The organism is Candidatus Magnetaquiglobus chichijimensis (assembly GCF_045865675.1).
GTDB classification, from domain to species: Bacteria; Pseudomonadota; Magnetococcia; order Magnetococcales; family Magnetaquicoccaceae; genus Magnetaquiglobus; species Magnetaquiglobus chichijimensis.
Genome location: NZ_BAAFGK010000005.1, coordinates 230,687 through 346,029, shown reverse-complemented (window position 1 = coordinate 346,029; position 115,343 = coordinate 230,687). Strand labels below are relative to the sequence as shown.

General features: G+C 62.1%; 95 protein-coding genes and 2 tRNA genes. 52 read left to right on the top strand and 45 right to left on the bottom strand.

The window, feature by feature from the left end:
- Positions 1-1,141: 1,141 nt before the first annotated feature.
- Positions 1,142-1,218: transfer RNA gene (locus ACOY6C_RS15385), tRNA-Arg, on the bottom strand.
- Positions 1,219-1,459: 241 nt separating this feature from the next.
- Between ACOY6C_RS15385 and trxA the strand changes: the two genes are divergently transcribed.
- On the top strand, positions 1,460-1,786 hold the full coding sequence (trxA, locus tag ACOY6C_RS15380; RefSeq protein WP_420906405.1) for a thioredoxin TrxA: 327 nt from the start codon (positions 1,460-1,462) through the stop codon (positions 1,784-1,786).
- Between the two features lie 240 nt (positions 1,787-2,026).
- Here the strand turns inward: trxA and ACOY6C_RS15375 are convergent, their stop codons facing one another.
- Genes ACOY6C_RS15375 through ACOY6C_RS15355 form a run of 5 tightly spaced genes read right to left on the bottom strand, consistent with a single transcriptional unit; the run spans position 2,027 to position 6,740 of the window.
- Positions 2,027-2,356 (bottom strand): DUF167 domain-containing protein, encoded by a 330-nt coding sequence (locus ACOY6C_RS15375; protein ID WP_420906404.1) that lies wholly within the window; start codon positions 2,354-2,356, stop codon positions 2,027-2,029.
- On the bottom strand, positions 2,349-2,963 hold the full coding sequence (locus tag ACOY6C_RS15370; RefSeq protein WP_420906403.1) for a YggT family protein: 615 nt from the start codon (positions 2,961-2,963) through the stop codon (positions 2,349-2,351). Before ACOY6C_RS15370 ends, ACOY6C_RS15375 begins: the two co-directional genes overlap by 8 nt.
- A 33-nt stretch (positions 2,964-2,996) precedes the next feature.
- Positions 2,997-3,827, bottom strand: coding sequence for a pyrroline-5-carboxylate reductase (gene proC / locus ACOY6C_RS15365; protein ID WP_420906402.1), 831 nt, complete (start codon positions 3,825-3,827; stop codon positions 2,997-2,999).
- Between the two features lie 2 nt (positions 3,828-3,829).
- On the bottom strand, positions 3,830-6,016 hold the full coding sequence (locus tag ACOY6C_RS15360; protein WP_420906401.1) for a tetratricopeptide repeat protein: 2,187 nt from the start codon (positions 6,014-6,016) through the stop codon (positions 3,830-3,832).
- Between the two features lie 37 nt (positions 6,017-6,053).
- Complete coding sequence (locus tag ACOY6C_RS15355) at positions 6,054-6,740, bottom strand: YggS family pyridoxal phosphate-dependent enzyme (RefSeq protein WP_420906400.1); 687 nt, start codon at positions 6,738-6,740, stop codon at positions 6,054-6,056.
- Positions 6,741-6,934: 194 nt separating this feature from the next.
- Between ACOY6C_RS15355 and ACOY6C_RS15350 the strand changes: the two genes are divergently transcribed.
- Positions 6,935-8,962, top strand: coding sequence for a hypothetical protein (locus tag ACOY6C_RS15350; protein ID WP_420906399.1), 2,028 nt, complete (start codon positions 6,935-6,937; stop codon positions 8,960-8,962).
- Positions 8,963-9,165: 203 nt separating this feature from the next.
- Here the strand turns inward: ACOY6C_RS15350 and ACOY6C_RS15345 are convergent, their stop codons facing one another.
- A complete protein-coding gene (locus ACOY6C_RS15345) occupies positions 9,166-10,329 on the bottom strand; it encodes a hypothetical protein (protein WP_420906398.1) in 1,164 nt (387 codons plus the stop codon).
- 354 nt (positions 10,330-10,683) lie between these two features.
- On the opposite strand from ACOY6C_RS15345, the gene ACOY6C_RS15340 reads away from it, so the two are divergent.
- Complete coding sequence (locus tag ACOY6C_RS15340) at positions 10,684-11,508, top strand: serine/threonine-protein kinase (protein WP_420906397.1); 825 nt, start codon at positions 10,684-10,686, stop codon at positions 11,506-11,508.
- Positions 11,509-11,886: 378 nt separating this feature from the next.
- Here the strand turns inward: ACOY6C_RS15340 and purF are convergent, their stop codons facing one another.
- Positions 11,887-13,335 carry an amidophosphoribosyltransferase gene (purF, locus tag ACOY6C_RS15335; RefSeq protein ID WP_420906396.1) on the bottom strand — a complete coding sequence of 483 codons (1,449 nt, stop codon included), beginning with the start codon at positions 13,333-13,335 and terminating at the stop codon, positions 11,887-11,889.
- 394 nt (positions 13,336-13,729) lie between these two features.
- Entirely contained in the window at positions 13,730-15,697 is a 1,968-nt protein-coding gene (gene tkt, locus ACOY6C_RS15330; RefSeq protein WP_420906395.1) for a transketolase, read from the bottom strand.
- Between the two features lie 286 nt (positions 15,698-15,983).
- Here tkt and ACOY6C_RS15325 point away from each other — a divergent pair, with 286 nt between their 5' ends.
- Genes ACOY6C_RS15325 through ACOY6C_RS15310 form a run of 4 tightly spaced genes read left to right on the top strand, consistent with a single transcriptional unit; the run spans position 15,984 to position 22,490 of the window.
- Positions 15,984-17,882: a TonB-dependent receptor plug domain-containing protein gene (locus ACOY6C_RS15325; protein ID WP_420906394.1), complete on the top strand. Its 1,899-nt coding sequence runs from the start codon at positions 15,984-15,986 to the stop codon at positions 17,880-17,882.
- A gap of 3 nt (positions 17,883-17,885) precedes the next feature.
- Entirely contained in the window at positions 17,886-18,425 is a 540-nt protein-coding gene (locus ACOY6C_RS15320) for a YfiR family protein (protein ID WP_420906393.1), read from the top strand.
- Positions 18,412-20,997 (top strand): ATP-binding protein, encoded by a 2,586-nt coding sequence (locus ACOY6C_RS15315; protein WP_420906392.1) that lies wholly within the window; start codon positions 18,412-18,414, stop codon positions 20,995-20,997. The genes ACOY6C_RS15320 and ACOY6C_RS15315 overlap by 14 nt, the downstream gene beginning before the upstream one ends.
- Entirely contained in the window at positions 20,994-22,490 is a 1,497-nt protein-coding gene (locus ACOY6C_RS15310) for an adenylate/guanylate cyclase domain-containing protein (protein ID WP_420906391.1), read from the top strand. Before ACOY6C_RS15315 ends, ACOY6C_RS15310 begins: the two co-directional genes overlap by 4 nt.
- A 55-nt stretch (positions 22,491-22,545) precedes the next feature.
- Here the strand turns inward: ACOY6C_RS15310 and ACOY6C_RS15305 are convergent, their stop codons facing one another.
- Positions 22,546-24,618, bottom strand: coding sequence for a CHASE2 domain-containing protein (locus ACOY6C_RS15305; protein WP_420906390.1), 2,073 nt, complete (start codon positions 24,616-24,618; stop codon positions 22,546-22,548).
- 337 nt (positions 24,619-24,955) lie between these two features.
- Positions 24,956-25,912 carry a DUF7354 domain-containing protein gene (locus tag ACOY6C_RS15300; protein ID WP_420906389.1) on the bottom strand — a complete coding sequence of 319 codons (957 nt, stop codon included), beginning with the start codon at positions 25,910-25,912 and terminating at the stop codon, positions 24,956-24,958.
- 627 nt (positions 25,913-26,539) lie between these two features.
- Between ACOY6C_RS15300 and ACOY6C_RS15295 the strand changes: the two genes are divergently transcribed.
- Positions 26,540-26,845, top strand: a complete 306-nt coding sequence (locus ACOY6C_RS15295; RefSeq protein ID WP_420906388.1) for a hypothetical protein — start codon at positions 26,540-26,542, stop codon at positions 26,843-26,845.
- A 720-nt stretch (positions 26,846-27,565) separates the two neighbouring features.
- On the opposite strand, the gene ACOY6C_RS15290 is transcribed toward ACOY6C_RS15295, so the two are convergent.
- Both ACOY6C_RS15290 and murJ read right to left on the bottom strand, forming a co-directional pair.
- Entirely contained in the window at positions 27,566-28,432 is an 867-nt protein-coding gene (locus ACOY6C_RS15290) for a formylglycine-generating enzyme family protein (RefSeq protein ID WP_420906387.1), read from the bottom strand.
- Complete coding sequence (gene murJ, locus ACOY6C_RS15285; RefSeq protein WP_420906386.1) at positions 28,429-30,015, bottom strand: murein biosynthesis integral membrane protein MurJ; 1,587 nt, start codon at positions 30,013-30,015, stop codon at positions 28,429-28,431. Before murJ ends, ACOY6C_RS15290 begins: the two co-directional genes overlap by 4 nt.
- A gap of 176 nt (positions 30,016-30,191) precedes the next feature.
- Here murJ and rpsT point away from each other — a divergent pair, with 176 nt between their 5' ends.
- Both rpsT and ACOY6C_RS15275 read left to right on the top strand, forming a co-directional pair.
- Complete coding sequence (rpsT, locus tag ACOY6C_RS15280) at positions 30,192-30,479, top strand: 30S ribosomal protein S20 (protein WP_420906385.1); 288 nt, start codon at positions 30,192-30,194, stop codon at positions 30,477-30,479.
- Positions 30,480-30,550: 71 nt separating this feature from the next.
- The gene (locus ACOY6C_RS15275) at positions 30,551-32,230 is read left to right on the top strand and encodes a DEAD/DEAH box helicase (RefSeq protein WP_420906384.1); all 1,680 of its coding nucleotides are present in this window, start codon (positions 30,551-30,553) and stop codon (positions 32,228-32,230) included.
- Between the two features lie 181 nt (positions 32,231-32,411).
- On the opposite strand, the gene ACOY6C_RS15270 is transcribed toward ACOY6C_RS15275, so the two are convergent.
- The 4 genes from ACOY6C_RS15270 to ACOY6C_RS15255 all read right to left on the bottom strand — a co-directional run bounded on the left by ACOY6C_RS15270 (position 32,412) and on the right by ACOY6C_RS15255 (position 36,381).
- Entirely contained in the window at positions 32,412-33,203 is a 792-nt protein-coding gene (locus ACOY6C_RS15270; protein WP_420906383.1) for a formylglycine-generating enzyme family protein, read from the bottom strand.
- 57 nt (positions 33,204-33,260) lie between these two features.
- Positions 33,261-34,646 carry a magnesium transporter gene (gene mgtE / locus ACOY6C_RS15265; protein ID WP_420906382.1) on the bottom strand — a complete coding sequence of 462 codons (1,386 nt, stop codon included), beginning with the start codon at positions 34,644-34,646 and terminating at the stop codon, positions 33,261-33,263.
- Between the two features lie 48 nt (positions 34,647-34,694).
- A complete protein-coding gene (gene mgtE / locus ACOY6C_RS15260) occupies positions 34,695-36,083 on the bottom strand; it encodes a magnesium transporter (RefSeq protein WP_420906381.1) in 1,389 nt (462 codons plus the stop codon).
- Positions 36,084-36,186: 103 nt separating this feature from the next.
- Entirely contained in the window at positions 36,187-36,381 is a 195-nt protein-coding gene (locus tag ACOY6C_RS15255; protein WP_420906380.1) for a hypothetical protein, read from the bottom strand.
- 588 nt (positions 36,382-36,969) lie between these two features.
- Here ACOY6C_RS15255 and ACOY6C_RS15250 point away from each other — a divergent pair.
- A complete protein-coding gene (locus ACOY6C_RS15250; protein ID WP_420906379.1) occupies positions 36,970-38,529 on the top strand; it encodes a sensor histidine kinase in 1,560 nt (519 codons plus the stop codon).
- A gap of 13 nt (positions 38,530-38,542) precedes the next feature.
- Complete coding sequence (locus ACOY6C_RS15245) at positions 38,543-39,214, top strand: response regulator (RefSeq protein ID WP_420906378.1); 672 nt, start codon at positions 38,543-38,545, stop codon at positions 39,212-39,214.
- A 156-nt stretch (positions 39,215-39,370) separates the two neighbouring features.
- Here the strand turns inward: ACOY6C_RS15245 and ACOY6C_RS15240 are convergent, their stop codons facing one another.
- Positions 39,371-39,811 carry a bacteriohemerythrin gene (locus ACOY6C_RS15240; protein WP_420906377.1) on the bottom strand — a complete coding sequence of 147 codons (441 nt, stop codon included), beginning with the start codon at positions 39,809-39,811 and terminating at the stop codon, positions 39,371-39,373.
- Between the two features lie 230 nt (positions 39,812-40,041).
- Here ACOY6C_RS15240 and ACOY6C_RS15235 point away from each other — a divergent pair, with 230 nt between their 5' ends.
- From ACOY6C_RS15235 to ACOY6C_RS15205, 7 genes are all read left to right on the top strand, one after another.
- Positions 40,042-40,740 (top strand): response regulator transcription factor, encoded by a 699-nt coding sequence (locus ACOY6C_RS15235; RefSeq protein WP_420906376.1) that lies wholly within the window; start codon positions 40,042-40,044, stop codon positions 40,738-40,740.
- Positions 40,727-41,983: a sensor histidine kinase gene (locus ACOY6C_RS15230; RefSeq protein ID WP_420906375.1), complete on the top strand. Its 1,257-nt coding sequence runs from the start codon at positions 40,727-40,729 to the stop codon at positions 41,981-41,983. The genes ACOY6C_RS15235 and ACOY6C_RS15230 overlap by 14 nt, the downstream gene beginning before the upstream one ends.
- Positions 41,984-42,154: 171 nt before the next feature.
- On the top strand, positions 42,155-43,966 hold the full coding sequence (locus ACOY6C_RS15225) for a SulP family inorganic anion transporter (RefSeq protein ID WP_420906374.1): 1,812 nt from the start codon (positions 42,155-42,157) through the stop codon (positions 43,964-43,966).
- A 32-nt stretch (positions 43,967-43,998) separates the two neighbouring features.
- Positions 43,999-44,499: an aldolase/citrate lyase/malate synthase family protein gene (locus ACOY6C_RS15220; protein WP_420906373.1), complete on the top strand. Its 501-nt coding sequence runs from the start codon at positions 43,999-44,001 to the stop codon at positions 44,497-44,499.
- A gap of 198 nt (positions 44,500-44,697) precedes the next feature.
- Entirely contained in the window at positions 44,698-44,931 is a 234-nt protein-coding gene (locus ACOY6C_RS15215; RefSeq protein WP_420906372.1) for a hypothetical protein, read from the top strand.
- Positions 44,932-44,974: 43 nt separating this feature from the next.
- The gene (locus ACOY6C_RS15210; protein ID WP_420906371.1) at positions 44,975-46,057 is read left to right on the top strand and encodes a sulfite exporter TauE/SafE family protein; all 1,083 of its coding nucleotides are present in this window, start codon (positions 44,975-44,977) and stop codon (positions 46,055-46,057) included.
- A gap of 23 nt (positions 46,058-46,080) precedes the next feature.
- Positions 46,081-46,602 carry a hypothetical protein gene (locus ACOY6C_RS15205; RefSeq protein WP_420906370.1) on the top strand — a complete coding sequence of 174 codons (522 nt, stop codon included), beginning with the start codon at positions 46,081-46,083 and terminating at the stop codon, positions 46,600-46,602.
- A 97-nt stretch (positions 46,603-46,699) separates the two neighbouring features.
- Here the strand turns inward: ACOY6C_RS15205 and ACOY6C_RS15200 are convergent, their stop codons facing one another.
- Positions 46,700-47,272, bottom strand: a complete 573-nt coding sequence (locus tag ACOY6C_RS15200) for a hypothetical protein (protein ID WP_420906369.1) — start codon at positions 47,270-47,272, stop codon at positions 46,700-46,702.
- Positions 47,273-47,447: 175 nt separating this feature from the next.
- On the opposite strand from ACOY6C_RS15200, the gene ACOY6C_RS15195 reads away from it, so the two are divergent.
- A complete protein-coding gene (locus ACOY6C_RS15195) occupies positions 47,448-47,804 on the top strand; it encodes a phasin family protein (RefSeq protein ID WP_420906368.1) in 357 nt (118 codons plus the stop codon).
- 410 nt (positions 47,805-48,214) lie between these two features.
- Positions 48,215-48,652, top strand: coding sequence for an Hsp20/alpha crystallin family protein (locus tag ACOY6C_RS15190; RefSeq protein WP_420906367.1), 438 nt, complete (start codon positions 48,215-48,217; stop codon positions 48,650-48,652).
- Between the two features lie 185 nt (positions 48,653-48,837).
- On the opposite strand, the gene ACOY6C_RS15185 is transcribed toward ACOY6C_RS15190, so the two are convergent.
- From ACOY6C_RS15185 to ACOY6C_RS15175, 3 genes are all read right to left on the bottom strand, one after another.
- The gene (locus ACOY6C_RS15185; protein WP_420906366.1) at positions 48,838-50,793 is read right to left on the bottom strand and encodes a hypothetical protein; all 1,956 of its coding nucleotides are present in this window, start codon (positions 50,791-50,793) and stop codon (positions 48,838-48,840) included.
- 473 nt (positions 50,794-51,266) lie between these two features.
- The gene (locus tag ACOY6C_RS15180; RefSeq protein ID WP_420906365.1) at positions 51,267-51,695 is read right to left on the bottom strand and encodes an NUDIX domain-containing protein; all 429 of its coding nucleotides are present in this window, start codon (positions 51,693-51,695) and stop codon (positions 51,267-51,269) included.
- Positions 51,696-51,697: 2 nt separating this feature from the next.
- The gene (locus ACOY6C_RS15175) at positions 51,698-52,609 is read right to left on the bottom strand and encodes a YkgJ family cysteine cluster protein (protein ID WP_420906364.1); all 912 of its coding nucleotides are present in this window, start codon (positions 52,607-52,609) and stop codon (positions 51,698-51,700) included.
- 309 nt (positions 52,610-52,918) lie between these two features.
- On the opposite strand from ACOY6C_RS15175, the gene ACOY6C_RS15170 reads away from it, so the two are divergent.
- The 4 genes from ACOY6C_RS15170 (at position 52,919) to pckA (ending at position 57,669) form a co-directional block, all read left to right on the top strand.
- Positions 52,919-53,593, top strand: a complete 675-nt coding sequence (locus ACOY6C_RS15170) for a protein-L-isoaspartate(D-aspartate) O-methyltransferase (protein WP_420906363.1) — start codon at positions 52,919-52,921, stop codon at positions 53,591-53,593.
- Complete coding sequence (locus tag ACOY6C_RS15165) at positions 53,590-54,651, top strand: peptidoglycan DD-metalloendopeptidase family protein (RefSeq protein ID WP_420906362.1); 1,062 nt, start codon at positions 53,590-53,592, stop codon at positions 54,649-54,651. Before ACOY6C_RS15170 ends, ACOY6C_RS15165 begins: the two co-directional genes overlap by 4 nt.
- Before the next feature lie 103 nt (positions 54,652-54,754).
- Complete coding sequence (locus ACOY6C_RS15160; RefSeq protein WP_420906361.1) at positions 54,755-56,044, top strand: glucose-6-phosphate isomerase; 1,290 nt, start codon at positions 54,755-54,757, stop codon at positions 56,042-56,044.
- 5 nt (positions 56,045-56,049) lie between these two features.
- The gene (pckA, locus tag ACOY6C_RS15155) at positions 56,050-57,669 is read left to right on the top strand and encodes a phosphoenolpyruvate carboxykinase (ATP) (RefSeq protein WP_420906360.1); all 1,620 of its coding nucleotides are present in this window, start codon (positions 56,050-56,052) and stop codon (positions 57,667-57,669) included.
- A 641-nt stretch (positions 57,670-58,310) separates the two neighbouring features.
- On the opposite strand, the gene ACOY6C_RS15150 is transcribed toward pckA, so the two are convergent.
- The 3 genes from ACOY6C_RS15150 to ACOY6C_RS15140 form a co-directional block, all read right to left on the bottom strand.
- Positions 58,311-58,784, bottom strand: a complete 474-nt coding sequence (locus tag ACOY6C_RS15150) for a CreA family protein (protein ID WP_420906359.1) — start codon at positions 58,782-58,784, stop codon at positions 58,311-58,313.
- 95 nt (positions 58,785-58,879) lie between these two features.
- The gene (locus ACOY6C_RS15145; protein WP_420906358.1) at positions 58,880-59,647 is read right to left on the bottom strand and encodes an N-acetylmuramoyl-L-alanine amidase family protein; all 768 of its coding nucleotides are present in this window, start codon (positions 59,645-59,647) and stop codon (positions 58,880-58,882) included.
- Positions 59,647-60,138, bottom strand: a complete 492-nt coding sequence (locus ACOY6C_RS15140) for a hypothetical protein (protein WP_420906357.1) — start codon at positions 60,136-60,138, stop codon at positions 59,647-59,649. The genes ACOY6C_RS15145 and ACOY6C_RS15140 overlap by 1 nt, the downstream gene beginning before the upstream one ends.
- A gap of 407 nt (positions 60,139-60,545) precedes the next feature.
- On the opposite strand from ACOY6C_RS15140, the gene ACOY6C_RS15135 reads away from it, so the two are divergent.
- Positions 60,546-60,800 (top strand): hypothetical protein, encoded by a 255-nt coding sequence (locus ACOY6C_RS15135; RefSeq protein ID WP_420906356.1) that lies wholly within the window; start codon positions 60,546-60,548, stop codon positions 60,798-60,800.
- 279 nt (positions 60,801-61,079) lie between these two features.
- Here ACOY6C_RS15135 and ACOY6C_RS15130 read toward each other — a convergent pair whose 3' ends face one another.
- The 3 genes from ACOY6C_RS15130 to dnaB all read right to left on the bottom strand — a co-directional run bounded on the left by ACOY6C_RS15130 (position 61,080) and on the right by dnaB (position 65,699).
- Positions 61,080-62,960, bottom strand: coding sequence for an SPOR domain-containing protein (locus ACOY6C_RS15130; RefSeq protein ID WP_420906355.1), 1,881 nt, complete (start codon positions 62,958-62,960; stop codon positions 61,080-61,082).
- A gap of 165 nt (positions 62,961-63,125) precedes the next feature.
- Entirely contained in the window at positions 63,126-64,271 is a 1,146-nt protein-coding gene (alr, locus tag ACOY6C_RS15125; RefSeq protein ID WP_420906354.1) for an alanine racemase, read from the bottom strand.
- Positions 64,272-64,274: 3 nt separating this feature from the next.
- On the bottom strand, positions 64,275-65,699 hold the full coding sequence (gene dnaB / locus ACOY6C_RS15120; RefSeq protein ID WP_420906353.1) for a replicative DNA helicase: 1,425 nt from the start codon (positions 65,697-65,699) through the stop codon (positions 64,275-64,277).
- A 116-nt stretch (positions 65,700-65,815) separates the two neighbouring features.
- Between dnaB and radC the strand changes: the two genes are divergently transcribed.
- From radC to soxZ, 10 genes are all read left to right on the top strand, one after another.
- Complete coding sequence (gene radC / locus ACOY6C_RS15115; protein WP_420906352.1) at positions 65,816-66,517, top strand: RadC family protein; 702 nt, start codon at positions 65,816-65,818, stop codon at positions 66,515-66,517.
- A gap of 69 nt (positions 66,518-66,586) precedes the next feature.
- Positions 66,587-67,408 carry an ankyrin repeat domain-containing protein gene (locus ACOY6C_RS15110; protein WP_420906351.1) on the top strand — a complete coding sequence of 274 codons (822 nt, stop codon included), beginning with the start codon at positions 66,587-66,589 and terminating at the stop codon, positions 67,406-67,408.
- A gap of 481 nt (positions 67,409-67,889) precedes the next feature.
- Entirely contained in the window at positions 67,890-68,471 is a 582-nt protein-coding gene (locus ACOY6C_RS15105) for a DUF302 domain-containing protein (protein WP_420906350.1), read from the top strand.
- Positions 68,472-68,588: 117 nt separating this feature from the next.
- On the top strand, positions 68,589-69,296 hold the full coding sequence (locus ACOY6C_RS15100; RefSeq protein WP_420906349.1) for a c-type cytochrome: 708 nt from the start codon (positions 68,589-68,591) through the stop codon (positions 69,294-69,296).
- 23 nt (positions 69,297-69,319) lie between these two features.
- The gene (locus ACOY6C_RS15095) at positions 69,320-70,603 is read left to right on the top strand and encodes an FCSD flavin-binding domain-containing protein (RefSeq protein WP_420906348.1); all 1,284 of its coding nucleotides are present in this window, start codon (positions 69,320-69,322) and stop codon (positions 70,601-70,603) included.
- Positions 70,604-71,128: 525 nt separating this feature from the next.
- Positions 71,129-72,973 carry a diguanylate cyclase domain-containing protein gene (locus tag ACOY6C_RS15090; RefSeq protein WP_420906347.1) on the top strand — a complete coding sequence of 615 codons (1,845 nt, stop codon included), beginning with the start codon at positions 71,129-71,131 and terminating at the stop codon, positions 72,971-72,973.
- The gene (locus ACOY6C_RS15085) at positions 72,970-73,395 is read left to right on the top strand and encodes a c-type cytochrome (protein WP_420906346.1); all 426 of its coding nucleotides are present in this window, start codon (positions 72,970-72,972) and stop codon (positions 73,393-73,395) included. The genes ACOY6C_RS15090 and ACOY6C_RS15085 overlap by 4 nt, the downstream gene beginning before the upstream one ends.
- Positions 73,396-73,532: 137 nt before the next feature.
- Positions 73,533-74,129 carry a NapC/NirT family cytochrome c gene (locus ACOY6C_RS15080; RefSeq protein ID WP_420906345.1) on the top strand — a complete coding sequence of 199 codons (597 nt, stop codon included), beginning with the start codon at positions 73,533-73,535 and terminating at the stop codon, positions 74,127-74,129.
- Between the two features lie 75 nt (positions 74,130-74,204).
- A complete protein-coding gene (locus tag ACOY6C_RS15075) occupies positions 74,205-74,696 on the top strand; it encodes a thiosulfate oxidation carrier protein SoxY (RefSeq protein ID WP_420906344.1) in 492 nt (163 codons plus the stop codon).
- A 35-nt stretch (positions 74,697-74,731) separates the two neighbouring features.
- Positions 74,732-75,067, top strand: a complete 336-nt coding sequence (soxZ, locus tag ACOY6C_RS15070) for a thiosulfate oxidation carrier complex protein SoxZ (protein ID WP_420906343.1) — start codon at positions 74,732-74,734, stop codon at positions 75,065-75,067.
- Between the two features lie 555 nt (positions 75,068-75,622).
- Here soxZ and ACOY6C_RS15065 read toward each other — a convergent pair.
- The 4 genes from ACOY6C_RS15065 to ACOY6C_RS15050 all read right to left on the bottom strand — a co-directional run bounded on the left by ACOY6C_RS15065 (position 75,623) and on the right by ACOY6C_RS15050 (position 78,665).
- Complete coding sequence (locus ACOY6C_RS15065) at positions 75,623-76,258, bottom strand: Tgt2/MlaC family protein (RefSeq protein WP_420906342.1); 636 nt, start codon at positions 76,256-76,258, stop codon at positions 75,623-75,625.
- 22 nt (positions 76,259-76,280) lie between these two features.
- Positions 76,281-76,730: an outer membrane lipid asymmetry maintenance protein MlaD gene (mlaD, locus tag ACOY6C_RS15060; protein WP_420906341.1), complete on the bottom strand. Its 450-nt coding sequence runs from the start codon at positions 76,728-76,730 to the stop codon at positions 76,281-76,283.
- Positions 76,731-76,841: 111 nt separating this feature from the next.
- Positions 76,842-77,879, bottom strand: coding sequence for an ABC transporter ATP-binding protein (locus tag ACOY6C_RS15055; protein ID WP_420906340.1), 1,038 nt, complete (start codon positions 77,877-77,879; stop codon positions 76,842-76,844).
- Between the two features lie 15 nt (positions 77,880-77,894).
- Entirely contained in the window at positions 77,895-78,665 is a 771-nt protein-coding gene (locus ACOY6C_RS15050) for an MlaE family ABC transporter permease (protein WP_420906339.1), read from the bottom strand.
- Here ACOY6C_RS15050 and ACOY6C_RS15045 point away from each other — a divergent pair.
- The 4 genes from ACOY6C_RS15045 (at position 78,645) to ACOY6C_RS15030 (ending at position 82,103) form a co-directional block, all read left to right on the top strand.
- The gene (locus ACOY6C_RS15045; RefSeq protein ID WP_420906338.1) at positions 78,645-78,812 is read left to right on the top strand and encodes a hypothetical protein; all 168 of its coding nucleotides are present in this window, start codon (positions 78,645-78,647) and stop codon (positions 78,810-78,812) included. The two genes, ACOY6C_RS15050 and ACOY6C_RS15045, sit on opposite strands and share 21 nt — an antisense overlap.
- Positions 78,813-78,842: 30 nt before the next feature.
- Complete coding sequence (locus tag ACOY6C_RS15040) at positions 78,843-79,628, top strand: MlaA family lipoprotein (RefSeq protein WP_420906337.1); 786 nt, start codon at positions 78,843-78,845, stop codon at positions 79,626-79,628.
- A gap of 338 nt (positions 79,629-79,966) precedes the next feature.
- The gene (locus ACOY6C_RS15035) at positions 79,967-81,202 is read left to right on the top strand and encodes a L,D-transpeptidase Cds6 family protein (protein ID WP_420906336.1); all 1,236 of its coding nucleotides are present in this window, start codon (positions 79,967-79,969) and stop codon (positions 81,200-81,202) included.
- Positions 81,195-82,103, top strand: a complete 909-nt coding sequence (locus ACOY6C_RS15030; protein WP_420906335.1) for an NUDIX domain-containing protein — start codon at positions 81,195-81,197, stop codon at positions 82,101-82,103. The genes ACOY6C_RS15035 and ACOY6C_RS15030 overlap by 8 nt, the downstream gene beginning before the upstream one ends.
- Positions 82,104-82,352: 249 nt before the next feature.
- Here ACOY6C_RS15030 and ACOY6C_RS15025 read toward each other — a convergent pair whose 3' ends face one another.
- The gene (locus ACOY6C_RS15025) at positions 82,353-83,444 is read right to left on the bottom strand and encodes an NnrS family protein (protein ID WP_420906334.1); all 1,092 of its coding nucleotides are present in this window, start codon (positions 83,442-83,444) and stop codon (positions 82,353-82,355) included.
- Here ACOY6C_RS15025 and ACOY6C_RS15020 point away from each other — a divergent pair.
- Positions 83,419-83,733, top strand: coding sequence for a hypothetical protein (locus tag ACOY6C_RS15020; RefSeq protein ID WP_420906333.1), 315 nt, complete (start codon positions 83,419-83,421; stop codon positions 83,731-83,733). The genes ACOY6C_RS15025 and ACOY6C_RS15020 overlap by 26 nt on opposite strands.
- A gap of 158 nt (positions 83,734-83,891) precedes the next feature.
- Here ACOY6C_RS15020 and ACOY6C_RS15015 read toward each other — a convergent pair whose 3' ends face one another.
- A complete protein-coding gene (locus ACOY6C_RS15015) occupies positions 83,892-84,122 on the bottom strand; it encodes a hypothetical protein (protein WP_420906332.1) in 231 nt (76 codons plus the stop codon).
- Positions 84,123-84,331: 209 nt separating this feature from the next.
- Here ACOY6C_RS15015 and ACOY6C_RS15010 point away from each other — a divergent pair.
- The 3 genes from ACOY6C_RS15010 (at position 84,332) to asnB (ending at position 87,033) form a co-directional block, all read left to right on the top strand.
- A tRNA-Asn gene (locus ACOY6C_RS15010) sits at positions 84,332-84,407 on the top strand.
- A 235-nt stretch (positions 84,408-84,642) separates the two neighbouring features.
- Positions 84,643-85,107: a tRNA (cytidine(34)-2'-O)-methyltransferase gene (locus ACOY6C_RS15005; protein ID WP_420906331.1), complete on the top strand. Its 465-nt coding sequence runs from the start codon at positions 84,643-84,645 to the stop codon at positions 85,105-85,107.
- Between the two features lie 39 nt (positions 85,108-85,146).
- Entirely contained in the window at positions 85,147-87,033 is a 1,887-nt protein-coding gene (asnB, locus tag ACOY6C_RS15000) for an asparagine synthase (glutamine-hydrolyzing) (RefSeq protein ID WP_420906330.1), read from the top strand.
- Between the two features lie 98 nt (positions 87,034-87,131).
- Here asnB and ACOY6C_RS14995 read toward each other — a convergent pair whose 3' ends face one another.
- The 4 genes from ACOY6C_RS14995 to ACOY6C_RS14980 all read right to left on the bottom strand — a co-directional run bounded on the left by ACOY6C_RS14995 (position 87,132) and on the right by ACOY6C_RS14980 (position 91,576).
- Entirely contained in the window at positions 87,132-88,457 is a 1,326-nt protein-coding gene (locus ACOY6C_RS14995; RefSeq protein WP_420906329.1) for a M16 family metallopeptidase, read from the bottom strand.
- Positions 88,458-89,109: 652 nt separating this feature from the next.
- On the bottom strand, positions 89,110-90,042 hold the full coding sequence (locus tag ACOY6C_RS14990; RefSeq protein ID WP_420906328.1) for an ABC transporter ATP-binding protein: 933 nt from the start codon (positions 90,040-90,042) through the stop codon (positions 89,110-89,112).
- Entirely contained in the window at positions 90,039-91,013 is a 975-nt protein-coding gene (locus ACOY6C_RS14985) for an HlyD family secretion protein (RefSeq protein WP_420906327.1), read from the bottom strand. The genes ACOY6C_RS14990 and ACOY6C_RS14985 overlap by 4 nt, the downstream gene beginning before the upstream one ends.
- Before the next feature lie 218 nt (positions 91,014-91,231).
- Entirely contained in the window at positions 91,232-91,576 is a 345-nt protein-coding gene (locus tag ACOY6C_RS14980) for a hypothetical protein (RefSeq protein WP_420906326.1), read from the bottom strand.
- A gap of 144 nt (positions 91,577-91,720) precedes the next feature.
- Here ACOY6C_RS14980 and ACOY6C_RS14975 point away from each other — a divergent pair, with 144 nt between their 5' ends.
- Positions 91,721-93,712 (top strand): ATP-dependent helicase, encoded by a 1,992-nt coding sequence (locus tag ACOY6C_RS14975; RefSeq protein WP_420906325.1) that lies wholly within the window; start codon positions 91,721-91,723, stop codon positions 93,710-93,712.
- 234 nt (positions 93,713-93,946) lie between these two features.
- Here ACOY6C_RS14975 and nadC read toward each other — a convergent pair whose 3' ends face one another.
- The 6 genes from nadC to ACOY6C_RS14945 form a co-directional block, all read right to left on the bottom strand.
- Complete coding sequence (gene nadC / locus ACOY6C_RS14970) at positions 93,947-94,777, bottom strand: carboxylating nicotinate-nucleotide diphosphorylase (protein ID WP_420906324.1); 831 nt, start codon at positions 94,775-94,777, stop codon at positions 93,947-93,949.
- Positions 94,774-97,569, bottom strand: coding sequence for a valine--tRNA ligase (locus tag ACOY6C_RS14965; RefSeq protein WP_420906323.1), 2,796 nt, complete (start codon positions 97,567-97,569; stop codon positions 94,774-94,776). Before ACOY6C_RS14965 ends, nadC begins: the two co-directional genes overlap by 4 nt.
- Before the next feature lie 145 nt (positions 97,570-97,714).
- Positions 97,715-100,168, bottom strand: coding sequence for a hypothetical protein (locus tag ACOY6C_RS14960; protein ID WP_420906322.1), 2,454 nt, complete (start codon positions 100,166-100,168; stop codon positions 97,715-97,717).
- A gap of 37 nt (positions 100,169-100,205) precedes the next feature.
- Positions 100,206-101,351: a D-alanyl-D-alanine carboxypeptidase family protein gene (locus ACOY6C_RS14955; protein WP_420906321.1), complete on the bottom strand. Its 1,146-nt coding sequence runs from the start codon at positions 101,349-101,351 to the stop codon at positions 100,206-100,208.
- Positions 101,352-101,478: 127 nt separating this feature from the next.
- Positions 101,479-102,294, bottom strand: a complete 816-nt coding sequence (locus ACOY6C_RS14950; RefSeq protein WP_420906320.1) for a septal ring lytic transglycosylase RlpA family protein — start codon at positions 102,292-102,294, stop codon at positions 101,479-101,481.
- The gene (locus ACOY6C_RS14945) at positions 102,285-103,445 is read right to left on the bottom strand and encodes a lytic murein transglycosylase (protein WP_420906319.1); all 1,161 of its coding nucleotides are present in this window, start codon (positions 103,443-103,445) and stop codon (positions 102,285-102,287) included. The genes ACOY6C_RS14950 and ACOY6C_RS14945 overlap by 10 nt, the downstream gene beginning before the upstream one ends.
- A 117-nt stretch (positions 103,446-103,562) precedes the next feature.
- Here ACOY6C_RS14945 and ACOY6C_RS14940 point away from each other — a divergent pair, with 117 nt between their 5' ends.
- The 6 genes from ACOY6C_RS14940 to aprA all read left to right on the top strand — a co-directional run bounded on the left by ACOY6C_RS14940 (position 103,563) and on the right by aprA (position 112,166).
- Complete coding sequence (locus ACOY6C_RS14940; protein WP_420906318.1) at positions 103,563-105,332, top strand: ABC transporter ATP-binding protein; 1,770 nt, start codon at positions 103,563-103,565, stop codon at positions 105,330-105,332.
- 316 nt (positions 105,333-105,648) lie between these two features.
- Entirely contained in the window at positions 105,649-107,457 is a 1,809-nt protein-coding gene (locus ACOY6C_RS14935; protein ID WP_420906317.1) for an ABC transporter ATP-binding protein, read from the top strand.
- A gap of 207 nt (positions 107,458-107,664) precedes the next feature.
- The gene (locus ACOY6C_RS14930) at positions 107,665-108,279 is read left to right on the top strand and encodes an XTP/dITP diphosphatase (protein WP_420906316.1); all 615 of its coding nucleotides are present in this window, start codon (positions 107,665-107,667) and stop codon (positions 108,277-108,279) included.
- 42 nt (positions 108,280-108,321) lie between these two features.
- Positions 108,322-109,539, top strand: a complete 1,218-nt coding sequence (gene sat / locus ACOY6C_RS14925; RefSeq protein WP_420906315.1) for a sulfate adenylyltransferase — start codon at positions 108,322-108,324, stop codon at positions 109,537-109,539.
- Positions 109,540-109,696: 157 nt separating this feature from the next.
- Entirely contained in the window at positions 109,697-110,131 is a 435-nt protein-coding gene (gene aprB / locus ACOY6C_RS14920; RefSeq protein ID WP_420906314.1) for an adenylyl-sulfate reductase subunit beta, read from the top strand.
- A 70-nt stretch (positions 110,132-110,201) separates the two neighbouring features.
- Positions 110,202-112,166 (top strand): adenylyl-sulfate reductase subunit alpha, encoded by a 1,965-nt coding sequence (gene aprA / locus ACOY6C_RS14915; protein ID WP_420906313.1) that lies wholly within the window; start codon positions 110,202-110,204, stop codon positions 112,164-112,166.
- Between the two features lie 934 nt (positions 112,167-113,100).
- Here the strand turns inward: aprA and ACOY6C_RS14910 are convergent.
- Positions 113,101-114,399 (bottom strand): hypothetical protein, encoded by a 1,299-nt coding sequence (locus tag ACOY6C_RS14910; RefSeq protein WP_420906312.1) that lies wholly within the window; start codon positions 114,397-114,399, stop codon positions 113,101-113,103.
- Positions 114,400-114,539: 140 nt separating this feature from the next.
- On the opposite strand from ACOY6C_RS14910, the gene ACOY6C_RS14905 reads away from it, so the two are divergent.
- Positions 114,540-115,178, top strand: a complete 639-nt coding sequence (locus ACOY6C_RS14905) for a ribonuclease D (RefSeq protein WP_420906311.1) — start codon at positions 114,540-114,542, stop codon at positions 115,176-115,178.
- The last annotated feature ends 165 nt before the right edge of the window (positions 115,179-115,343 follow it).

Genomic DNA, 115,343 nt, shown 5'->3' with positions numbered 1-115,343 from the left:
CGTGAAGTCTATGCGGAATGTTTGGTGTCCGCAACAAGATTCGACGAGTTCCAGGAGGGCAAGCGAAGTGTCTATGGGATTACCCAAATCGAGTTCACCCTCTTGAAGTCACCCCCCTTCGCACAGGGACATTGATATCTACAATACCCGAAGACTCCGCGCCGGGTCGTTTGCATTTTTGGTCTTGCCGAATGCCGATTTTCTTTTGGATTTGAAAAAGCTGTTCTCCGAATCCAAATCCCATGTGCACGATCAGGTAACCCCTCTCCCTGCTTTGTATAGAGCCTTCTTCTGGCGATTCGGCTTTTATGGCTACTAGCCTGAGTATGGCAAAACTCAACAGAAGGCCGCGCATGAGCTGTAAAGGCATATATGGCTCACGTGGAGCGTTCTGTGACCTGGGAAGTCTAGGTTGGAAGTACGGGGGCAATGTCTTGAGATGCGGCACAAGGCCGCGCAGAGGCCGTTATGGGCATATGGTGATCGATGCTTGGCTTGGAGAGCACCAGCAAGGGGATGATTCGTGGATTTGTAATGCTGGGGCATGTCTGTCGCCATGTCGTCACAGGTAGAACAAGAAAATTGAATATCTGGTTCACCCTTGGCGACACGGCGACACGGCGACACGGCGACATGGATGGGGAGCATCTGCTTTCATCGCCTCGGGGTTGGGATCCTATCCCGCGAATCGGCACGACTGAACAACGCCTGGCAAGCTGTTGGAGATCGACTGGAACTTGGAGATAGGGGGTCCATGGCGTGAACGTGCTTCCAAACATGCACCCGGTGACAGCATCGGGCTTCACTTCCCGGAGCATCGCGACAGGTAGGAAGCCAAGGGGAAGCATTGCCTGGCGGTTGATTGGCTACGGTCTGCGTACAGGGGTGCTGACTCTGCCGAATACGATCACAGATCGTGTCGTGAACGTGGCCAGGTTAGGGCGCATCCTGGTGCTGTCTGGAGAGGGATGACCTGTAACCCGAGCCGACAGGATTGGCCGCATGGTGTGGGATTGATTTCGGCCATGGGTTGGATAGATCAGGGATTAGACCAACGACCTGATTTTTTTCTGGTGGGTACTATGTGGGTACTGGAATAAAATTTTCCGACCCGAGATCAGATTCAACTTCTTGATTTTATTGGTACGCGGTATTGGATTCGAACCAACGACCTTTGGCTTCGGAGGCCAACGCTCTATCCAGCTGAGCTAACCGCGCATGAGGCAGGATCAATCATACACAATACGCGATTTCGTAATCGCTTGTCAAAGGGGATCGCGCGGAATGTGGCCCTCCAGGGGTTGGATTTTTCGTGCGCATGGTGCGCGCGGTTGACTTTTGACAGGATCGGTCTTAGCTTTATGGATGTTTTCCGAAGGCGCCGGATGGTGGGGAACCCATTCGCGAGCCTTCGGATCTTTTTTTTAGCCCGAAGACCCGTCAAGGAGCCATCCGCGTCATGAGCGACAACATTCTGCAAACCTCCGACGCCGCTTTCGAGCGCGACGTTTTGCAAGCCAGCATGCCGATCCTGGTCGATTTCTGGGCCGATTGGTGCGGTCCGTGCAAACAGATCGCCCCCTTCCTCGAAGACATGGCCGTCGATTACAAAGATCGTCTGATCGTCGCCAAGCTCAACATCGATCACAATCCCAGCACCCCAGGCAAGTACGGCGTGCGCGGCATCCCGACCCTGATGATCTTCAAGGGTGGACAGATCCAGGCCACCAAAATCGGGGCCCTGCCCAAGTCCAAACTCTACGCCTGGGTGGACGAAACCCTGTAACTTGACATGCAGGGGAGGAAGAACCCCCTCACCCCCCGACCGTGAACCTCCTTCGCGGGCGTTCCACGGTACCTTGACAGGATCGGGGGAGACTCCCGACCGTGAACCTCCTTCGCGGGCGTTCCACGGTACCTTGACAGGATCGGGGGAGACTCCCGACCGTGAACCTCCTTCGCGGGCGTTCCACGGTCATGCCCTGGTCGTGTCATCTCCGTTGTGCCAGGCCGGCGTCCGTCCCGTCTAACGCGGGACGGCGCCCGTCTCGGCCTCGATTCCCCGCAACCAAACCTCCACGCGCTCCCGGTCCGCGCCCGCGACCCGGATCACCTTGTCGCGCGACCGCTCTCCCCGCACGATCCGCACCCGTCCCGAGGCCACATGCAACGCCTTGGCGAACAGCCGCGTCACCGCCTCGTTGGCCGCCCCCTCCACCGGAGGCGCTGTCAAGGCCACCGCCAGAACCCCTTCCCGCGCGCCGAGAATTCTATCGCGCGAGGCGCGCGGTTGCACCCGCAGGGTGAGAATCAGCTCCTCCCCCTCGCGACGCAGCCAGGCGGGATCGTCAGCCATGCAAAGAGAGACGCGCGCCCGATACGCCCACCATCAACTCCTGGAGAATCGACAGCAGCATCAACAGCAGCACCGCAGCCGCGAACGGGGAGACATCCATGCCGGAAAAATTCGGAACATGGCGCCGCAACGGACGCAACGCCGGTTCCGTGGCCTGAAAGATAAAACGAATGAGGGGTTTGCGCAGGTCGATGCCTGGCGGCTGTCCCTTGCGGAAGGTGTGCCAGGAGTGGACATGAAATCCGCCCCGCGCCAGCAGCAGCAGCATGTAGAAGGTCACCAGCAGATGGAGAATGCCGAGCATCTCGGCGATCAGCGAGCCGATGGCCCCGCCGCCCATGCCGCCGTGGAACAGGGTCACCACGATCCGTTGCGTGAAGTGGACCGCCAGCAGGGCCACGACCGGCGAAAGGTCCAACCCGGCGAAACTCGGGATCCAGCGCCGGAACGGCTCCAGAACCGGCTCCGTGGCGCGCACCAGGAACTGCACGATCGGATTGTACGGATCGGGATTGACCCAGGAGAGCAGCACCCGGCCCAGAATCATCCAGGCATAGATCTCCAGCAGGAAATTCAAGAGGGTGCCGATGGAACCCGTGATACCCATGAGGTCTGTTCTCCTTGTTCGGATCGTGTACCGTTACTTCTTTCCCAACTCCCTGGAGCGCTGACAGGCGGCCTGCACCGCGCCCATCAACGCGCCGCGCACCCCGCTCCGCTCCAGCACCTCCAGACCGGCGATGGTGGTCCCGCCCGGCGAGGTGACCTGATTCTTCAACACGCCAGGATGCAGGCCGCTCTCCTCGAGCAGTCTGGCCGACCCGAGCAGGGTACGAATCGCCAGCCGATCGGCCAGAGGTCGCGGCAAACCGCTCGCCACGCCGCCATCCGAAAGCGCCTCGGCGATCAGATAGACATAGGCGGGTCCGGAGCCGGACAGGGCGGTGATCCCATCCATCAGGGACTCCTGCTCGATCTCCTCGACCAGTCCCATGGCCTCCATGATGCGCCGTGCCAGAATACGCTGCGCCACCGAACAGCCGGGGGCGGCGAGCAGGACCGAAATCCCGGCTCCCACCAGTCCGGGGGTGTTCGGCATGACCCGCGCCAGAGGTTGTTCCGCCGGCAGATGGGCGGCCAGGGTCGCCAGGGTGACCCCCGCAGCGATCGAGATCACCAGCGTGCCAGACGCCAGGGAGCCCGACACCTCGTCAAGCACCCCGGCCACCACCCCCGGCTTGACCGCCACCACCACCACATCGGCACCCCGAACCGCCTCGCCGTTGGCCGCGAAAACCAACACGCCGTACCGTTCGGTCAACGCACGGCGCTGACCTTCGACCGGCTCGGCGACCCGGATCCGCTCCGGGTTGACACCCGCGCGGATCAAACCCTGAATCAAGGCGCCGGCCATGGCCCCGCCTCCCAGAAAGGCGATCACGCTCCCAGCGGGCGTGATGGTGTCATGCATGCTCATCGTTTGGCGATCTCTCCCGGTTTCTGTTTCAACATCTCCCCAACCCGCGTCCTGGCCGCCTCGGCCTCGGCCTGCTCCGCGAACGGACCGATCACGATGCGATGGAAGGTCTTCTCCCGCACCTGACCCGTCTCCACATAGGCGGGCACCCCGAGCCGCAAGAACTGATCCAGGCCGTTGTTGGCATAGGTGGCGGTGGAGTAGGAGGCGGCGGTGAAAACATACCCTCCCTTGCTCTTGCCGGTCGTTCTCTTGGCTGTCGGCGGAGCGGTCTGAAGGTCCGGCTGGCCGGCGCGGGCCGTTTCGGCGGGCGATGCCGCTCCCGCCGGCGTGGCGCGACCACCGGTCCCGCCCGACGCCACCGGCTTGTCGGCCCGTGACGCGACCGCGCCGGCCTCCGCCGGGGCCGCCGCCGTCTCGCTGGCGATGCGGACGGGGGTCGTCGCGCTTTTCTTCGGCGCCCCTCCATCCGGGGCCGCGCCGGGCATGGCAATCCGCTCTCCGACCGACTCGGGCACCCGCACGCGGCTCTCCTCGAAGCTCGGCACGGGACGGACGATCGGCGCCTGAGGCACCGCCTCCCCCGCCTTGAGGGACGGGCGGGGACTCTTTTCCGGAGAGCTGGCCGGCGGCGCGACACCCCCACCCACGGGTTTGGCCACCGCGCGCGGGGTCTCCTTCATTGGCGCCGCCGGCGCGCGGGGACGCAACGGCTCCCTGGGCGCGGGGATCGGCTTATCCAAGGTTGGCTGGGGTATCTCCGCATGCGCGGCGGCGGATTCCCCCTCCGGCGCGCTGGCCGCACGGGAGGCAAGGCGCGGGGATGGCAGGTTCTCGGCTCCGGCGGGGGTCGGGGGGATGCGCGATGGCGCGGGCACGGGGCGATCCTCCCCCTTCACGCCGGCACCCCGATCCGATGCGGCTGGACCGGCCAGCGCCGTCACCGCGTTGACCGGCGGCTGACCGGCGCTGGCGACAGGCAGAAACTGGCCATGCCGCAACGCTTGACGGGCCAGACGGTAATAGGGGGCCTCGCGCTCCTGTCCGGCCTGGATCGTCTCCAGCCAGCGCGTGGCATCGGCATCCTTGCCATCGATGCGCGCCTTGTGACCATACAACAGCAGGGTGAGATTCTCCCGCAAACGGTTCTCCACCACATCTTCGCCGGCGCGGGCCGCCTCCAGTCCCCGTTCCGCGGGAATATCCCCCAGAAACACGAACACCAGCGCCTCGGGCCAACTCTGCTGACTGCGCTTGATGACCGGATCGGTCAAAAGCTCCCGGCCCGGCTTGCCCAGCTTCAGGCGGGTGAGATAGAGCCAGAGACGGGTCTCCACGCGGGCGGGATTGAGCGTCATGGCCTGGGCCAGATCCTGTTCCGCCTCGGCGTGGCGCTCCAGCAGAAAATAGGCCATGCCCCGCGCCAGCAGCGTCTCGGGATTGTGGTTCGGGCGCAGCCGCAACGCTTCGTGGAAATCTCCGACCGCCTGTTGCGGCAGACCGATCAGCAGACGGCTCATGCCGCGCAGTCGATAGACCTCCTCGTGATCACGCTTGAAGCGGATGAAGGCGATGAAATCATCGATCGAGGTTTCGTAATCCCCCTGGGCCATCCGCAAGCGGCCCCGGTTGTAGTAGCTCCACGGTTGATCGGGTTTGAGCCGGATGGCGGCGTCCAGTTCCGCCATCGCCTCGCGACCGCGACCCAGTTTGGCCAACGCCAGCGCCCGGTTCTGAAAGGCCAGCACATCCTCGGGATTCAGGGCCACGGCCACGCTCAGATCCTCGGCGGCGCGATCCGCGTGACCGGCGCTCAGCAGCGCCACGCCCCGGATCCGGTAGGCCTGTTGCAGATCGGATTTCATCTCCACCGCCCGATCGCAATCGCTGATGGCCTGGGGCAGAAGCGCCGGATTGCGCTGGTTGAGGCTCTGTTTGTAGCGGGTGGCGCAGCGTCCCGCGAAGGCCGAAGCCCGTTGGGCGCGGGTGGAGTCCGGCGCGTTGAGCACCTGGTCATCGAGCTGGATCGCCTCCTCGAGTCGATCCTTGGACAACGCCTCGGTGGCGGTCTTGAGGGTTTCGTCGTGGCGGTTTTCGGCCAGAAGGGGCGGGGCGAACGCCATGGTCCAGAGGCAGGCCAGCAGCGCGGCCAGGAGCCGGCAGGGGGAAAAGGCGTGCGTCATGACGCGCTCCTGGCGAGAGTCGGGAGGAAAAGGGTGCTCATGCCGCCGCGAAAAGCGCGCTGCCGATGCGCACCAGGGTCGCCCCCTCCTCCACGGCCACCTCGAAATCGAGGCTCATGCCCATGGAAAGTTCGCGCATCGAAACCCCGTCGATGCCAGCGGCCTCGATCGCATCGCGCAGCCCGGCCAACTGTCGGAACCATGGTCGCGCCTCCTCGGCCTCGTCACAAAACGGCGGGATGGTCATCAAGCCCTGAAGTTGAATTCCCGGCAGGGAGGCCCATGCACGGGCCATCTCCAGGGCCTCCTCAGGGGCCACGCCGGATTTTTGCGGTTCGCGACCCACGTTGACCTGCATGAGCACCGGCATGGGACGGATCGGTTCCATCCGCCGGGAGATCTCTCCAGCCAGCTCGAACGAGTCCACGCTGTGGATCATGGAGAAGATCTCCACGGCGGTCTTGACCTTGTTGCGCTGCAAGGGTCCGATCAGGTGCCAGTCGAGGGAGGGATCGGCGATGAGCGGGATCTTGTCGCGGGCCTCCTGGACGCGGTTTTCGGCGAACAGGGTCTGACCGCGGGCCGCGACGACACGAATCTCCTCGGGGGATCGGGTCTTGGAGACCGCCACCAGACGCACCGAGGCCGGATCGCGACCCACCCGCGCGCAGACGGCGGCGATGCGGGCACGGATCGATTCGAGGGGATGGGATCGGCTGCTCATGGCCTCATGCGGTGAAAGCGGGGTGGGAAGCGGAGCTTGATTGACGCGCGGCCCCGGAAAATGACAATATTTTGTCTGTCCGTATCGCCGGACGCAAGCAAATTTCTCCGTATACCGTTCGGCGATCGATATTCAGACCTCTTGCGGGATCTGCGCCCGCATCCACAATTTCATGTCAAGGACGGATCTCAAAGATGGTCGATCACCCGGATGGGGATGAAGAGCGGCACGAGGAGACCAGGGCGTGGTTGGAAGCCTTTGTCGCCAGTGGCCAGCATGGGGCCCTGACCGCCATCCAGCGTCGTCACTGCGGGCATGTGATCGGTTGTTTCGACACGATGATGCGACGGGAGTTGGGGCGGCCACCGGACAAGTGGAGCGCTGCCGCCGTGGAGCGCTGCTGTTTCGAGATCCTGCCGGAGAGTGGGCTTCTCAAGGAGTCGCAACGGTGGGCCATGCCGGTGATTCTGGCCGGATATCTGGATTTTCTGGGGCAGACCGGTCGCATCGCCAATGCCATCCCCTTGATCCGCGCCGTGCATCGCGCCCAGGAACGGCTGTTGCGCCACTTGAGCGCCGCGGTGACGCACGCCGGCCCGGATGGCAACGACCCGGGTCCGGAGAGCGACGACGCCCTGCCCGGCTTGCGCCGTTTTGCCGCCCGGATCGCCCGTGAGATCGTCAAGGAGCGTCCGGCGTTGATCTCCCGCGCGGAGATGGAGCGGTTCGAACGACAGCCGATCCTGATTTTCGATCTGTTGCAGCTTTTGATCGAGGAGTTCAACCACACCCGTGCCACGAACGACGCCATGGTCACGGCCTGTTTCATGCTGCTCTCCCACGCCTTGCGCAATATTCGTCTGGGGATCGAACGCCGTTTCGAATGGGCCGTGGAGCTGGACCGCGAGTTTCAGTCCCTGGTGGTACGTCGCGCCGCCGAGGAGCAACTCTCCCCGCAATTTCTGGCCGGTGTGCTCGAATCCCTGGCCGAGGCCCGGCTGGAGCCCTCCCGCGGGCTGCTGGAGATCTACGAACAGCAGATCATGCACCACGCCCCCCGCGAGGCGGTACCGTCACGGGGGCAGATCGATGCCATGTTCGAGAGCCTGGTCGATGAGCACGGGGGAGATCCCTTCGCCATCGGCGAAACCCTGGCGCAGATGACCCGCGCCCTGCCTCGCGAGGCGCAATCCGCCCTGATCGGCGAGTTTGCCGCCTCGATGCTCCCGGGCATGAAGGATGCCGTGGTGATCCTCGCCCTGCACCCCGAAGAGCCGGTGCGGAGCGAAGCGTTGCGGTGGCTGTTGGAAAATGCCCGCTTCGTCACCCCCACGGCGTTGCGACGGCTGATCGTGATCCGCAACTGGCTTCCCGAGGGCGAGAAAAAGATCCTCGATGCCCTGATCAAGACAGCGCGCATCAAGGGGGTGGAGTGCGCCCGCTGGGATCCGCCCCTGCCGTTGGAGGGGTTGCAGGCGTCGCGCATGGATGGCGTGGGCGCGTTGTCGCTGCTGTTGTCCATGCCGGTCAAGCCGAACCGGGCCCGCATCGCCGGTATCCTGTTGAAACAAAAGGTCGGCATCGCCGACTCCTGGATCACCCCGCCGATCCCGCGCAACGAAGCGCAAACCACCTTCCGACAGGTGGCGCGGCAGGAGCTGTTCCTGGATGTGACCCGCGGCTTCCTGGATGCCGCCATCCGCCATCACCTGGCCGTGGGGCTGGCCGAGGGGATGCCGGCTCCGGTGGGGTTGTTGCAGATGGCCGAAGCGCTGGTCGTGGACAGTTGGGTTCCGGAGCGTCTCGAGGGGAGCGACCTGCTCGAACGGTTGATCGGCGTGGAGGGGTCCGCCCCCCTCGACGACACGGAGCGGTTTTCGACCGATCCGATCTACCTGGAAGAGATGGAACGGATCACCGGTTCCTGGTTCGAGGAGAGCCAGGAGGTGATGGATTTCCTGGAAAGCACCCGGATGCGTGGTCGCGAACGGCTGACACGGCGAATTCTGGAGCTGTTCTGCGAGCCGAACCGGGAGATGTGGGCGGAACGGTGCGCCTGGACCGCCTATTGGCTGCGCGAACAGAGTCTCAAGGTCAAACGCATGGTGGGGATGGATCGCCATTTTGCCTGGATCGCCCGTGAGCTTTATCACGGCAGACCGTTGCACGAGTTGTCGCTGATGCGACGGGTGGCCGAACGCACCCTGGGGGGTGGAGAGTAGCGGCAAACGGCGCTTTCCGGACGGATCGTGACGCCCGAATGGGAGCTTGTGCGCGTGGGCCTTCCTGGCGGGAGGCCCACGTTTTTCAGAAAAAGGGGGTGCTCGCCCCCTGATTCAAATCGAACACGGCGCGCCGATCACTTTCCCGCCGCCGGAGCCGTGGTCACTGGCGTGGCCGTCGCCTTGCGTTTGCACACCCATTCTCACTTGGGCGTCGTCTTGGGACTTCCCTTGAGCGTGACATTCAACATGGCCGAGGTGTTGTTGCTGCCGGTGACCATCAACGAGTAGGTTTTGTTCTCCGTGGCCGTGATCTTTTTCGGGGCCTTGATCAGCAACGTGTCGGGGGTCGGCAGTTCCCAGCCGATCTCGTCGGTCGGCAGCACGCCAAGCCATTGCACGCCATTCACACCCTTGGTGTTGCTGATCTTGATCCTGCCACTGTTCCCCGCCTCCAGTGTGATCGCGTCGCGCTCGAGTTTGATCGGTTTGACCGTGACCACCTCCAACAGATCCGGGTGACACACCGCGCGCATCGAACCCAAGAAGTCGGTCAGGATTTGGGTGGTGTCCGTGGTGATTGCGGTCTGGGTGGCGGTTGGAGCCGGCGCTGGGGTCGGGGTCGAAGTCGGGGTTCCTTTCCCGGCCTCGCCATCCCCACTCTTGGGCGCGACCGCGCGAACGGCGGCGAAGGTGGTTCGCAACTCCTGGGCCACGGTGGCACTGGTTTTTACCGCGTCCTTTGTCTGCGCCGGAGTCGGAATCAGGCCGGAGATCTTCTGGTTAAGCTCCGCAGCCACGCAAAGACGCGCGTCGTCGAGGGCGGTCCCGGCCTGCAATACCTGATCCGGGAGCATGGACCCGAGGCGGTTGAGCACGGGAGTGCCCGCTTCGCGCAGGCCATTCATCGCCTTCTCGCCCTCGCTGTACAGATCGTTGAACTCGGCGGGCCTGAGCAGGTTGCTTCCGGAATAGGCCGCGCCGGCGCCCAGTCCCAACCCGACGATCAGATCCGTGGTGGCCCCATAGGCCACCGCGCCACCCGTGGCCAGGCCCAGGGCAAAGATGCCGTAATTGCCGAACTGTTCCACCCGGGTCCGACTCAGCCGTTTGTCCATGTACGCTTCCTGTTGACAGGTAATCCGGTCCATGGCGGTCAGAAAAGCCTCTTTCTTTTCGCGCGTGGCATCCTTGCCATCGAGTTCCCTGGCGATCCAGGAGGGTCGCTCCAGGCCGAGCCTGCCGCAGTCGGTACGGTTTTTCAACAACATGGGAATCTCTTCGGGCTCGCTGAAGGTTTTGGCGGACGCACATCCCCCCATCAGAGCCGCGATCGCGACAAGTCCGATCAATCGACGATCTTGCATGTGTTTTCTCCAAGGTTGAGTGAAGACGATGCCATGGTGATTGGGATGGTATTTTTTCGCGAGAATCCCCTTGAACTCATGACCATTTTATTTGAATTATGCATTCCGGATAAATCATGCACAAGGATTATTGTATTAACTATGTGAAGCAACATATATTCCTACGATTGTTTTTTCATCACCATGCGTCTCCATGCTGAATCTGGCTTGGGGATCCCATCCCGCGTGTCACCATCGCCAAACGGGTGATTCCTGGTTATGATGAGGGGTGGTGTTTTCGGCAGGATTGCCGGTCGGGGGGTTGGTCTGTCGGAGATGGGTTGGCCTGGAATCATTCTGAAGGGAGACGAACCGTTGCCTGTCCATCCGTCCACCCTGGGGGGCTGGCGCATTCTGGCGCCCAGCGACACCGAGTCGCGGCGTGGCATCGTGCGCGGTCTCGATGCGGCGCATGATCGGGTCGTGGCCATCAAGTGCGTGCCATTTTCGTTGACCGAACATGCAGAGCGTCAGGCATGGATCGAGCGGTTGCGGCATGAGGCCACCATCGTGGCGCGGTTGGCCCATCCCACCATCGTGCCGCTGCTCGATCAGGGGGAAGACCAGGGGGCGCCCTACCTGGTTTTCGCCTGGCAGCCGGAGGCCACGCTGCGCGAGCGGCTTGACCAGGGGTGGTTACCGGATGTGGCGGGTGCGGTATCGATCATCCAGGCGCTTTTGACCGGTGTGGCCCACATTCACGCCAGGGGATATCGGCATGGGGATCTCAAGCCGTCGAATCTGTTCGTGACTGCGGGTGGGGCGGTACACCTCGTGGATTTCGGCGCCGCCGGTCCCATTGACGCGCCGCCCGCCCGCGGAGGGCGTCTGACCGGCACCCATGGTTTCATGCCGCCCGAGCAGTTGATGGGGTTGCCGATCGATCAGCGGGCTGATCTGTTTGCCGTTGGGGTGATTCTTCATGAGTTGTTGACGGGGGCCAAACCTTTTTTGGGCGCCCGTCCGTGGGAGATCACCCTGCGGGTGCTTGGTGAAGAGCCGCCGGGGTTGGTCGGGGAGGCGGCGCGGTTGAATGGGGTGATGCGGCGGGCGTTGGCCAAGCGGCCCGAGGAGCGGTTCGGGTCTGCCGAGGGATTTGCGGCGGCGTTGAAGGAGACGGTTGGGATGGCGGGGAAGTGATGCAGGCAGAGCCAAGTCACCGGAAACCGTTGCGGGGGACCGGGGGCCGAAGATCCCCGGCGGAGGTTCGGAGGCAGCGCCTCCGAGGTTCTGTCTTTGATTTTCGCGCGCTTTTCACGAAAAGCACGCGCAAGGAAACAGTCGGTGGTGCTGTACGTTAACCTAACCTTATCCGATCCGTCTGTTATTGAAAGAATGATGCGTGACACGCTTCTGTCCCGATTCCGTGGTATCGTCCATGTGCCGTCTCCACGACCTGGCGCCCAACGAGGATTGGGTGATTGAATGTAAATGAGAACCGTTATTGTTATAAAACGGATTTCCACCCATTTTTGAAGGTATGCAAATTCACTTTTCCGATCAAGCCCTGTGTTGGATTCAGCTCTCTTGCAGCAGCGACAACTGGGCGTTCTCTTCCTGGCGGGGGAAGGGGATGGGATAGTGGCCGGAGAAACAGGCATCGCAGTAGCCGTGACCATTGCCGTTGACCGCGGCGTAGAGCCCATCCAGCGACAGAAAGGCCAGGGAATCGGCGGTGACGTAGGTGCGCATCTCCTCGACCGTGTGGCTGGAGGCCAGAAGTTCGCTTTGGGTCGGGGTGTCGATGCCGTAGAAGCAGGGGTGGGTGGTCGGTGGGGAGGAGATGCGCAGATGGACCGATTTGGCCCCGGCGGCGCGCACCATCTTGACGATTTTGCGACTGGTGGTGCCCCGGACGATGGAGTCGTCCACCAGCACCACATGTTTGTCCTTGATGATGTGCGGATTGGCGTTGAGCTTGATCTTGACGCCGAAGTGACGGATGGATTGTTGCGGTTCGATGAAGGTCCGGCCCACGTAGTGGTTGCGGATGATCCCCAGTTCGAAGGGGGTTCCCGAGGCGTGGGCGAAGCCCAACGCCGCCGGCACCCCGGAGTCGGGCACCGGAATGACCAGATCGGCCTCTGGCACCGGGTACTCCTGGGCCAGACGCATGCCGATGCGTTTGCGGGAGGCGTAGACGTTCACGCCGTCGATGTTGGAGTCCGGACGGGCGAAGTAGATGTATTCGAAGACGCACAGGCAGCGCTTCTGGCGCGGGAACGGGAAGAAGGATTCGATCCCGTGCGGACCGATCACCACCACCTCGCCGGGTTCCACGTCCCGGATGAACTCCGCTTCGATGAGATTGAGCGCGCAGGTTTCCGAGGAGAAGACATAGCCATTGCCGACCCGTCCGATCACCAGGGGACGCAGACCGTGGGGATCGCGCGCGCCGATGATGCCGTGTTCGTCCATGGCCAGCAACGCGTAGGAGCCGCTCACCTGACCAAGCGCCTCCACCAGCCGTTCGGCGAAGGTGCGATGACGGGAGAGGGCGGTCAGATGGACGATCACCTCGGTGTCCATGGTGGACTGGAAGATCGAGCCGCGCCGCTCCAGGGCGCGCCGCATCTCCACGGCGTTGACCAGATTGCCGTTGTGGGCCATGGCCATGCCACCGTGGGCGGTATCCACCACCAGGGGTTGGCGATTGCGCGAGTTGACGCTCCCGCCCGAGGTGGAGTAGCGCACATGACCGATGGCCTGACTGCCTCTCAAGCTCTCCATCTCGTTGCGACGAAAGACATCCGCCACCAGTCCATGGCCTCGGGTGGCCTGGAAGAGACGATCCTCAACCGAGACGATGCCCGCCGACTCCTGACCGCGGTGTTGCAGCGCGTACAGGCCCAGATAGACCAGATTGGCAGCCTCGGGATGGTTGTAAATCCCGAATACGCCGCACTCGTCGTGAAAATGGTCGTCGAGAAGAAGGTCCAAGGTGGATGTCCGGTCGTCTGGGATCATCGGTTGATGGAAAGATGCCCAGCATAAAGGCTCCATTCCGATTTGTCAAAAGAAGTCCGTTGCATGCCACTCATCAACGGAGAAAATAATCAACCGTTATCAAGATTTTACTTTGTCGGAAACTGCCAATTTTATGAGCACCCCCCTGTTCTTGCCTGACCGGCACCAGGGTCCGGGCCCGCACGCGCCGGATACACCATTGATTGCGCGCGCAAACCCCCACCAGCAGAAGTACGCGTCCCGCCGGAAACCAGGCCGGCAGCCACGCCTCCATCTCACCGGCGCGCCCCGCCGGCATTCCATGCATCGCTTGCGCCAGTTGATCGGTGCGCCTGTCCAATCCCACGGCGCCGGCGAAAAGGTTTGGAGTTTCCGGGATCCTGAAGGTTACGGCTTATCCGCCCTCCCCGGCCAGCAGCTCCAGCGCACGCGCCAACACCCCCTCCTCGCTCATCCCCACCGCACGCATCGCCTCGCCACCCGGGGCCGACAAGCCGAACCGATCCACGGCCACCACATCGCCCTCCTCGCCCACCCAGCGATGCCACCCCATCGAACAACCCGCCTCGATGGCCAGCCGCAACCCGGCAGAGAGCACGCCACGCCGATACTCCGCCGACTGGGCGGCGAACAGCTCCCAGGAGGGCATGGAGACCACCCGCACCCGCCCATGACCCGCGCCGGCCAGCCGATCCTTGACCCGCAACGCCAGCGACACCTCGCTCCCGCTGGCCAGCAAGGTGATCTCCGGGATCCCGTCACAGGCGGAGACCACATACCCACCCCGTGCCACCCCCTCGGGATTGGCCGGGAGGATCGGCAGATTCTGACGGGTCAGGATCAACGCCGAGGGACCACGCGCCGCCACCGCCAGACGCCAGGACAGCGCGGTTTCGTTGGCATCGGCGGGCCGGAACACGGTCAAACCCGGCAGGGCGCGCAATCCGGCCACCTGCTCGATCGGCTGATGGGTCGGGCCATCCTCGCCCACGGCCACGCTGTCGTGGGTGAGCACGTAGATGACCCGCGTCTCCATCAATGCCGAAAGCCGCATCGCCCCGCGCATGTAGTCGGAGAAGACCAGGAAAGTGGCGCAAAAGGGGATCCAGCCGCCATGCAGGGCCATGCCGTTAACGATGGCGGCCATGGCGTGCTCGCGCACCCCGAAATGGAGGTTGCGTGACCCGCCATCCTGGATGTGGGTGTTGTTGGAGGGAGCCAGATCCGCCGAGCCGCCGATCAGGGCGGGCAGTCCCAACGCCAGGGCATTGAGCGCCTTGCCGCTCGCCACCCGTGTTGCCACCGGCTTGTCACCGAACTCCAGGGCGTTGAGCTGCGCATCCCACCCTTCCGGCAACACCCCGGAGAGGGCCTCGCGGAACGCCGCCACCCGCGCCGGATCGCTCGCCTCCAGAGCCGCGATCCGCGCCGCCCAACCCTGGGAAAGCTCCATGCCCCGTTCGATCACCCCGGCCCGGTAGGCTTTCACCTCCTCGGGGATGTGAAACGACAGCTCCGGCCAGTTGTAATAGGCGCGCGTCTCGGCCATGCGCGCCGGACCCAGCGGCGCGCCATGCACGGTCGGGGTGCCGGCCAGAGGGGTGCCGTGGCCGATCACGGTCCGCACCCGGATCAGGGTGGGGCGACCCCGCTCCGCGCGTCCCAACTCGATGGCGGCGGCGATGGCATCCAGATCCTCCCCATCCCCGACCGTCAAGGTCTGCCAGCCGCAGGCGCGGAAACGGGCCTCGACATCCTCGGTGAAGGCCAGATCGGTGCTCCCCTCGATGGAGATCCGGTTGTCGTCGTACAACACCACCAGCTTGCCGAGACGCTGATGACCGGCCAGCGACACCGCTTCCGCCGCGACCCCCTCCATCAGATCGCCGTCCGAAGCCAGCACATAGACATGGTGATCGAGCAGCGGGGATTGTCCCTCGACGGCAAACCGCTCGCCCAGTTGCCGCTCGGCCCAGGCCATGCCCACGGCCATGGCCAGACCCTGGCCCAGAGGGCCGGTGGAACACTCCACCCCAGGGGTCAATCCATGTTCCGGATGACCCGGCGTGCGCGATCCCATCTGCCGGAACCGCTTCAAATCGTCCAACGGAAGGTCGTAGCCGGAGAGGTGCAGCAGCGCATACAACAACGCCGAACCATGTCCCGCCGACAACACGAACCGATCCCGATCCGGCCAGCCTGGATCCGAGGGATCGTGGCGCAGGAAACGGCTCCAGAGCACGAACGCCATGGGCGCGGCGCCCAATGGCATGCCCGGATGACCGGATTGAGCCTGTTCCACCATGTCTGCGGCGAGCATGCGCAGCGTGGTGACGCACAATGCATCCTGATCGAGATTCATGCAACGTTCCTGGGATTGAAGAGAGTTGAGTGATTATCGTAATTTGGAATGTTCAGAGCAGCCCTTTTTTCGGATGTTCAATGGGCGCGATCCGTTGTAACATGAAAAAGTTGGGGATGAAACCGCCCGCGTGCGCGCCCGACGACCGAAAACCACCGCCCATCCGGGCCGTATCGATCTTTCGACACCGCACCGAGCGCCCTCGTTCCCATAAAATGCCATGCCAACGCCCCCCGACCCGTGCTTGACCCCGACCTCCCGACAGGCATGGCGTCGGATACCCGCCTTGACCGCCTCCCTCGCGGTCTGCCTGGTCGCCACCACCCTCCAGGCCGCTGAGTCCCACCAGACGGACGAAACTATGGAACGGCTCCTCGAGATGAACGTCACCGAGCTGGCCGGCATCAAACTCTCCACCCTCTCCCGCAAGGAACAAAAACTGGTCGATACCGCCGCCGCGGTGACGGTGATCGATGCCGAAGAGATTCGCCGCTCCGGCATGACCTCGATTCCGGAGTTGTTGCGGATGGTGCCGGGCATGAACGTCACGCGCATCAACGCCAGCACCTGGGCGGTGAGCACGCGCGGTTTCCAGCACCAGTTCTCCAACAAGCTGTTGGTGCTCATGGATGGCCGCACCCTCTACACCCCGCTGTTTGCCGGCGTCAACTGGAACCTCCAGGACATTCCCCTGGCCGATGTGGAACGGATCGAGGTGGTGCGGGGTCCGGGCGCCTCCCTCTGGGGAACCAACGCGGTCAACGGGGTGATCAACATCGTCACCAGAAAGACCGCCGACACCCAGGGCAATCGCGCCAGCATCACGGGTGGCACGGTCGAGACCCTGCGCGGCGAGCTGCGTCACGGCGGAACATTCAGCGACACGCTCCACTATCGGGTGTACGCCTCGGGCATGGATCACGCCGATTTTCGCCGCGCCGACAACACCGGAGCCCACGACGACTGGAACGCGCGACAGCAGGGCTTCCGCCTCGACTGGCAACCCACTCCGCGCGACGAGGCGACGCTGCAAGGCGAACTGTTCGCGGTGAAGGAGAATCCATCCCGAGGGGACAAACAGGGCGGTCACCTGCTGGGCCGCTGGAGCCGTGACCTCTCCGACACGCGCAACCTGACGGCGCAGCTCTATTACGATCACAAAGTCGATACCTCCTTCGAGGTGACCCGCATCCTGGATCTGGACACCCAATACGGTCTCCGCACCGGCAGGCACGTCTGGATCATGGGCATGGGCTATCGCCTGACCAGCATGGAACTGGACGATACGGCGCTCATTCAATGGCGACCCAAGAGCCGCCGCGATCACATCCTGAATCTGTTCGCCCAGGACGAAATCGCCCTCGCCTCCGATTGGATCCTCACCCTGGGCGGCAAAATCGAATACCAGGACGAAAAGGGGATCTATCCGCAACCGAATGCACGTCTGTTGTGGCGCGCCAGCGATACCCAGTCCGTCTGGGGCGCGGTGTCGCACGCGGTACGCATCCCCTCAAGCGTGGATCAGGATTTCCGCCTCACCGTACCCTTGGGAGCCGTCAACCTCGCGTTGCGCGGCAACCCGGAGATCGAACCGGAAAAACTGCTCGCCCATGAACTGGGCTACCGCTTCCAGCCGCGCGGAGACCTCTCCCTGGAGATCGCCGCCTTCTACAACCGCTACGACCATCTGATCTCGCTGGAGAACCTCGCACCGCTCCCGACGCCACCCACCCTGCGTCAGTTCTACGCCAACAAGGGCGAGGGAACCACGTATGGCCTGGAGACCGCCGTCGATTGGCGCGTCAGCGACACCTGGCATCTCACCGCCAGCCACGCCTGGCTCAAGATGAACCTGGATGTGGTCGATGGCAGCACCGACACCACCACCACGGCCTCGGCAAACGACATCCCGCGCCATCAATGGCAGCTGCGTTCACGACTCGACCTGCCGCACGACCTGGAACTCGATTCCGCCCTGTTCCACGCGACGCGCATCCGCAACCTGGCGATTCCCGCCACCACCCGACTCGATCTGCGCATCGGCTGGCGCCCGACCGCCAGCCTGACCTTGAGCCTGGCCGGACAGAATCTTCTCGACGACCGCCACCCGGAGTTCACCGCGCAGATGGTCACGCCAAGCGAGATGCCGCGCGCTTTCCTGGCCTCGGCAGCGTGGCGCTTCTAGACGATGATCCGCCTCCCGCGCCGCCCTCTCTTCTGGTCGCTTCTCCCGATGCTCACCGGTTTCGCATCGGACGGCTGGAGCGTCGCGCCCTCCGAATCCCAGGTCAAGGTGGCCTATCTCTACCAGTTCACCAAATTCGTCACCTGGCCGGATGACGCCTTCCCCCATGCCAACGCCCCGTTCGGACTCTGCATCCTGGGTGACGCATCACAGCTGCCCCTGTTCGCGCCGCTGCGCAAGAAGTCGGTCCAGGGCCACCCGATCGACATCCGCTTCCCCGAGGGAACCGAAACGCTCCACGCATGCCATCTGCTCTACATCACCTGGAACGAAGGGCGCCGGATCCCGGAACTCCTCGAGGCCGTGCGCGACAAGCCGGTGCTCACCATCGCCGATGATCCGGATTTCAACGCCCTGGGCGGAATGATCCGCTTTTTGCGTTTCAAGGAGCATCTGCGCTTTTCCATCCGGACCGAACCGGCCCAGCGCGCCGGTTTGACCATCCATGCCACGCTCCTGGAGGTGAGCCATGGGACCAGGTGAGGGGTTGATCGGCTGGTTCACGGATCTGTCGATCCGCCGGAAGCTCATGCTCATCATGACCCTGCTCTCCTGGGGCACGCTCCTCCTGGCTGCGGTGGCCTTTTCCATCGCCGAGTATCTTCAGGAGAAGGAGTCTCTGACCGAACAGATCCGCACCCAGGCCACGATCATCGCCTTCAACAGCCGCGCCGCCCTCGCCTTCGACGACCCGGAGACCGCGCGCCGGATGTTGAGCGCCCTGGAGGCCAACGACAACATCCACGGCGCCGCGCTCTACACCGCCGAGGGCAGGCTGTTCGCCAAATTCACCCGACCCTACCAGGACGAGGATCCGATCCTGACCGTGCCGACCAATCCCCTGGAAGCGTCCATCTCCTTCGATCGTGGCGAACTGACCCTGCGACAGCCGATCCGGCTGGATGAGACCCTGGTCGGGGCCATTCTCATCAACGCCCATCTGGACGAGTTCGGCGCACGGACGGTGGAACGCACCGTGATCATCCTGGCCATTCTGCTGGTGACCCTCTCCCTGACCTTCTTTCTGGCGCTCCGGATGCAACGGCTCATCATTCGACCGATCGAGTCCCTGCGCGCCGCGGCCAGCGCCATCGGCCAGGGTGACTTCGATACCCCGATTCCGGTCCACTCCCAGGATGAGATCGGGCAGCTGGCCCTCTCCTTCCGGCGCATGCGCCAGGATCTGGCGCGGGAGCGGGCCGCCCTGGAACAGGCCACCCGCGCCAAGTCCGTGTTTCTGGCCAACATGAGCCATGAAATCCGCACGCCGATGAACGCCATCATCGGCCTGACCGAACTGGCCCTCCCGCATCCCATGGAGGAGCGTACCCGTTCGTTCTTGCACAAGATCGCCGGATCGTCACGGGCCCTGCTGCGCATTCTCAACGACATTCTGGATTTCTCCAAGATCGAGGCCGGCAAGCTCGATCTGGAACACGCCCCCTTCACCCTGCGGGAGGTGCTCACGCATCTGGAAAATCTCTTCGCCGACCAGGCCAAAGAAAAGCGCATCACGCTCCAACTCGACAGCCCGGATCTGTATCCGGAACCGCTCATCGGGGATGCCCTGCGACTCGAGCAGGTGCTGTCGAACCTGATCGGCAATGCCCTCAAGTTCACCGAACCCGGCGACGGTCGGGTGACGCTGACCATCACCCCGCTGACCACCACCCCGGAGTGGATCGAACTGGCGTTTTCCATCCAGGATACCGGCGTGGGGATCGATCCGGAGCGGCGCGACCATCTGTTCGATGCCTTCACCCAGGCCGACAACTCGATCACCCGTCGCTACGGCGGATCCGGCCTGGGGTTGGCGATCTGCAAACGGCTGGTGGAGATGATGGAGGGTCGGATCGAGGTGAAGAGCACCCTGGGTCAGGGCAGCACCTTTCGCTTCACCGCCCGGTTCACCCCCGCCACCCCTGGGAACGCCTCGCGACTCCGGGAGCGAGAGACGGGAGGCGCGATCGATGCGCGGGAGGTGATCGCCCGTATCGGCGGCGCGCGGGTGCTGCTGGCCGAGGACAACCCGATCAATCAACTGGTGGCCATCGAGATCTTGAACGGATTGTGCCTTGCGACCGAAGTGGTCGAAAACGGGCAACTGGCGATCGAAAAATTGCATGCAGAGTCGTTTGATCTGGTGCTCATGGATCTGCAGATGCCGGTCATGGACGGCTATGCCGCCACCCGCGCCCTGCGCGCCGAAGAGCGGTTCCGGGATCTGCCCATCGTGGCCATGACCGCCCATGCCATGAACGGCGATCGGGCGTTGTCGCTGGCCCACGGCTTGAACGATCACCTGACCAAACCGATCGACAAACAGGCGTTGCATGCCGCGCTGCTGCGTTGGATCCCGCCCCGCGAGGGAATCGGCGCCGGCAGCGCGGAAAAACACCCCGCGCAACCGGTTCCGGCCTCCGAAACCCCGACATCCATCCCTGGCATCGATCTGGAAGCCGCCCTCGAACGGCTCAACGGCAAGTGGCCGTTGTTGCGGCGCATGTTGATCGATTTCGCCGCCCAGCATGCCGAGGCCCCGCAACAGCTCGATCGCCTGCTCGCCGATCCCGGAGCTTCCGACGCGGCCTTTCGCTACATCCACACCTTCAAGGGGATGGCCGGCAATCTGGGCGCGGACAACCTGCATGCCGTGGCCCGACGGATCGAGGTGGCCATTCGTGATCACGACCACGACCGCCTGCCCGACGCGCTGCTGGATTTCAGGCGCGAGCTGGCAGAGCTGCTGGTGACCATCGGCTCCCTGCCGGGAACGGCGGCGGTGGTGGAGGATCCTGGGATCACCACCGACCCCGGACCGGACCGTGACGCGTTGATTTCTCTGGTGCGTCCGTTGGCGGAGTCGATTCGCGGCAACGATTTCCAGGCGTTGGCGCAGCTCGAACAGCTCGCCGGGCTGGCGCGGCGCGCGGATACCGCTGCCCATTTCGAACGCATCGGCGAGGCCCTGGATCGTTTCGCATTCGAGGAGGCGCGCGGGGAACTGCGCCTGCTGGCCAAACATTGGGGGATTGCGGACGGAGAGTGGACATGAACGACATACCGACGCGCTCGCGCATTCTGATCGTCGATGATCTGCCCGGCAACATCAAGGTGCTCGCCGAACTGTTGAAGGATGAATACGACATCTCCATGACCACCAACGGTCCGGATGCGTTGCGCCTGGCCCAGGGGGGCAACCTGGAGCTGATCCTGCTGGATATCGTGATGCCGGGTCTGGACGGGTTCGAGGTGTGTCGGCGCCTGCAGGCCGATCCGCGTACCCACGGGATTCCGGTGATCTTCGTGACCGGTCAGGGGGACATCGAGAACGAGGCGCGCGGTTTCGCCTGCGGCGCGGTGGACTACATCACCAAGCCCTTCTCCCCGCCGATCGTGCGGGCGCGGATCAAGACCCAGCTCGGTCTCAAACGCGCCAGGGTCCAGATCGAAAAAAGCAACCAGGAGATCCATCAGCTCAACGACAATCTGGTGGCCGTGCTCGCCGAACAGAAGCGCGCCAACGAGCTGCTGAACCGGGCCGATCACTTCATCCGCGCCACCTTCGGACGCCATCTCTCCGAGGATGGGGTGTCCACCCTGCTCGACTCTCCGGACAGCCTGCGACTGGGCGGCGAAAAGCTCGAAGTGACGGTGATGATGTCCGATCTGCGCGGCTTCACCCTGTTGAGCGAGCGGCTCCCGCCCGAAGAGGTGGTGTCGATGCTCAACCGCTACCTGGAGGTGATGACCGAAATCATCCTTCACCATCAGGGGACGATCATCGAGTTTCTGGGGGATGGCATTCTGGCCCTCTTCGGCGCGCCGGTGGGTCGCCCGGACGATCCCCGGCGCGCCGTGGCCTGCGCGTTGGCCATGCAGCTCGCCATGGAGCGGGTCAATGCCGAAAACCGGCGGCGTCATCTCCCGGAGTTCAAGATGGGGGTGGGTCTGAACACCGGCATGGTGGTGGCCGGCAACATCGGCTCGGACAAGCGCGCCAAATATGGGGTGGTGGGGAGTGCGATCAATCTCACCGGTCGCATCGAGTCGTTGACCCTGGGCGGACAGATCTTGATCTCCGATGCCACGGCGTTGGCGTGCAGCGGAATCCTGACCATCGATCGGAGTTGGGAGGTGATGCCCAAGGGGGCTGGCAGGCCGGTGCTGATCCACCAGGTGTGTGGCATGGGCGCGCCGTATTCGTTACGGCTTCCCCAGATGACGCAGACGCCGTTGGCGCGCCTGGCCGAGCCGCTGGCGATCCGGGTGCGGGTGATGGAGGGCAAGCATGCCGGGCAGTCCGAGCATGATGCCGGGTTGACCGCTCTGGCCTTCCCCGAGGCGGAGATGCATTCCGGTCTCAAGGTGGAGCGGTTGACCAATCTGCGTGTCGAGCTGGTCGGTCAGCCGGTGGGGATGAGCGTGCTTTATGCCAAGGTGCTCACCGAGGATGACGGGGACGGGCGGCAGAGGATCCATTTCACCTCCACGCCGGTAGAGGCGGAGTGGTTCCTGCGGCGGCTGGCGGAAGAGGTGGAGAACTGAACGGGTCGGAGGGTCCGGGGGCGGCAACCCGCCCCCAGCGACCACCCGACGCCCCCTACCCCTTCGAGGTCAGCTGGAACACCCCATCCCAATCCGCAGGAGGCGGACTCTCCAGATACTCCTTGCAACGCTCCACATAGGTGCGCGACGGCCCATCCTCCGGAAAAACCCCCAACGCCGCCTCGAACCGCTCGATCGCCTCCCGATAGGCCCGCCGGCGATACAGCTCCAACCCCTGCATGTAAAAATCCAACAGCTTCTGCTGCTCCGCGGTCAACCTGCCCTTGTGGGCGAGCAATTGATAGATCGGCACCGGCTCCTTCTTGCCCACCACCCGCACCACGTCCAGCGGCCTGGCCTCCACATGCTCCCTGGCCTGCTCGTAGGTGGTGCCGGAGACCATGATGTCGGAGGCATAGAACTTGTTGGCCCCCTCCAAACGGGCGGCCAGATTCACCGCGTCACCCATGATGGTGTAGTCCATGCGCTGCTTGGAGCCCATGTTCCCCACCACCATCGGTCCGGAGTTCAATCCCATGCGCACGTTCAGCTTGGGACGTCCCTCGGCCACCAGCCGCTCGCGCATCTCCACCATGTGGGCGCCCATGTCCACGGCGGCCATGCAGGCCAGGGCGGCATGGTTGGGCTGATCGAGGGGCGCGCCCCAAAAAGCGATGATCGCATCCCCCTCGAACTTGTCCACCGTGCCGTCGTAGCGGGCGATGATGTCGCACATGGCGGTCAGGTACTCGTTGAGAAGCTGCACCAGTTCGTTGGGGGTGAGTTTCTCGGAGATGGTCGAAAAACCGGCCACATCGGAAAAATAGGCGGTCATCTCGCGCTGTTCGCCGCCCAGGGAGAGCTTGCTCGGATCCTTGACCAGGATGTCCACCACCTTGGGGGAGAGATACTGTCCGAAGGCCCCCTTGATCATCCGTTTCTGGCTCATCTCCAGCATGTAATAGCGGATGGTGATGGCCAGGAAACCCAATGCCCCGGCCAGCAACGGATAACTCATCGCCAACACCGTGTCCAGATGGACATAGGCGTAAACCGCCACCGCCACATAGACGAGAATGATCGCGAAAGCCAACAGGGTGCGCTTGAGGGGGTGCTGCATGGTGCCGGTGAGGAGCACGCCGATCATGAAAAGCAGCATGACCACGATCTCGACGTTGCTCGAGGCCGGACGCAGGGGCGCACCCTTCATCAGGGTGCCGATGATGTCGGCGATGATCTCGACCCCGTAGACCATCCCCACCGGGGTGTCGAACCAGTCGTGGGAGACCTCCGAGGTGTCTCCGACCAGCACCAGCTTGCCCTTCACCCACTGGGAAAGCTCCGCGCGTTCGCTTTCGTCCAGATCCTCGATATCCAGAAACTCCAGGGCCGACAGTCCGGATTGACTGAGGAACTTGTTTCCGGCGGGCAGTTGCGGAAAATCGATGTACAGCTCGTTGTTCTGGTTGAGCGGAATGGCGAGCCTGTCGCCCAGCAGCAGCTTGCCGTTCTCCAGACGCGGCTCCACCCCCCAATGCATGGCCACAGCCTTGACCGAGTAGGGCCATCCCTTCTCCTTCTGGGCGATCTCCGGATAGATCTTCAACCGCGACAGACTGGTGACGATGGCGCTCTGGGAACCGATGTTGGTGTAGCCGTATTCGCTCACCTCGGCGAGCCTGGGGGTGGCGCGGTTGAGTTTGACGAATTTCCCGTCTCGAAACTCCGCCTGGGCGACCAGCAGCACGTTGCCGGCCTCCTTGAGGAGCCGGGCGGTGGGGTCATCCTCCTGGTAGGAGCTGGGAAAGTCCATCAGCACGTCGAGGGCCACGGTCTTGGCGCCCAGGGCCTTGAGGTTGGCGGCGATCTTGCCCAGATCGGTGCGCCGCAGGGGGAAGCTGCCGTAACGCTCGAAGAACTTCTCGTCGGTGTTGACCAGCATGATCTCCTGGGAGGGGCGCATCTTCTGTGGATCGCCGTGACTCAAGCGCAACAGATGGCGGAAGGAGATGGTCTGCTCTTCCAGCAGGGCGAAGGTTTCGTGATACTCCGCCGGGATCATCAGGAGAAACAGGATGATCGTGGCCAGAATGTCGTAGCGGAACAGAAATCTCCCAAGACTTCCCATCAAGCATCTCCTTCGATCGAAAACATCTTCGCATGACGTTGCCGCGAACAGGGCCCGCCACCTTGGGGAGGCTGAACCGTGACGCACGGTCAAGAGTTGGCGACCCACCCCCTCGACAAGGCACCGTCAACCCTGTTGGGATCCCATGCGGATCGATGAACAAAACCACCCAAAAAAAAACCGCCCGAGGATGATGCCTCAGGCGGTGGTGCGATTTCAATGGCCCGTGACGCGATTTCCCTTCGGACGTCATGGCAATCGCCCGGAGGGTGCCGTGAAACCCCGCGCGGGCGTTCCACGGCAGGGGGATCCCCCCGGCATGCCAGTCAGGAGCGGCTCACTGCTCGGAGAGCATCTTCTGATACTGGGAGGCCTCTTCCTTCTGGAGATCCTTGAGGTTGAGGTCGTGATAGGTCTTGATCAGCATGGGCCGCATGTCCACGTCGGAGGGGTTGTCCTTGAAATATTTGCGGTACAGGTCCATGGCCGCGACCGTGAAGCCGCGATCCTCCAGGTAGGCGCCCATCATGAAGTCATCGCCCGGAGCCAGGGCCTGCATCTCCTTCATGCCCTTTTCCACCGGCTTGAGGGCCTCGCCCTCCAGCCAGTTGATGGTGCTGGGTTTCTTCGGCGCATAGACCTCCTGGCCGTTCTGCATCACCCGCACCAGGTACTCATGCTTGCCCGCGGTCAGTCCCGCCACCTTGTGGCGCACGATCTTGTCGCTGGAGGCTGCCACCGGGGTGGACTTGCCGTCGATGATCAGCTCATAGGCGTACTCGTTGCCGGCATTGGCCCAGGCCAGCTCCGGATACTGGGCGGAAAGGGAGATCTCCTTGACGGTTTCGAGCTTGACCACCTTTTCGGTCTTGTCCTTGTCCACGCTGCGCCGCACCGTGGTATAGCGCTCGGCCTTGGCGAAACGTTTGTCGAGATTCTCCAGAAGATCGCCGCTGCTCTTCTCCGGCTCGGAGAGGGTGCCGGAGACCTTTTCGATGTTGTCGGCGGTGATCTTGATGGCCGAGTTCGGTCCCAGGGTCTGGACGGTGCCGGTGGCCTGATTGATCAATTTGGTCGAACCGTCAGCCGCAGTGCGGAGTTGTTGGCCCTCGGAGAGCAGCTTGTTGCGCGTGACCGGTTTCCACTTGTCGCACTCCTTGCTGCAATACTCGACGTTGCCTTGGGCCTGCGTGGCCATGGCCACAGGATTGGCCTCTGCCCACGCCTGACCCGCAAGGCCAGGACCGGCGAACAAAAACGCCAGGGCCAGAAGAGGGAAGCGACGGTTGATCATGGGAATCTCCTTGGATTGATGATTTTAAAGTTGCGCTCGTGTCGTGCATGATTCCGGCGATCGCCAGCCACGCCGCGCGTCAAGGCCGCTCACGAGCGACGAACGGATACGGTTCATCTGTTGAATGACCCTAATGACAAACCACGCGGAAAGGAAAGTCAAGAAAATAGAAGCGTTCAAGGGTCTGGATGACCATTTGTTACACGATTCTTCAACCCGAAGACACGGATGTAACAAACTCTATCGAGACTTCCAGATTTGCGTTACCCCTCCGGTTTCGTGAAGGAATTCGTAACTTGACAGGATGGGGGGAGATCCCCCTCACCCCCCGTACCATGGGACTCCCTGAGAGGAGTTCCATGGTAACTTGCAGGATGGGGGGAGATCCCCCTCACCCCCCGTACCATGGGACTCCCTGAGAGGAGTTCCATGGTAACTTGCAGGATGGGGGGAGATCCCCCTCACCCCCCGTACCATGGGACTCCCTGAGAGGAGTTCCATGGTAAAGATACCGCAATGGTCCGTATCCTTTTGCAAGGAAAAATCCCTCAAGAGGGCGCAAGACGCTGCCGATCTGTATAGCAATGGATGAATTCTTCAACCGGATTGTGAGGTAGAGATATGGACATGGCACAGGTGTCGCCGGAATCCGCATCAATCCAAAGAACGGTCAAGGATGGCCGGGTTTCAGGCGGGGTGATGACCCTCGCAGCATCGCAGGCGCTTTCGGCAAGAGGCCAAAGCGAAAACGGAACAACCTATCGGGGACGCGACGTGGTGGATGTGGCCGGGCTGGAAGCGATCGGCGAAGCCATCCGTCAGTTCCGCGGCCAGGAGGCCCTGCCCATCCCGGAGTCGATGGGCAAGGCGATTCGCAGCCTGGTGCGGGAGGTCCTGGATGGACTGCCCCATGGTGGTGTTCTGGTGGTGTGATGCCGTAACGTTGACCCGCAAGGGGTCTGAAACCGAATAACCCAAATCGCCTTGCGCGCGCCGTGCTTCCTGAATCTCAAGAAGGTCCGACACGCGCAAGGCAACAATCCAACTCCAACGGCGGTATCGGCAACGATTGTTGTGGTTTTGAACCGCGATCAGCTCGAAAAGCGTCATGCCCGGCAAGGCCGCATGCAAAATACGAGCGTCGTTTCCAAAAATCGGAAACGACGCTCGTGAAGGCTGCGCGCGGCGCATTTTTCGCAAACGCGAAAAATGCTTCTTGTAAAGAGCGCGCTAAAAGAAAAATCTAAAAACAAAACCCTGGGAGAAGAATCTCCCGGACGCTCTCTTTTTTTTCAACCGCGATCAGCTCGAAAAGCGTCATGCCCGGCAAGGCCGCGCGGCGCAACGTGCCAAACCGCGATCAGCTCGAAAAGCGTCATGCCCGGCAAGGCCGCATGCAAGATACGAGCGTCGTTTCCAAAAATCGGAAACGACGCTCGTGAAGGCTGCGCGCGGCGCCTTTTTCGCACAAGACGCGAAAAAGGCTTCTTTGTAAAGAGCGCGCTAAAAGCATAAATCTAAAAGCAAAACCCTGGGAGAAGAATCTCCCAGACGCTCTCTTTTTTTTCAACGGTAAAAGCCGCCTGCTCCAGGCGGATCCGATTCGAGATCACCGGGATTCGTGGACCATCACATCACCGCCCCGCCTCCCCATCACGGCGGCATGCCCGCCAGACGAAACCCCATCAACGACAAACCCCGATCCGGCCAAAGACTGGCACGGTGGGTCGCCTTGAGCAGATTCCCCCCGGAAAGCAGCCCCCCACCCCGAAACACCTTGGCCGTGCCATGATCCGGCCCCTCGGGATTGCTGCCCGGACTGCTCCGGTAGTAGCTCTCGTCGTACCAGTCCCCGACCCACTCCCAGACATTGCCGTTCATGTCATGCAACCCCAGCCGGTTGGGCAGGCGCTGTCCGACCGGATGAAGAACGCCGCCGATGCCGGCATGCCAGGAAAACGGGGTGGGATCGTCATCCGTGCCGCAATGGCGTTTGGTGGCTCCGCGCTCCCGACAGGCGAACTCCCACTCCGCCTCGGTGGGCAGGCGAAAACGACCGCCCCCCAGACCGTTGAGCCGCTCGATGAAACGCCGGACATCGTTCCAGGAGACATTCTCCACCGGCAGATCGGACTGTTCGATGGTCTGCACCGGCAGGGAACCCATCACCGCGCGCCACTGGGCCTGAGTGGTTTCGTGGGTGGCGAGCCAATAGTCGTCCACGCAGACCGTGTGCGCCGGTCGTTCGGGCGGAAGGCCCTGGTCGTCACCCATGGCGAAACAGCCGCCGGCAATGCGGATCAGGGTGATGCCGGAGCGAGGCTCCCGCCAGGCGACGTTCACCTCCGGGATGGTCTCCAGAGTGCCGAGCCGCTCCGTGACGGTCAGACGCAGGGAATCGGCGGGCGGCGCGTCGGAAAGGGAGTCGCCGCGAAAGGCCTCGGACCACTGGCAACCGCCGAACGACAGCGCCAACACCAACAGCAGGAGGGGCGCCCCGCGCCGGATGGGAGTGTTCATCCCCGCTCCTTGCGCACCACGCGCCACAGAAAACGGATCTCGCGCATCCCCAGGACCCAGGCCCCGACCAGGTAGACCAGCCCGCCGCCGGCCAGCATCAAGGTGACGGCGAGGGCCTGCTGGAACGTGGAGATGCCACGGACCCAGAGGATCTCGCGCACCTGGTGAAGGAACACCCCCATGATCAGAGAGGCGACGATCGCCTTGAGGAGGGTGACGAACACCTCGCGACTGACGGTGATGCCGATCTTGGCGCGCAAGGCGCGCCACAGCAGGGCGGCGTTCAGAAAGCCGGTGAGCGAGGTGGCCAGGGCCAGTCCGACGTGTTTGAGGGGGAACATCAGCACCACGTTCAACCCCATGTTGATCACCAGACAGAGGATGGCGATGCGCACCGGGGTGCGGGTATCCTTCATGGCGTAGAAGGCCGGCGCGGTCACCTTGACCATGGCCAGGCCGGAAAGACCGACCGCATAGGCCAGCAAGGCATCGGCGGTGAGCCGGGTGGCATCCGGGGAAAAGGCGCCCCGTTCGAACAACAGGGCCAGCATCGGTTCGCGCAGCACGATCAACGCCACGGTGGCCGGCAGGGTGAGAAAGGTGATCACCCGCATGGCCAGCTCCAGATCGCGTTTGAAACCGCTCTCGTCGCCCTGGGCAGCCTTGGCAGACAGAAGCGGCAGGATGGCCGTGCCCAGGGCGATGGCGATCAGTCCCAGGGGGAACTCCAGCAGACGATCGGCGTAATACAGATACGAGATCGACCCCTCGGGGAGCCAGGAGGCCAAAAACAGGTCGAAAAGCAGGTTGATCTGCGCCACCGACACCCCGAGCACCGACGGTCCCATGAGGGTGAGGATCCGTTTGATCGACGGGTGTTTGGGATCCCAGCGAAAACGGAAACCGAGTCCCAGCTTGCGCAGGGCCGGCAGTTGGAAGGCGAGTTGCAGAATGCCGCCCAGGGTCAGACCAACCGCCAGTCCCATCACCGGGGGATCGAAGTGACGGGTGAAAACGGTGGCGCCCAGGATCATGCTGACGTTCAAAAGGATCGGCGTGGCCGCCGGCACGGCGAAACGCTTGTGACTGTTGAGAATCCCGGCGGCGAGGGCCGCCAGGGAGATGAAAAAGATATAGGGAAAGGTGATGCGCGAGAGCAGCACCGCCAGATCGAACTTCTCGGCGTCCGCCAGAAAACCGGGCGCGGCGATCATCACCACCCCCGGCATGACGATCTGGGCCACGGCCACCACGATCAGAAGCCACATGGCCAGATGGGTGAAGACCGCATGCACCGTGTCGCGGGTCTCGTTGGCATCCCCCTTGGCCAGATGATCGGCGAAAACCGGCACGAAGGCGGTGGAAAAGGCCCCCTCGGCAAACAGGCGCCTCAAGAAGTTGGGCAGCTTCTGCGCCACGAAAAAGGCATCCGCCCCCATGCCGGCACCAAAAGCGCGGGCGATGATCATGTCGCGAATGAACCCGGTGATGCGCGAAAGCAGGGTGAAAAAGCCGATCACCGCCGTGGAGCGGAGCAGCTGGGTGTGTCCGGAACGTTCCTGAGGGGCCCGCGGGCTGTTCAACGTGAAAAAACCTTTGACGAAAGAGGGTGAAATGGGATTAAATATCCTATTGCGCCCGTGAATCGATTTCAACGGGTCTTTTGGATGCAATCCCCTCGATTTCATTAAAGCGCCAGGATGCATCCCACGATGGACGCTTATTCTCGACGTTTTCAAGCATAGGGAGTTTTTTCGCAGTGGCCAATATCAAATCTTCCATGAAGAGCATTCGGCAAACCGCCAAGCAGAACAGCCGCAACCGTTCCGCCAAGTCGCGCATGCGCACGTTCGTCAAAAACGTGGTGCAGGCCGCCGCCGCGGGCGATCTGCCCCGGGCCGAGGAAGCGCTCCGCATGGCCACTTCGGTCCTCGCCGTCACGGCACGCAAAAAGGTGATCCACCCCAACTCCGCCGCGCGTCACACCAGCCGTCTCAATGCCCGCGTCCGCGCCCTGGCGATCCAATCCGCCGCGCACGCCGGCTGATCGAATCTCTCGAGCAAGAGCGGGGGCGTTGCCGGATTCATCCCGATCCGGCAACGTCCCCGCGAGCCGTGATGCACTTTTCCGAACTACCCATCCCCGAAGCTGTCATGGCCGGAGTCCACGCCTGTGGATTCACCGAGTGTACCCCCATTCAGGCCCAAACCCTGCCACTCTCCTTGGCCGGACGCGACGTGGCCGGACAGGCCCAGACCGGAACCGGCAAGACCGCCGCCTTTCTCATCGCCGCCTTCTCACGCCTGATCCGCTCCCAGGAGGCAGGTCACACCGTCACCCATGACAGCGTAAGCCATCCCCGCGTCCTGATCATCGCCCCGACCCGCGAACTGGCGGTGCAGATCGAAAACGACGCCCGACGCCTGGCCGTGGGACTCGATCTGGTCATCGCTGCGGTCTACGGCGGGGTCGATTACGAAAAACAGCGCCTCACCCTCGTCGAGGGACGGGTGGATATTCTGATCGGCACGCCAGGCCGGCTGATCGACTATTTCAAGCAGAAAGCCTATCGGGTCTCCGCCGTCGAGGTGCTGGTGATCGACGAGGCGGATCGCATGTTCGACATGGGGTTCATCGAGGATCTGCGCTATCTGCTGCGCCGTCTCCCCCCCTACGACCGGCGTCAATCCCTGCTCTTCTCCGCCACCCTCTCCTACCGCGCCCAGGAACTCTCCTACGAGTACATGGACTCCCCGGAGGTGATCTCCACCACCGTGGACAGCCGCGCGGTGGAACAGGTGACGCAAACCCTCTATCACGTCGAGGGACGACGCAAAATCAGTCTGCTGGTCGGACTGCTGCGCCGCGACCTGGCGGACGATTCCGGCGCCCAGACCGGACGGGCCATGGTGTTCGTCAACACCAAGCGCATGGGCGAACGGCTCAAGGAGTGGCTGCGCGGCAACGGCATCCATGCGGGCTATCTCTCCGGCGACGTGCCGCAGGCCAAACGGTTGCACACCCTGCAACGCTTCCAGGAGGGTCTGGTCCCGGTCCTGATCGCCACGGACGTGGCCGGACGCGGGTTGCACATCGAAGGAGTCACCCATGTGGTGAACTTCGACCTGCCCGAAAATCCCGAGGATTACGTGCATCGCATCGGGCGCACCGCCCGTGCCGGAGCCACGGGTGACGCGATTTCGCTCGTGGATGAAGATGGGGCCTACCATCTCGAGGCGATCTTCGCATACCTGGGAGCCGAAATCCCGTCCACATGGCCGGAGAATGAACTGTTCGTCCATCTGACCCGTCCGGCACCCCCGGCACCGGGTCCGGAAGGCGAACCAACCGGTCCGGCGTCCACGTCGGGACGGCGACGCACCCGTTCGGGGCGCCCCGGACCGGGCGAGAAACGGACACCGGGAGCTGCCAGGGTAACCAGGGCGGGAACGGACGCATCCAAGGCGGGAACGGCTCCGGCTGAAGCGGGAACGAACGCATCCAAGGCGGGAACGGCTCCGGCTGAGGCGGGAACGGACGCATCCAGGGCGGGAACGGCTCCGGCTGAGGCGGGAACGAACGCATCCAAGGCGGGAACGGCTCCGGCTGAGGCGGGAACGGACGCATCGAAGGCGGATGACACCGGGTCGAACGTGGCCGCAGGTGGCGAAGCCGGCGACGTGGCGACCTCGGAGGCCGCGCGCAAACGGCGCAGACGACGCCGCAAACCGGCGGGGGGGAGCGCTCCGGCAGCGGATGGTTCCGACACCGCCGGGGGTTCCGATCCCTCCGCTTGAGGGAAACTCACCGCAATCCGAAGCTCATCGCCAGCCGGTTGAAGGAGCGTCCGCGCAAACCGGAAACGGTCGCGGTCCTTGCCGACCGTTCCCGAATGCGGCGAATCCTGTATCATGGAACTCCCGAAGGAAGGTCCATGATACAGGGGGTGAGAGGGGAGTCTCCCCTCCATCATGCACGTTACGGACAGTTCCTGGCCAGACGGAACCCCAGGCTGTTGTTGCGTCCGGACTGTCCGAAATAAAAACGAATCGCGGAGCGGATATGCTCCGGATCGTCGTGCCAGCCGCCGCCGCGATGGATGCGCAGCGCCGGCCCCTGCTCCGGCCCCTTGGGATCAACCTCCGGGGATCTGGCGTAGTAGCCGTCATCCTTGTAGCGGTCCTCGACCCACTCCCAGACATTCCCCAACATGTCGTGAAAGCCCCAGGCATTGGGCTGCAACTGCCCGACCGGATGCGGCTTGCCGCCGGTCTTGCCTTCCGCGTCGCCATGCCAGGCGTATTGCAGCATCTCCCGCTCGCCGTCTCCCCAATGCCGGATCGTGTTCGTGCCGGCGCGGGCCGCATACTCCCATTCGGCCTCGGTGGGCAGCCGATAATCGCTGCTCTTCTCCAGCTCGTTGATTTTCTTGATGAACTGCTGGGTCATGTTCCAGGAGACCTCCTGAACCGGCAGGGTACGTCCCTTGAACTCGCTGGGATTCTCCTTCATCACCGCGGTCCACTGCTCCTGGGTGACCTCGTACTTGCCCAGACAAAACGGCCTGCTGATGGTCACCTTGTGGCGGGGCTGCTCGGAGTCCCCGGCCTCGGTGTCGAAGTGCTTGTCCGACCCCATCAGGAAGGTGCCGGCTGGCACGCGGATCATCTCCATGCCGATGCTGTTGGTGATCACCTCCGGGGTCTCGGCCATGGCCACGCCCGGAACCAGGCCCAGGGCGGCCACGACGATCATGGCGGTTTGGTTCATTGTTCCGCGACTCCTTGCATGCTGATGGTTCTCTCGCCCGTTCATGCTGTTCCATCCTCATGGCTGGAAGGTCAAAAAGGCGACGATCAGGTAATTGGTGGAACCCACCAGATCAATGAAGGTCAGGGCCAGGGGGCCGGAGGCGATGGCCGGATCCGCGCCGATCCGCTTGAAGAAAAACGGCAACGACATGGCAATCGCCGAGGCCAGGGGGATGTTCATCGTCATGGCGATGCCGACGGTCAACGAAAGCAGGGGATTCTGGAAGAACAGATAGGCCGCGCCCGCCAGACAGATCCCGTAGAAGCCGCCCTGGATCACATTGGCGGCCATCTCCTTGCCGAGAAGCTTGAAAAAGTGGGTGTCGTTGAGCATTCCCAACGCCAGACCGCGCACCGCCACCGAGCCGGTCTGACTGCCGGCATTCCCGGACATGCCGATCACCACCGGGAAGAAAAAGGCCAGCTGCACGATCGAGGAGAGGGTCTCCTCGAAGCCGTCCAGGACCGCCGAGATCACCAGATAGCCGATGAAGGCGCTGATCAACCACGGCACCCGCACCTTGAAGATGTGGAACGGCGACTGGGCCAAAAGATCGTCCGAGACCACGCCGGCCCGTTTCATCTGAGCGCGGGTGTTTTCGTCCTGGATCACGTTCACCAGGTTGTCGATGGTGATCTGACCCACCAGGGAGCCGCGATCGTCCACCACCGGCAGGGCGAGCAGACGGTATTGGGAGATCTGCCGCGCCACCTCGTCGAGGGGGGTGTTGACATGCACCCGCACCAGACGGGAGTTCTCCAGATCCTCCAGGGTGGATTCGGGGTCGGCCAGCATCAGCCGACGCAGCGAGCAGACCCCGGCCAGACGTTTCTGGGCGTTCATGGTGTAGAGGTAGAAGACCGAATCATAGGCGCCGAGCCCCTGAATGATGCGGATCGCCTCGGCGGCCTGGGTCTTTTCCGACAGAATCAGCGCCTTGGGGGTCATCAGACTGCCGGCGGTGTTCTGGGAGTAGCCCTTGCTTTCATATTCGGTGAGTTGCAGATCCTCGTTCAAGGCATCCCGCAACCGTTTGGCCACACCCTCGTCCAGCTCCTTGAGGTTGCGTTCGCACGCCTCCTCGGGCAGACACTCGAGCATGGCGACGATGTGTTCCAGCTCGCAGTGGGTGAGGATATGGCACTTCAAGGTGTCGCGCATCTCCTCGAAGACCAGGGCCGCGTGTTGCGGCGGGGTGACGAACTCGAAGAATTCGTTGGCCTTTTCATTGGAAAAATCGTTCAGTACGCTGGCCAGGTCCGCGGGCTTGAGCTTGAACATCATCTGCGAAAGATGATAGCGGGCCCCCTTGCGGTGCAGCCGTTCGATGGCCTCCGGGATCTGTGGGTCATAGGATGGCGCGGAATGGCTGTCGCCATCGTCGAAATTCATCATGCTCATGGTCGTGTATCCTCGATTGGGCGGTTCGGTTGGGTACGGGTCGTGGCGTCACAGCCCATAGGTGAACGTGGCGATCAACAGGTAGTTGATCACGCCCAGGACATCGACCGTGGTCAGAACGTAGGGTCCGCCACCGACCGCCGGATCATGTCCCATCTTCTGGAGCAGGATGGGAAGGCTGGCGGCGATGATGCCGGCATAGAGGATGTTGCTTAAGATGCTGATTCCCACCACAAAGGCGAGCGTGGTGCTCTTGAAAACCACCATGGCGTAGGTGGAGAGACACACGCCGTAGAATCCGCCCACCAGCACGCCGACGCTGGTCTCCTTGAAGAGGAGCTTGAGATAGTTGTTGACCTTGATCTTCCCTGTGGCCAGACCACGAATCGCCACCGTGGTGGCCTGATTGCTGACGTTTCCGGCCATGCCGAAGATCATCGGCATGAAGAAGCTCAACTGAATCACCGTGGCCAGGGTGTGTTCGTAGTGACTTAAGATCCAGGCGGCGGCCAGACCACCCATGAAGGGGGCGATCAGCCAGGGGATGCGCGATTTGGCGATGTGGACGAAGGTTTGGGACATGACATCGAGTTTCGCGTAGACATCGGCCATCCTGAGCATGGATTGGGTGTCGGCGGCGCGGATGTCGTGAATCAGGTCGTTGACCGTGATGATTCCGCACATCACCCCCTGATCGTTGACCACCGGAATGGCCAGCAGGCGCGCCCTGGTCACCTTGCGGGCCACCTCCTTGACCGGCGTGCTCACATGCACGCTCATGACATCGTGATCGACGATCTCGGCGATGGGACGATCAGCCGGGGAGAGCAGCAGTTGGCGCAGCGAACAGACGCCGGTCAGGTGGTTCTCGGCGTTGACGGTGTAGGCGTAAAAGAGCGGCGCCTGCGCGGAAAGCTCCCGCACGATCTGCACCGCGGCACCCGCGAGGGTGGTATCGGGCAGCGAGAAAAAACGCGAGGTCATGAGCGATCCGGCGCTGTTCGACTGATAACGCGACAGGTTGCCGGCCTCGATCTGGGAGGTCTGTTGCAGCGACTCCATGAGCCGTCCGCCGACCCTGGAACTCAGATTGTGGATGACGCGCATCCGCGACTCGGCGGTGAGTCGCTCGAGTATCCCGACCGCGGCTTCGTCGGTGACGTGCGAGAAGATGTAGTTCTGGAACTCCTCGTTGACATCCTTGATGGCGCGACTGGCATTCATGGGGCAGTTGATCAACTCGAAGAGATCCATCGCCTCCTTGGGGTCCAGGGAGGAGTTGATCACCTGGGCGATGTCGGTGGGCGCGAGCTTTTCGATCACCCGGCTCAAGTGGACGGTTGCCCCCTTGCGGTAGAGTCTGTGGATGGTTTCGGCGTATTTGGGCGGTTTGGCTGGGGTGGATGGGTGTGGGTCGTCCACAATGATCGCGCTCATTAGGCTCCTCTGGAGACAAGGGAAACGACTCGGAGTCGCGCACGCGATCGATACGACAGGGGATGCGCGGCTCCGAACAAAAGCATGTGCCTGAATGAAGGGGTCAGGCTGCCACGGAAAACATGTTCATGCCCAGGACGCGCCGTCCGATCAGGAACGGCGACTTCATGATCATCTCCGAAACCTCTTCCCTGGTGGCGCGACGGGCCTGGGGCAGCGCGGGATGGAACGCCGCGTTCTGAATCGACGGACTCCGGGTCGCATGTTTCGGGGTCGAAGGAGTGCGGGTGGTGATCATGGGATTGGTGCTCCTCGTGGCCTGGCAAGGTGCGGTGGAATGGCGTGACGGTTCTTTTATTTGAAGAATGAGATCCTTAATGCAGAAACTTTATTGAGTTTATCTTGTCATTAGTTGATTTTGCAGATGGTACGAAGAATTTCCAACTGAAATATAGTGGAATTCTTTCCAACATTTTTCTTGATACCGTGAAGCGAAATTCAGGTGGATGGCCGTAGAATCCGCGGTGGCGGGACGGACACGGCAGAGCGAAACCCGGGAGACGTAGAACTTAATCGTTCAACTTATCAATGTGTTAGAATATTCTGTGTCGTGATGCATCGCACACCGCGCCAGGGACGTGCGCCCTCGGATCGGGATGGAAGGGTGGGGCGGGTTTCAGAATTCTGGGCTCCAATTTCTGAATGGGGGATAAAACACGAACACTATTTTTTATTGGCCTATGCATGTGAAATTAATTTATCGTTGCATCCCCAGGTGAAAACAGGGAATATCGATTCAGTCGCCTGGGGGAACCAAGAAGAACATGGGGCCATTCTCCACCCGCGCGACCGGTGGCAACGCCGTGTCCACATCCGGGAGGCACCCTTGGGCAATCTGTGGGATCTGAAAGGCCGCTTCGTCGGCATGGTGTTGATCCTCATCTGCGTCATCGCCATCGAGGGGGTGGTCGGCATCTACGGCTTCAACGTGGTGCGCGATCACATCGAACATCTGGATCGCTTCCTGATCCCCCTGATGCGCTCCCTGTCGCGCATCGAAAGCCTGCATGTTCAGCTCAACCATCAGTTCGAAAAGGCCCCGCGCGACGAACAGTCCTCGGACCACATCCTGGTCAACCGGCGCATCATCCACGATCAGACCACCCGCATCCGGGAGGAGACCCTCCAGGGGATCGAAACCGCCGAGGTGGCCTCCAGGTCGGAGACCCTGACCGGCAATCTCCCGGAGCTGCGCAAGATCACCCAGCGGCTGGTGGAACTGCGCGCGCTCCAGGTGAGTCTGGACGAAACCATCGCCAAGACGCCACTCGCCGGTTCGGATGGCATGATCCGTCTGCCGATCGGCATCAACCGCCAACTGGTGGACGAGTCCGAACACCAGTACTCCCGCGCCGACGTGCTTCTGGAGCTGGTCGAAGACGCGATGGGCAGTTCGGTGACCTCGTTGCTGCGTCTGAGCGACAAGACCATCTTTCAGTTGATCACGGTCTGGATCTTGAGCGTGGTGGTGTGTGTGCTCCTGGCCGGAGCGCTGGCGGTGAGCATTCTGCGTCCGATCCGGCTGGCGCAACGGGCGGTCCGACACATCGCCGAGGGCGATCTGGACTTCCACATCGATCCGGCCTCCGACGACGAACTCGGTCAACTCCTGCACGCCATGGCCCACATGGCCCAGGCGCTGCGCGAGCGGCAACGGGTCGAAAGCCTGCTGCGCGAGTCCGAGAAGATGTCCTCCCTGGGCCGGCTCTCCATCGGTCTGGCCCACGAGGTCAACAACCCCCTGGCCAATGCGGTGGTCAACCTCGAGGTGCTGGAAAACGAACTGGCCGAACAGGCCCCGGCCCATATCGAACGGTGCGCCGTGGTCCGGCGCAACGTGGAGAAGGCCATGACCATCACCCGCGAACTGCTGAACTTCTCCCGCCCGGATCTCCCTTCCATGGGACCGGTGCAGCTCCAGGACGCCATCGAGGGGGTGATCCTGCTGCTCGGACAGCGGTTGCGGTCGATCCGGATCCATCTCGATCACGACGAAGATCTGCCCGAGGTGATGGGCATGAGCGGCAAATTGCAGCAGGTGTTCATGAACCTGATCCAGAACGCTATCGAAGCCATGCCGCATGGCGGAGAGCTGGTGATCGCCTCGCAACTGGAGACCGAATGGGTACGGATCGACATTCGCGACAGCGGTCCGGGCATCGAACCGACCCTCTGCTCCAAGGTGATGGAACCGTTTTTCACCACCCGCATCGAACGGGGCGGCGTGGGTCTGGGGTTGACCGTGTGTCAGAACATCCTCGACCAGCACGGCGGTTCGCTGGTGTTCGACACCACCCCGGCTCCGGAAGGGGGGTTGCGGGCCATCGTCCGTCTGCCCCGGCCCGGCTCGCGCACGGGTTCATCACGGCAACATGAGGTCAAATGAAGAGATGAATGGCATGAATCCCATTTTGATCGTGGACGATGACCCGGATTTCTGCCAGGTGGTCATCGACGTGTTGACCAAAGCGGGCTTCCCCACCTTGCGCGCCGGCAGCGGTCACGAGGCGTTGAACGTGCTCCGGCACACCAAGTGCGACATCGTGCTGCTCGACCTGGTGTTGCCGGGCATGGATGGTCTGGAGGTGCTGCGGCGCATCCATGAGCTGGACGAACATGCGAAGGTGATCCTGATCACGGCCTTTGCCACAATCGAGAACGCGGTGAACAGCATCAAGATGGGGGCCACGGAGTTTCTGACCAAACCGTTCCGGATCAACGACTTCACCACCATGATCCATCGAACGATCGAGGAGATCCGTTTCGAGGGCAAAGCGCGGGAACTCAATCTGGATCCGTTGCTGGCCAGTCTCTCCCATCCGATCCGACGCGGCATCGCCGATGCCCTGAACGAACAGGAGGAGCTGCGCCTCACCGACCTGATGCAGCGGCTCTCCATCACCGACCACACCAAGTTGACCTTCCATCTGAAAAACCTGATGGAGCACGGCATCATCGACAAAAACCGCAACCGCGGCTATATCCTGACCCAACGGGGGCGGATGCTGCTTTCCGGCCTGCGGCGCATCTCCATGAGCCTGGGGGTGAACGGTCACGTCAAGGTGGGATGAGGGTACTCCGACGCGAGGCGAGCCTGGGGGTGAACGGTCACGTCAAGGTGGGGTGAGGGTACTCCGACGCGAGACGAGCCCGCGTCTGACCTGGCCCGAGATTCCGGGAAGCGTCCGCTCCCCGGAGTCGGCATGGGATGGCCCCGGCCTTGTGGTCTATTCGACGGTGGCGAAAAACTGCGCGAAGGCGTGATCTTCGCGATTCACATGGTTGAGCAGCCATTCAAGCATCCAGCGCCGCAACTCCTTCAAATCCTTGTCATTCCCCTCGGTCACCTTCCTCTGGAATTCGTTGAGCTGTTCGATCAACTGGTTGTGAATGGTGCGGTGCTGGGCGGCGTTCGGATAGTTCCGATGGATCAGGGTCTCCTCTTCGTCGGCGAAGTGGGCCTTGGCATAGACGATCAACTCATCGCACACCGTGGAGAGAGATTCCCACTCCTGGGGCGTCGGGGAGCGCTCGCCGGTGACCGCGGCACCGAGAATTTCATCGGCATCGACCACGATGTTGAAAAGCTTCTCATGGGCGAGATTGAAACGCGGTTCACCGACATCCGCCATGGAGGCGAGGAGCTTGGAATGAAATTCGCTTTTCATGGGTGCTTCGATCCTTCATGCTGTATGGGACTGGTCAACGATGCGCCATCCCGGGTCCAGGATGCGGCATGGGCCATCCCGATGCGTGGGTTCCCGGGATCGGGGCCGGTTGCAGCGGGTCCTTGCCTGGAAATGGGTGGACTCTTAATGCCACGTTTTGGCAGGGTTGTACAGACTCTTTGGCCCGAGGGTCCGGACCGGTTCGCAATTGTCGCTAATAATGGAAAAATATGCAAAATCCGCTCAGAATTCTCTTCATCGAGGACCACGCCGACCTGGCCGCCAATCTCGCCGACTACTTCGAATCCAAGGGCCATGTGGTGGACATCGCCATGGATGGGGTCACCGGACTCCACCTGGCGTTGGTGAACGGGTATGACATCATCGTGCTGGATCTGATGCTGCCCGGCATGGATGGCATCACGGTGTGCCGCAAACTGCGTCAGGAGGCGCGACGACCCACGCCGGTGATCATGCTCACCGCCCGCGCCACCCTGGATGACAAGGTGTCGGGCTTTTCCAGCGGCGCAGACGACTATCTGATCAAGCCTTTCGAACTCAAAGAACTGGAGATGCGCATCCTGGCCCTGAGCAAGCGGGCCACGGGTCGGGTGAGTCGTCGGGTGCTGCACGTCGCGGACCTGGAGTTCAACCTGGACACCCTGCGGGTGCAACGGGCCGGTCAAACCCTGGAGTTGCCGGCGATTCCGTTGAAGATTCTCGAACTGCTCATGCTGCGTTCTCCTGGCGTCGTCGAACGCGCGGACATCGAACATGCGATCTGGGGCGACGACCCCCCGGACAGCGACGCACTGCGCGTTCACATGCACACCCTGCGCGCCGCCATTCAGGCGCATGGCCCCACCCCGCTGCTGCACACCCTGCGCGGCATCGGCTACCGACTGGCTCCACCCGATGCGTCGGCTTGATCTGCGTCCGCGGGTGGCGTTGGCCTTTGCCGCATTCGGGGCGGCGATCGCCTGTCTGATGGCCCTCTCCCTGTACATGGCCACCCACGATCTGGGAATGCGTCTGATCGACGAGACCTTGAGCGCCGAACTCGACGACTTCTTCGCCCGTCGCGAACGCAATCCCCACTCCCTGCCGCCCCGGACCGTGACCCTGCACGGCTACATCACCAGCGCCAGCGATTCCACCCGTGAGTTGCCGGAGTATCTCGCCCCGCTCCCGCCGGGCCGTCACGATCTCATGGTGGGGGCCTCCACCTATCGGGTGGCGGTGGCGGATCGGGATGAGTCGCGTTATTATTTTCTCTACGACACCTCGTTGCAGCACCGGCGCGAGGAGCGGTTTCTGTTGTTGGTGGCGATCAGCATTCTGGCCATCGTGTTGATCTCGGCGGTGGGGGGATTCTGGCTGGTGGGCGGGGTGATCGCGCCGGTGACCGAATTGGCCCGCAAGGTCAAGGATCGTTCGCCGGATCTCTGGTCGCTGCGTCTGGCGGATGCCTTTGCCCAGGATGAGGTAGGGGAGCTGGCTCACGCCTTTGATCTCCATCTGTCCCGTCTGCGTGCCTTCATGGAGCGGGAGCGGGCTTTCACCGCGGATCTGAGTCATGAGCTGCGCACCTCGCTGGCGGTGATTCTCGGGGCCACCGAAATCCTGATGTCCGACGATGCCTTGTCCGACAAGCAGCGGGCGCGGGTGGAGCGGGTGGAGCGTGCCGCGCGGGACATGGCGGAGATGGGTTCCGCGTTGTTGCTCATGGCGCGCGAGGAGCGGGCGTTGGCTTTGGACGAGCAGGCGCCGGTGGCCGAGGTGGTGACCGAGGCGGTGGAGAAGCATCGTTTCCTGTTGAAAAACAAACCGATTCAGCTCGTGGTGCGCGTGGATCCGGCTTTGCGTCTTGCCGTGGATCGAGGTTTGCTGTTCATCGCGGTGGCCAATCTGATCCGCAACGCCTTTGCCTACACCGAACAGGGGGAGATTCACATCCTGTTGGAGGGGAACACTTTGACCATTCGCGATACCGGTCGTGGTTTGCGGGCCCGGCAGGCGGACGCTTTGTTGCCGCGTCATCTCACCCAGCATCAGGGAGCCGGCATTGGTCTGACGTTGGTCAAGCGCATTTGCGAGCGGTTTGGTTGGGGATTTTCCCTGGAGGGGCAGGAGGGGATTGGCACCACAGCCATGATGCGGTTTGCGGTTTGATGGGGGTGGAAAAGGTGGGCAGATCCCCCAACCTCCCATCAACCCGCCGTCACCCCCCTGCCATCACTTTTTTCCCGCCTTAACCTCCCGTTAACCCGCCATTAACCCCCCATTCACCCACCCTGGCACAAACTCGCCCGCATCTTCAATCGCACGGGAGAACGTTTTGCCATGGGTACCCCAGATCTCACCTCACACCCCCTGCTCACACGCCTGCCCCCCCTCCAATGGTGGCATCGGGTCACACGCGACACCCTCAAGGCCGACCTCATCGCCGGCGTGACCGGGGCCATCGTCGTCCTGCCCCAGGGGGTCGCCTTCGCCGCCATCGCCGGCATGCCCCCGGTCTACGGCCTCTACGCCGGCATGGTGCCGGCCATCGTGGCCGCCCTGTTCGGCTCCTCCTGGCACCTGGTCTCCGGACCCACCACCGCCGCCTCGATCGTGCTCTTCTCCATGCTCTCCCCTCTGGCCGAACCAGGGAGCGAACTGTATGTCCGACTGGCCCTGACCCTCACACTCATGGTCGGGATCACCCAACTCGCCCTCGGCTTCATGCGCCTCGGGGTGCTGGTCAATTTCATCTCCCACTCGGTGGTGATCGGCTTCACCTCGGGAGCGGCACTCCTGATCGCCTCCAACCAGCTCCAGAACTTCTTCGGCATCCCCATCCCGCCCGGAAGCAACCTCATCCAGGCCGCGTCCCATCTCGCCGGACACCTCGACACCCTGAATCCCTGGATCACCACGGTCGGGCTGACCACTCTGGCCGCCGGTCTGCTCTGCCGACGGCTGCTGCCGAAAATCCCCTACATGATCGTGGCCATGATCGGCGGCGCCTTGACGGCCTGGCTCCTCGAAACCCTGCTCCCGACCCCCACCGGCATCACCCACGTCGGCGCCCTCTCCGCCCAACCGCCCCCCCTCTCCATGCCCGACCTGTCGCTGTCCACCCTGCGCACCCTGGCTCCCGGAGTCGTCGCCGTCACCCTGCTCGCCCTCACCGAGGCCATCTCCATCGCCCGCGCCATGGCCCTGCGCTCCGGACAGAACCTGGATGCCGATCAGGAGTTCATCGGTCAGGGACTCTCCAACCTGATCGGCAGCTTCTTCTCCGCCTATGTGGCCACCGGCTCGTTCAACCGCAGCGGCCTGAATTACGACGCCGGAGCCCAAACCCCACTCTCGGCGACCTTCTCCGGCGTGATCCTCATCGGTCTGGTCTCCCTGATCGCACCCCTGGCCCAACACCTCCCGAATGCCGCCATGGCCGGCGTGCTCTTTCTGGTCGCCTGGGGCCTGATCGATTGGCATCACATCCAAAAGACCCTCCAGGCCAGTCGCTCCGAGGCTCTTATCCTCATCTCGACCTTTCTCGGCACCCTGTTCCTGAACCTGGAACTGGCCATCCTGCTCGGCGTCATGCTCTCCCTGGGCATCCACCTGGCACGCACCTCCCATCCGCGCGTCTCGTTCCGCATTCCCGATCCCGAACACCCCAGACGCCGCTTCATGTCCGCATCCCAAGGCACCGAGTGTCCGCGCATCCGGATCGCACGGGTGGACGGTTCACTCTTTTTCGCCGCCATCGGCGCCGTCCAGAAACAACTCGAACAACACGCACCGCCCCAGATCCACCTCGTTCTGGTGGCCTCGGGGATCAACTTCATCGACCTCTCCGGCGCGGAATTCCTGGCCCAGGAGGCCGGCAAACGTCGCCTGGCCGGCGGCAGCCTCTCGATCGTGCGCCTCAAGGAACTGCCCCGCGCCACCCTGGAACGGGGCGGATTCCTGAAAACGATCGGTGCGGAGAATCTCTACAACGCCAAACTGGATGCGATCCAGACCATCTTCACCCGCATGGATCCGGCAGGCTGTGCCGCCTGCCCCTGGCGCGTCTTCGCGGAGTGCGAGGCGATCACGAAAGAGACGCCCGAACCGACCGCGCGGATTCTCCCCCTCTCCCCGCCGCTGGCGGCATGACCCTCCACTTTCCACCATCCAGGGCCAAGCTCATGATCACCCGACCCGAACGGATCATCGCCATCGTCGAACCCCTGCCCGCCGGCGAAACCATGGCCCGACGCATCCTGGGCCTGTTGCGCGAAACCCCGGTCCGCGAACTGCTGTGGGTGACACTCACCGGCCCGCTCGGACTGGAGTTCGACTGCGGCCAACTGCCCCTGACCACCCCATCCGAATGGCTCCACCAGACCCAGGAGAGTCTCCAGTGCCGTTGGCATGACCTGTCGCGACGTATCGAAATGCCGCGCTGGCGTTTCATGCTGGTGCCGGGCGCGGTCAATCCCGCCCTTGCGGAACTCTCCGCCACCTGGAGCGCCGATCGGATCATGCTCTCCCAGGCGGACTGGCCGGTGGTTTCCGGGCAGGACGCACCCGCCTGGCTGTTCCCGCCCCGCGCGCTCACCGGAACCCCGCATCTGCTCCCCAACCCACCGGGCCTGCTGGCCCGCTCGCTTGCCGATCTGCGCGCGCTCGTGAGTCAATCCTGGTGACGCGAAGCGCCGACGCGATGCAAACACCCCCTCTGGAAGATTTTATGGCGTTAAGACATTTTTAACGTCTTCTTAACGTTCAGTTAACGCAGATCTTGCCAGACTCCCTCCCGAGCCGGATGCCACGCGGAACACCCCACAACAGCCCCTTGCATCCCGCCCTTCTGTCTTCATCGACGATCCATTCGGGAGTGAATCATGTCTGCTGACGACCAAAAATCCAGGGATTTTCGCAAGCTTCTGCTCTGGGGACTCCTCTCCGTCGGCCTGTATGGCCTGCTGTGGACCTTTGAAAGTGAGATTCTCGCCCTTTCGGCGAATGGCCGTTGGTACTTCTCCGTTCCGATCGCCATCGCCTTCCTCTTCTCCTTCGTCCATGGCCATTTCACCGCGGAATTCTGGGACAGCCTCGGCATCCAGGCCAAAAAGTGAAGTTTCCACGACACGACGCAATCGTTTAACAGGAACGGATATCATGGAATCGCTCAATTTCATCCAACTGGATATGGTCAACGCACTTTATCTTTTCATCGTCGGCTTCGTCGGTGGACTGGTGAGCGGTTTCATCGGCTCGGGTGGGGCCTTCGTGCTGACTCCGGCCATGATGAGCCTGGGCGTGCCGGGCATCGTCGCCGTGGCCAGCAACATGTGCCACAAATTTCCCAAGGCCCTGGTCGGCGCCCTCAAACGGGCCCGCTATGGTCAGGTGGATGTCAAGATGGGTTTGATCATGGGGATCTCCGCCGAAGCGGGCGTCCTCACCGGCGCCCACTTCCAGGAGCTGATCAAGCAACGCTTCGGCGACATCGGCTCGAATCTCTACGTCTCGGTGGCCTTCGTGCTGGTACTCGGCATTGTCGGAGGGTTCGTGATGCGCGATACCATCAAAACCCACCGCGCCGGGATCGCCGAGGAGGAGAAACCCGGACGCCTGGCCCTGTGGGTGCAAAGCATCCACATTCCGGGCACCATGGTCTATTTCAAGAGCATCAACACCTCCATCTCGATCCTCTTCACCCTCCCGCTCGGTTTCGCCACCGGACTGCTCGCCGCCACCATCGCGGTGGGAGGATTCATCGGTGTGCCGGCCCAGATCTACGTTCTGGGTCTCAACAGCCTCATGGCCTCGGCCACCGAGCTGGTGATCGCCTTTGTGATGGGCCTGGGCGGCACGATCAAATTCGCCTGGAGCGGCTACGTGGACATCCGTCTGGCCATGATCATCCTGGCGGGCTCGCTTTTCGGGATCCAGCTCGGCGCCATCGGCACCACCTACGTCAAGCCCTTCATGATCAAGCTGGTGATGGGGGTGATCATGCTCACCGTCATGGTGAGCCGTGCCCTGGTGATCCCGGTCTATCTCTCCCAGCTGGAGATCCTGCCACCCATGGATCCGACCACCATGAGCCTGTTGAAGAACGTCAGTTTCCTGGTGATGATCCTCGCCCTGGCTCTGGGTGCCGGCATCATCGTCACCGCGCTCATCCAGGGCCGCCGCGCCGCCAGACTCGAAACGCTCCGGAAACCCATGGCCATTGCCGTGAAACCCACCGTGTGATCCAGACCGATCGGAGGTCCGAGATGGAGGGTTTCCCGCGCATCCTGGTCGTTCTCGATCCGAATGCCGATCCGGACCGACTGATCCGAACCGCCGTGCAAATCGGCAACCGGCATGCGCGCGCGCAACTGTTTTTCGTCTCCCATCTGGATCCCGCGCGCGCGCCAAGGCGGTCGCAAACGGATGAGGGCGACGGCGCGGCTTCCGAGGAAGCTGCTTGCACAGCCTTGCGATCGAAACTGGATGCGTTGGGATGCGACTGCCCATCCACCCGGATCGCCACGGCCCACTCCCCCCATGAAGTGCTCCCCTTGGCCTGGGCATGGCGTGCCACGCTGATCCTGTCCGATCCGGCCAGCGCCCGTGAGGTACGGCAAGGGTGGTTCCCCTGGCTGCACGCTCCCATCCCCCTGCCCTGTCCGCTGCTGGTCGTGCAGAGCGAGACCACCCCCCCTCTCCTGCCCTGGCGTGGATGGTTGCATCGGCTGCGCCAGATGTGGCCATCGCGGGATGTGGCACCGCTCGGTCCTTCCACCGGCCATTGAGTGACAGCGCACCGTCGGGATGCGTGCGATCCAGTGCGTCCTGGCGGGTCGGGAGCGGGATTTTGCCGTGTTGGGATGGGAATGGTGGCGTGACCGCCTACCGCTTCTTGACCGGCAGCTCCTGCCGTGCCCGCAAATGGGTCCGAATCACCGCCAACGTCTCCTCCGGCCCGCGATCCAGCGTGCCACACTCGACGAACAGAATGTGCTTGCCACGCAACCGGCAGGTGACGTGAAACACCCTGGCCCAGATGGTTTCATTGCCAGCCGGCTCGTAATCGGGATGCAACCCCAACACCACGCCACGTAACAGATATTTCAGAATCCCCGGCGGCTGATACGCCTCGACGATGAACGACCATCGCAACGGCGCCACCATCAACCGGATGTCGTGAATCCCCCCGAAATTGATCCGTACCAGGGCCCGACAGCCCGGAACCAACAAACGCCGCACGGCCAGGAAGGTCACAATCGTCCCAGCCCCCCAGAAGAAGGGTCGCAATACCCCGGCCAGGAGCTGGGGCGGCTCCAGGAGAGTCCCCCACCCCATCAACTCCCCCAACCCATTGCCCAGCATGGCCAGTCCGCACACCAGCATCGCCCCAACATGGTTGTCGCTGGAGAGCAGTTCCAGATTCACCGGAATCACCTCATGTGCATCACCTGCCATGCATCCACTCCATATTTCTGCTTCCGGTCTGAAACAAAATTTCCAATTTTCGACAAAAAAGACTTGACGCCCACCCTGGGAGTCACTATCTTACGCTCATGTTGCACTGCAACATAAACATTCGCTTCCAGCGCGACTCCACCGTACCCACTCTCCATACCATGAGGACACGGACATGAATAGCGACAAAATCACCAAAAAGATGACCGACATGACCCGGATGATGCTCGATTCGATCACCGAGTTGCAAAAGATCAACGACAACACGGTGCGCGAGCTTGCCCGTCATCAGCTCGACTCCATCGAAGAGTTCAACACCGCCGGCGCCCGTCAGTTGGATCAACTGGCCGGAGCCAAATCCCCGAAGGAGCTGTTGGCCGCTCAGACCGAAATCGCCTCCGAAATCGCCAAGGATATGCGCGAGAACACCATGCGCGCCATGGAGATCCTGACCCAGGGTCAGAAGGAGCTGAAGGTCTTCCTGGAGAAGAACGTACAGCAATTCATCGAGAAAACCAAGATCAAAGACTGAATACTGCCACGCAAGGCTGTCCGGTCATGCCCGACAGCCAACGATGGGCCATGGACAGCCCAAACGCGCGGACATGACGAGAAACCCGGTGCGAATGGAGTTGAACCGGGTGCGCCTGGTGGTTCCAGGGATGGAGTCACCAGGCGCACATCCCAAATTACGGTGGCTGGATTGAAAGGCCGGGGAGACTCTCCCCGGCTTTTCTTTTGCCGGTCATCGCGCGCCTGGCCAACCACGAAAAAAATGCCTCCCGCCTCTTGCCGGTCATCGCGCGCCTGGCCAACCACGAAAAAAATGCCTCCCGCCTCTTGAAACCGCGTGCCACGCCTCTTACCTGATGAGCAAGATCACACGCATGATCCACATGATCATGAAACTTTCAACATCAGACCGTAAATGGAGAATCAACAATGGCCGCCATGATCACATACGATCCTTTTCGTAATTTCCGCTCGCTCCAACATGAGATCAATCGTCTCTTCGAACGCGATCTGGATGACTCGAGCGGCATGATGACCCAATGGCCCCTGCGGGTGGACATCCGCGAGGACGAGCAGCACATCCTGATCAAGGCCGACGTGCCGGGCATGGAGCAGAAGGACATCACCGTCAACGTGGACAACGGGCGTTTGACCATCGCCGGGGAGCGCAAGTTCGAGGACGAGAAAAACCAGGAGAACTATCATCGGGTCGAACGGTCCTATGGACGGTTCAGCCGCACGTTCCAACTCCCGAACACCACGGATGTCAATGCCATTCAGGCCAGCTACAAGAATGGCGTGCTGGAGGTGATGCTGCCCAAGCGCGAAGAGGCCAAGCCGCGCGCCATTCAGGTGAAGGTCGCCTGATACCCGTTCGCGGCCAACGCAGTTGCACGCATCCTGTGCGTGGGTGCGGGGGATGGATGGGCGTTACGCGCATCCTGTGCGTTGGGTGCGGGGGATGGATGGAATGCGAAGTTCCGGTTATCCGAGAGATCGGATGGATTCGGGGGGATCCCCACCCCGAATCCACCGGAAAACGAACCTGCAGTTCAATGGCCCGACGTTGGTTGCTCCTCCTTGGGGAGCTGCAAACATCCCTTCTCCTCGAAGAGATCCGTGGCCTTGTCCGCCGTTTGCGGGGTCGGGAACGGGCCGGAGTACAGGCAGGTCATGATGGTCTGTCCGACGGTATAATAACTGTTGCGCACCGGCCAGCCACGGGCGCGAATCGCCTCCTGGCGGCGCCGGATTTCCCCCCCGTTGGAGAAACAGCCGTAAGCGACCACGAACTCCACTTTGGCCCCACTCCGATTGGAAGCGGAATCGGCGCCGGATCCGGAGGGGTCGGACGGCATGCCGAACAGCGACGCGGCACGCGCTTGGCTGGCGGAACCGGAAGGGGTCGCCTCGGCCTGTCGTGCCGTCTTTGCGGGGGCGGAACCGGAAGGGGTCGCCTCGGCCTGTCGTGCCGTCTTTGCGGGGGCGGAACCGGAAGGGGTCGCCTCGGCCTGTCGTGCCGTCTTTGCGGGGGCGGGTCGCTCGATTCCAGCATCGGCTTCGCCACCGGACAGCGACTCCTCAGACCGGATCCCGAACGACAGGCTCATGTCACGCCGCGCGCCATCTTTGCGCGCCATGCGTTTGGCCTTGGGTTTCAGTTTCGGCTTGAGTTGCTTGGGCGCGCCTCTCAAAGCCAGCTGCTCGCGTGGCGTGGTCGGTTCGACCCGTGGCCCGTCCCCCACACCATCCGCCTTGACACCACCCTGGAGACTCGTGGCGCCGCCATCCGGCAACACCACGGATGCAGGCGCACCCGCCGTCGCCAGGGGAGCCTCTTTTACGTTCGTGGTCTCCGTCCGCCGCTCAACCGGTGGAGCGGTCTCTTTTTCGCCCGTGGTCTCCGTCCGCCGCTCAACCGGTGGAGCGGTCTCTTTTTCGCCCGTGGTCTCCGTCCGCCGCTCAACCGGTGGAGCGGTCTCTTTCTCGCCCGTGGTCTCCGTCCGCCGCTCAACCGGTGGAGTGGTCTCTTTCTTGCCCGTGGTCTCCATCCGCCGCTCCCCGGCGACCGGCGTCCCGACGACTGACGCGGACTCCTGGCCAGGGGATGAGGTCTCGGCCTTGTCAGGTTGCCTTGCAACGGCACTGGATGACGCCACAGGGGCGCTTTGCGGCGACTCCGAGGACTCTTGCTGACCAGCGTCGCGGTGACCCTTGGGCATCAGCCACATCTGCGCCAAAACGATCAGACCCAGGATCACCATCAGACCCCACATCCAGCCAGGCAATCCACCCGAAGGTTTGACAGGATCAGGACGCACCGGCATGGGGTTGGCTGGTTCGGGGCGCGGGGGCGCGGGTTGGATGGGCGCGGGACGTGGGGGCGCCGGTTGGATGGGCGCGGGACGTGGGGGCGCCGGTTGGATGGGCGCGATCGTCGGCTCGGGTTCCGGCGCTTCCGTCGGCTCGGGTTCAGGCCCTTCCGTCGGCTCGGGTTCAGGCGCTTCCGTCGGCTCGAGCTCCGGCGCTTCCGTCGGCTCGGGTTCCGGCCCTTCCGTCGGCTTGGGCTCCGGCGCTTCCGTCGGCTCGGGTTCAGGCGCTTCCGTCGGCTCGGGTTCAGGCGCTTCCGTCGGCTCGGGCTCCGGCGCTTCCGTCGGCTCGGGTTCAGGCGCTTCCGTCGGCTCGGGCTCCGGCGCTTCCGTCGGCTCGGGTTCAGGCGCTTCCGTCGGCTCGGGTTCAGGCGCTTCCGTCGGCTCGGGTTCGGGCGCTTTCGTCGGCTCGGGTTCAGGCGCTTTTGTCGGCTCGGGTTCAGGCGCTTCCGTCGGCTCGGGTTCCGGCTCGCGCCCATTCCACTGATCCCAGGGTGGGGCAAAACGGCGTATCTCCACCCATGCCCGCCCACCCCCCACGGATTCGACCACAACCGGCGCCGACGCAGGCAGCTCCGATTCCACGTCGGAACGTATCCAGGGGTTGAGCGGATACTTCGGCTTGGGGGTTGGGTTCACGGAGATCTTGAGCCGGCGTACAAAGTTGGTCGAAAAAATCGGGTCACCCCCTTACCATGGAACTCTCGAAGGGAGGTCCATGGTAAGGGGGTGAGGGAGTTCTCTCCCCATCATGCAAGTTATAGGAGATCAGCGTCAAGGTGTCCATTTCCGACGATGCGGCCAGATGGATCGCTTTGTCACGCCTTGCGCGCATGGGCTCCTTGCCCTTCGGGCAGAGGAGGAACACTAAAGATCACGCGCGCTTGCACGATTTTTCGCAAAAAACGCGAAAAATCGCTTATCGTGAAAAGCGCACGAAAAAAATAAAGAACAATTAAGAACAAAAGAAAAAAGACTCAAGAACAATCAAAACCTCAGGACTTCGCCCCGAACCCACCAGGGGCCATTGGCCCCTGGACCCCGCCCGTCAAACCATCCCGTCCTGTCAACTCCTCGCCGCCCCACCTACCCCCTGACCTGACATCCGCCACTCAATACCACGGCTGGGGGATCCGACCCAGATAGACCGGACCGGACCGCCGGGCGAACCAGTCGCTCAACGCCGCACCAATCGCCGGATAAAGCGGTGCCTCGGCCCAGTCACGAACCGGCAACCACACCAGCCCGCTGGCACGCACCTGCTCGGGATTCATGCTCGGCTCGCCCACATGTTCCACGCGAAACACCAGATGCACCGTGGATCGCTCGGTGCGGGTCTCGGCGACATGCAACAACTCCCCAGGCACGACGACAAGATTCAACTCCTCGCGAAACTCACGCACCAGACAGTCGTGCAGAGTCTCGTCCGCCTCGAGATTGCCTCCCGGCAGATTGAACCGATCGTGCTCCCCATAGCGATAACGCAGCACCAGCAACTCCTGGCCGCGCAACACCACCCCACAGGGACGCACGATCGGCATGGTCAGGTTGCCTCCGGATCCGATTCCGTCTCGGCAGCAGCCGCCCGACGCTCGGCCTTGCGCTTGAGAGCCTCGGGACGCACCGCCACCTTCTTGTCGCCAAACAGAACCGTCTTGAGCCAGTCAAAGGCGAAATCAAGCAGCGCCTCGTCATCGGTGCGCAACCGCTCGATGGTCTCCTCCGGAACGTCGAACCGCTCCAGAAAACTCGACTGGAAGAGAAACCGACGAAACTCCTCGGTATCGGTGCTGGCCATGTAGAAAAATTCGGAGAGCTGCATGGAGGTGCGCACCTCATCCCCTGCCGAACGGCGCTTGAGAATCAGTTCCATCCATCCCTTGTTGCGCGCGTCGTAGCCGTCCGAACCCTGATCCTTGCGCCAGGAGTCGATGGTCCAGGAGGTGGTCTCCTGATGCCCCAGACAGTAGGACTCCTTGACCAGATAGAAGAACTCCTCGTTGGCGTTGGCGGTATCCGGTCGCATCAGCGCCAGACCGATGGGATAGTAACGGCAGGCCACGGGCCGATCCGAGTAGACCGAACACCCCTCCGGCGTGTTGAAGGGACATTTGCCGGTCTCCTCGTCCATGCGGATCAACGGCACGGGGAGTTGTCCCTTGGCGAGGGTATAGGGAGAGGCATACTCATAAAGGAAGGTCTCGGCGGTGATGTTCAGGCGACGCCGCAGACGCAGGATGTCGTAAGGGGTGAGGACGATCTCGATGTTGGCGCAGCAGGCATTGAAACAGGCCACGCCCGGATGGCAGCGGAACTGAAAATGGCTCTCCCCTTCCAAACGGACCGGTTGCAGGATGTTGCGCACTTCGCGCGGGATGTCGCGCATCACCGGATCGAATTGCAAGGCGTGATCGCGCTCGGCGTGCGAAAAGGAGGAGTCGGTTGGGTCGCTCATGGGTGGTGGTCGGAATCCAATCTGGAAGTTTTGATAACGTTTCGGGATCTCCCGGTCCATTGATGCCAAGCAATTATCGCCTACCCAGGGGTCCAGGGCAACGTTCCAAGCGTGAATCCGCGCGCTTTGACCATTCAAGACACGTTTCGGATCATTCCCGGATCACGGCAATCCCGGCGCCCGGTTCCACACCCATGCGCACTTGTCACATTCATTAATTCTCGTCCGTGCGTTGACACACCCGCACCCGGCCCGTATCCTTGGGGGAATCATGACGACTCTCTTACCCCACGGATCCCCCGTCAGCCCATGAAAACCCCGGAACACGGCATGATCTCCGCCCGAGCGCGGGATCGCATGGTGCGCGAACTGCTGGAAAAACAGGGAATCGACGATCCGCGCGTTCTGGCGGTGATGCGCGACACGCTGCGTCACCTGTTCGTCGAGGAGGCGTTGGCCAGTCGTGCCTACGGCGACGAAAACCTGCCGATCGGCGACGGCCAAACCCTCTCCCAACCCTACACCGTGGCACGCATGAGCCAGGCCCTGATGCTCGACGGACGCGAAGAGATCCTCGAAATCGGCACCGGCTCGGGCTATCAGACCGCGATTCTCGCCAGGCTCTGTCACAAAGTCTATACCATCGAACGTCTCCCGGCGCTTGCCGATTCGGCGCGCAAGCGACTGCGACGTCTGGGCTATCACAACGTGGTTTGCCGTCAGGGGGATGGCACCCTCGGCTGGCCCGAGGAACGTCGCTTCGACCGGGTGATCATCACCGCCGGCACCCCGGTCACCCCGGAAAACGTGATCCGTCAACTGGCCCCCTTTGGTCTGCTGGTGGCCCCCGAGGGGACCCTGACCGTCCAGACCCTGGTCCGCATCCGACGCGAAGCCGATGGCAGCCTGCATCGCGAAACCCTGGAACCATGCCGTTTCGTCCCTCTGGTCGGCGCGCAGGGGTGGAAGGAAGCCCGGTCATGAGGCACGAATTCCGGCACCGTCTCGCGGACATCAACACCGCGCGCGCGGTCGGAATGCTGTTGTTTTCGTTGTGGATCGGCGGCTGTACCGGCACCGGCGCCCTGCCCCCGGCCACCGATTCCACGCCGGTGCGCATCGAACAGGGTCCGCCCCTGCCCCAGAAAGAGGAGATCGCACCCGCCAGGCCCGTTGGAAAATCCGACCCGGATCGATTCTACATCGTCAAACCCAAGGAGACCCTCTGGTCGATCGCCGCCGCCCACAAGGTGGATGTGGCGACCCTGGCCGCCTGGAACGGCCTTTCGAAATGGCAGAAGCTCCAGGTTGGACAACGGCTGCGGGTCGTCGCGCCCAACCCCAACGACGATGCGCGCAAAACCTCGGAATACGAAAAGCCCCCCCTCCCCACCAAACCCGACGCCATCGGCGCAGCGCCCAAGCCCGCCGACGCGCCGGACAGACCCGTGGACGCCGAAGCCAACGCGCCCACCAACGCCGTCCCGAAAAGCGCCGACACCCCCACCAACGCCATCCCCAAAGCCGCGGAATCCCCCTCCGCGCGCATTCCACCCCCTGCCCTGGCCATACGCGAGAAACCGGCCTTTCCGGATCTGCCCTCCGCGCGCGACGCCGCTCCGGAGAGCGATGGCGCCCAGAAAAACCTCTCGCCCAATCCACCGGCCCGGTGGGTCTGGCCCCATTCAGGCCGGATCATCAGCCGTTTCGGACAGTTCGGCGCGCGCCGCAACACCGGCATCGACATCGCCGCCAATCCGGGCGATCCGGTGATGGCCGCCGCCGACGGGGTGGTCGCCTACGCGGATCAGGGATTGGCCACCTATGGCAACATGGTGTTGTTGCGGCATGGCGGCGCCTTCATGACCACCTACGCCCATGTGCAGAAGATTCTGGTCAAGCAGGGACAGTCGGTGCGCGCCGGCGAAACCATCGCCCTGGCCGGTCAATCGGGCGTGACCGTCTCGCCTCGTCTCCATTTTGAAATCCGACGTAGCATTGAGCCGCAAAATCCCTTAGAGTATCTCCCCAAACGGGATTGATGGCGCCATCGGCGCGATTCATTCACCCGATCCAGGGCGATCATCCGTTTCTCCCATTCGGTTCCATGGATATAGCAACATCATCGTAGGATGCGATCTCACCGTGACCCATCATCCCTTCTCACTCGACATTCGCCCCCACACCTTCATCCGGCACCGTGACTGTCCGCCCGGTCTGCTCGATACGCTGACCCTCTGGCGCGCCCATCCGGAGCAACGTCCACCCTTCCTGCAACTGCTCATCACCGACGCCGAACCGCGGACCTCCCGGCTTTGGGCCGACCGTTTCCGGGCACAGGCCGAACGGCTGGTGGTTCTCGGCATCGGCGGCAGTTCGCTGGGCGGCAACATGCTGGTGAGCACCCTGGCAGGACCCGGAAACGGCGTCACCTTTTTCGAGAACATCTGTCCGGAGCAGTTGGCCGCGCTCTATGAACAGGACTGGCAGACCACCCGTCTTCTGGCGGTGAGCAAATCCGGGGAGACCCCGGAAACCCTGGCGCAACTGCTGACCGTGTTGCCGGTGCTCGAGGCTCATGTCGGACGTGCGGCCCTGGCGGACCATCTGGCCGTGATCACCGAGAATCCCGCCAGCGCCCTGGGCGCCATCGCCGCCACCCTCGGGGTGCCGATCATCCCGCATGCCGCCGTGGGGGGGCGTTTTTCGGTGTTGTCGGTGACCGGATTGCTGCCTGCGGCCTTTGCCGGCATCGACATCGACGCCCTGGTGGCCGGCGCGCGGAGCATGGCCGAGCGGTGTCTGCTCCCGGATCCAGTCGCCAATCCTGCCCTGCGCCACGCCCTTGCCCAGGCCGCCATGGCCGAGGCGGGACGCAACATGAGCGTGCTTCTCACCTATGGATCCCGTCTGGAGACCATCGCCACCTGGTTTCGGCAACTCTGGGCCGAGAGCCTCGGCAAAATCGATCCCCAAGGCCGCAAACAGGGCTTGACCCCGGTCGAGGCGCGCGGCGTGGTGGATCAGCATTCGCAGTTGCAACTCTATCTGGACGGCCCGGAGGACAAGCAGTTCACCCTGCTGTTCGATCCCATGCTGGCAGGCATGGGTCGGGCGATCGATGCGGGTCCGTTTGCGGCCCTTCCGGCCATCGCCCCCCTGGCGGGACGGTCGGTTGGCGAGCTGTTCACCGCCGAATATCTCGGCACCCGCGATGCGCTGCTCAATCGCGGCGCGCCGTTGCGGGAGTTCCGGCTCTCGTGTCGCGATCCGTTCGCCCTGGGCGAGCTGTTGCTTTTATTGGAGATGGAAACCGCGTTGGTTGCGGCCTGTCTGGGGGTCACCCCATTCGATCAACCCGCCGTTGAGGATGGCAAAAAGCGTACCCGCTCCCGCCTGGAAGCCTCGACACCCGGCACACTTCTCAAGGAGTAGAGATCATGTACCCATTGACCCAACAGCAGCGCATCGACGCGGTGCGCGCGCAACTGCGCGATCAAGGTTTCGAGCACACCGGCAGCATGCATGTTGATCTGCCCACGGCCATTCTGTACGAGTGCGCCATTCATCGCAACGAGGGCCACATCGCCCAAGGTGGCGCCCTGGTCGTGGAGACCGGCCAGTATACCGGTCGTTCGGCCAACGACAAATTCATCGTCGATGAGCCTTCCAGCCGCGATCGGGTCGCCTGGGGCGCGGTCAACCGTCCTTTCCCGGAGGAGCGATACAATGCACTCCGTGCCCGTGTCATGGCGCATCTCAAGGATCGGGAGCTTTTTGTCCAGGATTGTCGTGTCGGTGCCGATGCCCGCTATCAGCGCCGCGTGCGGGTGATCACCACCTCGGCCTGGCAATCGCTTTTCGCCCGCAACCTCTTCATCCATCCGGAACTGCCCAAGGAGTTGGTGGCCCTGCCTGATTTCACCCTGATCAACGCCGGTGGGTTCCAGGCCGATCCCCAGGTGGATGGCACCCATTCCGAGGCTTTCATCCTGCTTCATCTGGGGCGTCGGGAAGCGCTCATCGGTGGCACGGCCTATGCCGGCGAGAACAAGAAGGTGGTCTTCTCGCTGATGAACTATCTGTTGCCCTTGCAGGGGGTGTTGTCCATGCACTGTAGTGCCAACGTCGGCGAACAGGATGACGTGGCGATCTTTTTCGGGCTGTCGGGCACCGGCAAGACCACCCTTTCCACCGATCCGCGGCGGCGCATGATCGGGGACGACGAGCACGGCTGGTCCGAGCACGGGGTATTCAATCTCGAGGGGGGGTGTTATGCCAAGGTGATCCGGCTGCATCCCCAGGCCGAGCCGGACATCTGGGAGTGTACGCGCAAGTTTGGCACTGTGTTGGAAAATGTGGTGCTTGATCCCACCAGTCGGCGTGCGGATCTGGATGACGACTCCCTGACCGAGAACACCCGTGCCGCCTACCCGCTTGCCTCCTTGCCCAAAATCCAGATCAGCGGCAAGGCCAAGCAGCCGGCGCATGTGATTCTTCTGACCGCCGATGCCTTTGGCATCATGCCGCCGGTGGCCAGGCTGACCGTCGAGCAGGCCATGTATCATTTTCTTTCCGGCTACACTGCCAAGCTCGCCGGCACCGAGCGTGGCATCACCGAGCCCAAGGCCACCTTTTCGGCCTGTTTCGGCGAGCCGTTCATGGTACTCGATCCGGTTTTTTATGCCGATCTTTTGGGCAAGAAGCTGATCGAGACCCAGGCCAAGTGTTGGCTGATCAACACCGGGTGGACTGGTGGGCCGTATGGCGAGGGGTTCCGCATGCCGATTCAGGAGACCCGTGCCATCATCGATCGTATTTTCGATGGGGATCTGGATTTGGCCAAAACCCGTGTGGATCCGGTATTTGGGTTTGAAGTGCCGATGGAGGTTTTGCATGTTGATACCCGTCATTTGAATCCCCGTTCCACCTGGAAGGATCCGGAGCGTTACGACCGGCAGGCGCGGGAGTTGGCGGATCGTTTCGTGGCCAATTTCTCCGAGAAGTTCGCGGAGCGGGTATCGAGTCGGATTTTGTCGGGTGGGCCGGTTCTGGGTTGAAGGTGGAGGGTGGGAAGGTGGGAAGGGGCCGAAGGTTCCCGGTGAAATTGTTGCGGGGGACCGGGGGGCCGAAAAACTGTTGCGGGGGACCGGGGGCCGAAGGTCCCCGGCGGAGGTTCGGAGGCAGCGCCTCCGAGGTTTTGCCTTTGACTCTTCCTGGTCTTGTCTTTGTCTTTTAGCGCGCTCTACAAAAAAGGCGATTTTCACGTTTTTTGTGAAAATCGCCTGCGCGCTGCCTTGGCCTTGGGATCGTTTCGCGCCTTTGGCGAAACGATCCCAAGAACATGGCCAGAAACCAAGCCGCCGGTGGGCGGCGACTGAGCTGACCAACAAACCGCCCGAGGTGACTCATTTCCCGTGCGCGATTCGCCCTGCTTCGTTGCCCAAAAACGGCAACGAAGCAGGGCACATGAGACCGCGCGCTTGCGCCATTTTTCGCAAAAAACGCGAAAAATGGCTTATCGTGAAGAGCGCGCGAAAAGCAACGTCACAAACGTCAAAGTCGCGGGGCGCTGCCCCGCCCCCGCCGGGGGCGATAATCGCCCCCCGTCCCCCGTGGTGACAGGAGCCTGTTTCCACCGCCGGAGCCTGTTCCCACCGCCGGAGCCTGTTTCGCCCGTTCCCACCGCCCCGTCCCACCACTACTCCTTGCGCCACGGCATCATCGGCACCGAAGAGATCGAATTCTTCGGCGAGCCCTCGATCAACCTGTCCGAATAAACCAGATAGACCAACGTGTTGCGTTTCTTGTCAAAAAAACGGACCACCTGCATCTTTTTGAAAAGAATCGAGGTGCTCTTGGAAAAAACCGACTCCCCATCCTTCAACTCCCCCTTGATGTTGATCGGTCCCACCTGACGACAGGCGATCGACGCATCGGAAGTGTCCTCGGCCAAACCCAAACCACCCGAAATGCCACCCTTCTTGGCACGACTCAAATGACAGGCCACACCATCCACCTTGGGATCGTCGAAAGCCTCGATCACAATCTTGCTGTCCGGTCCGAGCAACTTGAAAACCGTGTCCACAGTGCCAATCTCCTCGGCCTGGGAACGACCGGGCAACAGACAAATACCCATCAACATGGCCAAACTCACCACTTTGCGCAACGTCATGGCGATCTCCTCAAATCAAAAAAGGTGGGAATATCCTGAGTAACCCGTAACGATTCAGGATCCCTACGGAGTCCTGGTGGGAACCAAGATATCAATCAATCGCGTGGCAGACAGAAACGGACGTTGAACTCCTCAATGCCATCCACCACACCGCGTACCAGTTTGGCGCGAGTCTCCGGTTCTTGCAACCGCAACTCCTCCTCCCGATGCACGATCACGCCGAATTCGATCAGAATGGCCGGCATCACCGAATATTTCAACACCACCAGGTTGTCGAACTGGTAGATGCCAAGCTCCTCGTCGATCATGTTGTGCCGCCCGCCAAGCACGTTCTTGGAGTGGTGATAGGCAGGCAGAAAACCGGCGGCACGAAAACGCCTGCCGATCATCTTGGCCAACTCCAGACTGTTGGAGTACTGAAATCCCTTGGTGGAAACCAGAATCGAATAACCCTGGAAGGCGTCGGAATATTTCAGGTGCTTGTTGTTGTAAACCCAGTCGCGCAGAAAAAAAGGCTGCACCGAGTCGTGATGGACCGACACCAGCAGATCGGCCTGCTTCTCCTCGGCGATGCGCACCCGATCCTTCAGAGTGGGCGGTTCGATGATCGCGAAACTGCGGGTCATGCCGGATTTGAGCAGCTCCTCATGAATCAGAGTGCCCATGGCCAGATTGAACTCGTACTCCGGCTTGCCGCGGGCACTGGTAGCCCCCGGCGCGAAGGTGGCATGCCCCACATCCACAGCCACCTTGCAGTCGCAAACACCCGCCATGAGATCAAAATCAAACCCCAGGGAGATCAGAAAAATCGCCCCGAAGATCCAGAAATACGGCCCGCGCCCATACGACAGAAACGAAACCATCAGCGGCCAGCCTGGGCGGGCTGCAACGGGACAAACCCGTCACCGTCGATGTGCGGCGCATCCTGCGTCGATTGTTTGGTCGGGGCGCCGACGAGAATGTTCAACAAGTTGAGCATGGGAACCGGTTTTCCCCCGGCCTTGATCGTGCCGGGATGGTGCTGATCGTGACAGAACTGCTCCATCCACTGGGCGCTCTGATCGTTCTGAACCGCAGCGAGCTGCTTGAACAGACAGTGATCATAGGCCAAAAGCGAATCCTCGGCATCGGGACGAATGGCCAGATCCTTGTCGGGTCGGGCCTCGGGAAAACGACGCGCGCAAGCCTGCTGGAGATATTGGGCGGCCAGAGCGCTCTGGGCCGGCTTGACCTGCTCAAGCAGACAGTTCCGATACCCCTCCGAAGAGGCGGCCCGGAGCGTGCCGGTCCAGACCAGCGACAGAACCACGACGATCGGCCAGACATGACGTGCGAGATGGGATGGAGGCGACATGATGGATGGATGTTTTGGGGTTCCGATGGCGCGAACTTCCTGGCTCGAGGATGCACGCCGCGTAAGAGATGGAAGTGTAACCGGTTTGCAGCCGTGCGTCACGGTGTGAAGGAGGCTGAAAGAAGAATGATTCTCGATTGGCAACGATTCAGGATCCCTATATTGGGCGGGATCAAGGGTCAGTGGCCCTGGTGGGATCCAAGGGCAAAAGTCCTTGGGACGCTTCATTGGCCTTTCGTGCGCTTTTAAAGGCAGCGCGCAGCGTTTGTTCGCAAAAAACGCTCTTTTGGAAGAGCGCGCCAAAAAACCAAAGTCAAAAGCCAAACCTCGGAACTCCGTCTCCGCACTTAAGCCAGAGACCTTGCGGTCCCCTGTCCCTGCCATCTCACCGCCCCTTGACCTGCGGGGTGACAAACGTCGGCGGCGTCGCAAAGGCCGGCGGCGTCGCGAAAACCGGCGGCGTCGCGAAGGTCGGCGGCGTCGCGAAGGTCGGCGGCGTGGCCTGGGACGACGAGGCCGCCGAACCGGTACTGGCAGGCGCGGTCGCAGGCGTGGTCGGAGTGCCGCTCGTCGAGACTCCCGACGGCGTGCTCCCCGATCCGCTCGGGGGGGTGACGCCCGAGGTCGATCCGGTCGTGCCGGACGACGCACCACTCTCCTGACCGCCGGGGGCGGTGATCTTGCTCTCCGGAGTGATGGTCTTCGCCTCGTCGCCCCATCCCGGAGCAGCCGCGCACAGCGTCAACAGGCTCACCAACCAGACCGAACGGATGATCAGGGGGGACATGGATGAAAAGGGGCGATCCGGGTTGAATGGGGCGTTGACACGCCTTCGGGTATCCGGGACACGATGGCCCCGGATACCCGGAAAAAGGGTGCGTCTGCAAACGATATCCCAGCCGTGGAACCCGATTGCGGTGTTCCACGGCTGGGAAGGGTCATCAGTGGATCGGCATGGCCTTGGCCACGATGCCGGTCTCTTTGTGCAGCGTGCTCATCTTCACATCCGCGTCATGCTGATTCGGGAAGGGCCCGAGAATGACGTGGGTGTACTCCTTGCCGTTGATGGTCGAAACCTTGGTGTAGGAGGAGATGCCCCGCTCGATCAGACGGCGACGGAGCTGATTGGCGTTCTCCGGATTGCTGAACGAACCGGCATGGGCCACGAACTCACCGGTGCGCGGAATGGTGATCTCCTTGGCGGCAGTGGCCTCCTTGACCGGCGCGACGCTGGTGGCCGGAGCCTTGGCGACGACGGGACTCTCCTTGGCCGGCGCGGTCGGCGCGATGGCCGGCGTGGCCACCTTGGCGATGGTGATCGCCGGAGCGGCAGCCGGAACGGTCGCCTTGGCCACGGTGGCCTCCTTGACCGGAGCGGGCGCGGTCGCCTTGGCGACGGCGCTCTCCTTGGCCTTGACCGGCGTCGCGACCGCAGCCTTGGCCACGGCGCTCTCCTTGGCCGGAGCCTTGGCCGGAGCCTTGGCCATGGTCACCGGAGTGGCCTTGGCCGGGGCCTGGACCGCCGCCTTGGCGACAGTGGTCTCCTTGGCCGGAGCCTTGGCCGGAGCCTTGGCCACGGTGGTCCGGGCGGCAGCACCCTTGGTGGCGCCATCCGTGGCCAGCTTGGCCGAGGTCACCGACTTCTTGATCCCCTTGGAAGCCTGGGATTCAGCCACCGTCACATAACGGGCCTCGATGCCAGTACGCTCCTTGATCGTCGCCACGGCCTGACCCGCCTGCTCCACGGTGGCGAACGGACCGGTCAACAGATGATGGACCGTGTGATTGTTCAACTGACTCTTGCGCAAACGCACCGGAATGCCCGCATCGCTCAGCTTCTTCTGGATCCGCTCCGCGCCCTGAACATTGGAATAGGATCCGGCGGTCACCAGGAACGAACCATCCGCCTGGGAACGCGGGAAATTGGCCTCCTGGGCCAGCGGCGCGGCCTTCGCCTCGCTCTTGGGCGCGAGGGTCGGCGCGGGGATCGCCTTGGCTTCAGTCTTGGCCTCGGCGGCGTGCGCCAGCGGCTTGGGCTCCGGCATGCGCGGCAGCGGCTGCGCCTTGGCGATGGCCGGCGCCTCGCCCTTGGCCTTGATCACCGGAACTTCGGTGATCTGCGCCTTGGCCGCTTCGCCCTTCAGGGCGCTCTTGGCCTTCTCCACGGAGAGGCCATCATCCAACGAATCGTCCGCCGAACCTTCCATCGCAGCACCGATGGCATCCTCGGCCAACTCCTCGGAACGGGCAGAGCCCTTGGCGGCCAGGGCGATCTCGGCATCGGACCTCTTGCCATCCAGGGCCACGCCCAGCGGCGCGATCGGAGCTTGAATCGGCTCGATCTTGGCGGCGGACAGGGCATCGGCACCCTTGGCGACCGGCGCCTGGGGCACGGCATGCGGCATGGCCTCGGCGAGATCCTTGCGCAGCGCGGCCTCGGCATCGTTCTTGGCCGTGGCGGGGGCGACGGGGGCAGCAGCGGCCATGCCGGCGGCACCCGCTGGAATGACAGTCTCGGTGCGGGTCACGGCGGCGCCGTCACTCTTGGCGTCGCTCTTCTTTTCGCTGGAGGCGGTCACCAGGGAGCGCAACGACTCCGCACTCTGCGTGCCCGGAGGAGCGGCATGATTCCAGACCATCAGGGTGACCACGCCACCCACCACGGCGGCGATCAGGGCCTCGGAAAGATGCTTGCCGATCCGCTTGCGACGTTGGATCGCCGCCGCGCGACGTTGACCCTCGGTGGGGTTGATGAGGATGTCCGCATTGGCTTGCGGGGCTTCTTGACGCGGGGTCTCCGACTCGATGGATGCGCCAGTCACAGGGATTCTCCTTTGCTCATGTATAAAAAGAAATCAATGCCGTTGCTGGGATCCATGACGATCGACAGATACGGCGGTTGGGATGTGCAAAGGGGGTGTGCAAATTGTGTGCCGTTTGGAATTGACGAGAGTCAGATAATCAAAAAACGTAAACCAAACCGAATCTTAATCGATGTTGAAAAGATGACGCCTGGGCATGCGGGGTCCCAGGCGACAAAGAACCTCATAAGGGATGGTCTCCATCCAACCCGCCATCTCCTCGATGCCGATGAACCCGGCGCCATCCGCGCCCAGCAGCGTCACGCGACTGCCGGTGCGACAGGCCGGGATGTCGGTGACATCCGCCAGCGTCAAATCCATGGAGATGCGTCCCACCACGGATGCCTGACGGCCATGCGTCAAAATTTTCGCACGTCCCTTCAGCACCCGGCCATAGCCATCGGCGTACCCCACCGGCAGCAGGGCGATGCGGGAGGGACGGGTGGTGACGAACTCATGACCATACCCCAAGGGCGTTCCCGCCGGCACGTCACGCACCGAGAGTACATGGGTCAGCCAGCGCACCACCGGACGCAATCCGTCGTCTTGCCAGGAGCGGCGCGGATAGAAAGGGGAGGCGCCATAGAGGACGATGCCGGGCCGGACCCAATCGAGGCGTGCCAGCGGCGTGCCGAGCAGGCCGGCGCTGTTGGCCAGGGAGAGGCGCAACCCCTGGCCGCGCGGTCCCAGGGCGTCGAGGGCGGCGCGCAGGGTACGGGCCTGCCCGAGGGTGGTTTCGATTCCCGCCTCCTCGTCGGCGCGCGCCAGATGGGAGAGCACGGAGTCGAGCTTGAGACCCGGCAGTTGATCCAGGGCCGCCACCATCGCCGGCAGTTCGTCGGGAGCGCAGCCGACCCGACCCATGCCGGTGTCGATTTTGACATGCACCGGAAACAGGGGGGCGTCGGCCTCACGCAGACGGCTCAAACGTCGGGCCGCCTCCAGGTCGAAGACCACCGGTTCCAGCTCCAGGGCGAGCACCTGATGTTCGAGTCCCGGTATGAAGCCGGACAACAGCACGATCGGCAGATCGATGCCGGCGGCGCGCAGGGGAATGGCCTCCTCGACCATGGCCACGCAGAAGCCCGCCGCGCCGGCCTCCACCAGGGCGCGCGCCACCGGCACGGCCCCCAGACCATAGGCATTGGCCTTGATCACCGGATAGAGGGCGCAGTCAGGACCGACGCTCCGTCGGGCCACGCCGAAGTTGTGGGCGATGGCGGACAGATCGATCTCCACCCAGGTGGGACGGCCAGGAGAATGGGCGCTCATCGCTCACCCTCCGAGCCCGGAGACGAACTCCGCAGAGGCGTGGTTGTCGAAGCGGGTGAACTGCTTGGAAAAGGTGAGTCGCGCGGTGCCGGTGGGACCGTTGCGCTGCTTGGCGATGATCACCTCGGCCAGACCGGCCAGGGAGGGATCGTTCTCCTTGTAGACCTCCTCGCGATAGACGAACAGCACGATGTCGGCATCCTGCTCGATGGAGCCCGATTCGCGCAGATCCGAGAGGATCGGTCGTTTGTTGGGACGCTCCTCGACCTTGCGCGACAGCTGGGAGAGGGCCAGCACCGGGATGTCCAGCTCCTTGGCCAACCCCTTGAGGCCGCGGCTGATCTGCGAGATCTCCTGCACGCGGTTTTCCATGTCGCCGTCGGCCTGCATGAGCTGGAGATAGTCCACGATCAGCAGCCGGATCCCCTGTTCGCGCTTCAGACGACGCGCCTTGGCGCGCAGGGACATGATGGTCAGGTCCGGGGAGTCGTCGATGAAGAGGGGCGCCCTGGAAAGATCCTGGGCGGCATGGACCAGTTTGTTGTAGTCTTCGTCGCGGATCCGTCCGGTGCGCAGCCCCTGGGCATCGACCCGCGCCGTCGAGGCGAGCATGCGGGTGGTCAGTTGCTCCTTGGACATCTCGAGCGAAAAGACCGCCACCGGCGTCTGATGATCGAGGGCGGCGTTGGCGGCCATGTTCATCACCAGCGAGGTCTTGCCCATGGCCGGACGACCGGCCAGAATCAACAGGTCGGAGCGTTGCAGGCCGGAAAGCAGCCGGTCCAGATCGGTGAAACCGGTCGGTACGCCGGTGACCAGATCCTGTCGGGACATCAACCGTTCGAGCCGTTCGAAGATGGGCGGCAGAATGGATTTGATCTCGGTATAATTGGAACGGCGCCGGGCGCGGTTCTCGCCGACCGAGAAGATCTGCTGCTCGGCGCGATCGAGCATCTCCTCGACGGTGTGGGTGGTGTCGCGGTATACCTCGTCGGCCACGGTCGAGGCGGCATGGGCCAGCGCCCGCATGGTGGCCTTGTCGCGCACCAGATGGGCATAGGCCTTGACATTGGCCGTGGTCGGAACCGTGTCCATGAGACGGGCAAAGTAACCAGCGCCGCCCACCACGTTCAACTCGTTGTTCTTCTCCAGATACTGCTTGAGCAGCACCGGATCCGCCGGATCGCCGCGATCCAGGAGCGACAGCATCGCCTGATAGGCGACCCGGTGGGCGCCGACGTAGAAATCCTCCGGAACCAGGATGTCGGTGATCTGATCCATCACCGTGTTGTCCAGAAGAACCGCGCCGAGCACCGACTGTTCCGCCTCGTGGGAGTAACTCGGACGCCGCGTGGGGGCCTCCTGGACCCCCGCCGGCTCCGGTCGGTCGGTATGATCCTGGTCTGAAACGTCGATGTCGTCGATCAAGGGGGGCTCCGCGGCATGGCTTGGTTGATTGCCGTTCCAAAACGGCTCGGAATGATCCGATCAAGGAGGAAATCATCGTATCACCTTGGATCGATTCGGCATAGGAAGCGTGACGCATGGATAAAAAAGTCGTGTACTCCGGATTGCATCACGGTCACCGGCAACGGTTGCGCCGTCGTTTTCTGGAAGAGGGGTTGGAAGGGTTCGAGGATCACCAGGTGCTCGAGCTGCTGCTGTTCAACGTCCTGCCCCGACAGGATACCAATGCCCTGGCCCATCTGCTGTTGCGCCGCTTCGGCGGACTCTCCGCCGCGCTGGAGGCCGATCCGGCGGATCTGGCCACCATCCCCGGCATGGGGGATGTGGCCGCGGCCTTCCTGACCCTGATCCCTCCCCTGACGCGCCGCTATCTGATCGATCGCGAGGCGCGCGACAAACCCTCCCTCAACGATCCGGCCAAGGCCGCGGCCTATGTGCGCGCCCTGACCGCCGGTCGCACCGAGGAGGTGTTCTACGTGCTCTGCCTGGATCAGCGCGCCCGCCTGCTCTTTCCGGCGCTGCTGGCGCGGGGCACGGTCAACGAGGCCCACGTCCACCCACGGCAGGTGGTCGAGGCGGCGCTGCGCCACAAGGCGGTCGAGGTGATCCTGGCCCACAACCACCCCTCGGGCAACGTCACCCCCTCGGCGGCGGATCGCCATCTGACCCGGATCCTCATCAGCGCCCTGATCCCGATCGGCATCCGCCTGGTGGATCACCTGATCACCGCCGGAGACCGCTGCCTGAGCATGGCCCAGGAGGGAATTCTGGGGGTGTGAGCCATCCCGTTCCCGCTCCCAGGGGTCAGGGGTTGCACGTCGGCTCAAATGCACGGATTATGTAGGCCGATGAACCACCTTATTGATCAGTCGCAGGCGATACACAAAAACAAGGAGGGGGGGATGGCCGAAACGCGGGATGAGGTTTGGACGGTGCCCGAGGATATCGAACGGTTGCTGGCCGAGGGGGGCGACCTGAACGGCCTCGACGTCGAGGGGTGGACCCCGCTGCACCGCGCCATCCAGGAGGGGGCGGTCGAACTGGCCGGACGGCTGCTCGATGCGGGTGCCGCAGTCAACGTCGCCGATCCGCAACAATGGACCCCGCTCCACTGGGTGGCGGTGCGCGGCTTCACCGAGCTGGCCTGGCGACTGCTGGCCCTCGGGGCCGATCCCAACGCCAGCGATCTGGATCGGGAAACGCCCTTGCACTGGGCCGCCTCCTGGGGACACCTGGAGGTGGCGGCCACCCTGCTCAGTGCCGGGGCCGACGTCGATGCCCGGGATCGTCACGGCGAAACCCCACTCTTCCAGGCCAGTCAGGAGGGGGACGAGGCGATGGTGACCCTGTTGCTGGAACGGGGCGCCCAGATCGACGCCCGCAACGCCGATGGCGGTCCGCCCTTGCACTGCGCGGTGTTCCACGGTCACGTCGGGGTGGTCAGGCGGTTGCTCGACCAGGGCGCGGAGGTGGACTCCCGGAATACACTCGGCAAAAGCGCCCTCCACTTCGCGGCCAGTCGCGGTCGGATCGACGAGGCGGCACTCCTTCTCGACCACGGCGCCGGCGTCAACCTCCTGGATCAGGTCGGTCGCTCCCCCCTGACCGTGGCCCGCGAGCATGACCGGGTGGAGATGGCGGACTATCTGCGCAACCGGGGCGGAACCTGACCACCCACCCCAGTCAATGGGGATTTTCTGGCCTGGATTCAACACCACGGCAAATCCAGGCCGATCATGCTTTCTCGCGGCGCGGAGACGAATCGCCATTTTTTTTGCCTTAATTGTACATTATAAATGAGTTATCAAGGCAAACAGATTCTACACGAATTCCATTTTATATTCCATTCCTACATATATCTTTGTGAACACAAGAAAAATAAATTATCAACCATTTGATTTATATGCCTTTATACTCGCAACTTCCACAATTTGCCCCGTGAACGCACCTGCAATAAAACACACAATCAATACATAATAATATTCTAATTTAATCAAAACGCTATGTAGGAATTTTAAATTAGAGGGTTGACAGAAGGCCGCCTGGCATTTCATCCTCTTTCCGGACATTATGTCGCGTTTATAACAGATTTAACGAAATCGTGGCGGCACGGGATATCTCCCAAACCGAATACGAAAGCGGAGGGCGCGCATGGGAATGATCAAAAATCTTCTGGCTGTTCTGGGTCTGATGGCACTGCTCGGCGGGGGCTACGGCTATGCCAAGCTGGCACCCAAACTCAGCCAAATGGATCCGGGCTACATGGGAATGTACACCGAATTCGCCAGCCGGCTGCTCGAAACCCTGGATCCGGGTCTGGCGATGGTGTGGTCCGTGCCGGTGGAAAATCCGGATCTGACCCCGAACGACATCAAGGAGTCGTTGAAAAGCCTCGCCTCGGCCAAGGATTTTCTTTTCGTCGGTGAAGCGCCTTTCTACAAGCAGGTGGAGGCGGTGACCGGCCAGCCCTATCGTCACGTCGAGTTTCTGTCGTTCTGCGACGCCAAGGTGGGCAAAATGATGGCCGACTATCAGGATGCCTACACTGCGTTCATGCCCTGTCGCATCGCCCTGGTGCGCGACAAGCAAGGGAAATTGTGGCTCTATTCCATGAATCTGGACATGATGATCCACGGCGGCAAAACGCTGCCACCCGAACTCAGAAAGGAGGCCTTGAGAGTTCGCAACGTCATCAAGGATCTGATGATCCAAGCCGCCAAGGGAGAGTTTTAGACCTCCCTTTCGGATCGGACAGCGGGACGCCGTTATGATGCGCGCATCGATGGCTGTCACGGGATTTGATTTCCAAAGAAACGACCCAATCAAAATCGGTACAGTGCGGAGGGAGACATGCAACGAAAAAGAATCCACATGTTGGTGCTCGCGGGTGGGTTGCTGGGCGGGATGCTGCTGGCCATGCCCGTGATGGCGGCGGATCCGGCTCCGGCGGCCCCCTCGGCGGCGGATGCCGAAAAGGCGGCCAAGGAGAAGGCTCTGGCCGATGCCGCAGCGGCGGCGCCGGCGGATTCGGCCATGCTGGCCAACACCTGCGCGGGCTGCCATGGCACCAACGGTGTGTCGGCTGGCCCCAGCATGCCGGCGATCGCAGGCATGCCGGCCAAGTATCTCGAGCACATGATGGCCGAGTTCAAGAGCGGCAAGCGTCCCTCCACCATCATGGGTCGCATCGCCAAGGGCTATACCGAGGAAGAGACCAAGCGCATCTCCGATTTCCTCTCCAAGGCCAAGTGGGAACCGGTGAAGAGCGGCCCCAACTCCCTGACCGCCACCAAGGTGGACGATGCCAAGGTCAAGAAGGGCAAAAAGGTGATCGATTCCGCCAAGTGCGGCAAGTGTCACGAGGATGATGGCGTCACCCAGGATGAGGATACCCCGCGCGTGGCCGGTCAATGGGTGGATTACCTGCTGATCAAGATGCAGGATTTCAAGAATACCCAACTGACCGTTCCCCAGCCCGAGAAAATGCAGAAGGCCATCGATAAGCTCTCCGCCGAGGAGCTGGAGAGTGCCGCCCATTTCTACGCTGGCAAAAAATGAGCGAATCCCAGGAGACCATGACCATGATGAATTTCACCCGTAGAGGATTTGTCAAGCTGACCGGCGGTCTCACCGCCCTGGGTCTGGTTTCGGTGCCGAGCCTGTCTGCCTTCGCCTCCGCCAAGAAGCGGGTGGTGGTGGTGGGCGGCGGCTATGGCGGTTCCGTGGCGGCCAAATACATCCGCATGGCGGATCCGAACATTCAGGTCACCCTGATCGAAAAGAACAAGGATTACTACTCCGGCCCGCTCTCCAACTGGGTGGTGGCCGGCTTCCGCAAGCTCGAGGTCCAGAAATGGGGCTACGAGGGGCTCAAGAAGCATGGCATCGAGGTGGTGATCGACGAAGTGACCGCCGTGGATCCGGCTGGCAAGAGCGTGACCACCGCGGGCGGCAAGAAGTTCGAGTATGACCGGCTGATCATGTCGCCGGGTATCGGCTTCAAGGCATTGGAAGGGTATGATGCCGAAGCCATGAAAAAGATGCCCCATGCCTGGATCGCCGGCGAGCAGACCACCCTTCTGACCAAGCAGCTCCAGGAGTTGAAGGATGGCGATCCCTTCGTCATGGTCGCCCCGCCGGATCCGTATCGCTGCCCGCCCGGTCCTTACGAGCGTGCCAGTCTGGTGGCCCACTACCTCAAGAAGAACAAGCCCAAGTCCAAGGTGATCATTCTCGATCCCAAAGACAAATTCTCCAAGATGGGTCTGTTCACCCAGGGTTGGAAGAATCTGTACGGCTACGAGACCGACAAGAGTCTGATCGAGTGGGTTCCCGGCGCCCAGGGTGGCAAAGTGACCCGCGTGGATGCCAAGACCATGACCGTTTACACCGACATGGCCGAGTTCAAGAGTTCGTGCATCAACGTCATCCCGCCGAACAAGGCTGGTGACATTGCCGAGAAGGCCGGTCTGGCCGATGAGAAGGGGTTCTGCCCGATCAATTTCGAGACCTTCGAATCGACCAAGCAGAAGAACATCCATGTGATCGGCGATGCGAGCGCCGCGACCGGTCTGCCCAAGTCCGGCTATGCGGCCAACTCCGAGGCCAAGGTGTGCGCCGCTGCCGTGGTGGCGTTGCTCAACGGCAAGCCGGTGGGGGTTCCTTCGTATGTCAACACCTGCTACAGCCTGATCAGCCCGGATTACGGCATCTCCGTGGCTGGTGTGTACAAGCTGCATGCGGGCAAGATCCTCGAGGTTTCCGGTGGGGTCTCTTCGGACAAGGCTCAGGATTTCATTCGCAAGCAGGAAGCGTTGTACAACGAAAGCTGGTATCAGAGCATCATGGCGGACACGTTCGGCTGAGTCGTTCGACCAGTTGGAAGCAATCGAAAAGCGGGGCGTCAAGCCCCGCTTTTCTTGCATTGGTGGCCAGGCAAGGGTTCTGACATGAGGCGGTTATCTGCCGCATGCAACTCGTCCTGAGTCGTTGCCCGAAAGCGGCAACGACTCAGGACACAATAAGACCGCGCGCTTGCACGATTTTTCGCAAAAAACGCGCAAAATCCCTTGTCATGAAAAGCGCGCGAAAAACAAAAATAAAGGATAAGTCAAAGGCCAAACCTCAGGGCTTCGCCCCGAACCCCACCAGGGGCCATTGGCCCCTGGACCCCGGCAATTTGACCGTGGACCTCCCTGCGTTCCACGGTCGGGAGGTGAAAGGGGTCTCGCACCATCCTGCCAGGTTTCCGGGGCTTTGCCCCGAACCCAGGAGTTGAGGATCCTTGGATACTTTTCCAGAAAAATTTCACTCAAGAACTCGTTACGGATCGACGATTGATTTTCATGATGAAATCTTGAATCACCCCTCTCGAACCAACGGGTCACGTCATGCACGACGGCCACACCAAGGAAAAAATTCTCATTGTCGATGATATTCCCATCAATCTATCGCTGTTGACCGAACTGCTCGCAGATGATTACGACATCATCCAGGCAACCCAGGGTCGCACGGCCCTGGAAAAGGCCATCTCGCACAAACCGGATTTGATCCTGCTGGATGTCATAATGCCGGATATGGACGGTTTCGAGGTGTGCCGGCAACTGAAACAGCACCCCGCGACCCGGACAATTCCAGTCATTTTCGTCACGACCAGAACCGAGGCCGATGACGTCGCGCGCGGCATGTCCCTGGGCGCGGAAGACTACTTCGCCAAACCCTACCGTCCCGCCATCATCAAGGCACGCATCCGCAGCCACATCGAGCGGATCCATGCCCAGGCGAAACTTGCCGAGGAGCAGGCGCGGGATCTCAAGGCGATCCAAGCGCGACTGGCGATCAGCGCGCTGCTGGAGACCTCCCTGGAACCTCTGCCGCTGGAAAAACAGCTGACCGTGGCCCTGGACATCATCCTGACCATCCCCTGGCTGGCCGTGGAGTACAAGGGATCGATCCATCTGTTCAATCCCAACAACCAGCGACTGGAACTGGTGGCCCATCGCAATCTGCCACCGCATCTGCTCACCGCCTGCGCCGCCCTGCGGCTGGGGGCGTGTCTGTGCGGACAGGCGGCCCTCAAGCGCGAGATCGTCTTCAAGAATCAGCTCGACGTGGAACATACCGTCACCTTCACGGGCATGAAACCCCATGGCCATTACTGCACGCCGATTCTCTACCAGGATCAACTCCTCGGTGTGTTGAACCTCTACGTGGCCGCCGGACACCGGCGCCTGCCCGAAGAGGACGCACTGCTGGCCACGCTCTCCAACACCCTGGCCGGCATCATCCGCCATCGTCGCACCGAAAAAGCCCTTCAGGAGGAGCGCTGCTTCATCGCCACCATCCTCGACACCACCTCGGCCCTGGTGATGCTGCTCGATCCGAAGGGGCATGTGATCCGTCACAACGCCGCCTGCGAGGAGCTGACCGGCCTCGGTTCGAGCGAGATCCTGGGCAAGCCGTTCTGGAGCCTGGCCTGGACCCCGGCGAATGAGCAGGAACGGGTCGAGGAGATCATCACCCTCACCGCCGAAGATCCCGCCACGTTGTCCTTCACCGGACGCTGGTTCGGCAAGAATGGACAGGAGCATCACATCTCCTGGACCCTCACCTTTCTCACCGACGCCAACGACGGCTTGAAGAGTTTCCTGGCCACGGGCATCGATGTCAGCGAACGGATCCGCGCCGAGCAGCGGCTGGAGCGCATTGCCCATCACGATGCCTTGACAGGACTGCCCAATCGGCGCCTATTCATGGTATTCTTGCAACAGACCCTGGCCCGGTGCCGACGTTACAACCAGACCACGGTGGTGATGTTCATGGATCTGGACCGGTTCAAGGCGGTCAACGACACCCATGGCCATGACATCGGCGATCTGCTGCTGATCGAATCGGCGCAACGGATCCGGAACAGTCTGCGTGAAAACGACGTCGTGGCCCGTCTCGGCGGGGATGAGTTCACCATCATTCTCGGCGATGAACCGTTGAAACCGGATATCGTCGATATCGTGGCCAAAAAGATCATCACCGCCCTCCAGGCGCCGTTTCATCTGCGCGGGATCGAGTGTCGGATCGGCGCGAGCATCGGTATCAGTCGCTTTCCCACGGATGCCGACAGCGCCGATGAGTTGTTGAAGAAAGCCGATATGGCCTTGTATGCGGTCAAGAAGGCCGGACGGAATCACCATCAGTCGTACCATCCGCGGATGGAGTCCGAGGGAGCTGAAAATTCATGAAAATCGCCCATGTACTCTCGCTTATCATGGCGCTTTTGCTGGTGCTGCTGGCCGGTATCGGCTACAAGCGCTTCACGGGTGACGTGGCGGTCGGCAAGCGGCTGGCCGAAAACAATTGCGGCGTCTGTCACGACATGACCGCAACGCGCAAGCATGGCAAAGGCCCCTATTTGTGGGAGATTCACGGACGTCCGGCGGGCGTGGTCGATTTCCCCTTCAGCGTGGCCTTCCGCAAGTTCGCCGAAGAGAAACCCTTTTTGTGGGATGAGGCCAATCTGGAGCGTTGGCTGATCAACCCGGTGGCATTCATTCCGCAAACCCAAATGGCCAAGCAGACCAAGGATCATCCCGTCTCCTTCGACGGTATTCAAAGCGCGGAAAACCGTCGCGACCTGATTGCCTATCTCAAGAGCCTGCGTTGATGCATCGCGATAAAGGGAATTTTTCCTTGCTCTGTTTGTAAAAATTCGGGTATTCTGATCGAATGGACGTGATCCACTTGCTGTAGTTCAAGGATGACCGATCTTCAATTTTCCTTATCATGGGGGACAGGAAAACAATGTTCGCAAATCTCATCAACTGGCTACGCAAGCCAAGTCCCACTGCCGTGGGTTGGATTCTGGCCATTGGCTTTCTGGGCGGAGCCATCTTCTTTATCGTCTTTCACTTCACCATGAACGCCACCAACTCCATGAGCATCTGCATCTCCTGTCACGAGATGGAAGGTGTCTATCAGGAATACAAAGAGAGCAAGCACTACAACAACCGCATGGGCGTGCGCGCCACCTGCTCGGACTGTCATGTTCCCCACGGCAAGACCTTCGGGGATTGGATCGATAAATTCCTCGCCAAATTGCAGATCGGCAGCAAGGATATCTTCCACCATTTCATGGGTACTTATCCGGACAAACCCGCCTTCGAAAAGTCCCGTTACCCACTGGCCCAGCATGTCCTCGAGAACATGAAGGCCCGGGATTCCAAGGAGTGTCGCGCCTGTCACAACTACGATGCGATGCAGTTTGACGAGCAGGACAAGTCGGCCCAGAAAAAACACAAAAAAGCAATGGAGAATTCGGACAAAACCTGCATCGATTGTCATACGGGCGTGGCGCACAAACTCCCGGAGGAACCGGAGGCCGACGCATCCAAGAAGTGAGCAGGGCTGTAACGCGGGTAGGATGGTTTTAACAACTCGATTCCAGATCGATTCTTGAAAAAAGGAGTGGAGCAGATGGGTATGAATTCCGAGAGCACGCTGACTCGGCGGACTTTCCTGGAGGCCGTGGGTACCACGGGTGCGGTTTGTGTGGCCGCGGGCCTGGTGGGCATGCCATCGCTGGTGCAAGCCGAGGATGCCCCGGCGGTAAACCTGGACGAGCAGGTCGCCAAGGATCTGGGGCCTGGCAAGGTGGCCATGGAGAAGGTGAAAATCGACACGCCGGCCAAGGCGGAGAATGGCGCCCTGGTGCGCATGCCGATCTCGGTCGATCATCCGATGGAGAAGGACAACTACATCAAGGCATTGGCCGTGTATGTGGATGACAATCCCAAGCCATTGGTGGGCAAGTTCGAGTTCACGCCGGAGTCTGGCAAGGCCGAGGTGGAGATGCGCATCAAGATGGCCAAGGCGTCGCAGGTGCGTGCCGTGGCGATGAGCAACAAGGGTGCGTTGTATGGCGCGTATCTGAAGATCGAAGTGGCCGAAGGCGGTTGCGCCGGTTGAGCACCGATCATTACTCTTAGCGATTGGAGACGAACATGGCGGATATCGGAGAGCCCAAGGTACGCGGCCCGGAGAAACCCTTGAAAAAGGGTGATGTGGTGTTGATCAAGACCCTGATCAAGCATCCCATGGAGAGTGGGTTGCGCAAGGACAAGGCGAGTGGCGAGACCATTCCCGCGCATTACATCGAGAGTGTGGTAGCCGAGTATGGTGGGGTTGCGGTGGTGAAGGCGACCTGGACGGGCGCGGTTTCCAAGAATCCCTTTTTCTCGTTCTACATCAAGGCGGACAAGAGCGGTCCGGTGAATGTGACCTGGAAGGACAACAAGGGTCAGGAGTGGAAGGAGAAGGCGGAGATCAAGGTGGAGTAGTTGATCTTGTTTGCCCAAAAAAAGCGCCCCCGAAAGGGGGCGTTTTTTTTGGTGGTGGTGATACAGGTTTCCAACTGTTGCAGGGGACGGGGGACCGAAGGTCCCCGGCGGGGGCGGGGCAGCGCCCCGCGACTTTGATTTTTATGACTTTGCCTTCGCGCGCTCTTCACGATAAGCACTTTTTCGCGATTTTTGCGAAAAAGTGCGCAAGCGCGCGGTCTCATGTGCCCTGAGTCGTTGCCGCTTTTGGGCAACGACTCAGGGCGAATTGCGCACGGCGAGAGCGTTGCATTCGGTGGCCTGTCTGTTTCTGGCCATGTTTGCGGTATTGTTTCGCCAAAAGCGCGAAACGATACCGCAGCCAAGGCGGCGCGCAGCGATTTTCACAAAAGACGTGAAAATCGCTTTTTTGTAGAGCGCGCCAAAGTCAAAGACAAAACCTCGGAGGCGCTGCCTCCGAACCTCCGCCGGGGACCTTCGGTCCCCCGTCCCCTGCAACGGTTATTGTTCGGGACCTTCGGTCCCCCGTCCCCTGCAACGGTTATTGTCCTCCCCTCACCCACCCTTGGGCACGATCTGCACCTTCTCCTGCAACCGCGACAACAACGGCTCAATGTCCTCCGGCGTGCGAATCGCCTGCTGAAACTGCGACCGATAGTTGGCCACCACACTCACCCCCTCGATGATCACATCATCCACCTTCCACTCACCCGAGGTGTTGTGCATGTAATAGGACAACTTGTACTGCTGCCCCTTGGAATGGATCAAACTGTCCACCAAGACCAGATCCTCCGCCTTGGGCACCTCCTTGAGAAACTCCACCCGCTCCCCATCGTACCGCTCGATCATGCTCATGTAGGTGTTCTCGAGCAGACGACGAAACAAATCCGTGAACCGCTGCTGCTGACCCGGCGTGAACTTGCCCCAGGCCCGCCCCACCGCACTCTGCGACATGCGGATGAAATCAAACTCCTGATAGATCACCCTCCGCAACATCTCACGCCGCTCCTCACGCCGCGCGGGCACCGCCAACTCGGGATCCTTGAGGATCAAAAGGGCCTGCTGAACCGAGGCGGCCAGCTTCGCCATGCGCGTCCCCTCCTGGGCCACGGTCACACTCCATACCGACAAAGGCGCCAAGACCACGATCCAAAACAACAGACGGTTGACCATGAAACGCCGCAACATCATTCAACTCCTTGTTCAATAAACATTATTTCACACTGCCGTGAATGAATTGACTGATCAACTCCTCGAAGTTGATCGCCGGTTCGGTCTGCCGGATCACACCGTTGGCAGCCAGATTCTTGGTGGAGGCGCCCGGCGAAATGACGATGTAACGATCACCGATCAACCCCTTGGTGCGCACCGAGGCAATGGCATCCTCCTGGATGGCCACCTCCGGCTGGATCAACATGCGAATGCGCGCCTCGAAATCACCCGTATTCAGCTCAATGCTGTCCACCCGCCCGATGTTGACCCCCGCGATCTCCACCGTGGCACCGGGTTTGAGTCCGGCCACGGAGGTGAACTGGGCGAAAATCGGTACATGCCCGCTACCCACCAACTCCATGCGCGCCAGACGCACGGAAAGCCAAGCCAGAGCGATCAGGCCGGCCAGAACGAAGATGCCCACCGAAAATTCCAATCGCGCGCTTCTCACCGCAGACTCCTTGCAACGTGCATGATGGGGAGAACCCCACCCATGACCCTCCCGAAGGGAAGCGCCATGAAAACCGGCTCGACGGAAAAACCCTCCATGCCGGCAAACCGGCTAAATCACCTGAATCGGACCATCCAACTCGCCGTGAATGAACTGCCTGAGCACCGGATCACGGGATTGCCCGACCTCGCGGGACGGCCCCGAATACAACACCTTTCCCTTGTGCAGGGCGATCACATGATGACACCACTTGAAGATTTCCGGCACCGCGTGACTGATCACCACCATGGTGTAACGGGTGCGCATGTAGGTGTCGCAGATCAGATAGTGGATGGCGTTCTCGATGATCGGATCAAGACCCGCCGTGGGCTCGTCCAGCAGCAGGATCTCGGGATCGGTCACCAGGGCACGCGCCAGGGCAGCCCGTTTCATCATGCCACCGCTCAACTCGTCCGGGAACTTGCGCTCCATGCCGACGAGATTGACCTCTTCCAGACAGCGCATGACCCGAGCATGGATCACGCTTTCCGACAAACGGGTCTTCTCACGCAAGGGAAAGGCCACATTGTCGTGGACATTCAGGGAGTCGAAGAGCGCACCACCCTGGAACAACAGACTGAAACGCCCACGCACACGACTCAATTCACGGTTGGAAAGCTTGCCCAACGGCACGCCACCCACCTTGACCACACCTTGATCGGGTTTCATCAAACCGACCATGTGCTTGAGGATCACGCTCTTGCCGCCACCGCTCATGCCGATGATGGCGGTGACGCGGTTGGCCGGGATGGCCAGATCCACGGCATCGAGCACGCGCCGGCCATCGAGGATCTTGACCACCCCTTCGAGATTGATGACCGGATCCAGGGAGGTATCGACCTGGTAGGACTCACGCTCGCGGGCGAACTGCCGGGAAAGACAGTCGAGGAGGTTGGCCTGGGTGATGTAGCCCATCTCGACCAGGGTGCGACCGACCAGGTGTTCATCGGAAGGGGACTTTTCACCGCCGGTGCGATGGCGTTGCAGGGCCAGGTCGAGTTGCCGCGCGGTGACGCAGCCATTGGCCACGAGCTGCCGACCAAGGGACAAGGGGATCCCATCGGATCCGGAAAGCGGAGCGGAGTCGGTCGGGGAAGCGGGATACGACACGACGGATTCCTTACGCTACAGCATGACCGAAGTGATGAAGTAATCACATACCAGAATCAGCACGGAACTCAGCACCACGGCGGAAGTGGTGGCATGACTGACCCCCTCGGCGCCACGCCGGGTGAAATAACCCTTATAGGTACAGATCCATGTGACGATAAGTCCAAAGCTGACCGATTTGATCAGGCCGGTCACGATGTCGTGCATTTCGACGGAGGATTCGATGCCGCCGAAGAAGGTGCCGGCGCTCATGCCCAGCAGGCGCACGGCGATCAGATACCCTCCCCAGATGCCGATCACGTCGAACAGGACGGTCAACAACGGCAGGACGAGGATTCCGGCCTCGACACGCGGGGTGACGAGGTATTTGAGGGGTTGGATGCCCATGACCTCGAGGGCGTCGATCTGTTCGCGGATGCGCATGATGCCGAGTTCGGCGGTGAGGGCGGAGCCGGCGCGTCCGGTGACCATCAGGCCGGAGAGCACGGGACCGAGTTCGCGGATGATGGAGAGCGCCACCGCCGGACCCAGCAGGGCCTCGGAGCCGAAACGGGCCAGGGTGTAGTAGCCTTGCAGGGCGAGCACCATGCCGGCGAAAACCGCCGTGAGGGCGATGACGAACAGCGAACGAATGCCGATGAAGTGGACCTGTTTCAAGAAGTTGGTCCAGCGGAACGGCGGCATGACGAACGACAGCAGCACCTCCCACAGGAACAGGAACATGCGTCCCAATTCGCGGACCAGTTCCAATGTCAAGGAACCGACATGTCTTACCTGGTCAACCATGACATTCCATATTCCATTAATGGCCAAGTGCGTGAGGGAGAAGGGATTCCAGATTTTTTTGCCGGCATGGCATGCATCAAATGCATTGCAAACTCAAAGATTATCGCCCATCATCTCGGATATTGGCAAGGGAAGAAGGACGATTAAAGAAAATAACCCGAGCAAGGATCAAGACCCATGCATAGACTGTTGCTGATCTGGATGGCCCTGGCATTTCTCTGTTTGCCGAGCCCTGGCGTGGCGGGCAATGAGGCTGTCTCGAACAAGCCCCAAAATGTCGTCGCGGCCATCGACAAGGACGCGAGCAAGTATGCCAACCAAACTCCAACCCTGGATGACGCGCGGTTGGAATCACCCGCGGTTTCCGATCCGCTGGAGCCGTGGAACCGTTTTGTCTATACCTTGAACGATCTGTTCTATCACGGACTGCTCAAGCCGATCGCCATGCTGTATGCCGCCATCCTGCCCGAGCCGGTACGGGTCGCGGTGGGGAATTTCTTCCACAATCTGGCCATGCCCAAACATTTCGTCAGCGCCCTGCTGCAAGGCAAGGTCGATGTCGCCGGTCAGGAACTCTCCCGTTTCATCATCAACACCACCCTGGGTGGACTCGGCTTTTTCGACGTGGCCGAAACCCACTTCAATCTCAAGAGCAGCGACGAGGATATCGGTCAGGCCTTGGGCAATCTCGGGATGGGAGATGCCATCTACATCGAATGGCCGATCATCGGTCCTTCCACCCTGCGCGACTCGATCGGCATGGCCGGGGACGTGCTCATCAATCCGCTCACCTACTATCCGGAAAACCAATGGACCCGTCTGGAGATCTACGGGGTCAAAATGGTCAACCACACCTCCCTGCACCTCGGCGAATACGAGGATCTGCAAAAGGCGGCCATCGATCCCTATATCGCCCTGCGTGATGCCTATCTGCAAATGCGACGCGATCAGATCAAACGCTGACCCGACTTTCTTGGCTCTCCATTCCACCAGGGACCGATCAAGCCCCCCTTTTTCGGTCCCTGGAATCATTTTTGTCAATCATCTTCGAAATCCCGCCCTAATTCCCGTGATACCACGTCCAACCTGATCCGGCTTATCGCGACTTACCTTTAACAAAGCTCGATTTTCTGGCACAATGATCGCTATTCGGATACCGTGAAACCCATTGGGAGCCCTTTTTCTCCCTGTGAGCGTCATTATACCGTGGAACGCCCGAAGAAAGGTCCACGGTCAGGGGGTGAGGGAACTTTCACCCATCATGCAAGATTATTCACGCCATTTCCACTGGAGTAGCCTTCATGAACCGTTCGCGTCCGTTCGTTCGCGCCCTCGGCCTTGTTTTTGGTTTGTTGCTGACCTTCCCCGCATTCGCCGCTGAGTCCCTGGATGAAATTTATGCCATCGCGGACCGCAAGGATTTCGACACAGCCTTGAAACGGTTGAATCTGTTCCTCAACGAGCACCCCCAGGATGCGCAGGGACGCTTTCTGAAAGGGTTGATCCTCACCGAAACCAAGCAACGGGATCAGGCGATCTCGGTGTTCCAGCAGTTGAGCAAGGACTTTCCGGAGTTGCCGGAGCCTTACAACAACCTGGCCGTGCTGTTTGCCGAGCAGGGTCAGTTCGAAAAGGCCCAGGAGGCGTTGAACCAGGCGGTCAAGGCCCATCCCAACTATGCCACCGCGCATGAGAATCTCGGTGATATCCACGCCAAGATGGCCTCCCAGGCCTATGCGCGGGCTTTGAAGCTCAATCCGGGCAACAACGCGCTCACCGGCAAGCTCAACAAGGTCAAAACCCTGTTCACCGAATCCGCCGAGCAACAGCCGGCCAAGCCGGGCCAGGCCAAGGCGCAAGCCGCGGGCAAGAGTTCGCCGCTCAAGGCCGATCCGCCGCCGCCCAAGCCCGCGACCCCGGTCGAGGCGACCCCGGTCAAGCCCGCGACCCCGGTCGAGGCGACCCCGGTCAAGCCTCTGGTCACCGCGCAGGCCGATACCCCGTCCAAGCAGGATCCCGCGCCCGGTGCTGAGAAGGAGAAGGATGGGGAGGCCGAGGGGGTCTCCTCCCCCAAGGGGAACACCGCCGGAACCGATGCAGTCACGAGCGAGCCCCCCGCCAAGGAGGGAGCCGGGGCCGGACCGCGCAAAACCGTCCCCGATTCAGCCAAAATGGCGGATCCGAAATCGATTGACGCGGTGAAACAGGTTGTGCTCGATTGGGCCGGCGCCTGGTCGGCCAAAAAGATCGATCAGTACATCGACGCCTATTCTCCCCGCTTTCAGCCGGTCACCAAGAACCTCAAGAGCCGCGAGGCCTGGGAGAAGAATCGTCGTGAAGTGATCGGCAAGGCCGGGGATATTCACATTCATGTGTCGGATCTACAGATCACCATGCTGACCGATCAGCGTGCCCAGGCCACCTTCCAGCAGAACTACACGGCCAAGAACTATCGGGATCGCGTCAAGAAAACCCTGTCGCTGGAGCGGGAGGGAGAGGCGTGGAAAATCGTGCGCGAGTATGCCGCCAATGAGTGAGGATCCGGAAACCGCCGGATTTCATCAATCCCGGCTCAGGGCCACGGTATCGGCGCATGTGTTGATCCTGGAGCATCCGGCGGGTTCTGCGGAGCGCTCCCGACTGCTGTTGGCCAGGTTGGCCTATCGCGATCATCGTGCCGGAAAGTTGTCGTTTCCGGGTGGCTTCGTGGATCAGGGCGAGGGATTGGAGACCGCCTTGAAACGGGAGGTGTTCGAGGAGATCGGTCTGGAGCTGGGGCAGTGTCGCTATCGGGAGACCGTGCCGTTGCTGCACGTCGAGCCACCCAACGTGGGTTTCATCTTCACCTGCGATCGTTGGAGCGGCTCCCCGGGACCGGTCAGTTGTGAGATCCTGGAGACCCTTTGGGTGGATGAGGAGCAGTTTTGGCAACTGGATCGGGAGGGGCGATTGGCCTATCCACAAATGCGTGATCAGATTCGTCATATTGGCTGGCAGCCTCCGCTCGTCGAGGAGTCCTCCGCGGACCCGGAGCGTGGGCGGTGCATCTGGAGTCGTTCGCTCGGGATGTTGGCGGCGTTGGCATTGGGTGGCATGGTGACCGCGACGCCGGTTTGGGCGGATGATGTCCCTGCCCCGCCGGGTGATCCTTCCGCTCAGGAGAATCTCGAGAAGGCGCGCGAGCATCTGATGGATGCCATGCGGGCTTTGGGCAAGGCTGGGCGTCAGACCTACGACGAGCAGATGCCGACGTTCAAGGAGAAGGCGGGCGAGGCGCTCGAGGAGACGCAACGGAAGTTGAAGGAGATGCGGGAGCAGTTGCCCGAGCAGTTGGAGAAGATCAAACCCAATTTGCCGGAGTCGGGTGGTGACGGCAAGTCGGACAAGAGGAAGGAGCCGGAGGGGGAGAAGTCCGCGCCGGGCACGACGCAGATTTGACCGGTGGGGCCAGAGGAATCAGGGAGAAGTCCGCGCCGGGCACGACGCAGATTGGACCGGTGGGGCCAGAGGAATCGGAGGGACCGGTCCGACGGATCCAGTCATCACGGGAGACGGGGGGGGGGCGATTATCGCCCCCGATAGAGTAGCGCCTTGGCGCGGTGTCCTGCGACCCGTTTCCAATACCCCCTCATCGAACCGTGCTTACGGTTTTCCCGTACACGGCTCTCCGATCCCCCACAAACGTTTCTACCCCGCCTGCCCATCAGGCCGCGCTGTCACCAACATGGGTACGATCAACAAAACGAAACTCAAATAAGCCCCGATCCACAACCCCCCAGCCACCAGCACCGCCCCTTCGGGCCACCAGAACGGCCCCACCACGCGCGCAATCGCGGCACCCGTCATGCTCAAAAACGCCGTGGTCAACAATCCAGAAGCCTCGGGAACCCGCCCGGTATGCGTCAAGGCCACCCGCCCCATGATCCCGAGCGTGAAAAGTCCCATGGCACCCACGGTCAAGGCATGCAACGCGGTGGACTCATCCAGCCCGACACCCAGCCGCGCCGCGCCACGCAGAACCAAACCAACCACCAGCCACAAATAGCCCAAATGCAAGACCCACAATAAAGGCGTGGAGACTGTTTTCCACCCATGCCAACGACTCAGACGCACCCCCTGCACCAACCCGGCAACCACAAAAATCCACCCCACCCCCGCCTGCACGGTCCAAAACAGATCCGCCACCACCACGCCGGTCAAGGTCACGACCCCGGCAATCTCCAACGGCACCGAAATGGCAAAGGTCGGCTCTTCGCCACGCTGTCGCAACGCGTCACGGGTGAACATCGGCATGATGTGACCACCGGTCATGGCCAAAAAGAAGACGATCCCGTTGATGCCGAGCATCAGCCCCACACGGGCACTCTCCCCATGCCAACCCAAGGCCTCGAGATGGGTCAGCAGGTCACCCAGGGCGAGCAAGGCCAGAATCGGCGGAAAGATGCGATGGACCCGATTGCCGGTGTTCCACATGGTCGGGGTGAGAAAAAGCAGCATGCCGAAATAGAAAAAGGCATCGGCCAAAGCCGGGATCCATGCCGGCAGGCAGCAACCCAACACCACCCCGAGCCGCGCCAGGAGCCAGGCGGAAGCCAGGGTGATCAGAGGCAGCCCGGTCATGGGCGGGGTTTTGGACCAGACCGGGGTGGCGGTCAACAGGAATCCCGCCGCCGCCGCGCCGACAAACCCGAACAACAGCTCATGACCGTGCAGATGCGCGGAGGACCACGGGGATGGGAGGGAGAGGAGCCCGGTGAGCATCGCCAGCCACATGACCATGGCACCCACGGACCAAAGGGCGGCCACGGTGAAGAAAATGCGAAACCCTTGGACAAAAAGCATCCGAAGCCAACCGAAAGCGGATGAACGGGGCAAAAGTTTCAAGGGGCACTCTCCATTCCAAGGAAAATTTTTCCAGGGTGGGGATCCCGAAGCAGACCCGATCCACGCCCTGATCAAAAATCGTGACCGTCACGGGAAAACAGAAGATCGCCGTTCCCACGGTCAGAATAGACGAGGGGTCAACGATCCCGCAACCGTGACGTGGACGATTTTTTCAACGGAATGACACGCTTGGACAAGCCTGGGGAGCCAAAGTTCGCCGGAGTGTGGACGTTCTTTGGATGTAGAGGGCCGTGGTTGGGCTTGGAGCCGGGGGCCAGGGGTGTGAGGCTTGGACGCGACGCTCCCCTCGCTGGGAAGCGAGGGGGGCGATCGGCGCGGCGATCAGGAGGCGACCGGATTCATCAGGCGCTGCTGGGCCGCCGCCGAGAGGGTGACGCGATAGGCGCCGGAACGCACCTGCGGAATGACCGGATCACCCAGGGTGGGAGCGGTCTTTTCGCGGGTCTGGGCAACAACGGTTTTCGCTTCTTTATCGCGGGTTTGTTGTTGCAGTTGCGTGGCGGTTTGCACGGCGCGTTGGATCAGGAAACCGGCGGCAGAGAGAATGTCCATGTAGCAGCTCCTTATCAAAGCATCAGGAGAAAGTTGATCGTCGAGTCCAATCATTCTGTGGACGGGGCGAAGGTTCACCGCCGTCGTTGAAAAATATCAAGCAACTTGCATGCCAATAGATCCTTCCAGCTTCCTCAGATTGCCCATCACCCGGAACCAAAAATAGTGCTTGACATCTCCCTCGGTTCCGATTAGGATCCCGCGCTTATTCCCCGATAGCTCAGTCGGTAGAGCAGCTGGCTGTTAACCAGCTTGTCCCTGGTTCGAGTCCGGGTCGGGGAGCCAAAATCAGCACTCGGTCCATTCGGGCCGGGTGCTTTTTTTTTGGGTTCGTTTGCCGGGTGCTTTTTTTGGGTTCGTTTGCCGGGTGCTTTTTTTTGGGTTCGTTTGCCGGGTGCTTTTTTTGGGTTCGTTTGCCGGGTGCTTTTTTTTGGGTTCGTTTGCCGGGTGCTTTTTTGGTTCCATCTGAAATCTTCGCTTTTGCCGTCCTCGGCAACGGCCCTTGTATCCGATCTTTGTCATGTTGCGCGTGATCCTCTATCAACCCGAAATCCCCCAGAACGCCGGCGCGGTGTTGCGCACCTGCGCGGCCACCGGTTCGGAGCTGCATCTGATCGGACCGCTCGGGTTTCGACTGGATTCCGCCGGGATTCGCCGCGCTGGCATGGATTACCGGGAGTGGGCCATGGTGCGGCGGTGGGACGACTGGTCCGCGTTCGAGGCCGGCCTGCCGGAGGGGGCGCGTCTGTGGGCGGCCACCACCAAGGCGCGCCGCTCCCATGTCGAAGCCCGGTTCGGGCCGGAGGATTGGCTGCTGTTCGGTCCCGAGGGGAGCGGCTTGCCCGAGGGGATTCTGACCCGATTTTCCGAACACGCGCTTCGGATTCCCATGCAGCCGAGAACACGCAGTCTCAATCTGGCGCAGAGCGTGGCGGTGGTTCTTTACGAGGCGTTGCGGCAGAACGGATTTCCGGATATGCGTTGATTTTTCGGATCAACCCCCTCACCTGACTGGACACCTGGCATGTGCGGCATCATCGGTCTGTTCTCCCCCCACGCCAAGACCGTCTGGCCTGCGGCCCAGCGTGCCGCCATGGTGGCCGCCCTGGCCCATCGCGGTCCGGACGGTCATGGCGAATACACCCTGCCCGGCCTGTTCCTGGGTCACACCCGGTTGGCGGTGCTGGATCTCTCTCCGGCGGGACGGCAGCCCATGGTCTCCCCGGACGGTCGATTCTCGATGGTCTTCAATGGGGAGATCTACAACTTCCAGGCCCTGCGCGCCGACCTCGAGCAGCGTGGCCACCTCTTCACCACCCGCACCGACACCGAAGTGCTGCTGGCCGCCTGGCGGGAGTGGGGTGCGACGTGTCTGGAAAAACTCGACGGGATCTTCGCCTTCGCCATCCACGATCGCCACGAGCAGACCCTGGAGCTGGTGCGCGATCATCTTGGGGTCAAGCCGCTTTTTTACTGGAACGACGGCGGCCAGACCTGGGCCTTTGCCTCCGAGCCCCTGGCGATGTTCGGTCCGATCATCCCCCTGCCCGACATCGACCCCGCGGATCTGGACCGTTATTTCACCTATCAGTATGTTCCGGCGCCGGGTTCCGGCCTGCGCGGGGTGGCGCAATTGCCGCCCGGCCACCGGTTGACCCTTTCAGCGGGTGGGGCGCATCTGAGCCGTTATTGGCAACTCCCCTGCCCACCCGTCACCCGACCCTGGGACATGGAACGGGTGGAGGAGTTCGCGGAACTGGCGCGCCATGCCGTGCGCCGGCAATTGGTTTCGGATGCGCCGCTGGGTCTGTTCCTCTCCGGCGGATTGGATTCGACCAGCGTGGCCTTGGCCGTTCAGCAGGCCGGGCAGCATCCCACCGCCTTTACCCTGGGTTTCGACCAACCCCGCTTCGACGAACGGCCCGCAGCCCGCGACTTTGCCCAGACCCTGGGCATGGAGATGCATTCCGAAGCCTTTGTCTGGTCCAACGAGGAGATCCTGACCACGTTGGGGGCGATGCGCGAGCTGGCCGCCGATGCTTCGTTGTTCCCGACCCATCAACTGGCGCGTCTGGCGCGTCGGGAGGTGACGGTGATTCTGGCCGGGGATGGCGGCGACGAATTGTTGGCCGGATACGACACCTACAAGGCGGGTCTGATCACCCCCTGGATCCACAAGATCCCCGCGCCAGCCCGAGCGATGGGGTTGTTTCTCACCCGGTTCCTGCCCGCGGACGATGCGCGCTACAGTTCGCGTCTGGTGGCCGAACGGTTGTTGTTGGCCGGGGCCGAGGGTCCGCGGCGTGATCATGCCGCGTTCCGGCGCATCTTTCCGGATGCTCTCAAGGCGCGTCTTTACGAACCGGAGTTCGCCCGCGCGGTGCAAGATGTCGATCCGGTCGGGGAGTATGTGGCCTTGATGGAGGGCGTGCCTGGTGAGCGTTCCGAGGTGACGGCGCGTCAGTATGCGGATCTTCATCACTTTCTGCCGAGTGTTCTGGCCAAGGTGGATCGCATGAGCATGGCCACCGGTTTGGAGGTGCGGGTTCCGTTGTTGGATCGGGCGTTGGTGGAGTTCTGTTTCCAGTTGCCGGACGAGGCCAAGCGGCACAACGGTCGCGGCAAGCGGATCATGCGGGAGATGTTGCGTGGTCAGGTGCCGGCGGGGCATCTCGACCGGCCCAAGGCGGGATTTTTACCGCCGGTGGATGGTTGGTTTCGCAAGCCTGGGCCGATGTTCGACATTTTTCAGCAGCATTTGCGGTGGGCGCGGCAGGCGGCGTTGGGGTGGTTGCGGTGGGACGAGGTGGAGAAGATGTGGCGTGAGCACCAGGTCGGGCGGTTGAATGTGGGGTTTGCGTTGTTGGTGATTCTGCAATTCATCAATTGGCGGGCGCGGATGCGGAGTTAACTGTCGCAGGAGACGGGGGACCGAAGGTCCCCGGCTTTTTTAAGTGCGGAGGCAGCGACTCCGAAGTTTCTCCTTTGCCTTTGGCGCGCTCTTCCGTCCTACTTCCGCCACTTCATCCGGGAAAAAATCCCCTTCAATTTCGGCAGGGTCCGTTTGGCCTCGGGACCGATCAACACCACCCCCAACCGCTCCGGATGCAACAACCCTCCGGCAAACCCCGGCAGACTCCCTGGATCCAGGGCACTGGCATGCCGCCAGGTCTCCTCCAACGGTTCGGCGGCATCGAACAGCAGATCCCCCACATAGCGCTCGATCAGGTCTGATGGCCGATCCAGGTTCACCAGCAACGCGGCCCGCCAGCGCACCAGCAACCGTCGCCACTCTTCCCGGGTCGGAGGGGCCTGCATCAAGGTTCCCAACTGTTCGAACAGCACCTGGAACCCCTCCTCCAGATGATCCGGGGAGAGCGTGGCCCCCACCTCCAGATAACCGGCATCCGAATGGGTGGTATAGGCCGACCAGACATCATAGGCCAAGCCGTGCCGTTCCCGGACCACGGCCTGCAAGCGCGACGAGAAGCCATCGTCGAGGAGGCGTCGCAACGCCGCCGTGGCGTGATAGCCGGGATCCCGGAAACCGGCGGTGCGGAAAAAGAGCGACAACGAAAACTGCGATCCCTGATCGTCCACCGCCACCCAGTGGGGACCGGAGGGGATCACCCGTGGCGGAACGGTCGTCGTGTCGCCACCAGGGGGGATGGTCCCCAGTGTGGCCTCGGCCAGTTCCAGGGCCTGACGCGGTTCGATGGGTCCGCAGAAGGCCAGGGCCATGTTGCCGGCCCGATAGTGACGCGCCAGATAATCGCGCAGTGCCGGCAGCTGGATGCGCCCCACGGTCTCGCGGGTGCCGAGCACCGAGCGGGCCAGAGGATGGCCGGGCCAGAAGGCCTGGCTGGCCAGGATCGACGAGACCACCAGCTCCCCTTGATCGTTTTCGTCCTCGCGCATCTCCTCCAGGATCACCCGTCGTTCGGTTTCGATCTCCGAGAGCGCCGGGCGGGTGAACATGTCGCAAAAGGCGTGAAACCCTTCTTGCAGCCACTCGGCGGGCAGGGTGATCCAGTAGGCGTTGGTTTCCTGGCCTGTGGCGGCGTTCATGTCTGCGGCCATGGACTCCAGGTGGGCGTGAAAGCGGGTCGGATCCGGGATCGATTCAGAACCCTTGAAGAGCATGTGTTCCAGAAAATGGGCGATACCGGCCTGATCCGGCTCTTCGAAGCGGCTTCCGGCGCGCACCATCAGGGTGGCGCCCACTTCGTGCAGCCACGGCATGGGAAACACCCCGACCGTCAAGCCGTTGTTCAGACGGAAAAGTTCATGATGCGGATCCGGGATGGGCGGTGTGACGGTTGGGTTGGCGGGCATGCGCCGTGTTCTCCATGCGTTGCAAGCGTTCGGTCAGGTTTGGGATGTGTATCGTATCGACGGGTCGTTCATGACGATTCAGTTCCCGGAAAACTGCTGGGGTCCAGGGGCCAGTGGCCCCTGGTAGGATCCAAGGGCAAAGCCCTTGGTGGGATCCAAGGGCAAAGCCCTTGGTGGGATCCAAGGGCAAAGCCCTTGGTGGGATCCAAGGGCAAAGCCCTTGGTGGGATCCAAGGGCAAAGCCCTGGGACTTGTTTTTTTGATTTTTTTCGCGCGCTTTTCACGATAAGCCCTTTTTCGCGTCGTTTGCGAAAAAGGGCGCAGCGCGCGGGTCTCATGTGCCGTGCGTCGTTGCCGCTTTCTGGCAACGACGCACGGCGAATTGCACGTCAGCTACGTCAGTCCATGAGCCGCCTCCGGCGGCCTGTTTAGGGCAAGGGTTGCCTGGTCGGTTTTGCCAAAACCGCAAAACCGACCAGGCAACCAAGGCAGCGCGCAGCGTTTTTTCGCAAAAGACGCGAAAAAACGCTTTTTTGTAGAGCGCGCCAAAGGCAAAAGCAAAGACAAAATCAAAGGCAAAATCAAAACCTCGGAGGCTCTGCCTCCGAACCTCCGCCGGGGACCTTCGGTCCCCGGTCCCCTGCGACAGGTATCACCCCTCCCCACGCCGCGCACGCTGCATCAACTGAATGAACACATCCTCCAAAGTCGGAGCATCCTCCCGCCAAACAAAAGCCGGATCCGCAAAAAACGGCTCCAGGGAAGCCAACAACCGCTCCCGATCCGCCCCGCCGACATGCAATACCGCACCAAAAGGAGCCACCAGATCCACACCCGGCAAACCATTCAACCGCCGCGCCAACACGCCACTCTCAACACCCGCCCGAACCGGCGTGATGGAAAACGTGGTCAAACCAACCCCGCGAATCACCTCCTCCACGCTCCCGGTCGCCAACAACCGCCCATGAGCGATGTAGGCGATGGCATGACACCGCTCCGCCTCGTCCATGTAATGGGTGGTGACCAGAACAGTCAACCCCTCGGCAGCCATGGCATGGATCTGCTCCCAAAACTCACGCCGCGCCTGGGGATCCACCCCGGCGGTCGGCTCGTCGAGAAGCAACAAACGCGGCTTGTGCAACAAACAGGCCGCCAACGCCAGACGCTGCTTCCAACCGCCGGAAAGAGCACCAGCCAACTGATCACGCCGGGCAACCAAACCAAGCCGCTCCAAAGCCTCCTCGACCCGCGCCTTGCGTCCCGGCAGACCATGCACGCGAGCGGCAAAATCAAGATTCTCACGGATGGAAAGATCTTCGTACCAGGAAAATCTCTGGGTCATGTAACCCACCTGGCGCTTGATTTCGTGCGCCTGGGAACGGATGTCCAACCCCAGACATCGCCCCTGCCCCTCGTCCGGAGTAAGCAAACCACACAACATGCGCATGGTGGTGGTCTTGCCGGAACCGTTCGGTCCGAGAAACCCCATGATGCGCCCCTGGAAAACGGAAAGACTCAAATGATCGACCACAGTCCGCTGGTCGAACCGCTTGGTCAGCCCCTCGACCTCGATGGCGGCGTTCATGAGGGCGGTCGGACCCCCGATGCCAGATCAGAGGAAGGCCGGACCCCCGCTGCCAGATCAATGGTCACCGGTTGACCGGGATGCAACCGCTCGGCGTGGGCATCGGGCAACGCCTCGACGGCAAAGACCAGCTTCTCCTTGCCCTCGCGGGAGTAAAGCACCGGCGGGGCATAAACCGCCTCGGCGGCAATGTGGGAGACATGGGCAGTCAGATCCGCCGGACACCCGGCACAGACCAGAGAGAGCTTCGCGCCCGGCGACAGACGACCGATCGCCTCGGCGCCCAGAAAAAAACGGATCGTGACCTGACCGGGCGGCAGAAGCGTGATGACCGGTTGCTGGGCCGCGACCGCCTCTCCCGGTCTGAACAGCACCTCCTCGATCAGCCCGGCAACACCAGCCTGGGCGGTCCGTTGACGCAACAGCCATTCGGCACGGCGCAGACCGGCCTCGGCAGCCCGGAACGCCGCCTCGGCGGCCTGAATCTCGGCCTCGCGTCCCCCCTCGCGCGCCACCTGGATGGTGGCCTCCAACTCCTCCACCCGCGCCGCGTCGCGCTGTCGGGCCGAAATGAACTCATCCAACCGGTCCCGACTGGTGGCGTCGCTCCGGATCAGGCTCTCCTGACGCGCCTTGCGCAGGGAACTTAAACGCAAATTGGCCTCGGCCTGGTTGCGCTGATATTCAATAACTTTGATTTCGCTCGATTTTTTGCCAGTCAGAAGATTGTCGCGTTGCGCGCGCGCGCGCTCCAGATTGGCCTCGGCCTCGGCGACCGCCAACCGTTCCAGATCATCCTCAAGCACAAACAACACCGCGCCAGCCTCGACCCGCGCCCCCTTGGCGACCCTCACCTCGGTGACACGCCCGCCTGTCGGCAGACCGATGCGCACATACTCCCCTTCCACATACCCTTGCACGGTATGGGCCGGCTGCTCCTTGCAGCCGAGCAGGAGAAGAAGGGGAAGCAAGACAAGAATTTTCATGCGAAACCGAATCAAAAATCCAACCATGACCAGGATGAACGGTCATGCTAGCATCCAGCCCAAGGCGCGGGCAAGCGGACGCGAGGATGCAGTGCGTGAAGCCTGAATCGCCCTGTGCGGACCCAGGCCGGTCAGGTTGACCAACCGTCCCGTGAGTCTGTATTCCCACGCTGCCGGGAATGCCCGCCTCCCATCGACAAAAATCACGCCACGCGATTCAACGTCACGATCCTGCCCATCACATCCTCGAGCATGGGATCCACCACCACCTCGCGCACCAGCTCCTGTTTGGCGGTTTCGTCGTCCGAACCGCTGACCGTGTTGGCATCCGCGCCGAAGAGGGTTTCGAGCAGAATGCGCGTCAGGACGTTGCGCATCTTGGTTTCGGTGACCTCGGAGGTGGTGGTGTTCAAAGAAAGCCCCTGATCCGAGATCTCCAGTTGATAATCCGGACCAAAACCGTCGAACGGATTGCCCTGGCTGGAGGCCCCCAGCCCGGAGGTGGCGGAAAGGGCAACCATGGCGATGGTGGAACTCGAGATCATCATGGCGAATATCCTTTGCGAGCGGTTCAAAAGGATTTATAAGAATTACGATATCGCGGGAGGTTTTGATTCCCGTTAAGCCTCTGTATCGGCACCCGCCGCCTCGGACTTTACCCTTCTCTTGGCTTTTTGATCGGCGACCCCTTCGTGACCAACATCGATTTTCTCGCAAACCTCAACGAACCCCAACAACAGGCGGTCATGGCCTCGGAACGCGCCCTGATGGTGCTGGCCGGCGCCGGATCCGGCAAGACGCGGGTTCTGACCCGTCGGCTGGCGCGTCTGTTGTATCAGGGCGAGGCCGGCGCCGGCGAGATCCTGGCCGTGACCTTCACCAACAAGGCGGCCATGGAGATGCGTGAGCGGGTCGTCCAGCTTCTGGGACTCGACGAAACGGTGGCGCGGCGTTTGTGGGTCGGCACCTTCCACGGCATGGGCGCGCGCATGCTGCGTGCCCATGGGGAGCGGATCGGCTTCGACGGTCTCTTCACCATCCTGGACTCGTCGGATCAGCAACGGCTCATCAAACGGCTCGCCGAGCAGCGCGAGATGGTCGATGCCTACTGGACCCCCAAGCGGCTCGCCTCTTCGATCAGCCGATGGAAGGATGACGGGCTCGGTCCCGAGGATCTGGCCGAAACCCGTTTGAAATTCTCTCGGGATCTGATGCGCGTCAGCGACTTCTACGCCGCCTATCAGGATGAGCTGCGCCGTCTGAACGCCATGGATTTCGGAGATCTGCTTTCCAACTGTCTCAAACTCTGGGACCGTTCCCCGGAGGTGCTGAATGCCTACCGGCAGCGTTTTCGCCACATTCTGGTAGACGAGTATCAGGATGCCAACAAGGTTCAATACGACTGGATGCGGCGTCTGGCCGCGGATTCCTCCTTGTGCGTGGTGGGCGACGACGATCAGCTGATCTACAGCTGGCGCGGGGCGCGGCTGGACAACATCCTGAAATTCGAAGAGGATTTCCCGAATGCCCGCATCATCCGCCTGGAGCAGAACTATCGTTCCACGGGGAACATTCTCCGCGCCTCGGGTGGGTTGATCGATCACAATCTGGGTCGCAAGGGCAAAACCCTCTGGACCGAGGGGGAGGAGGGTGCGCCGATCACCATCCATGTGGCCGAGGACGGGGAGGACGAGGCGCGTCACGTCACCCGCGAGATCCTGCGCCTGGTGCCGGAAAAGTCTTTCAACGACATGGCGGTCTTGGTACGCACCTCCAGTCAGACGCGACTCTTCGAGCAGACTTTCCACGAATACAACATCCCCTATCGGATCAGCGGTGGTTTACGGTTCATGGATCGCGCCGAAATCAAGGACGCGGTGGCCTATCTGCGGCTGGCCTACTCGTCCCGTGACGATCTGGCTTTCGAGCGCATCATCAACGTCCCAAGTCGCAAGCTCGGGCCCAAGGCGTTGGAGGAGATTCTGGCCGCGGCCCGCGAGGTGGAAGGGTCGTTGTTGGAGGGGGCGCGGCATCTGATCGGGCTCAAGGGTTCGGGCAGCGCGGCGATGGGCAAGTTGAGTGCCTTTGTCCGGTTGATCGACGCGGCCCATGCGATGTTGGACGTGGAGCATCCGGTGGCGGTGTTGGATCATCTGTTGGACGAATCCGGCTACAAGGATGCGGTGGAGTTGGAGGAACGGCGCAACGACATTCGGGAGAACCTGACGGAGTTGCGTATTTTCCTCTCCCAGGTCGATGATCTGGGCGGCTTTCTGGAGCGTGCCGCCCTCGAGGCCGATCCACCCGGAACCGAGCGTCGGGATGATGGCATCAATCGGGTGGTGATTTCCACCTTGCACGCGGCCAAGGGTTTGGAGTTCCCGGTGGTGTTTCTCGCCGGTTTGGAGGAGGGTTTGTTGCCGCACAAGATGGCGGTCGAGGAGGGTGGCGCGGCAGCGGTCGAGGAGGAGCGGCGTTTGACCTATGTGGGCATGACGCGGGCCAAGGAGCGGTTGTTTTTGAGTCACGCCCGTTCGCGGCGGTTGTTTCAGCGGTTGGAGCCGGCGATTGCGTCGCGGTTTCTCAAGGAAATTCCCCCCGAAACCATTCAGAAGCGTGAGGCGCCGGTGATGGCGCGACGTGGGGTGGGGATTCCGAGACCAAGGAGGCCATTCTATTCATAGGGACGGAGACCGGGGACCGAAAGTCCCCGAAAAACCGTTACGGGGGACCGGGGGCCGAAGGTCCCCGGCAGAGGTTTGGAGGCAGCGCCTCCAAGGTTTTAATTTGATTTTTCTTGTTTTTTAGCGCGCTCTTCAAACAAGCGATTTTCACGTCTTTTGTGAAAATCGCTGCGCGCCGCCTTGGCCGCAGGAACGTTTCGCGCCTTTGGCAAAGCGTTCCCGCGAACATCCCCCCTACTCCACCCGCAACGACACATCCACCGACCCGGCGCTGTGGGTCAACGCCCCCACGGAAATCAGATCCACCCCGGTCTCGGCCACGCCGCGAATCGTCTCCAACGTCACATTGCCACTCGCCTCCAGAATCGCCCGTCCCGCCACCAAGGCCACGGCACGCCGCAACCCGGCCAGATCCATGTTGTCCAACAAAATCACCTCCACCCCGACCGCCAACGCCTCCTCGACCTGCGCCAACGTCTCGCACTCCACCTCGATGCGGTGCAGATGACCCACCCGCGCCCGCAACCGGGCCACGGCAGCCGTAATCCCACCCGCCAACGCCAGATGATTTTCTTTCACCAGTATGCCATCGTCCAGACCCAGACGGTGATTATGGCCACCACCGGTGCGCACCGCATATTTCTGCATCGAACCCAACCCCGGCGTGGTCTTGCGCGTGTCCACCACCCGCGCCTTGGTGCCGGCCACCCGTTCGACATAACGACGGGTCACCGTGGCAATGGCGGAAAGGTTCTGAAAAAAATTCAACGCCACCCGCTCACCGGTCAAGATCCCGCGCGCCGGCCCCTCGACCCGACAGATCGCCTCCCCGGCACCCACCACCGCACCCTCGACACAGGCCGGCTCCAGACGAATGCGACCATCCACCTGGGAAAAGACCTCGGCCATCACCGGCAGACCGCAGGCCACCAGCTCCTGACGCGCCCACAACACCGCACGTCCGGTCTGTCGATCATCCACCAGCACCTCGCTGGTCAGATCACCACGCCCGATATCCATCTCCAGGGCACGGGTCACGATTTTTCGCCCGTTGCGATCGATCATGCCACCCCTCCCAAACGCCGCATGCGCGCCAGGGCATCCTCGAGCACCTGCCGCTTTTCGGTGAATTCACGCGCCTTGGCCTGCTCGCCGGCCACCACCTCGGGCTTGGCATTGGCCAGAAAACCGGCATTGCTCAACTTGCCGGTCACCCGCGTCAGATCGGTTTCCAGCTTTTGCAACGTTTTTTCCAGACGGGCGATCTCCACCGCCGGATCGATGATTCCGGCCAGGGGGATGAAAATGCGCATCCCCGGCAATACCGCCGTGGCCGCCCCCTCCGGAATCTCGCCGGTCAACTCCGACCACCCCTCCAGACGGGCCAGAACCGCGATCAACCCCTCGTGACGCCGCAAGATCGCCAAGGCCTCCGGCTCGCCGCTCGCCAACACCGGCAAACGCCGACCGGGCGGAATGTCCATCTCGCCACGCACGTTGCGCACCGCAGTCACCAGGGCCATCACGAACTCGGCCTCGGCCTCCAGGGTCTCGTCCTCGAATCCGGCCTCGACCACCGGCCAGGGGGCGCGCATGAGCGTGGCTCCGCCCCGACCGATCAAGGGGGCGACCTTCTGCCACAACTCCTCGGTGATGAACGGCATCAACGGATGCAACAGCCGCAAGGAGGAGTCCAACACCGTCACCATCACCCGGCGGGTATGGTTTTTGTCGGTCTCGGCCAGCCCGTCGTCGTAGAGCACCGGCTTGACCATCTCCAGATACCAGTCGCAAAACTCGCCCCACAGAAAACGATGCAGCGCGGCGGCGGCCTCGTCGAAACGATAACGCTCCATGGCCGCGTCCATGGCCGCGATCACCTTCTGCAACCGGGAGAGGATCCAGCGATCCGGCAAGGTGCGCGGCGCGACCGGACCGGCGAGCGCATGCCCCTCGACGTTCATCAGCACGAAACGGGCGGCGTTCCAAAGCTTGTTGCAGAAGTTCCGATACCCCTCGACCCGCGCCAGATCAAGCTTGATGTCACGTCCCTGCACGGCGAGCGCCGCCATGGCGAAACGCAACGCATCGGTGCCGAAGGCCGGAATCCCCTGGGGAAACTCGGCACGGGTGGCGGCGGCGACCTTGGCGGCCAGTTGCGGCTGCATCATGTCGCGGGTGCGCTTCTCCACCAGGCTCTCCAGGTCGATGCCGTCGATCAGATCCAGCGGATCGAGGATGTTCCCCTTGGATTTGCTCATTTTGTTGCCGTCCGCGTCACGCACCAGACCGGTGATGTACACCTCACGGAACGGCACCTCGCCGGTGAACTTCAACCCCATCATGATCATCCGGGCCACCCAGAAAAAAATGATGTCAAAGCCGGTCACCAGCACGTCGGTGGGATAGTAGCGGGCCAGCTCCGGGGTTTTCTTCGGCCAGCCCAGGGTGGCGAAAGGCCAGAGGGCCGAGGAGAACCAGGTGTCGAGCACATCCGGATCGCGGGTCAATTTCACGATCTGGCCATAGTGCTCGGCGGCCATCTCGTAGACCATCTCCTCGCAGTTGCAAACGAACGGATGGCCATCCGGACCATACCACACCGGAATGCGATGGCCCCACCAGATCTGCCGCGAGATGCACCAATCCTGAATGTTGCGCATCCATTCGAAATAGGTCTTGTCCCAGTTGCCGGGAATGAAACGGATGCGGCCATCCTCCACCGCGCGAATCGCCTCCTCGGCCAGGGGCGCGGCCTTGACGAACCACTGATCGGTCAGGTACGGCTCCAACACCGCCTTGGTGCGATCGCCACGCGGGATCATCAGCTTGTGGTCGTCGATCCGCTCCAGGAGGCCGGCATCCTTGAGATCCTCGACCACCTTCTGACGGGCCACGAAACGGTCCAGACCGCGATAGGGCTCCGGGGCCTGATCGTTGATGCGGGCGTTCGGAGTGAAGATGTTGATCACCGGCAGGCCATGCCGGGCCCCCACCTCGTGGTCGTTGAAATCGTGGGCCGGGGTGATCTTGACGCAACCGGTCCCGAAGGCCGGATCCACATGGGTGTCGGCGATCACCGGGATGCGCCGTCCGGTCAGGGGGAGGATCAACTCCCGCCCCACCAGATGGGCATGCCGTTCGTCGTCGGGATGGACCGCCACGGCCACATCCCCGAGCATGGTCTCCGGACGGGTGGTGGCCACCACGACGTAACCATCCCCCTCGGCCCACGGATAGCGCAGATGCCACAAGAAGCCGCGTTCCTCCTCGGAGATCACCTCCAGGTCGGAGACGGCGGTCAACAACACCGGATCCCAGTTGACCAGCCGCTTGCCGCGATAGATCAACCCCTCGTTGTACAGCCGCACGAAGGCCTCGCGCACCGCGTGGGAAAGCTCCGGATCCATGGTGAACCGTTCGCGGCTCCAGTCGCAGGAGGCCCCCAGACGCCGCAACTGCCGCACGATGGTCCCGCCCGACTCCCCCTTCCACTTCCAGACCCGCTCCAGAAAGAGCGCCCGCCCCAGATCGTGACGGCTGCTCCCCTCGGCCTCCAACTGACGCTCTACCACCATCTGGGTGGCGATGCCGGCGTGATCGGTGCCGGTCTGCCAGAGCACCGGACCCCCACGCATGCGCCGTTGCCGGATCAGGGCATCCATGATGGTGTCTTGAAAGGCGTGTCCCATGTGCAGACTGCCGGTCACGTTCGGCGGCGGAATCATGATGCAGTAGGGCGGCGCATCCGGATGGGTGTTGGATGGGGCGAAATAGCCCCGTTCCTCCCAGAGCGCGTACCAGCGACTCTCCACGCTGGCGGCATCGTAGGCTTTAGGCAAGGTCGATTCGGACATGATGTTTTTTGACTCTTTCGGATTTTCAAGCAGGTCTGCAAAAGGATCCGGGGGCGGTAATCGCCCCCGGTGCGGATCTGAAGGTCAAACCTTCTTTCGTGTTACCCATTTCGTTCAGCGCACGCCGTTCCGGCTGACCCGGCTCTCAGCGCCCGCCCTTGAGCCGCTCCAACTCCTCGCGGATCACCTCCTCGAGCAGTACCGGCAACCGCTCGGACAACACCTCGCGAATCCAGGAACGGGCCACCTCCTCCACCTGGTCGCGAATCGCCGCCCGCATCGGACTGGCATCCATGGCCTCCCGCACGTTGAACGGCGACGGGGCGGCAGGCTTCGGGGCCGGGGCGGGTTCGGGGGCCGGCTCGGGCTCGGCGGGGGCCGGCTCGGGCTCGGCGGGGGCCGGCTCGGGCTCGGCGGGGGCCGGCTCGGGCTCGGCGGGGGCCGGCTCTTCTTCCGGCTCGGGGGTCGGAGCGGGTTCGGACGCGGGCTGCGTGGGCACCGGACCCAATGCCAACACCAGCTCTTCCTCCTCCTCTTCGTTTGCCGGTTCGGATTCGGGCTCGACTTCCGGTTCAGGCTCCTCCTCGGCGACAGGCTCCTCCTCGGCGACAGGCTCCTCCTCGGCGACAGGCTCCTCCTCGACGACAGACTCCTCCTCGACGACGAACTCCTCCTCGGCGACGGGCTCCTCCTCGACGACAGGCTCCTCCTCGGCGACAGGCTCCTCCTCGGCGACAGGCTCCTCCTCGGCGACGAACTCCTCCTCGGCGACAGACTCCTCCTCAGCGACGGGCTCCTCCTCGGCGACAGGCTCCTCCTCGGCGACAGGCTCCTCCTCGGCGACGAACTCCTCCTCGGCGACAGACTCCTCCTCAGCGACGGGCTCCTCCTCGGCGACAGGCTCCTCCTCGGCGACGAACTCCTCCTCGGCGACAGGCTCCTCCTCGACGACAGACTCCTCCTCGACGACAGGCTCCTCCTCGGCGACAGGCTCCTCCTCGGCGACGAACTCCTCCTCGGCGACAGGCTCCTCCTCGACGACGGGCTCCTCCTCGGCGACAGACTCCTCCTCGGCGACAGGCTCCTCCTCGGCGACGGGCTCCTCCTCGGCAGCAACTTCCGCTTCCGGTTCGGATTCGGGCTGCGTGAGCGCCGGACCCAATGCCAACATCAACTCTTCCTCATCCTCTTCTTCGGCTGCCGGTTCGGATTCGGGCTCGACTTCCGGTTCAGGCTCCTCCTCGGCGACAGGCTCCTCCCCGGCGATCTCCTCGACCAGATCCTCCTCGGCAACAGGCTCCTCCTCGGCGACAGGCTCCCCGGCGACAGGCTCCTCCCCGGCGATCTCCTCGACCAGATCCTCCTCGGCGACAGGCTCCTCCCCGGCGATCTCCTCGACCAGATCCTCCTCGGCGACGGGCTCCTCCCCGGCGATCTCCTCGACCAGATCCTCCTCGGCAACGGGCTCCTCCTCAGCGATCTCCTCGACGATCTCCTCGGCGGCAGGCTCCTCCTCAGCGATCTCCTCGGCGATCTCCTCGGCGACAGGCTCCTCCCCGGCGATCTCCTCGGCGACAGGCTCCTCCCCGGCGATCTCCTCGGCGGCAGGCTCCTCCTCGACGATCTCCTCGACCAGATCCTCCTCGGCGACAGGCTCCTCCTCGGCGATCTCCTCGACCAGCTCCGGCTCGTCGGGCTCCTCATCCAGCTCCGGCCCGGCCTCCATCACCTCGTCCACCACCGCCTCGATCTCGGCCTCCAGCATCTCTTCCGCCAACTCGGGCGCGACGGCGATCGCTTCCCCGCTCTCCCCGGCGCTCTCCTCGACCCGTTCCGATTCGTCGGGCTCCTCATCCAGCTCCGGCCCGGCCTCCATCACCTCGTCCACCATCGCCTCGATCTCGGCCTCCAGCGCCTCATCCGGATTCAGCGCCTCGTCCGTGGCCGACTCCTCCTCCTCGAAATCGCCACCCGCCTCGAAGTCCGGATCCACCTCCGGATCCTCCGCCAGCGCTGCGGATCCCTCGGCCTCGGCACCGAACTCCTCGTCCGATTCAAACGCCTCGTCCAGATCCGACTCCCCTTCATGCGGATGCGGATGGTCATGATGGTCGTGACCGTGCTCCTCCTCGCCGTCGGACGCCTCGCCGGCATCCGGATCGGCGGCATGATCCATGAACGACAGCGCCACCTCCATGCCGGACAGATCCAGGGGCTCCTCGTCATCCAGATCCATCGGCACCCCATCCATCTCCGGCACCTTGGGTTCAGCCGTCTCTTCCAGCTTCATGTCGCCTCCCATCGCCAAACCCTCGCGCGCCAGGGCATTCTCGTCCAACACCGATTCCAGCTCCACTTTGGCGGGTTCGGTTCCGGGGACCGCGGATCCAGGCTCCGGACCTGCTTCGCCCGCCTCCATCAGCAACCCCTCGTCATCCCCATCCAGCAGATCTTCCAGCGAGGCAAGAATCTCCTCCATCGAGGGACCGGCATGATCCTCCGGAGCGTGCGACGTATCCGTTCCCAGGAAGGTGCCCCCAAAGGGGCCTTCGGTCTCATCCGACTGGGACTCTTTCTTTTTGTTCTTTTTTCCAGACATCGCCTTCACTCCGCCTTATCGCCTCTTTGCGGACGAATCACCATCCGAGCGTCACGCGCACCGAATCGAACATCACCCGGAAGACATTGCCGCGCTCCACCGCGTTGCCCGCCACCAGATCCCGGGTGAACAGCTCCTTGCCGCCCGCCTTGACCACCACGGCGCCGATCTTCTGACCCGTCTGGATCGGGGCCACCAACGGTTCGTCGTAGGAGACCCCCACCTCCACCGAACCCCGCTCCTTGCGCGGCACGGTCACCACCAACGGTTCGCTGACGACCCCTTCCACCTCCCGTTCGGTCCCCTTCCACACCCGCAACTTGCGCACCGTCGCCTTGGCGTCGAAGAACTTGACCGTTTCGAACATCCTGTTCCCGTAATGGATCAGGCGCAAGGCATCATCCTCGCGGATCTTGCGGGTTGTCGCGCCCATCACCACCGCCACCAGACGTTGCCCCTCCTTGTCGCTGGTGGCCACCAGGCAATAGCCGGCCTCGCGGGTGTGACCGGTTTTCAGACCGGTGACGATCGGATCGCGCCACAGGAGATTGTTGCGGTTGTGTTGGCGTATACCGTTGAAGGTGAACTGTTTTTCCTGGGAGTAATGGCTGTATTGCGGGAACTTGCGCATCAGGGACACCGCCAGCGTGAACAGATCCCGCGCCGAGGTGTAGTGTTCGGGATCCGGCAGACCGGTGGCATTGGTGAAATGGGTGTTGGTCAACCCCAGCTCCACCGCCTTGGCATTCATCTTGGCGACGAAGGCGCTCTCGGAACCGCTCAGGTGTTCGGCCATCACCACGCAGGCATCGTTGCCGCTCTGGATGGCGATGCCGCGGATCAGATCCTCCACCTTCACCTTGTCGCCCACCTTGACGAAGGTCTTGGAGCCACCGGTACGCCAGGCGTTTTCGCTCACCAGCAGTTCGGCGTCGAGCTTCACCGTGCCGGCGGCCAGGGCCTCGTAGATCAGATAGAGGGTCATCACCTTGGTCAGGGAGGCCGGTGGCAGGCGTGTATCCACATCCTGGGCATGGATGACCCGTCCGGAGTCGATATCTCCCAACAGGCCCGCCGTGCCGCGCACCTTGGGGGGGGCCTCGTCCGCGGCCAACGCCACGCCGACCAGCAACGGCATCAGCAACAGCATGACCACCCACGAAATGGCACGATGGGGACCCATCCCCCACCCGCGCAACCCCGATGCGGAGGTTTCACGGTCAAATTGAAGCTCAGTTCTCATGGCGACCACGGTTGGCGACTCACACGGTTGTTACGGTTGTTCATGGAATTCTCACCCCGGTTCATCCTCAATCCCGGATGATCACGGCCTCGCCGATCTCCAACTTGCGGATGGCGCGCTCCACCCGTTCGGCCTGCTCGACGGTGGCGAACGGTCCCAACCGCACCCGGTACATGATGCGCGCGCCGATGGAGCTTTTGATGATCTTGGGCTTGCCGACATTGCGCAAGCGCCGCTCCACCTCCTGGGCATTCTCGTAGCGTCCGAAGGAGCCGACCTGAATGTAGTGATCCTTGCCGCCGCCCCCCTCTTTCCACGGGGTGTCATGCACGGTTTCGCGGCGTGGCATGGGCGAAGGCGGGGCGTCCGGACGCTTGCGCGGGATCTCCGCCGGTTCGGCCCTGGTCAGCATGCCCAGGGCCTCGACGCGCACCCGCGCCAAACCTTTCTGGGCATAGCCGAGCTGTTCGGCGGCGGCGAAGGAGAGGTCGATCAGACGGTTGTCGATGAACGGACCGCGATCGTTGACCCTAAGCTCCATGGAGCGGCCATTGTCCAGGTTGGTCACCCGCACCATCATGGGCAGAGGCAGGACCGTATGGGCGGCGGAAGGTTTGAACATGTCGAACCGTTCGCCGTTGGCGGTGGGTCGGTCGTGGAACTCGCGACCGTACCACGACGCCATCCCCTCCTCGACATAGCCGGCGGCCTCCTGTTCGGTGAGGGGGTAGTAGGTCTTGCCGAACACCTCGTAGGGCTTGGAAGTCCCTTTTTTGATCGTGGTCGATTTTTTCGGCTGGGATTCGACCTCCGGGGTCTCCGGAAAGCGCCCGCAGGCCGCGGGCAGCAGCAACAGAATCAGCAGCCAAACCCTCAGCCCCAAGAAACCTCGTTTCCGCATGCTTTCTCCATCCGGCGCAACTCACGGGCGAACTCACACACCACCATGGCGAACCGGTTGGATCGATTCCAGCGTGTGATCACCCAAAAATTCATGAAGGTCATATAATAACGGGGTCCATCCCGTTCTTCCAGGACAATAAGCGCCAAACCCTCCTCCGGCGCGGGTTCCCGTTCGTGAACGGGCCAGGTGATGCCGGCTTCGCGCCACTCGCGCCAGGGGCGACGGGAGGCCGCGGAGGGCGACACCAGGGTGGCCAGTTCCGGACGGGCGGGGATCTCCTGGACCAGGGGGGCCTCCGGGCACCAGCCGTGGTTGAAGAGAAACGAGGCGATGGAGGCCAACGAATCGGTCAGGTCGCCCACCACGTCGCGGTGGCCATCCTGGTTGAAATCCACGGCATGGCGGCGCAGACTGCTCGGCATCATCTGCACCTGGCCCATGGCCCCCGCATAGGAGCCCTTGGGTTTGCGCGGATCCCACCCCTCTTCGCGACAGAGCAGCAGAAACGCGCGCAACTCCCCCTGAAAATACTCCGCGCGGCGCGGATAGCGGGTGGAGAGGGTATACAGGGTACGCAGCACGTTGAAGCGGCCCTGATTGTTGCCGAAATCGCTCTCCAGCCCCCACAGGGCGACCACGAACTCCGGCGGTACCTGGTAGAAGGCCTCCACCTCGGCCAGAAGCGAGCCATGGCGGTTCAGCAAACGCCGGCCAATGTCGATGCGCCGCCAGTTGAGCACCATGGCGCGGTATTTGAAATAGGGCTTGGCCTCGGCCTGGTGATCCATCAGACGGAGCACCTTGGTATCCGGCTCCAGGGGGGTCAGCAGCCTTTCCAGCCACTCCGGATCGAAACCATCCTGCTCGATCCAGGGCACAAGCCACGGATAACGGCTCAACCATGCCTCCGTCGCCTCCGCCTCGCGGCTCCACCACGCCCACGACCCCAGGGCCAGAACGCCCATTCCACCCAATCCGCGCAGCAGCGCGCGCCGTCCGGCATCCGGAGTCTGGGAGGCGCGCGCGATCCCTTGCTCTCGGCCCGGACCGGGTGCATGCTGGATTCGCTGGGCTCTTCTTGGCATGGTTTCGTTCATCACGCGGACAGTCAGGATCCCCTTTTTTTCCATGGAAGCAGCACCCGAAGGGCCACGGATGAGGGGCAAGGGGGACTCCCCCCATCATGGATGTTGATGCATGATACAAAATTCGCCACCAATAAAAACCGTTTTTCATGCGTTCGACCCATGAAAAGCTTCCTTTCCGATGCAACCCGCGTGCGTCTGCGGCATCTGTTGCCCCTTTTGGCCGGTCAGGAGCGGGCTTTGGCCATCGGATTCCTGCTCCTGGTGGCCACCAACGCCAGCGCGGCGGCCATCCCCTATCTGATGAAACTGGCCACCGAAGACCTGATGAACCGCGCCCCCATCGATCTCCACCTGATCGCCCTGGTGGGGGTGGCCCTGGCCAACGCCTTTTTCCGCGTCCATTCGCGCACGCGCATTTTCGGCATCGGTCGCGACGTGGAGTTCGCCCTGCGCGCCCGCTACCACGCCAAGCTGCTCTCGTTGGACCTCCCCTTTCTGGAGCGGGAGCGTACCGGAGACCTGGCGGCCCGCGCCGCCGCGGATGTCAGCGCGGTGCGCATGTTCGTGGGGCCTGGTTTCTTGCAGAGCTCCAACGTCATCATGGCCTATGCGGCCACCCTGCCGGTGATGCTCGGCCTGGATCCGGTGCTCACCGTCCTCACCCTGGCCCCGATCCCGATCGTCATGGGGGTATCGCGTCTGCTCACCCGGCGCATGTACCGCCTGAGCCGCGTGGTGGCGGATCGTTTCGGCGCCCTCTCCGGCTTCATCCAGGAGAGCATCTCCGGCATCGCCGCCATCCACGCCCACGCCCGCGAGGCCGACTGGAACCACCGCTTCGCCGCCGAAACCGACGAACTCTCTTCAGCCGCCCTGCGCCACGCCAAATTGCAGAGTTTGTTTGGTCCCATGGTGCTGCTGGCCGGGGCCACGGGCGGATTCATCATCCTGGCCCATGGGGGCGGACAGGTGGCCGCGGGCGTGTTGACCATGGGGGATTTCGTCGCCTTTTCCGGCTATCTGGCCATGCTGATCTGGCCCACGGTCGGTTTTGGCTGGATTCTGACCGTCATGCAACGGGGTCTGGCCGCCCTCGACCGCATCAGCGGCGTGCTGGACGCCCAACCCTTTCTCGATCCGAAAATCGCCGACGCCCCTCCCGGCTCCGCCCGCTGGCAGGGGGCCATCCGGATCCGGGATCTCGATTTCGCCTTCAAACCCGGCACGCCGGTCTTGCACGGCATCTCGATGGAGATCCCGGCGGGCGGGCTGACCGGCCTGGCCGGTCGGGTCGGCTGCGGCAAGTCGGCGTTGTTGCAGCTCCTCGCCCGGCTCTACCCGGCGCCGGCGGGACGGGTGTTCCTCGATGACCAGGATCTGGCGACCATCCCGGAGGCGGAACTGCGTCGCGAGTTGGCCATGGTGCCGCAGGAGAGTTTTCTGTTTTCGGCCCCGCTGCTGGAAAATCTGCTCCTGGATCGGGAGGATCCGGATCGGACGCGCGCCGGACGGGCGCTGGAACTGGCCGCCATGACGGATGAGACGACCCGCTTTCCCAAGGGGATCGACACCCTGATCGGCGAGCGGGGCATCACCCTCTCCGGCGGCCAGCGGCAACGCGCCTCTTTAGCCCGCGCCCTGGTCGGCGATCCGGCGATCCTGCTCTTGGATGATGTGTTCTCCCATGTGGACGCCCGCACCGAGGAGCGGATCCTGGACGCCATCCGCGCCGAAAGCCGGCAACGCACCGTGGTTCTGGTCTGCCATCGGGTCGCCGCCCTGAAACGGGCCGATCGGATCTTTCTGCTGGATGATGGCCGGATCGTGGCCAGCGGCGATCACGCCACGTTGCTCGCCACCTCGCCCCTTTATCGGGATCTGCACGATACCATGAGCCGCGCCGAGGCCCTGGAGGCCCTTTCCGAATGATGTCTGCGCATGCGCGGCTTTTGCCCTGGAACTCCCGAAGGGAGGTCCAGGGTACGGGGGGTGAGGGGGGGAGCCCCCCATCCTGTCAAATTTTGCCCTGGAACTCCCGAAGGGAGGTCCAGGGTACGGGGGGTGAGGGGGGGAGCCCCCCATCCTGCACGTTGCTTGATTGTTTTTGCCCTGTCATCATGAATAAAAGACATTCATTGCCAATGGAGCATTCCAGAATCGCGCAGCAGGCCAGACTGACCGACTGGCAGAACTCTCCCAGCTTCAGCGCTCTGGTCACGCAACTTCGATCCCGGTTTCCCCAGCCATGATGCCCGCCGTTCAGGCCGATACCGAAGAGACCCGTTACGGCGCCTTCTGGGATGCCCGGTTGATGGCCCGTTTCCTGAGCTACGCCACCCCGCACCGCGGCTGGCTTATGCTGGCCATGCTCATGCCGCCCATCGGCGCCCTCTCGCAACTGGCCCAGCCGCTGGTGATTCAAATGGCAGTCGATCGCCATCTGGTCACCGGCGACATGGAGGGGTTTGGCGGACTGCTCGCCCTGCTCGCCGGACTGGGGGTGCTTCAGTTCGTCAGCGGCTATCTGCAATCGACCATCAACGCCAGGCTCGGTCAGCGGGTGATCAGCGATCTGCGTCGCGAACTTTTCGCCCATCTGATCACCCTGGATGCCGCCTACTTCGCCAAAAACCCCAGCGGGGCGCTCACCAACCGCATCGCCAACGATGCCGAGGCGATCAGCCAGATGGTCAGCGCCGGGTTGATCAACCTGATCGGCGACATCCTGCTTTTGATCGCCATCGCGGTCGGCATGGTGGTCCTGTCGCCGCGACTGTCGCTGGTGGTGCTTTTGATGATGCCGGTGGTGATCGGCGTGGCGTTTCGCGTCACCCAGCGGATGCGCATGATCCAGCGTCACGGCACCCTCCTGATGGCCCGCATGACCGCGAAGCTCACCGAGGAGAACGAAGGGCGCGACGTGGTGCGGTTGTTTCATCAACAAAAGGCGGCCACGGAGCGGTTCGGCGCCTTGAACCGCGAACATCGCGCCAACGCCGACAAAAGCAATCTTCTGGAGGCTTTTCAGTTCAGCTTCGTCGAGACCGCCTCCACGGTGGTGGTGGCGGTTCTTTTCTGGCATGGCGCTGGCCTGATGACCACGGGTGAGATCACGATCGGGGTGTTGACCGCCTTCATCGACGCGGTGAGGCGTCTGTTTTTCCCGATCCGCGACCTGGCCGGCAAGTTCACCACCATGCAGTCGGCGATGAGCGCCCTGGAACGGGTGTTCGCGCTGCTCGACACGAAACCCGCCATCGTCGATCCCCCCGAGACGCGCGACCAGACCCTGCCCGCCCGCCCGATGGGGGCGATCCGGCTGGCCGGGGTATCGTTCGCCTATGGTGAGGAGACGATCCTTGCCAACATCGATCTGGAGATCGCCCCAGGCGAGCGGATCGCCATCGTCGGCCCCACCGGCGCCGGCAAGAGCACCCTGATCAAGCTGATCAACCGTACCATCGAGGCCCAATCCGGGCAGGTGACCCTCGACGGCATCCCGGTCGGACGGATCCCTCTGGCCATTCTGCGTCAGTGGGCCGGGGTGGCGCGCCAGGAAACCTTCCTGTTTTCCGGCACCATCGCCGAGAACATCGGCCTGTTTGACCCGCGCATCGATCGGGCCCGCATCGAACGGGCCGCCGAGGAGTCCGGGGCCATGGCCTTCATTCGGCAGTTGCCGGATGGCCTGGATGCCCGTCTCACCGAGCGCGGCAGCAACCTCTCCGCCGGACAGCGGCAACTGTTGGGCATGACCCGCATCCTGGCCCTGGATCCGCCGATCCTGATCCTGGACGAGGCCACCAGCTCCGTGGACGCGGTGAGCGAACGTCTGATCCAGGCGGCCCTCGAGCGGATCATGACCGGACGGACGGCGGTGATCATCGCCCATCGACTCTCCACCATCCGCCATGTGGACCGGATCATCGTGCTCGCCAAGGGGCGGATCATCGAGTCTGGCAGCCACGAAGCCCTTCTGGCCCACGGCGGCCTGTTCGCCCAGTTGCACGCCTTGCAGTTCCAGGACCCCTCCGACGCGCAGCCGATCCGGTAACATGAAATATCCCTTGACGAGCTTTGATCAATTTTTTATTATTTTCTAATATTTGTGCATGAGCGAAAGGGATAAGCATCTTCTTGCTCGAAAAAAATGTATTTATATTCCGGGAATCCGTTGACAAATTTGCAGGCTTCAAGGCAACATAAGCGGCAATTTGTCTTTGGGAATCGATTCTGCCACCCGACTGCACAGGCTGCGCCCTTGAAACTCGTCATCGCCACCCGCAACCGCAAGAAAATGGAAGAAATCCGCCGGATTCTGGCTCTTCCGGAGAACGACCCGTTCTCCCTTGACGATTTTCCCGGTTGCCCCGAAGTGGTCGAAGACGGTTTGACCTTCACCGAAAACGCCGACAAAAAAGCCCTCGCCGTGGCCCGCTTCACCAATCTGCCCGCCCTGGCCGACGACTCCGGCCTGGTGGTCGATGGCCTGGACGGCGCGCCGGGCGTTTTCTCCGCCCGCTACGCCGGCGACGAGGCTTCCGATGCCCAGAACGTCGCGAAACTCCTCGACGAATTGGCCGCACGTCCCCAGGCGCCCCGCTCCGCCCGCTTCGAGTGCGTGCTCTCCCTGGCCGATCCGAACGGCAGAACCGCCCACTTCACCGGCACCGTCGAAGGTCGCATCGCCGACCAGCCCATGGGTCACAACGGTTTCGGCTACGACCCGATCTTCATCCCCCTCGGACACGACCTCACCTTCGCGCTGATGCCCGCCGCCGACAAGGATGCCATGAGCCACCGGGGACGCGCCCTGGCGGCGCTGGCCAAGAACATTCATAAATTTTTTGATCCAAATAATAATCTTGTCCCATAACCGAATCGTTACCATCCTACTCGTCCAGGAGACTCGATCAACATGTCAAAACTCGTCCCCCCTCACGGCGGTGGTGAACTCAAACCTCTCATGCTCGCCGGCGACGCCCTCAAGCAGGCCAAGGCGCGCGCCAAGGATCTGGATCAGATCAAGATGAGTTCGCGGGAAGCCTGCGACCTGATCATGCTGGGCATCGGTGCCTTCACCCCCCTCGATGGCTTCATGGGCCACGAAGACTGGAAGGGTGTCTGCGAGAACATGCGTCTCACCTCCGGGGTGTTCTGGCCGATTCCGGTCACCCTTTCCACCACCCACGGCCAGGCCAACAACCTCAAGATCGGTCAGGAAGTCGCCCTGGTGGACGAAGAGTCCGGCGAGATCGGCGGCATCATCACCATCACCGAGAAATACACCATCGACAAGGGTCTGGAGTGCCGTTCGGTGTTCGGCACCGAGGACAAGGAGCACCCTGGCGTGCTCAAGGTGATGGAGCAGCCGGAAGTGAACATCGCCGGTCCGGTGGTGGTGCTCTCCGAGGGTGAGTTCCCGACCAAGTACGGCAACATCTACATGCGTCCGTCCCAGACCCGCGAACTGTTCGAGGAGAAAGGATGGAGCCAGGTGGCCGCCTTCCAGACCCGCAACCCGATGCACCGTTCCCATGAGTTTCTGGCCAAGATCGCGGTCGAGACCATGGACGGCGTGTTGATCCATCAGATTCTGGGCAAGCTCAAGGCCGGCGACATCCCGGCGGAGGTGCGCGCCGAGGCCATCGACACCCTGATCGACAACTACTTCGTGAAGGATACGGTCATCCAGGCCGGCTATCCCATGGAGATGCGCTATGCCGGGCCGCGCGAGGCGCTGTTGCATGCGGTGTTCCGTCAAAACTACGGCTGCAGCCACCTGATCGTCGGTCGCGACCATGCCGGCGTGGGCGACTATTACGGCCCGTTCGATGCCCAGCACATCTTCGACAAGGTTTCCGAAACCGATCTGCGCACCCGTCCGCTCAAGATCGACTGGACCTTCTACTGCTACAAGTGCCAGGGCATGGCCTCGCTGAAAACCTGCCCGCACGGCAAGGATGATCGTCTGTTGCTCTCGGGCACCAAATTGCGCAAAATGCTCTCCGAGGGCGAACAGCCGCCCGCCGAGTTCAGCCGCCCCGAGGTGGTCAAGATCCTCCAGGCCTACTACGCCTCCCTCAACGAGGGCGAAAAGGTCGAGGTCAAGCTGCACAAAGCGGCCACCGGTTGATCTTTAACCGTCGCGGCTGTATTATCGAAAGCTGTACCGCTGGGGAGACCGGGGAGCGTCCCCCCAGCGGGAAATAGGTACCGAATGGACGGGGAGGTCCCGTCGGAGTCAACTGTTTTTAGTTTTGTCATCAACAAGTCTTAGGAGAACATCATCCATGCCAAGTTTCGTCATTCAATCCAAGTGCGACGGCTGCAAGGGTCAGGACAAAACCGCCTGCATGTACATCTGCCCCAATGACCTCATGAAGCTCGACAAGCAGCGGATGAAGGGGTTCAACCAAGAGCCGGATCAGTGCTGGGAGTGCTATTCCTGCGTCAAGATCTGCCCGCAGCAGGCCATCGAAGTGCGTGCCTATGCCGACATCGTTCCGATGGGCGGTGCGGTCATCCCGCTGCGTGGTTCCGACTCCATCATGTGGACGATCCAGTTCCGCAACGGCAACGTCAAGCGGTTCAAGTTCCCGATCCGCACCACCGCCGAGGGTTCGATCGACCCCTATGCCGGCAAGCCGACCGCGGATCTCTCCAAGCTGAACGATCCCGGCTTCTTCAATCTGGCCGCCTCCGACCTGCCCAAGGTTGGTGCGTAAGCTGGCCGGATTTTGAGTCATCGCATCCGAGAACCTAAATATCGATCCTTCAGAGAGGAGATTGTTTGACATGGGAAGCTTTGGTAATCCCGATATCGAGACCGTTGACACCGACATCCTCATCATCGGTGGTGGCATGGCCGCCTGTGGCGCGGCCTACGAAGTGATTCGCTGGGCTCCTCCCGGCACCCGTATCCGTCTGGTTGACAAGGCCTCCATGGAGCGTTCCGGCGCCGTGGCCCAGGGTCTGTCGGCCATCAACACCTATCTGGGTGGCCAGGATCCGGCGGACTATGCCCGCATGGTGGCCAACGACCTGATGGGCGTCACCCGCGATGACCTGTGCTGCGACGTGGGTCGTCACGTGGACAACTCGGTCGATCTGTTCGAGGAGTGGGGTCTGCCGATCTGGAAGCAGCCGGGCGACGAGGAGAAATCCCTCAAGGACGGCGGCAAGCCGGTCCGTTCCGGCAAGTGGCAGATCATGATCAACGGCGAAAGCTACAAAACCATCGTGGCCGAAGCCGCGAAGAAAGCCCTGGGTATGGAAAACATCCAGGAGCGCATCTTCATCGTCAAGCTGCTGTTGGACGCGAAGGAAGAGAATCGCATCGCCGGCGCGGTGGGTTTTTCCAATCGCGAGGACAAGATCTACGTCTACACCGCCAAGGCGATCCTTTTGGTGGCTGGTGGCGCGGTGAACGTGTTCCGTCCCCGTTCCGTGGCCGAGGGCATGGGCCGCACCTGGTATCCGGTTTGGAACGCGGGTTCCACCTATGCCATGGCGATCCAGTCCGGCGCCGAGCTGACCATGATGGAAAACCGTTTCGTGCCGGCCCGCTTCAAGGACGGTTACGGCCCGGTGGGTGCCTGGTTCCTGCTCTTCAAGGCCAAGGCCACCAACGGTCGCGGTGAAGTCTACATGGACACCAACAAGGAGATGTTGAAGGACTATCCTCCTTATGGTCTCGCCAAGATCCCGGCCACCTGCCTGCGCAACCATCTCATGATGAAGGAGATGCGCGAGGGTCGTGGTCCGATCATGATGCGTACCGACATCGCGTTGCAGGCTCTGGCCGCCTCCTACGAGGAAGAGTTCGGTCCCAAGGAAGCCAAGAAGAAGATCAAGCATCTGGAAGCCGAGGCGTGGGAAGATTTTCTCGACATGTGCATCGGTCAGGCTGGTGTGTGGGCGGGCGAGAACATCGAGCCGGAGATCACCCCCTCCGAGCTGATGCCGACCGAGCCCTATTTCCTGGGTTCGCACTCCGGTTGCTGCGGCATCTGGACCACGGGTCCGTCCGACCTGGCTCCGCCGGAATGGCAGTGGGGCGATCAGCCGCCGAAGCCGGGTGAGGATCCGGTTCCGGGGCAGAAGAACTACAACCGCATGACCACGGTCAAGGGTCTGTTCACGGCTGGTGACGGCGTGGGCGCTTCGGGTCACAAGTTCTCCTCCGGTTCCCATGCCGAGGGTCGCATCGCGATCAAGTCGGTGTTGCAGTGGGTGTTGGATCACAAGGACTATGTTCCGACCCTGGACAAGGGTGCCAACGAGCTGGCCGAGGAGATCTACAAGCCGGTTCGCACCTACATGGAGCACAAGGACTACAGCACGGCGGAGGAGGTCAATCCTCACTACATCACCCCGCGCATGTTGCAGGCCCGTTTGCAGAAGATCATGGACGAGTATGTGGCTGGCGTGGGCACCATGTACACGACCAACTGCACCATGATGGAGATCGCGGTCAAGAAGTTGACCGAGCTGAAGAAGGACTCCGAGAAGATGATGGCCCGCGATCTGCACGAGCTGATGCGCGCCTGGGAGAACTATCACCGTATCTTCGCGGGTGAGGCGCATCTGCGTCACATGTTGTTCCGCAAGGAGACCCGTTATCCGGGCTTCTACTACAACATGGACTACAACTTCGTGGACGAAGAGAATTGGAAGTGCTTCGTGAACAGCACCATCAACCCGAAGACGGGTGAGTGGTCGGTGTTCAAGCGCGCCCACAAGGATCTGGTTGCGAAGTAAGTTTGATTGAATGGATGGAAAGAGGGGCGCGGTCCGAAGGGATCGCGCCCTTTTTTTTTGGGCTGGCGTCGAGATGGATTCCAACCGTTGCGGGGGACCGGGGGCCGAAGAGGGGGTGGGCTGGCGTCGAGATGGATTCCAACCGTTGCGGGGGACCGGGGGCCGAAGAGGGGGTGGGCTGGCGTCGAGATGGATTCCAACCGTTGCGGGGGACCGGGGGCCGAAGAGGGGGTGGGCTGGCGTCGAGATGGATTCCAACCGTTGCGGGGGACCGGGAGCCGAAGAGGGGATGGGCTGGCGTCGAGATGGATTCCAACCGTTGCGGGGGACCGGGGGCCGAAGGTCCCCGGCGGGGGGTGGGGCAGCGCCCCACGACTTTTCCTTTTCGACTTTGACTTTCGATCCCTACTCTCTACAGGTCCATCAATTAAACTTGTTTTGGCGCGCTCTTCAAAAAAGCGTTTTTTCGCGTCTTTTGCGAAAAAACGCTGCGCGCTGCCTTGGTTACCCGTGACGTTTTGCTCTTTTGCAAAACGTCACGGGTAACCCTTGCCTCAAGCGGGCCGCCGAAGGCGGCTATGGGAGATCGGATCAGGCGGCGGAGGGACGAGCGCTTCAGCCATGCGAATCGCCCCCTCGGTCGCCCTGACGGGCAACCGAGGGGGCACTTAAGACGGCGCGCGCTTGCGCGATTTTTCGCAAAAGACGCGAAAAATCGCTTATCGTGAAAAGCGCGCGAAAGTCAAAAGCAAAAATCAACGTCAAAAGCCAACACTATAAAGTCAAAAGACAAACCTCAGGGCTTCGCCCCGAACCCCACCAGGGGCCATTGGCCCCTGGACCCCGCCAAGTTGGAACCAGATCCCACCGCATTGGCCCCAGATCCCACCGCATCGCCCAGATCCCACCGCATCGCCCAGATCCCGCCGCCCCCTCACAACCCCTTGGCCAACGCCTCCCGCGCCGACATCGCCGGCTTCTGCGACGGGGGCAACTCACCCAACAACGTATAAATCACCCACTCATACCGCTGCTTGGCCTCGCGCGTCGCGGCATCGGCAACCGCCTGCATCTTGGACAGCTTGAAATAATCCCCACCCAACAACCGCAACGCCTTCATGGAACCCAACTTCTTGGCAATGCCACACGCCAACATCTGCTTGCCGGAAACATGGTTGATGCGCATGAAAGCCCCCTCCATCTGAATCGGATCCCCCTCCTGCACCAACCCCCAGGCCAGAATCTTGCCCGCCATGGAGTCCGCACGCATCATGCGCGCCGCCCGGGCCATCATTTTCGGCTTGGTCTTGTCCTTCTCCTCCAGACTGCGCTGCACCAACTTGGCCGTGAGAATCTCCCCCGCATCCGTGTCGTCGGTGACGTATTTTTCCAAAAGAGTCACCAGGGCGGCGGTGTCGGCAATCTTGGTCAAGGCCACAGCCAAAATCGCCGTGGCCTTGGCATTGCCCTTGGTCGCGGTCAGGGAACGCACCAACGGCTCAATGGCCACCTCCTTGCGGTTGACGATGCCCGTGGCCAAAATCGTCGTGCCCGGCGACTCGTTGGCCATCAACTTGATCGCCTCCAACATCTGCTCCATGGTGCCACGACCCATCACCTCCATGGCCCAGATGATCTCCGCATCCGGCTGATCCGGCGGGGCCGTGGCAATGGCGCGAATCACATGGTTGATGGTCCCCTGCTCGGCAATGCCCATGGCCAACGATTTCATCGCCTCCGGACTGATCGTGGCATGCCGCAAACCGTCGATGAGCGGATTGACCCCCTTGTGGGAGACAATGCCATGAGCCAAGGCGTTCACCAGCTCGATATCCCCGGTGACACGGGACATGGCATCCACCATGTGAAAAGCCTTGACCTCGGGATGACGCAAAATCTCGGCGATCATGGTGCGTACCTGGGCCGGGTCATCCTGAAGCTTGCCCAAGACCTCGATCATCTTCTTGAGCTTGCCTTCCTGAATCACCCCTTCCACATCGACGTTGCTCTTTTTCTCCTCGTGATGCTCATACGAGGAGCCGCTGGAGGAAGAGGCTCCTCCACCCTTGCGCCCCGCACCCCCCTTGCCGGGCTCTTCGGGAAAATCCTGGGCCGGAACGAAACGGGTGGCAAGGTTGTCCAAAGCCTGAGGCGCCTTGTCCCCCAAGGCATCCTTGAGGATGTCGCGAATCTTATCCAGCTGTTCTTGCGTGTAAATGTCCCGTCCCGCCATCGATCCATCCCCATCTTGCTTGAATTGCAAATTCACTCGGAACCCATGGATTTTGCCGAACCTCTTGCGCTATTCTATCACATACTATCGATGCATGACGATACCAACTCCATCCATATTTGCGCGCGGGGCATAAAAACATGACCAACCAACCCTCCGGACAGACGCTTGTGTTGCTCGACGATCTGAATCCAGACCGGCAACGCATCTATCTGGAGAGCCGCCATCTGGCCATCGATACCGAAACCATGGGACTCAAAACCAAACGCGATCGCCTCTGCCTGGTGCAGATGTGCAACGAGGATGGGGTGATCACCCTGGTGCAAACCCGCGGCTTTCAGGCGCCACGCCTCAAGGAGGTCCTGGAGTCGGACAAGGTGCTCAAGATCGCCCACTTCGCCCGCTTCGACATCGCGGCCATCAAACACTGGCTGGGCGTGGACCTCAACCCGGTCTTCTGCACCAAGATCGCCTCGCGCCTGACCCGTACCTTCACCGATCGACACGGCTTGAAGGATGTGACCGCCGAACTGCTCGGCATCGAACTCGACAAGGAGCAGCAATCCTCGGACTGGGCCGCCGAACAGCTCACCGACAAACAGATCGCCTACGCCTCGGCGGATGTGATCCATCTGGTGGCGCTCAAGGAGCGACTGGAGTTCCTGCTCAAACGCGAGGGACGCATGGAACTCGCCGAAGCCTGCATGCGTTTTCTCCCCCAACGGGTGGCACTCGATCTGGCCGGCTGGGAAGAGACGGATATTTTCGCCCATCACTGATGCCCTGGATTCCGCCCCGGCAGGAGACGATCCCATGCGCATGGCACGCTGCCACGCGACTGGATCGGCGCCATCCCGGATAAGGATCGTTTTGCGTCGCGACCTCCCTCAGGGCCTCGCACACACGCTCTCTTCGCGCCTCAATGGCGTTCTCCCTGGATGACA

What these genes read in the sequence shown, in the direction of transcription:
- ACOY6C_RS15085 (WP_420906346.1), top strand. Translation starts at nt 72,970, where the DNA reads ATGAAAATCGCCCATGTACTCTCGCTTATCATGGCGCTTTTGCTGGTG.
- pckA (WP_420906360.1), top strand. Translation starts at nt 56,050, where the DNA reads ATGTACCCATTGACCCAACAGCAGCGCATCGACGCGGTGCGCGCGCAA.
- tkt (WP_420906395.1), bottom strand. Translation starts at nt 15,697, where the DNA reads ATGAATCTCGATCAGGATGCATTGTGCGTCACCACGCTGCGCATGCTC.
- ACOY6C_RS14955 (WP_420906321.1), bottom strand. Translation starts at nt 101,351, where the DNA reads ATGGGTCCCCATCGTGCCATTTCGTGGGTGGTCATGCTGTTGCTGATG.
- ACOY6C_RS15065 (WP_420906342.1), bottom strand. Translation starts at nt 76,258, where the DNA reads ATGATGTTGCGGCGTTTCATGGTCAACCGTCTGTTGTTTTGGATCGTG.
- ACOY6C_RS15195 (WP_420906368.1), top strand. Translation starts at nt 47,448, where the DNA reads ATGAATAGCGACAAAATCACCAAAAAGATGACCGACATGACCCGGATG.
- ACOY6C_RS14960 (WP_420906322.1), bottom strand. Translation starts at nt 100,168, where the DNA reads ATGTCTGGAAAAAAGAACAAAAAGAAAGAGTCCCAGTCGGATGAGACC.
- ACOY6C_RS14980 (WP_420906326.1), bottom strand. Translation starts at nt 91,576, where the DNA reads ATGATGATCTCGAGTTCCACCATCGCCATGGTTGCCCTTTCCGCCACC.
- ACOY6C_RS15200 (WP_420906369.1), bottom strand. Translation starts at nt 47,272, where the DNA reads ATGGCAGGTGATGCACATGAGGTGATTCCGGTGAATCTGGAACTGCTC.
- ACOY6C_RS15145 (WP_420906358.1), bottom strand. Translation starts at nt 59,647, where the DNA reads ATGGTTTCGTTTCTGTCGTATGGGCGCGGGCCGTATTTCTGGATCTTC.
- ACOY6C_RS14935 (WP_420906317.1), top strand. Translation starts at nt 105,649, where the DNA reads ATGATGCCCGCCGTTCAGGCCGATACCGAAGAGACCCGTTACGGCGCC.
- ACOY6C_RS15005 (WP_420906331.1), top strand. Translation starts at nt 84,643, where the DNA reads ATGTTGCGCGTGATCCTCTATCAACCCGAAATCCCCCAGAACGCCGGC.
- ACOY6C_RS15210 (WP_420906371.1), top strand. Translation starts at nt 44,975, where the DNA reads ATGGAATCGCTCAATTTCATCCAACTGGATATGGTCAACGCACTTTAT.
- ACOY6C_RS15305 (WP_420906390.1), bottom strand. Translation starts at nt 24,618, where the DNA reads ATGGGAAGTCTTGGGAGATTTCTGTTCCGCTACGACATTCTGGCCACG.
- ACOY6C_RS15015 (WP_420906332.1), bottom strand. Translation starts at nt 84,122, where the DNA reads ATGGACATTCTCTCTGCCGCCGGTTTCCTGATCCAACGCGCCGTGCAA.
- ACOY6C_RS15180 (WP_420906365.1), bottom strand. Translation starts at nt 51,695, where the DNA reads ATGCCGATCGTGCGTCCCTGTGGGGTGGTGTTGCGCGGCCAGGAGTTG.
- ACOY6C_RS15165 (WP_420906362.1), top strand. Translation starts at nt 53,590, where the DNA reads ATGAGGCACGAATTCCGGCACCGTCTCGCGGACATCAACACCGCGCGC.
- ACOY6C_RS15350 (WP_420906399.1), top strand. Translation starts at nt 6,935, where the DNA reads ATGGTCGATCACCCGGATGGGGATGAAGAGCGGCACGAGGAGACCAGG.
- ACOY6C_RS15100 (WP_420906349.1), top strand. Translation starts at nt 68,589, where the DNA reads ATGCAACGAAAAAGAATCCACATGTTGGTGCTCGCGGGTGGGTTGCTG.
- ACOY6C_RS15310 (WP_420906391.1), top strand. Translation starts at nt 20,994, where the DNA reads ATGAACGACATACCGACGCGCTCGCGCATTCTGATCGTCGATGATCTG.
- nadC (WP_420906324.1), bottom strand. Translation starts at nt 94,777, where the DNA reads ATGATCGATCGCAACGGGCGAAAAATCGTGACCCGTGCCCTGGAGATG.
- ACOY6C_RS15025 (WP_420906334.1), bottom strand. Translation starts at nt 83,444, where the DNA reads ATGGTCATGTGGCTGGCGATGCTCACCGGGCTCCTCTCCCTCCCATCC.
- purF (WP_420906396.1), bottom strand. Translation starts at nt 13,335, where the DNA reads ATGATCCCAGACGACCGGACATCCACCTTGGACCTTCTTCTCGACGAC.
- ACOY6C_RS15190 (WP_420906367.1), top strand. Translation starts at nt 48,215, where the DNA reads ATGGCCGCCATGATCACATACGATCCTTTTCGTAATTTCCGCTCGCTC.
- ACOY6C_RS15150 (WP_420906359.1), bottom strand. Translation starts at nt 58,784, where the DNA reads ATGACGTTGCGCAAAGTGGTGAGTTTGGCCATGTTGATGGGTATTTGT.
- ACOY6C_RS15205 (WP_420906370.1), top strand. Translation starts at nt 46,081, where the DNA reads ATGGAGGGTTTCCCGCGCATCCTGGTCGTTCTCGATCCGAATGCCGAT.
- ACOY6C_RS15295 (WP_420906388.1), top strand. Translation starts at nt 26,540, where the DNA reads ATGGCACAGGTGTCGCCGGAATCCGCATCAATCCAAAGAACGGTCAAG.
- ACOY6C_RS15090 (WP_420906347.1), top strand. Translation starts at nt 71,129, where the DNA reads ATGCACGACGGCCACACCAAGGAAAAAATTCTCATTGTCGATGATATT.
- ACOY6C_RS14940 (WP_420906318.1), top strand. Translation starts at nt 103,563, where the DNA reads ATGAAAAGCTTCCTTTCCGATGCAACCCGCGTGCGTCTGCGGCATCTG.
- ACOY6C_RS15225 (WP_420906374.1), top strand. Translation starts at nt 42,155, where the DNA reads ATGGGTACCCCAGATCTCACCTCACACCCCCTGCTCACACGCCTGCCC.
- ACOY6C_RS15345 (WP_420906398.1), bottom strand. Translation starts at nt 10,329, where the DNA reads ATGCAAGATCGTCGATTGATCGGACTTGTCGCGATCGCGGCTCTGATG.
- alr (WP_420906354.1), bottom strand. Translation starts at nt 64,271, where the DNA reads ATGAGCGCCCATTCTCCTGGCCGTCCCACCTGGGTGGAGATCGATCTG.
- trxA (WP_420906405.1), top strand. Translation starts at nt 1,460, where the DNA reads ATGAGCGACAACATTCTGCAAACCTCCGACGCCGCTTTCGAGCGCGAC.
- ACOY6C_RS15375 (WP_420906404.1), bottom strand. Translation starts at nt 2,356, where the DNA reads ATGGCTGACGATCCCGCCTGGCTGCGTCGCGAGGGGGAGGAGCTGATT.
- ACOY6C_RS15320 (WP_420906393.1), top strand. Translation starts at nt 17,886, where the DNA reads ATGATCCGCCTCCCGCGCCGCCCTCTCTTCTGGTCGCTTCTCCCGATG.
- ACOY6C_RS15355 (WP_420906400.1), bottom strand. Translation starts at nt 6,740, where the DNA reads ATGAGCAGCCGATCCCATCCCCTCGAATCGATCCGTGCCCGCATCGCC.
- ACOY6C_RS15255 (WP_420906380.1), bottom strand. Translation starts at nt 36,381, where the DNA reads ATGATCACCACCCGCACTCCTTCGACCCCGAAACATGCGACCCGGAGT.
- ACOY6C_RS15240 (WP_420906377.1), bottom strand. Translation starts at nt 39,811, where the DNA reads ATGAAAAGCGAATTTCATTCCAAGCTCCTCGCCTCCATGGCGGATGTC.
- ACOY6C_RS15045 (WP_420906338.1), top strand. Translation starts at nt 78,645, where the DNA reads ATGTCTTACCTGGTCAACCATGACATTCCATATTCCATTAATGGCCAA.
- soxZ (WP_420906343.1), top strand. Translation starts at nt 74,732, where the DNA reads ATGGCGGATATCGGAGAGCCCAAGGTACGCGGCCCGGAGAAACCCTTG.
- ACOY6C_RS15075 (WP_420906344.1), top strand. Translation starts at nt 74,205, where the DNA reads ATGGGTATGAATTCCGAGAGCACGCTGACTCGGCGGACTTTCCTGGAG.
- ACOY6C_RS15275 (WP_420906384.1), top strand. Translation starts at nt 30,551, where the DNA reads ATGCACTTTTCCGAACTACCCATCCCCGAAGCTGTCATGGCCGGAGTC.
- ACOY6C_RS15040 (WP_420906337.1), top strand. Translation starts at nt 78,843, where the DNA reads ATGCATAGACTGTTGCTGATCTGGATGGCCCTGGCATTTCTCTGTTTG.
- mgtE (WP_420906382.1), bottom strand. Translation starts at nt 34,646, where the DNA reads ATGAGCATGATGAATTTCGACGATGGCGACAGCCATTCCGCGCCATCC.
- ACOY6C_RS15095 (WP_420906348.1), top strand. Translation starts at nt 69,320, where the DNA reads ATGATGAATTTCACCCGTAGAGGATTTGTCAAGCTGACCGGCGGTCTC.
- ACOY6C_RS15215 (WP_420906372.1), top strand. Translation starts at nt 44,698, where the DNA reads ATGTCTGCTGACGACCAAAAATCCAGGGATTTTCGCAAGCTTCTGCTC.
- ACOY6C_RS15315 (WP_420906392.1), top strand. Translation starts at nt 18,412, where the DNA reads ATGGGACCAGGTGAGGGGTTGATCGGCTGGTTCACGGATCTGTCGATC.
- ACOY6C_RS14910 (WP_420906312.1), bottom strand. Translation starts at nt 114,399, where the DNA reads ATGGCGGGACGGGACATTTACACGCAAGAACAGCTGGATAAGATTCGC.
- ACOY6C_RS15175 (WP_420906364.1), bottom strand. Translation starts at nt 52,609, where the DNA reads ATGAGCGACCCAACCGACTCCTCCTTTTCGCACGCCGAGCGCGATCAC.
- ACOY6C_RS14965 (WP_420906323.1), bottom strand. Translation starts at nt 97,569, where the DNA reads ATGTCCGAATCGACCTTGCCTAAAGCCTACGATGCCGCCAGCGTGGAG.
- ACOY6C_RS15290 (WP_420906387.1), bottom strand. Translation starts at nt 28,432, where the DNA reads ATGAACACTCCCATCCGGCGCGGGGCGCCCCTCCTGCTGTTGGTGTTG.
- radC (WP_420906352.1), top strand. Translation starts at nt 65,816, where the DNA reads ATGGATAAAAAAGTCGTGTACTCCGGATTGCATCACGGTCACCGGCAA.
- ACOY6C_RS15300 (WP_420906389.1), bottom strand. Translation starts at nt 25,912, where the DNA reads ATGATCAACCGTCGCTTCCCTCTTCTGGCCCTGGCGTTTTTGTTCGCC.
- sat (WP_420906315.1), top strand. Translation starts at nt 108,322, where the DNA reads ATGTCAAAACTCGTCCCCCCTCACGGCGGTGGTGAACTCAAACCTCTC.
- ACOY6C_RS15220 (WP_420906373.1), top strand. Translation starts at nt 43,999, where the DNA reads ATGATCACCCGACCCGAACGGATCATCGCCATCGTCGAACCCCTGCCC.
- ACOY6C_RS15080 (WP_420906345.1), top strand. Translation starts at nt 73,533, where the DNA reads ATGTTCGCAAATCTCATCAACTGGCTACGCAAGCCAAGTCCCACTGCC.
- ACOY6C_RS15235 (WP_420906376.1), top strand. Translation starts at nt 40,042, where the DNA reads ATGCAAAATCCGCTCAGAATTCTCTTCATCGAGGACCACGCCGACCTG.
- ACOY6C_RS15170 (WP_420906363.1), top strand. Translation starts at nt 52,919, where the DNA reads ATGAAAACCCCGGAACACGGCATGATCTCCGCCCGAGCGCGGGATCGC.
- ACOY6C_RS15035 (WP_420906336.1), top strand. Translation starts at nt 79,967, where the DNA reads ATGAACCGTTCGCGTCCGTTCGTTCGCGCCCTCGGCCTTGTTTTTGGT.
- aprB (WP_420906314.1), top strand. Translation starts at nt 109,697, where the DNA reads ATGCCAAGTTTCGTCATTCAATCCAAGTGCGACGGCTGCAAGGGTCAG.
- ACOY6C_RS14995 (WP_420906329.1), bottom strand. Translation starts at nt 88,457, where the DNA reads ATGCCCGCCAACCCAACCGTCACACCGCCCATCCCGGATCCGCATCAT.
- ACOY6C_RS15110 (WP_420906351.1), top strand. Translation starts at nt 66,587, where the DNA reads ATGAACCACCTTATTGATCAGTCGCAGGCGATACACAAAAACAAGGAG.
- ACOY6C_RS15270 (WP_420906383.1), bottom strand. Translation starts at nt 33,203, where the DNA reads ATGAACCAAACCGCCATGATCGTCGTGGCCGCCCTGGGCCTGGTTCCG.
- ACOY6C_RS15230 (WP_420906375.1), top strand. Translation starts at nt 40,727, where the DNA reads ATGCGTCGGCTTGATCTGCGTCCGCGGGTGGCGTTGGCCTTTGCCGCA.
- ACOY6C_RS14905 (WP_420906311.1), top strand. Translation starts at nt 114,540, where the DNA reads ATGACCAACCAACCCTCCGGACAGACGCTTGTGTTGCTCGACGATCTG.
- proC (WP_420906402.1), bottom strand. Translation starts at nt 3,827, where the DNA reads ATGCATGACACCATCACGCCCGCTGGGAGCGTGATCGCCTTTCTGGGA.
- ACOY6C_RS14945 (WP_420906319.1), bottom strand. Translation starts at nt 103,445, where the DNA reads ATGGAAAAAAAGGGGATCCTGACTGTCCGCGTGATGAACGAAACCATG.
- ACOY6C_RS15105 (WP_420906350.1), top strand. Translation starts at nt 67,890, where the DNA reads ATGGGAATGATCAAAAATCTTCTGGCTGTTCTGGGTCTGATGGCACTG.
- asnB (WP_420906330.1), top strand. Translation starts at nt 85,147, where the DNA reads ATGTGCGGCATCATCGGTCTGTTCTCCCCCCACGCCAAGACCGTCTGG.
- ACOY6C_RS15050 (WP_420906339.1), bottom strand. Translation starts at nt 78,665, where the DNA reads ATGGTTGACCAGGTAAGACATGTCGGTTCCTTGACATTGGAACTGGTC.
- mgtE (WP_420906381.1), bottom strand. Translation starts at nt 36,083, where the DNA reads ATGAGCGCGATCATTGTGGACGACCCACACCCATCCACCCCAGCCAAA.
- ACOY6C_RS15360 (WP_420906401.1), bottom strand. Translation starts at nt 6,016, where the DNA reads ATGACGCACGCCTTTTCCCCCTGCCGGCTCCTGGCCGCGCTGCTGGCC.
- ACOY6C_RS15245 (WP_420906378.1), top strand. Translation starts at nt 38,543, where the DNA reads ATGAATCCCATTTTGATCGTGGACGATGACCCGGATTTCTGCCAGGTG.
- ACOY6C_RS15140 (WP_420906357.1), bottom strand. Translation starts at nt 60,138, where the DNA reads ATGTCGCCTCCATCCCATCTCGCACGTCATGTCTGGCCGATCGTCGTG.
- aprA (WP_420906313.1), top strand. Translation starts at nt 110,202, where the DNA reads ATGGGAAGCTTTGGTAATCCCGATATCGAGACCGTTGACACCGACATC.
- ACOY6C_RS15370 (WP_420906403.1), bottom strand. Translation starts at nt 2,963, where the DNA reads ATGGGTATCACGGGTTCCATCGGCACCCTCTTGAATTTCCTGCTGGAG.
- ACOY6C_RS15030 (WP_420906335.1), top strand. Translation starts at nt 81,195, where the DNA reads ATGAGTGAGGATCCGGAAACCGCCGGATTTCATCAATCCCGGCTCAGG.
- ACOY6C_RS14990 (WP_420906328.1), bottom strand. Translation starts at nt 90,042, where the DNA reads ATGAACGCCGCCATCGAGGTCGAGGGGCTGACCAAGCGGTTCGACCAG.